General features: G+C 54.9%; 106 protein-coding genes (1 of these 106 running past the window's edge). 59 read left to right on the top strand and 47 right to left on the bottom strand.

Translation table 11 applies throughout. From position 1 onward, the window contains the following. Positions 1-136: 136 nt before the first annotated feature. Entirely contained in the window at positions 137-1,489 is a 1,353-nt protein-coding gene (gene gorA / locus VH86_RS18490) for a glutathione-disulfide reductase (RefSeq protein WP_045833748.1), read from the bottom strand. Positions 1,490-1,614: 125 nt separating this feature from the next. On the opposite strand from gorA, the gene rnz reads away from it, so the two are divergent. Next, positions 1,615-2,526, top strand: coding sequence for a ribonuclease Z (rnz, locus tag VH86_RS18495; protein WP_045833749.1), 912 nt, complete (start codon positions 1,615-1,617; stop codon positions 2,524-2,526). Here the strand turns inward: rnz and VH86_RS18500 are convergent. Both VH86_RS18500 and VH86_RS18505 read right to left on the bottom strand, forming a co-directional pair. After that, the gene (locus VH86_RS18500) at positions 2,523-3,338 is read right to left on the bottom strand and encodes a CPBP family intramembrane glutamic endopeptidase (RefSeq protein WP_045833750.1); all 816 of its coding nucleotides are present in this window, start codon (positions 3,336-3,338) and stop codon (positions 2,523-2,525) included. The genes rnz and VH86_RS18500 overlap by 4 nt on opposite strands. A gap of 62 nt (positions 3,339-3,400) precedes the next feature. Next, positions 3,401-4,243: a 23S rRNA (adenine(2030)-N(6))-methyltransferase RlmJ gene (locus VH86_RS18505; protein WP_045833751.1), complete on the bottom strand. Its 843-nt coding sequence runs from the start codon at positions 4,241-4,243 to the stop codon at positions 3,401-3,403. Positions 4,244-4,466: 223 nt separating this feature from the next. Between VH86_RS18505 and prlC the strand changes: the two genes are divergently transcribed. Then, positions 4,467-6,509: an oligopeptidase A gene (prlC, locus tag VH86_RS18510; protein WP_045833752.1), complete on the top strand. Its 2,043-nt coding sequence runs from the start codon at positions 4,467-4,469 to the stop codon at positions 6,507-6,509. A gap of 8 nt (positions 6,510-6,517) precedes the next feature. After that, positions 6,518-7,267, top strand: coding sequence for a 16S rRNA (guanine(1516)-N(2))-methyltransferase RsmJ (gene rsmJ / locus VH86_RS18515; protein WP_045833753.1), 750 nt, complete (start codon positions 6,518-6,520; stop codon positions 7,265-7,267). A gap of 102 nt (positions 7,268-7,369) precedes the next feature. On the opposite strand, the gene uspA is transcribed toward rsmJ, so the two are convergent. Next, positions 7,370-7,807 carry a universal stress protein UspA gene (gene uspA, locus VH86_RS18520; protein ID WP_045814098.1) on the bottom strand — a complete coding sequence of 146 codons (438 nt, stop codon included), beginning with the start codon at positions 7,805-7,807 and terminating at the stop codon, positions 7,370-7,372. A gap of 421 nt (positions 7,808-8,228) precedes the next feature. On the opposite strand from uspA, the gene uspB reads away from it, so the two are divergent. Next, positions 8,229-8,564 carry a universal stress protein UspB gene (gene uspB / locus VH86_RS18525; protein WP_034819764.1) on the top strand — a complete coding sequence of 112 codons (336 nt, stop codon included), beginning with the start codon at positions 8,229-8,231 and terminating at the stop codon, positions 8,562-8,564. Between the two features lie 63 nt (positions 8,565-8,627). Here uspB and pitA read toward each other — a convergent pair whose 3' ends face one another. Continuing rightward, positions 8,628-10,127, bottom strand: a complete 1,500-nt coding sequence (pitA, locus tag VH86_RS18530) for an inorganic phosphate transporter PitA (protein WP_038644233.1) — start codon at positions 10,125-10,127, stop codon at positions 8,628-8,630. A gap of 243 nt (positions 10,128-10,370) precedes the next feature. Between pitA and VH86_RS18535 the strand changes: the two genes are divergently transcribed. Continuing rightward, positions 10,371-11,555 carry an NAD(P)/FAD-dependent oxidoreductase gene (locus tag VH86_RS18535; RefSeq protein ID WP_038649818.1) on the top strand — a complete coding sequence of 395 codons (1,185 nt, stop codon included), beginning with the start codon at positions 10,371-10,373 and terminating at the stop codon, positions 11,553-11,555. A 229-nt stretch (positions 11,556-11,784) separates the two neighbouring features. Here the strand turns inward: VH86_RS18535 and VH86_RS18540 are convergent, their stop codons facing one another. Next, positions 11,785-12,777 (bottom strand): glycosyltransferase family 32 protein, encoded by a 993-nt coding sequence (locus tag VH86_RS18540; protein ID WP_045833754.1) that lies wholly within the window; start codon positions 12,775-12,777, stop codon positions 11,785-11,787. A 282-nt stretch (positions 12,778-13,059) separates the two neighbouring features. On the opposite strand from VH86_RS18540, the gene VH86_RS18545 reads away from it, so the two are divergent. After that, a complete protein-coding gene (locus tag VH86_RS18545) occupies positions 13,060-13,407 on the top strand; it encodes a hypothetical protein (protein WP_045833802.1) in 348 nt (115 codons plus the stop codon). On the opposite strand, the gene VH86_RS18550 is transcribed toward VH86_RS18545, so the two are convergent. Further along, positions 13,408-14,103: a cysteine hydrolase family protein gene (locus VH86_RS18550; RefSeq protein ID WP_045833755.1), complete on the bottom strand. Its 696-nt coding sequence runs from the start codon at positions 14,101-14,103 to the stop codon at positions 13,408-13,410. It abuts the gene before it with no gap. An 88-nt stretch (positions 14,104-14,191) separates the two neighbouring features. On the opposite strand from VH86_RS18550, the gene VH86_RS18555 reads away from it, so the two are divergent. Next, entirely contained in the window at positions 14,192-15,193 is a 1,002-nt protein-coding gene (locus VH86_RS18555) for a GlxA family transcriptional regulator (RefSeq protein ID WP_045833756.1), read from the top strand. Between the two features lie 197 nt (positions 15,194-15,390). On the opposite strand, the gene VH86_RS18560 is transcribed toward VH86_RS18555, so the two are convergent. Then, a complete protein-coding gene (locus VH86_RS18560; RefSeq protein WP_038644237.1) occupies positions 15,391-15,879 on the bottom strand; it encodes a helix-turn-helix domain-containing protein in 489 nt (162 codons plus the stop codon). Positions 15,880-16,201: 322 nt separating this feature from the next. On the opposite strand from VH86_RS18560, the gene VH86_RS18565 reads away from it, so the two are divergent. Further along, on the top strand, positions 16,202-17,227 hold the full coding sequence (locus VH86_RS18565; RefSeq protein WP_045833757.1) for an alpha/beta fold hydrolase: 1,026 nt from the start codon (positions 16,202-16,204) through the stop codon (positions 17,225-17,227). A 39-nt stretch (positions 17,228-17,266) separates the two neighbouring features. Here the strand turns inward: VH86_RS18565 and VH86_RS18570 are convergent, their stop codons facing one another. The 4 genes from VH86_RS18570 to VH86_RS25800 form a co-directional block, all read right to left on the bottom strand. Continuing rightward, a complete protein-coding gene (locus tag VH86_RS18570) occupies positions 17,267-18,241 on the bottom strand; it encodes a diguanylate cyclase (RefSeq protein WP_045833758.1) in 975 nt (324 codons plus the stop codon). A 114-nt stretch (positions 18,242-18,355) separates the two neighbouring features. After that, a complete protein-coding gene (hemB, locus tag VH86_RS18575) occupies positions 18,356-19,333 on the bottom strand; it encodes a porphobilinogen synthase (RefSeq protein ID WP_034819746.1) in 978 nt (325 codons plus the stop codon). A gap of 117 nt (positions 19,334-19,450) precedes the next feature. Next, positions 19,451-20,956, bottom strand: a complete 1,506-nt coding sequence (proP, locus tag VH86_RS18580) for a glycine betaine/L-proline transporter ProP (protein ID WP_045833759.1) — start codon at positions 20,954-20,956, stop codon at positions 19,451-19,453. Positions 20,957-21,299: 343 nt separating this feature from the next. Beyond that, positions 21,300-21,530: a hypothetical protein gene (locus VH86_RS25800; protein ID WP_156150602.1), complete on the bottom strand. Its 231-nt coding sequence runs from the start codon at positions 21,528-21,530 to the stop codon at positions 21,300-21,302. On the opposite strand from VH86_RS25800, the gene VH86_RS18585 reads away from it, so the two are divergent. Continuing rightward, entirely contained in the window at positions 21,529-21,996 is a 468-nt protein-coding gene (locus VH86_RS18585) for a hypothetical protein (RefSeq protein ID WP_045833760.1), read from the top strand. The genes VH86_RS25800 and VH86_RS18585 overlap by 2 nt on opposite strands. Here VH86_RS18585 and VH86_RS18590 read toward each other — a convergent pair. Beyond that, positions 21,988-22,947, bottom strand: a complete 960-nt coding sequence (locus VH86_RS18590; RefSeq protein ID WP_045833761.1) for a D-2-hydroxyacid dehydrogenase family protein — start codon at positions 22,945-22,947, stop codon at positions 21,988-21,990. The two genes, VH86_RS18585 and VH86_RS18590, sit on opposite strands and share 9 nt — an antisense overlap. Next, entirely contained in the window at positions 22,922-24,526 is a 1,605-nt protein-coding gene (locus VH86_RS18595; RefSeq protein ID WP_045833803.1) for an EAL domain-containing protein, read from the bottom strand. The genes VH86_RS18590 and VH86_RS18595 overlap by 26 nt, the downstream gene beginning before the upstream one ends. Positions 24,527-24,764: 238 nt before the next feature. Between VH86_RS18595 and VH86_RS18600 the strand changes: the two genes are divergently transcribed. Continuing rightward, positions 24,765-25,529 (top strand): class II aldolase/adducin family protein, encoded by a 765-nt coding sequence (locus VH86_RS18600; protein WP_038644243.1) that lies wholly within the window; start codon positions 24,765-24,767, stop codon positions 25,527-25,529. 9 nt (positions 25,530-25,538) lie between these two features. Next, on the top strand, positions 25,539-26,486 hold the full coding sequence (locus VH86_RS18605) for an ABC transporter substrate-binding protein (protein WP_045833762.1): 948 nt from the start codon (positions 25,539-25,541) through the stop codon (positions 26,484-26,486). 58 nt (positions 26,487-26,544) lie between these two features. Here the strand turns inward: VH86_RS18605 and VH86_RS18610 are convergent, their stop codons facing one another. From VH86_RS18610 to VH86_RS18630, 5 genes are all read right to left on the bottom strand, one after another. Continuing rightward, positions 26,545-27,666 (bottom strand): RNA-guided endonuclease TnpB family protein, encoded by a 1,122-nt coding sequence (locus tag VH86_RS18610; protein WP_045833763.1) that lies wholly within the window; start codon positions 27,664-27,666, stop codon positions 26,545-26,547. A 152-nt stretch (positions 27,667-27,818) separates the two neighbouring features. Beyond that, positions 27,819-28,865, bottom strand: coding sequence for an AI-2E family transporter (locus tag VH86_RS18615; RefSeq protein ID WP_045814085.1), 1,047 nt, complete (start codon positions 28,863-28,865; stop codon positions 27,819-27,821). Between the two features lie 179 nt (positions 28,866-29,044). Continuing rightward, the gene (locus tag VH86_RS18620; protein ID WP_197080229.1) at positions 29,045-30,700 is read right to left on the bottom strand and encodes an iron ABC transporter permease; all 1,656 of its coding nucleotides are present in this window, start codon (positions 30,698-30,700) and stop codon (positions 29,045-29,047) included. Then, entirely contained in the window at positions 30,701-31,672 is a 972-nt protein-coding gene (locus tag VH86_RS18625; protein WP_197079561.1) for an ABC transporter substrate-binding protein, read from the bottom strand. It lies immediately after the preceding gene. Then, positions 31,650-32,360 (bottom strand): ABC transporter ATP-binding protein, encoded by a 711-nt coding sequence (locus VH86_RS18630; protein WP_045814084.1) that lies wholly within the window; start codon positions 32,358-32,360, stop codon positions 31,650-31,652. Before VH86_RS18630 ends, VH86_RS18625 begins: the two co-directional genes overlap by 23 nt. 228 nt (positions 32,361-32,588) lie before the next feature. Here VH86_RS18630 and VH86_RS18635 point away from each other — a divergent pair, with 228 nt between their 5' ends. After that, on the top strand, positions 32,589-33,812 hold the full coding sequence (locus VH86_RS18635) for an MFS transporter (RefSeq protein ID WP_045833764.1): 1,224 nt from the start codon (positions 32,589-32,591) through the stop codon (positions 33,810-33,812). Between the two features lie 424 nt (positions 33,813-34,236). Here the strand turns inward: VH86_RS18635 and VH86_RS18640 are convergent, their stop codons facing one another. Continuing rightward, complete coding sequence (locus tag VH86_RS18640; RefSeq protein ID WP_045833765.1) at positions 34,237-35,052, bottom strand: TIM barrel protein; 816 nt, start codon at positions 35,050-35,052, stop codon at positions 34,237-34,239. A 413-nt stretch (positions 35,053-35,465) separates the two neighbouring features. Between VH86_RS18640 and VH86_RS18645 the strand changes: the two genes are divergently transcribed. Together VH86_RS18645 and iolB are read left to right on the top strand one after the other, a co-directional pair. Beyond that, entirely contained in the window at positions 35,466-36,971 is a 1,506-nt protein-coding gene (locus VH86_RS18645) for a CoA-acylating methylmalonate-semialdehyde dehydrogenase (protein WP_045833766.1), read from the top strand. Positions 36,972-36,996: 25 nt separating this feature from the next. Next, a complete protein-coding gene (gene iolB, locus VH86_RS18650) occupies positions 36,997-37,815 on the top strand; it encodes a 5-deoxy-glucuronate isomerase (RefSeq protein WP_038644251.1) in 819 nt (272 codons plus the stop codon). 159 nt (positions 37,816-37,974) lie between these two features. Here the strand turns inward: iolB and VH86_RS18655 are convergent, their stop codons facing one another. Both VH86_RS18655 and iolC read right to left on the bottom strand, forming a co-directional pair. Beyond that, a complete protein-coding gene (locus VH86_RS18655) occupies positions 37,975-38,820 on the bottom strand; it encodes a MurR/RpiR family transcriptional regulator (protein ID WP_045833767.1) in 846 nt (281 codons plus the stop codon). Positions 38,821-39,027: 207 nt separating this feature from the next. Beyond that, positions 39,028-40,941, bottom strand: a complete 1,914-nt coding sequence (gene iolC, locus VH86_RS18660) for a 5-dehydro-2-deoxygluconokinase (RefSeq protein WP_045833768.1) — start codon at positions 40,939-40,941, stop codon at positions 39,028-39,030. A 547-nt stretch (positions 40,942-41,488) separates the two neighbouring features. Here iolC and iolD point away from each other — a divergent pair. From iolD to iolE, 3 genes are all read left to right on the top strand, one after another. Beyond that, positions 41,489-43,423 (top strand): 3D-(3,5/4)-trihydroxycyclohexane-1,2-dione acylhydrolase (decyclizing), encoded by a 1,935-nt coding sequence (iolD, locus tag VH86_RS18665; protein WP_045833769.1) that lies wholly within the window; start codon positions 41,489-41,491, stop codon positions 43,421-43,423. 149 nt (positions 43,424-43,572) lie between these two features. After that, complete coding sequence (locus VH86_RS18670) at positions 43,573-44,586, top strand: Gfo/Idh/MocA family protein (protein WP_045833770.1); 1,014 nt, start codon at positions 43,573-43,575, stop codon at positions 44,584-44,586. A gap of 46 nt (positions 44,587-44,632) precedes the next feature. After that, complete coding sequence (iolE, locus tag VH86_RS18675; protein WP_045814078.1) at positions 44,633-45,529, top strand: myo-inosose-2 dehydratase; 897 nt, start codon at positions 44,633-44,635, stop codon at positions 45,527-45,529. A 144-nt stretch (positions 45,530-45,673) separates the two neighbouring features. Here iolE and glpD read toward each other — a convergent pair whose 3' ends face one another. Continuing rightward, positions 45,674-47,182: a glycerol-3-phosphate dehydrogenase gene (gene glpD / locus VH86_RS18680; RefSeq protein ID WP_045833771.1), complete on the bottom strand. Its 1,509-nt coding sequence runs from the start codon at positions 47,180-47,182 to the stop codon at positions 45,674-45,676. Positions 47,183-47,410: 228 nt separating this feature from the next. Here glpD and glpE point away from each other — a divergent pair, with 228 nt between their 5' ends. The 5 genes from glpE to malQ all read left to right on the top strand — a co-directional run bounded on the left by glpE (position 47,411) and on the right by malQ (position 54,123). Further along, positions 47,411-47,737, top strand: a complete 327-nt coding sequence (gene glpE / locus VH86_RS18685; RefSeq protein ID WP_045833772.1) for a thiosulfate sulfurtransferase GlpE — start codon at positions 47,411-47,413, stop codon at positions 47,735-47,737. A gap of 32 nt (positions 47,738-47,769) precedes the next feature. After that, positions 47,770-48,594 (top strand): rhomboid family intramembrane serine protease GlpG, encoded by an 825-nt coding sequence (gene glpG, locus VH86_RS18690; protein WP_038644257.1) that lies wholly within the window; start codon positions 47,770-47,772, stop codon positions 48,592-48,594. Between the two features lie 41 nt (positions 48,595-48,635). Then, entirely contained in the window at positions 48,636-49,394 is a 759-nt protein-coding gene (locus tag VH86_RS18695) for a DeoR/GlpR family transcriptional regulator (protein WP_034819687.1), read from the top strand. Positions 49,395-49,581: 187 nt separating this feature from the next. After that, complete coding sequence (malP, locus tag VH86_RS18700) at positions 49,582-51,987, top strand: maltodextrin phosphorylase (RefSeq protein ID WP_045833773.1); 2,406 nt, start codon at positions 49,582-49,584, stop codon at positions 51,985-51,987. A gap of 90 nt (positions 51,988-52,077) precedes the next feature. Next, positions 52,078-54,123, top strand: coding sequence for a 4-alpha-glucanotransferase (gene malQ / locus VH86_RS18705; RefSeq protein WP_045833774.1), 2,046 nt, complete (start codon positions 52,078-52,080; stop codon positions 54,121-54,123). A 37-nt stretch (positions 54,124-54,160) separates the two neighbouring features. Here malQ and nfuA read toward each other — a convergent pair whose 3' ends face one another. Both nfuA and VH86_RS18715 read right to left on the bottom strand, forming a co-directional pair. Next, complete coding sequence (nfuA, locus tag VH86_RS18710) at positions 54,161-54,736, bottom strand: Fe-S biogenesis protein NfuA (protein WP_034819678.1); 576 nt, start codon at positions 54,734-54,736, stop codon at positions 54,161-54,163. Positions 54,737-54,794: 58 nt separating this feature from the next. Beyond that, positions 54,795-55,472: a phosphoribosyltransferase family protein gene (locus VH86_RS18715; protein ID WP_045833775.1), complete on the bottom strand. Its 678-nt coding sequence runs from the start codon at positions 55,470-55,472 to the stop codon at positions 54,795-54,797. A 34-nt stretch (positions 55,473-55,506) separates the two neighbouring features. On the opposite strand from VH86_RS18715, the gene bioH reads away from it, so the two are divergent. Both bioH and VH86_RS18725 read left to right on the top strand, forming a co-directional pair. Continuing rightward, on the top strand, positions 55,507-56,283 hold the full coding sequence (bioH, locus tag VH86_RS18720; RefSeq protein WP_045814072.1) for a pimeloyl-ACP methyl ester esterase BioH: 777 nt from the start codon (positions 55,507-55,509) through the stop codon (positions 56,281-56,283). Positions 56,284-56,433: 150 nt separating this feature from the next. Beyond that, positions 56,434-56,703: a DUF1471 domain-containing protein gene (locus VH86_RS18725; protein ID WP_034820058.1), complete on the top strand. Its 270-nt coding sequence runs from the start codon at positions 56,434-56,436 to the stop codon at positions 56,701-56,703. On the opposite strand, the gene VH86_RS18730 is transcribed toward VH86_RS18725, so the two are convergent. After that, positions 56,704-58,392: an alpha-amylase family glycosyl hydrolase gene (locus tag VH86_RS18730; RefSeq protein WP_045833776.1), complete on the bottom strand. Its 1,689-nt coding sequence runs from the start codon at positions 58,390-58,392 to the stop codon at positions 56,704-56,706. Between the two features lie 127 nt (positions 58,393-58,519). Next, the gene (locus VH86_RS18735; RefSeq protein ID WP_045833805.1) at positions 58,520-60,850 is read right to left on the bottom strand and encodes a Tex family protein; all 2,331 of its coding nucleotides are present in this window, start codon (positions 60,848-60,850) and stop codon (positions 58,520-58,522) included. A 204-nt stretch (positions 60,851-61,054) separates the two neighbouring features. Between VH86_RS18735 and greB the strand changes: the two genes are divergently transcribed. Beyond that, positions 61,055-61,543, top strand: a complete 489-nt coding sequence (gene greB, locus VH86_RS18740; RefSeq protein WP_045833777.1) for a transcription elongation factor GreB — start codon at positions 61,055-61,057, stop codon at positions 61,541-61,543. Between the two features lie 123 nt (positions 61,544-61,666). On the opposite strand, the gene yjbE is transcribed toward greB, so the two are convergent. Next, positions 61,667-61,909 (bottom strand): exopolysaccharide production protein YjbE, encoded by a 243-nt coding sequence (gene yjbE, locus VH86_RS18745; RefSeq protein ID WP_045814069.1) that lies wholly within the window; start codon positions 61,907-61,909, stop codon positions 61,667-61,669. A gap of 514 nt (positions 61,910-62,423) precedes the next feature. Between yjbE and ompR the strand changes: the two genes are divergently transcribed. Together ompR and envZ are read left to right on the top strand one after the other, a co-directional pair. Next, positions 62,424-63,143, top strand: a complete 720-nt coding sequence (gene ompR, locus VH86_RS18750; protein ID WP_001157751.1) for a two-component system response regulator OmpR — start codon at positions 62,424-62,426, stop codon at positions 63,141-63,143. Continuing rightward, complete coding sequence (gene envZ / locus VH86_RS18755; RefSeq protein ID WP_034819650.1) at positions 63,140-64,498, top strand: two-component system sensor histidine kinase EnvZ; 1,359 nt, start codon at positions 63,140-63,142, stop codon at positions 64,496-64,498. The genes ompR and envZ overlap by 4 nt, the downstream gene beginning before the upstream one ends. Before the next feature lie 70 nt (positions 64,499-64,568). Here the strand turns inward: envZ and pckA are convergent, their stop codons facing one another. The 5 genes from pckA to VH86_RS18780 form a co-directional block, all read right to left on the bottom strand. Further along, entirely contained in the window at positions 64,569-66,188 is a 1,620-nt protein-coding gene (gene pckA / locus VH86_RS18760) for a phosphoenolpyruvate carboxykinase (ATP) (protein WP_045833778.1), read from the bottom strand. 270 nt (positions 66,189-66,458) lie between these two features. Beyond that, on the bottom strand, positions 66,459-67,331 hold the full coding sequence (gene hslO, locus VH86_RS18765) for an Hsp33 family molecular chaperone HslO (RefSeq protein ID WP_045833779.1): 873 nt from the start codon (positions 67,329-67,331) through the stop codon (positions 66,459-66,461). A gap of 25 nt (positions 67,332-67,356) precedes the next feature. Continuing rightward, a complete protein-coding gene (gene hslR, locus VH86_RS18770; protein WP_038644272.1) occupies positions 67,357-67,758 on the bottom strand; it encodes a ribosome-associated heat shock protein Hsp15 in 402 nt (133 codons plus the stop codon). A gap of 13 nt (positions 67,759-67,771) precedes the next feature. After that, on the bottom strand, positions 67,772-68,440 hold the full coding sequence (gene yrfG / locus VH86_RS18775; protein ID WP_038644273.1) for a GMP/IMP nucleotidase: 669 nt from the start codon (positions 68,438-68,440) through the stop codon (positions 67,772-67,774). A 51-nt stretch (positions 68,441-68,491) separates the two neighbouring features. Next, positions 68,492-70,633, bottom strand: coding sequence for an intracellular growth attenuator family protein (locus VH86_RS18780; protein ID WP_045833780.1), 2,142 nt, complete (start codon positions 70,631-70,633; stop codon positions 68,492-68,494). Between the two features lie 397 nt (positions 70,634-71,030). On the opposite strand from VH86_RS18780, the gene nudE reads away from it, so the two are divergent. Beyond that, positions 71,031-71,597: an ADP compounds hydrolase NudE gene (gene nudE, locus VH86_RS18785; RefSeq protein ID WP_038644276.1), complete on the top strand. Its 567-nt coding sequence runs from the start codon at positions 71,031-71,033 to the stop codon at positions 71,595-71,597. 49 nt (positions 71,598-71,646) lie between these two features. Here the strand turns inward: nudE and mrcA are convergent, their stop codons facing one another. Beyond that, positions 71,647-74,196 carry a peptidoglycan glycosyltransferase/peptidoglycan DD-transpeptidase MrcA gene (mrcA, locus tag VH86_RS18790; protein WP_045833781.1) on the bottom strand — a complete coding sequence of 850 codons (2,550 nt, stop codon included), beginning with the start codon at positions 74,194-74,196 and terminating at the stop codon, positions 71,647-71,649. Positions 74,197-74,437: 241 nt separating this feature from the next. On the opposite strand from mrcA, the gene pilM reads away from it, so the two are divergent. The 12 genes from pilM to trpS all read left to right on the top strand — a co-directional run bounded on the left by pilM (position 74,438) and on the right by trpS (position 84,535). Beyond that, positions 74,438-75,247 (top strand): pilus assembly protein PilM, encoded by an 810-nt coding sequence (gene pilM, locus VH86_RS18795; RefSeq protein ID WP_045833782.1) that lies wholly within the window; start codon positions 74,438-74,440, stop codon positions 75,245-75,247. Next, complete coding sequence (locus VH86_RS18800; protein ID WP_231647289.1) at positions 75,244-75,789, top strand: PilN domain-containing protein; 546 nt, start codon at positions 75,244-75,246, stop codon at positions 75,787-75,789. The genes pilM and VH86_RS18800 overlap by 4 nt, the downstream gene beginning before the upstream one ends. Next, complete coding sequence (locus VH86_RS18805; RefSeq protein ID WP_045833783.1) at positions 75,782-76,276, top strand: hypothetical protein; 495 nt, start codon at positions 75,782-75,784, stop codon at positions 76,274-76,276. The genes VH86_RS18800 and VH86_RS18805 overlap by 8 nt, the downstream gene beginning before the upstream one ends. Next, entirely contained in the window at positions 76,266-76,625 is a 360-nt protein-coding gene (locus VH86_RS18810; RefSeq protein ID WP_045833784.1) for a HofP DNA utilization family protein, read from the top strand. The genes VH86_RS18805 and VH86_RS18810 overlap by 11 nt, the downstream gene beginning before the upstream one ends. Continuing rightward, positions 76,588-77,847, top strand: a complete 1,260-nt coding sequence (hofQ, locus tag VH86_RS18815; RefSeq protein WP_072050626.1) for a DNA uptake porin HofQ — start codon at positions 76,588-76,590, stop codon at positions 77,845-77,847. Before VH86_RS18810 ends, hofQ begins: the two co-directional genes overlap by 38 nt. 482 nt (positions 77,848-78,329) lie before the next feature. Continuing rightward, entirely contained in the window at positions 78,330-78,851 is a 522-nt protein-coding gene (gene aroK / locus VH86_RS18820) for a shikimate kinase AroK (RefSeq protein WP_034820046.1), read from the top strand. Positions 78,852-78,890: 39 nt separating this feature from the next. Then, a complete protein-coding gene (aroB, locus tag VH86_RS18825; protein WP_038644284.1) occupies positions 78,891-79,979 on the top strand; it encodes a 3-dehydroquinate synthase in 1,089 nt (362 codons plus the stop codon). A 182-nt stretch (positions 79,980-80,161) separates the two neighbouring features. Continuing rightward, positions 80,162-81,196, top strand: a complete 1,035-nt coding sequence (locus tag VH86_RS18830; protein ID WP_045833785.1) for an SPOR domain-containing protein — start codon at positions 80,162-80,164, stop codon at positions 81,194-81,196. A gap of 96 nt (positions 81,197-81,292) precedes the next feature. Continuing rightward, a complete protein-coding gene (dam, locus tag VH86_RS18835) occupies positions 81,293-82,105 on the top strand; it encodes an adenine-specific DNA-methyltransferase (protein WP_045833786.1) in 813 nt (270 codons plus the stop codon). Positions 82,106-82,170: 65 nt separating this feature from the next. Further along, a complete protein-coding gene (gene rpe / locus VH86_RS18840) occupies positions 82,171-82,854 on the top strand; it encodes a ribulose-phosphate 3-epimerase (protein WP_034819612.1) in 684 nt (227 codons plus the stop codon). Next, positions 82,838-83,515 carry a phosphoglycolate phosphatase gene (locus tag VH86_RS18845; RefSeq protein WP_034819610.1) on the top strand — a complete coding sequence of 226 codons (678 nt, stop codon included), beginning with the start codon at positions 82,838-82,840 and terminating at the stop codon, positions 83,513-83,515. Before rpe ends, VH86_RS18845 begins: the two co-directional genes overlap by 17 nt. 15 nt (positions 83,516-83,530) lie before the next feature. Next, positions 83,531-84,535 (top strand): tryptophan--tRNA ligase, encoded by a 1,005-nt coding sequence (gene trpS / locus VH86_RS18850; protein ID WP_034819607.1) that lies wholly within the window; start codon positions 83,531-83,533, stop codon positions 84,533-84,535. A gap of 101 nt (positions 84,536-84,636) precedes the next feature. Here trpS and cysG read toward each other — a convergent pair whose 3' ends face one another. The 4 genes from cysG to nirB form a co-directional block, all read right to left on the bottom strand. After that, positions 84,637-86,001, bottom strand: coding sequence for a siroheme synthase CysG (gene cysG / locus VH86_RS18855; RefSeq protein WP_045833787.1), 1,365 nt, complete (start codon positions 85,999-86,001; stop codon positions 84,637-84,639). Between the two features lie 161 nt (positions 86,002-86,162). Then, on the bottom strand, positions 86,163-86,966 hold the full coding sequence (nirC, locus tag VH86_RS18860) for a nitrite transporter NirC (RefSeq protein WP_038644289.1): 804 nt from the start codon (positions 86,964-86,966) through the stop codon (positions 86,163-86,165). Between the two features lie 30 nt (positions 86,967-86,996). Next, the gene (nirD, locus tag VH86_RS18865) at positions 86,997-87,323 is read right to left on the bottom strand and encodes a nitrite reductase small subunit NirD (RefSeq protein WP_038644290.1); all 327 of its coding nucleotides are present in this window, start codon (positions 87,321-87,323) and stop codon (positions 86,997-86,999) included. Further along, positions 87,320-89,860 carry a nitrite reductase large subunit NirB gene (gene nirB, locus VH86_RS18870; protein WP_045833788.1) on the bottom strand — a complete coding sequence of 847 codons (2,541 nt, stop codon included), beginning with the start codon at positions 89,858-89,860 and terminating at the stop codon, positions 87,320-87,322. Before nirB ends, nirD begins: the two co-directional genes overlap by 4 nt. Positions 89,861-90,148: 288 nt before the next feature. Between nirB and VH86_RS18875 the strand changes: the two genes are divergently transcribed. Continuing rightward, complete coding sequence (locus VH86_RS18875; protein ID WP_045833789.1) at positions 90,149-91,432, top strand: cytosine deaminase; 1,284 nt, start codon at positions 90,149-90,151, stop codon at positions 91,430-91,432. A 91-nt stretch (positions 91,433-91,523) separates the two neighbouring features. On the opposite strand, the gene tsgA is transcribed toward VH86_RS18875, so the two are convergent. Further along, complete coding sequence (gene tsgA, locus VH86_RS18880) at positions 91,524-92,702, bottom strand: MFS transporter TsgA (protein WP_045833790.1); 1,179 nt, start codon at positions 92,700-92,702, stop codon at positions 91,524-91,526. A 262-nt stretch (positions 92,703-92,964) separates the two neighbouring features. Here tsgA and ppiA point away from each other — a divergent pair, with 262 nt between their 5' ends. From ppiA to VH86_RS18905, 5 genes are all read left to right on the top strand, one after another. Beyond that, positions 92,965-93,537 carry a peptidylprolyl isomerase A gene (gene ppiA / locus VH86_RS18885; RefSeq protein WP_038644294.1) on the top strand — a complete coding sequence of 191 codons (573 nt, stop codon included), beginning with the start codon at positions 92,965-92,967 and terminating at the stop codon, positions 93,535-93,537. 98 nt (positions 93,538-93,635) lie between these two features. Next, on the top strand, positions 93,636-93,800 hold the full coding sequence (locus VH86_RS25225; RefSeq protein WP_072050627.1) for a YhfG family protein: 165 nt from the start codon (positions 93,636-93,638) through the stop codon (positions 93,798-93,800). Further along, entirely contained in the window at positions 93,790-94,383 is a 594-nt protein-coding gene (locus VH86_RS18895; protein WP_045833791.1) for a putative adenosine monophosphate-protein transferase Fic, read from the top strand. Before VH86_RS25225 ends, VH86_RS18895 begins: the two co-directional genes overlap by 11 nt. Positions 94,384-94,424: 41 nt before the next feature. After that, the gene (locus VH86_RS18900; protein ID WP_038644298.1) at positions 94,425-95,000 is read left to right on the top strand and encodes an aminodeoxychorismate synthase component II; all 576 of its coding nucleotides are present in this window, start codon (positions 94,425-94,427) and stop codon (positions 94,998-95,000) included. Positions 95,001-95,087: 87 nt separating this feature from the next. Continuing rightward, positions 95,088-96,308: an aspartate aminotransferase family protein gene (locus tag VH86_RS18905; protein WP_045833792.1), complete on the top strand. Its 1,221-nt coding sequence runs from the start codon at positions 95,088-95,090 to the stop codon at positions 96,306-96,308. Here VH86_RS18905 and VH86_RS18910 read toward each other — a convergent pair whose 3' ends face one another. Both VH86_RS18910 and crp read right to left on the bottom strand, forming a co-directional pair. Further along, positions 96,309-98,384, bottom strand: coding sequence for a YccS/YhfK family putative transporter (locus tag VH86_RS18910; RefSeq protein WP_038644300.1), 2,076 nt, complete (start codon positions 98,382-98,384; stop codon positions 96,309-96,311). A 58-nt stretch (positions 98,385-98,442) separates the two neighbouring features. Continuing rightward, entirely contained in the window at positions 98,443-99,075 is a 633-nt protein-coding gene (gene crp / locus VH86_RS18915; RefSeq protein ID WP_000242758.1) for a cAMP-activated global transcriptional regulator CRP, read from the bottom strand. Positions 99,076-99,378: 303 nt separating this feature from the next. On the opposite strand from crp, the gene VH86_RS18920 reads away from it, so the two are divergent. Continuing rightward, entirely contained in the window at positions 99,379-99,783 is a 405-nt protein-coding gene (locus VH86_RS18920; protein ID WP_038644303.1) for an OsmC family protein, read from the top strand. Positions 99,784-99,826: 43 nt separating this feature from the next. On the opposite strand, the gene VH86_RS18925 is transcribed toward VH86_RS18920, so the two are convergent. From VH86_RS18925 to VH86_RS18935, 3 genes are all read right to left on the bottom strand, one after another. Then, the gene (locus tag VH86_RS18925; RefSeq protein WP_038644305.1) at positions 99,827-100,696 is read right to left on the bottom strand and encodes a phosphoribulokinase; all 870 of its coding nucleotides are present in this window, start codon (positions 100,694-100,696) and stop codon (positions 99,827-99,829) included. Between the two features lie 61 nt (positions 100,697-100,757). Continuing rightward, the gene (locus VH86_RS18930) at positions 100,758-100,976 is read right to left on the bottom strand and encodes a YheU family protein (protein ID WP_034820041.1); all 219 of its coding nucleotides are present in this window, start codon (positions 100,974-100,976) and stop codon (positions 100,758-100,760) included. A 2-nt stretch (positions 100,977-100,978) separates the two neighbouring features. Continuing rightward, entirely contained in the window at positions 100,979-101,995 is a 1,017-nt protein-coding gene (locus VH86_RS18935; RefSeq protein WP_038644307.1) for a hydrolase, read from the bottom strand. Between the two features lie 60 nt (positions 101,996-102,055). Here VH86_RS18935 and VH86_RS18940 point away from each other — a divergent pair, with 60 nt between their 5' ends. Then, complete coding sequence (locus VH86_RS18940) at positions 102,056-102,658, top strand: LysE family translocator (protein ID WP_038644309.1); 603 nt, start codon at positions 102,056-102,058, stop codon at positions 102,656-102,658. A gap of 1 nt (position 102,659) precedes the next feature. On the opposite strand, the gene VH86_RS18945 is transcribed toward VH86_RS18940, so the two are convergent. Next, the gene (locus tag VH86_RS18945; RefSeq protein ID WP_045833793.1) at positions 102,660-103,640 is read right to left on the bottom strand and encodes a LacI family DNA-binding transcriptional regulator; all 981 of its coding nucleotides are present in this window, start codon (positions 103,638-103,640) and stop codon (positions 102,660-102,662) included. A 233-nt stretch (positions 103,641-103,873) separates the two neighbouring features. Here VH86_RS18945 and tauA point away from each other — a divergent pair, with 233 nt between their 5' ends. From tauA to tauD, 4 genes are read left to right on the top strand one after another with little or no spacing between them, the layout of a single operon-like run. Next, a complete protein-coding gene (gene tauA / locus VH86_RS18950) occupies positions 103,874-104,854 on the top strand; it encodes a taurine ABC transporter substrate-binding protein (protein ID WP_038644312.1) in 981 nt (326 codons plus the stop codon). Positions 104,855-104,864: 10 nt separating this feature from the next. Then, on the top strand, positions 104,865-105,632 hold the full coding sequence (gene tauB / locus VH86_RS18955) for a taurine ABC transporter ATP-binding subunit (RefSeq protein WP_038644313.1): 768 nt from the start codon (positions 104,865-104,867) through the stop codon (positions 105,630-105,632). Then, the gene (gene tauC, locus VH86_RS18960; protein ID WP_038644315.1) at positions 105,629-106,456 is read left to right on the top strand and encodes a taurine ABC transporter permease TauC; all 828 of its coding nucleotides are present in this window, start codon (positions 105,629-105,631) and stop codon (positions 106,454-106,456) included. Before tauB ends, tauC begins: the two co-directional genes overlap by 4 nt. Next, positions 106,453-107,292, top strand: coding sequence for a taurine dioxygenase (gene tauD, locus VH86_RS18965; protein ID WP_045814045.1), 840 nt, complete (start codon positions 106,453-106,455; stop codon positions 107,290-107,292). Before tauC ends, tauD begins: the two co-directional genes overlap by 4 nt. Before the next feature lie 333 nt (positions 107,293-107,625). Here tauD and VH86_RS18970 read toward each other — a convergent pair whose 3' ends face one another. Then, positions 107,626-109,530, bottom strand: coding sequence for an ABC transporter ATP-binding protein (locus tag VH86_RS18970; RefSeq protein ID WP_045833794.1), 1,905 nt, complete (start codon positions 109,528-109,530; stop codon positions 107,626-107,628). A gap of 115 nt (positions 109,531-109,645) precedes the next feature. Between VH86_RS18970 and kefG the strand changes: the two genes are divergently transcribed. The 4 genes from kefG (at position 109,646) to slyD (ending at position 112,988) form a co-directional block, all read left to right on the top strand. Beyond that, on the top strand, positions 109,646-110,197 hold the full coding sequence (gene kefG / locus VH86_RS18975; protein WP_045833795.1) for a glutathione-regulated potassium-efflux system ancillary protein KefG: 552 nt from the start codon (positions 109,646-109,648) through the stop codon (positions 110,195-110,197). After that, on the top strand, positions 110,197-111,999 hold the full coding sequence (gene kefB / locus VH86_RS18980; protein WP_038644319.1) for a glutathione-regulated potassium-efflux system protein KefB: 1,803 nt from the start codon (positions 110,197-110,199) through the stop codon (positions 111,997-111,999). Before kefG ends, kefB begins: the two co-directional genes overlap by 1 nt. A 46-nt stretch (positions 112,000-112,045) precedes the next feature. Further along, entirely contained in the window at positions 112,046-112,240 is a 195-nt protein-coding gene (locus VH86_RS18985) for a YheV family putative zinc ribbon protein (protein ID WP_034830784.1), read from the top strand. Positions 112,241-112,433: 193 nt separating this feature from the next. After that, complete coding sequence (slyD, locus tag VH86_RS18990; protein WP_034830781.1) at positions 112,434-112,988, top strand: peptidylprolyl isomerase; 555 nt, start codon at positions 112,434-112,436, stop codon at positions 112,986-112,988. A 46-nt stretch (positions 112,989-113,034) separates the two neighbouring features. On the opposite strand, the gene VH86_RS18995 is transcribed toward slyD, so the two are convergent. Then, positions 113,035-113,253 carry a SlyX family protein gene (locus tag VH86_RS18995; protein ID WP_034830802.1) on the bottom strand — a complete coding sequence of 73 codons (219 nt, stop codon included), beginning with the start codon at positions 113,251-113,253 and terminating at the stop codon, positions 113,035-113,037. Positions 113,254-113,532: 279 nt separating this feature from the next. On the opposite strand from VH86_RS18995, the gene fkpA reads away from it, so the two are divergent. After that, positions 113,533-114,363: an FKBP-type peptidyl-prolyl cis-trans isomerase gene (gene fkpA, locus VH86_RS19000; protein ID WP_045833796.1), complete on the top strand. Its 831-nt coding sequence runs from the start codon at positions 113,533-113,535 to the stop codon at positions 114,361-114,363. 257 nt (positions 114,364-114,620) lie between these two features. Continuing rightward, positions 114,621-115,343 (top strand): transcriptional regulator, encoded by a 723-nt coding sequence (locus VH86_RS19005; protein WP_034830776.1) that lies wholly within the window; start codon positions 114,621-114,623, stop codon positions 115,341-115,343. Then, position 115,343, top strand: partial view of a sulfurtransferase complex subunit TusD gene (tusD, locus tag VH86_RS19010; protein ID WP_038644322.1) — a 1-nt sliver only. The gene runs 386 nt beyond the window's last position; only 1 of the gene's 387 nt is visible here; the start codon is cut by the window's right edge — 1 of its three bases falls inside, at position 115,343; the stop codon falls past the right edge of the window. The genes VH86_RS19005 and tusD overlap by 1 nt, the downstream gene beginning before the upstream one ends.

Below are 115,343 nucleotides of genomic sequence, written 5' to 3' on the forward strand. Positions count from 1 at the left end.
GGACGGCCCGGCAGCAGCAGAGGCGCTGTGGTCCGCACCAAAACGCGCATAAAAAGGCCGCCCTTTTTAGAAAATGGCGGCCTCATTCGAACAGGACCTTAGCTGACAAGCATTACGGCAAATGCCGCCCCATTCATCAACGCATGGTGACAAACTCTTCTGCCGCCGTCGGGTGAATCGCCACGGTGTTGTCGAAGTCTTTCTTGGTAGCGCCCATCTTCAGTGCCACTGCGAAGCCTTGCAGCATCTCATCCATACCGTTACCGATACCGTGAATGCCGACAATCTTCTCCTCCGCGCCGACACACACCAGCTTCATGCGGCACGGTTGGCGATGCTGGGTGACAGCGGTGTACATCGCGGTGAAGGAAGATTTATACACTTTCACCTGATCGTCGCCGTACTGCTCGCGCGCCTGCGGTTCGGTCAATCCAACGGTACCAATCGGTGGATGGGTGAATACCACGGTTGGCACATTGCTGTAATCCAGGTGCTCGTCGGGCTTGTTGTTGAACAGGCGTTCTGACAGACGACGCCCTGCGGCGACGGCCACTGGCGTCAACTCCACAGCACCAGTGTTGTCACCGACCGCATAAATGCCTTTCACGTTGGTGTTCTGGAACTTATCAACGTTGATATAGCCTTTGTCGTTCAGCGCCACGCCGGTTACGGAGAGGTTGAGATTGTCGGTAGCCGGTTCGCGACCAATCGCCCACACCAGGCAATCGACGGTTTGCTCATGGCCGCTTTCCAGTTGCAGCGTCAGGCTGCCGTCGGCGTTCTTGATCACCGCTTTTGGAATCGACTCGGTGTGCAGCGTTGGGCCTTCGGCCTGCATCACTTCTACCAGCGTATCGACAATCAGCGGATCGAAGCTGCGCAGCGGCGCGTGTTTGCGCACAAACAGATGGGTTTCGGCACCCAGTGCGTTGACCACACCGGCCAGCTCCACCGCGATATACCCTGCGCCCACCACCGCGACACGCTTCGGCAGCGCATCCAGCTCGAAGAAACCGTCAGAGTCGATACCGTATTCCGCGCCAGGTACTTTGGGATGACTTGGACGACCGCCGGTGGCGATCAGGATGTGATCGGCCGTGATGGTTTCGCCGTTCACTTCCACGGTATTAGCATCAATAAAGCGGGCGAAGCCTTTGATCACTTCAACGTTATTTTTACCCAGCACGTTATCGTATGAGGTATGAATACGGTCGATGTAAGCGCTGCGGTTTTTCACCAGCACTGACCAGTCAAAATGGTTCACGGTGGTATCGAAACCGTAGTCCGGGCCGTACAGGTGGATAGCTTCGGCAATCTGCGCGGCATGCCACATCACCTTTTTCGGCACGCAGCCAACGTTGACACAGGTGCCGCCCAATTCTTTCGCTTCGATCAGCGCGCATTTCTGGCCATGCATCGCTGCACGGTTAATCGAGGCGATACCGCCGCTGCCGCCGCCGATGGCGAGGTAGTCAAAATGTCGGGTCATCCGGAATGTCCATCTGTTGGAAGAAAATTGGCATAGAGTGTAACGCTGCTTGTGCAAGCCGCGCAAAGGTTCGGCCTATGATTATGATAGGGTTAAATCTAGGTTCCGCTTACATGGAAGACATTATGCATCTGACTTTTCTCGGCACCGGCGCGGGTGCGCCGAGCCTGCAACGTAACGTCACGGCGATTGCGCTGACGCTGTCGAAACGGGGCGACACCTGGCTGTTCGACTGCGGTGAAGCGACGCAGCACCAGTTTATGCGCTCTGCACTCAAGCCGAGCAAGCTGGAAAAAATCTTTATTACCCATCTGCACGGTGACCACATCTTTGGCCTGCCGGGTTTACTGACCAGCCGCTCAATGGCCGGGCTGCTGGAGCCGATGACGGTATATGGTCCGAAAGGCATCAAACAGTTCGTCGAGACAGCACTCAGCCTCAGTGGCTCTTACACCGGATTTCCGCTGGAGATCGTGGAAATTGAAGCGGGCGAAGTGCTGGATGATGGCGAGTTCCGCGTCATTGCCTATCCAATGAATCATGTGGTCGAGTGCTATGGCTATCGCATTGAGCAGCATGACAAGCCGGGCTTTCTTGATGCGCCACGACTGAAAGCAGAAGGCGTGCCGCGTGGGCCCTGGTATCAGGATTTGAAAGAGGGCAAATCCATCCGATTAGAAGACGGGCGTGAGATTAATGGCGCGGCGTATCTCGGCCCGGCGACCAGGGGCAAAGTGGTGGCGATATTCGGTGATACCGGTCCGACCGAAGTGGCGCTTGAGCTGGCTGCTAGTGCGGATGTGATGGTGCACGAAACCACGCTGGAAGCCGCAATGGCCGAAAAAGCCAATGGTCGCGGCCACTCCACCACGATTCAGGCTGCCGAAGTAGCAAAACTGGCAGGTGCAAAACGCATGATCGCCACGCACTTCAGTTCGCGTTATTTGTCGAGCGATCGGGAGAGACTGCTGGCGGAGTGCCAGTCGGTATTTGCAGCGACCGAGCTGGCACGGGATTTCGCGGTGTTCGAGATTTAATGCTGTAACGCCGGATAGGTGAAGAACAGCAGGTGCGTCATGTTGAACAGGAAGTGGACGCCGGTGGCGACCCAAACGCGCCCGCTCCAGTGCCACGCCAGGCCGTAAATCAACCCGGCCAGAGTCGCGAAGACCACTAACATCATCCCGCCAGGGAAATGCGCCAGCCCAAACAGCACTGACGCAATCAACAGCGCCGCCACGCCACCGATTTTCTGGCGCAGGCGCTGTTGCACATAGCCGCGGAAGAACGCCTCTTCTGCCAGCGAGACAAAGAACAGGTTTGCCAGCATAAAGCTGCCGAGCCAGTCCGGCCAGTGTGGCTCAATCGCCAGTCCACCCAGCAGCACGGCGACGTACAGCAGCAGCGGGATTGCCGCCAATAACAGCAGCCACAGAATCTTGTGCGGTGCGGGAAATTTCTGCGTACGGAACAGCGTGGGCAACGCAGCCAGCAGCACAAAGGGAATCAGCGCTTTATCAAAGTTGTAGTAGAAGCTGAATGGCACACTGTTGGGGCCAACCTGCATCTCCTCGATCTGGCGCGGGTTGTTAAAGCCCGGCAACAGGTGCAGGAACAGGCCGCCGGCGATCAACACCAGCAGTGCTTCGCTGATGAGCAGCACCGCACGGTTGGTGGGATTTTCCACCCGCACCCACGCCAGCAAAGCGATAGCACCTAAAATGGCGAGAGCAGGCCAGTCCAGCACATCCTGGAACAGGCCCATTATCGTCGCCAATAACAGCAGTAGTACGGCAAGGCGTTTGGCAGGCGACAGCACAGTGAGTGCGCCAGCCAGAATGATCCACATAAAGAGTGTCCTTAGAAAGACAACGGCAAAGGGCGGCCGGGGAGCCGCACCCGTTCAGCACGTTATTCTGGAACGATTTGCGTGACGCTGTAGTGACCAGTACCCGCCGGCACCAGCTTCTTATGCAGCCACGGCAACAGTTCTTCCATCTGCGCTTTCAGTTTCCACGGCGGGTTAATCACGATCATGCCGGAGGCGGTCATACCGCGTTGATCGCTATCCGGGCGCACCGCCAGTTCGATCTGCAGAATGTTGCGGATGTTGCTGGCTTCCAGGTCTTTAATCATGTGTTTGATTTGCTGGCGCAGCACCACTGGATACCACAGCGCGTACACACCGGTAGCAAAGCGTTTGTAACCTTCCTGAATGCCTTTCACCACGTCCTGATAATCGCTTTTCATTTCGTACGGCGGATCGATAAGAATCAGACCACGGCGGCTCTGTGGAGGCAGTTTGGCTTTTAACTGCTGATAGCCGTCGCCACGTGCTACGCGTGCGCGCGCATCTTTACTGAATTCAGAACGCAGCAGCGGATAGTCGCTGGAGTGCAGTTCGGTCAGCTCCAGCTTGTCGTCTTCACGCAGCAGGTAGCGGGCGATCAGCGGCGAGCCTGGATAGTAGCGCAAGGTGCCATGCGGGTTGAGGTTGCGAACGGCCGTCAGATAAGGCTTCAGCAGTTCTGGCGCGTCTGGCTGCTGCCAGATACGCGCAATGCCTTCCAGATATTCACCGGTACGCTCGGCGTGCTCTCCGCTCAGCTGGTAACGTCCGGCACCGGCGTGGGTATCCAGATAGAGGAAAGGTTTTTCCTTCTCCATCAGGGCGGTGAGGATCAGGCTTTCAACGGTATGTTTGAGCACGTCGGCATGGTTGCCGGCATGAAAACTGTGGCGATAACTCAGCATAAAAAAGAGGGGTCCGCGGTTGGATCAAAGGAGATAAAAACATCGTGTGTGGCGCGATTATAGCCGCGCTGCGTAAAAATTGCTGACGTTTCGGCGCTCGCGCTTTTTTCTTTACCGGTTCATTCTCAGTAGCATTGATTTTCACGTTCACTGACCGCATGTTAGAAAGATTGCGTCGCGCCATTGCGCGCCACCCCCACTCCATGAAGATAGGACTGCGCTTATGACCAATCCGTTACTCACCCCTTACACGCTTCCGCCGTTTTCCGCGATCAAACCTGAGCACGTGGTTCCTGCTGTGACTGAAGCGCTGAACAACTGCCGCGCTGAAGTAGAACGCGTTGTAGCACAGGGTGCACCTTACACTTGGGACAATTTAGTGCAGCCACTGGCGGAAGTGGATGACCACTTAAGCCGCATTTTCTCACCGGTGAGCCATCTCAACTCGGTGAAGAACAGCCCGGAACTGCGTGAAGCTTACGAGCAAACGCTGCCGCTGCTGTCCGAATACAGCACCTGGGTAGGCCAGCATGAAGGCCTGTATCAGGCTTATCGCGATCTGAAGCAAGGCGACAACTATGCCGAGCTGGATATCGCCCAGAAGAAAGCGGTGGATAACGCACTGCGTGATTTTGAGTTGTCCGGTATCGGTCTCGATAAAGAAAAACAGAAACGCTATGGCGAAATCGCGGCGCGTCTGTCTGAACTGGGTTCGACTTACAGCAACAACGTGCTCGACGCCACTATGGGCTGGAGCAAGCTGATCACCGACGAAGCGGATCTGGCGGGCATGCCGGAAAGTGCGCTGGCGGCGGCGAAAGCGCAGGCCGAAGCCAAAGAGCAGGAAGGCTGGTTGCTGACGCTGGATATCCCAAGCTACCTGCCGGTGATGACCTACTGCGACAACGCGGCGCTGCGTGAAGAGATGTACCGCGCTTATTCAACGCGTGCTTCTGAGCAGGGTCCAAATGCCGGTAAATGGGATAACGGCCCGATCATGGGCGAAGAGCTGGCATTGCGTCACGAGCTGGCACAGCTGCTCGGTTTTGACTCCTTCGCGCATAAATCACTGGCCACCAAAATGGCTGAGAACCCGGCGCAGGTGATCGACTTCCTGACCGACCTCGCCAAACGTGCGCGTCCGCAGGGTGAGAAAGAGTTAGCCCAGCTGCGCGCCTTCGCCAAAAAAGAGTGTGGCGTTGACGAGATGAATCCGTGGGATCTCACTTACTACGGTGAGAAACAAAAACAGCATCTGTACACCATCAGCGATGAGCAACTGCGTCCGTACTTCCCGGAAGAGCGTGCGGTGAGCGGCCTGTTTGAAGTGGTTAAACGTATTTATGGCATTACAGCCAAAGAGCGTAAAGACGTCGATGTTTACCACCCAGACGTGCGCTTCTTCGACCTGTTTGATGAAAGCGGCGAGCTGCGCGGCAGTTTCTATCTTGACCTGTATGCGCGTGAGCACAAGCGTGGCGGGGCGTGGATGGACGATTGCGTCGGTCAGATGCGTAAAGCCGACGGCAGCTTGCAGAAGCCAGTGGCGTACCTCACCTGTAACTTCAACCGTCCGGTACAGGGCAAACCTGCGCTGTTTACCCACGATGAAGTCACCACTTTGTTCCATGAGTTTGGGCACGGCTTGCACCACATGCTGACGCGCATCGAAGCACCGGGCGTATCTGGCATCAGCGGTGTGCCATGGGATGCGGTCGAGCTGCCAAGCCAGTTTATGGAAAACTGGTGCTGGGAGCCGGACGCGCTGGCGTTTATCTCCGGCCACTACGAGACCGGCGAACCGTTGCCGAAAGATCTGCTGGATAAGATGCTGGCGGCGAAGAACTATCAGGCGGCGCTGTTTATCCTGCGTCAGCTGGAGTTCGGCCTGTTTGATTTCCGTATGCACACCGAATTCAACCCGGAAAAAGGCGCGCAGATCCTCGAAACCCTGCGTGAAGTGAAGAAGCAGGTTGCCGTGGTGCCAAGCCCGGAGTGGGGCCGTTTCCCGCATGCGTTTAGCCACGTCTTCGCTGGCGGTTATGCCGCAGGTTATTACAGCTACCTGTGGGCGGATGTGCTGGCAGCGGATGCCTATTCGCGCTTCGAAGAAGAGGGCATCTTCAACCGTGAAACCGGCCAGTCGTTCCTCGACAACATCCTGACGCGCGGCGGTTCCGAAGAGCCAATGGAGCTGTTCAAACGCTTCCGTGGCCGTGAACCACAGCTGGACGCGATGCTGGAACACTACGGAATTCAGGGATAAGCCTGCTTGTGAAAATCGGTTTAATCGATGAATCAGGCGCCGGAGACGGCGCCTTATTGCATCTGGCGCAGCGCTGGGGCTTACAGCATGACGATCAGGCCGTAATGGCACTGGTGCTGACGCCGGAGCGCCTCGAGCTGCGCAAACAGGATGAGCCTAAACTGGGCGGCATCTTTGTGGATTTTGTCACCGGTGCCATGGCGCATCGTCGCAAGTTTGGTGGCGGTCGCGGCGAGGCGGTGGCGAAAGCGGTGGGCATTAAAGGTGGCTATTTGCCGGACGTGATCGACGCGACGGCTGGATTGGGGCGCGATGCCTTTGTGCTGGCAGCGCTCGGCTGCCGTGTGCGCATGCTGGAGCGTCATCCTGTGGTCGCGGCATTACTGGATGATGGCTTACGTCGTGGCTATGAAGATGCGGAGATCGGCGGCTGGCTGCGCGAACGTCTGACGCTGCTGCATGTGGTGAGCCAACAGGCGTTAAGTGATATCACGCCTGCACCAGATGTGGTGTATCTCGATCCGATGTATCCCCATCGTCAAAAGAGCGCGATGGTGAAGAAGGAGATGCGGGTATTTCAGTCGCTGGTCGGGGCTGATGAGGATGCCGATGCGTTGCTGGAACCCGCTCGCCGTCTGGCGAAGAAACGCATCGTGGTAAAGCGCCCGGATTACGCGCCGCCGTTAGCGGGAGTGGCAACCCAATCGGCGGTGGTCACCAAAAGCCATCGCTTTGATATTTATCCGCCGTTGGTATGAATCTGCCTGCTGGCGTCGCGACGTGATTTATCGCGCGGGGTTTAAAGACGCGCGATGCATTACGCCTCTACCAAAAAAACAGGGCCATTACTGGCCCTGTTTTTATTCGTCTTCTTCGTCACGCAGCGGCACAATCAGCATATCAATATGTACCGTATTGATCAGCTGTCGCGCGGATGACATCAGCTTGCTCCAGAAATCCTGATGGTGGCCACAGACCACTAAATCCACTTCATATTTCTTAATCGCATCCACCAGCACCTGGCCGAGATCGCCGCTGCCGCTCAGGGTTTCACTGATCGGATAACCGGCGTTGGTAGAAAGCTCTTTCAGCGCGGTGTGCGTCTCTTCAGAAATGCGTTTCTGCATGTCGCCCAAGTTAACGTCAATCAGCCCGGTGTAAAGGTCTGAGTAATTCACATCAACGTGGATCAGCGAGATTTTTGCATCATAAGGACGGGCCAGTGAAACGGCTTTATCAACCAGCAACTGGCTTTCCGGGGAAAGGTCTACTGCAATCAGGATGTGTTTATAAGCCATGATAAAACTCCTTCTCAAGATTCTGGGGCTACCTGAATTCCCGCCGCTCGGCGAGCGAAATCCTTTGCGCGAAACAGCGATGAAGCGCCACCAACCACAATTTATGCCCTGCAGGCGTTCTGTTGTTATGTGTTGAGTATAGCCAGAGTTGTTAACAAATGCTGCAATCCACGGCTCGCTTGTGAGGAAGATCAAGCGCTATCGCAATTTTCACTCGCGGTGAACGAAAATCATCGCTGGAAAAAAATTGAACAGATCTCCTACACTGAAAATGAGTGCCACTGCCGTCTGGGTAACGCGCTCGGGCTCGCATAACAACAATGCAATTCGATTCATCTGTGGCTGGTTAATTTCCCGTGGGGCGTCTACAGCATTTCCCCGCTGCCTTCGACGTCATTGCGGCTCCAGCTGGGAGGGGAACATGATCAGCACTATCGCGCTTTTTTGGGCTCTGTGTGTTGTTTGTCTGGTGAATATGGCGCGCTACTTCTCTTCTTTGCGCTCGCTATTGGCTGTGCTGCGCGGTTGCGATCCGCTGCTGTATCAATATGTGGATGGGGCGGGTTTCTTCACGTCTCATGGTCAGCCGAGCAAGCAGGTGCGACTGGTGCGTTATATCTGGGATAAACGCTATCGCGATCATCACGACGACGAATTTATTCGCCGCTGCGAGCGCGTGCGCAGGCAGTTTGTCTTGACCAGCGGGCTCTGTTTTTTGGTGGTGGTGAGTCTGGTTGGCCTGGCGATCTGGCATTAAATAGCGGCAATAAAAAAGGGCGACCTGTGTTGAACAGTCGCCCTCTTGTTTGCCGTTGACGGCTTAGATAATTTTCAGCGCGATCCAGTAGAGCGAACCTGACAGCACAATACAGACCGGCAGGGTGAACACCCACGCCATGGCGATGTTTTTGATAGTACGGCTCTGTAATCCACCGCCATCAACCAGCATGGTTCCGGCAACCGATGACGACAGGATATGCGTGGTCGAAACCGGCATTCCGGTATAGCTCGCGACACCAATCGACACGGCCGCAGTGACCTGCGCTGACATGCCTTGCGCATAGGTCATGCCTTTCTTACCGATTTTCTCACCGATGGTGGTCGCCACGCGACGCCAGCCAATCATGGTGCCAATGCCCAGCGCTAACGCCACAGCCATGATGATCCAGATCGGTGCGTACTCTACGGTGCCCAGCAGATCGCCCTTCAGCTTGTTGAGGAAGCGCTTATCGTCCGGGGTGGTCTCTGGCAGCTTCGCCGCTTTATCGGCCGTGTCCGAGACGCACATCAGCAGGCGACGCATCTGACTGCGCTGATCAACCGTCAGTTGGTCATAGCTGTTCAGATTGGTCAGCAAGAGTTGGGCACGATTAATAGCCTGCAGCGCACGGCTGCTATCGCAATGGAACTCATGCGGACCGCCCACAGATTCTTCCGGCGTTGGCACCGCTGGTGGCGCCATCTGGACGATATGCGTGAGTGAATCGCTATGCTGCTGGTAATACTGCTCCAGATGATTGACCGCATCGCGCGTCCGGGTGATGTCATAACCCGAAGCGTTCATGTTGACCACGAAACCAGCGGGTGCCACACCAATCAGCACGAGCATAATCAAGCCAATGCCTTTCTGACCATCGTTAGCGCCATGGGAGTAGCTCACACCAATTGCCGAGACGATCAAGGCGATACGCGTCCAAAACGGTGGCTTCTTCTTGCCATCGATCTTTTCACGGTCAGCCGGTGTCATATGGATGCGCGAACGTTTAGGGGTTCCGCTCCAGTAACGACGCAGGATGAAAATCAATGAACCCGCAATCACCAGACCGACAATCGGTGACAGAATCAGAGACAGGAAAATATTGATCACTTTCGGCAGGTTAAGCGCATCAACCACCGAGGTGCCGGTCATCAGTGCATTGGTGAGACCAATACCGATAATCGCGCCGATCAAGGTGTGAGAACTGGATGCCGGCAAGCCCAGATACCAGGTGCCAAGGTTCCAGATAATGGCTGCCAGCAGCATGGAGAACACCATGGCGAGGCCGTGTGCAGAACCTACATTCAGCAGTAAATCCGTTGGCAGCATATGCACGATGGCATAGGCCACGCTTAAACCACCCAGCAAAACGCCTAAGAAGTTGAAAACACCCGCCATCACAACCGCCAATTGCGCCCGCATCGCGCGGGTATAAATGACTGTAGCGACTGCGTTAGCAGTGTCGTGGAAACCGTTGATTGCCTCATAGAACAAGACAAACAGCAGAGCTAATACCAAAAACAGGCCGGTACTGAGGTCAAGACCAGCGAACAGATGTAGCATAAACGTTACGCCATTTTTTGGAGGACATGAACGCGGCGCATTATCGGCGACAACCCGCATGATGTGAAAGGAAAATATAGCCCTTTTTTGTCTTAAAATTGCCACAAACCCGGTCAGATAAGGTAAAAAGACTGAAAAATAAGCGAGTTACAATATGACATATTTACGGCATTTTTTTGACGCTGGCGCGAAATGCCGCAGATCTCTACAATCACCGCCTTTCAATTATGTGGATTAAGCACTGTGGACAAGTTTGACGTTATCGTAATAGGTGCAGGCGCTGCCGGCATGTTCTGTGCGGCGCAGGCAGGGCAGTTAGGTCGTCGTGTGCTGTTGCTGGATAACGGCAAAAAGGCGGGACGTAAAATCCTGATGTCCGGCGGTGGCCGCTGTAACTTCACCAATATGTACACCGAACCGGCGGCGTATCTCTCGCATAACCCGCATTTCAGCAAGTCGGCACTAGCGCGTTACACCCAGTGGGACTTCATCGATCTGGTGAATCGCCACAAGATTGCATATCACGAGAAAACCCTTGGCCAACTGTTCTGCGATGATTCGGCGCAGCAGATCGTGGATCTGCTCTTAAAAGAGTGCGAAGACGGACAAGTCACCGTGCGTTTGCGCAGTGAAGTGCTGAGCGTGACGCGTGATGAAAATGGCTACAGGCTACAGCTGAATGGCTCCGAGGTGCAGGCAGAAAAGCTGGTGATCGCGAGTGGGGGATTATCGATGCCGGGCCTCGGGGCGACGCCGTTTGGCTACAAAGTGGCCGAGCAGTTTGGTTTGAAAGTCTTTCCGACGCGCGCTGCACTGGTGCCTTTCACCCTGCATAAGCCGTTGCTGGAGCAGTTAAACACGCTGTCGGGTGTGGCGCTGCCCACCACCATTACGGCGCAGGACGGCACGCTGTTTAAAGAAGCGATGCTGTTTACCCATCGCGGCTTGTCGGGTCCGGCGGTGCTGCAAATTTCCAGCTACTGGCAGCCAGGTGAATTTGTCACCATTAATCTGTCGCCGGAGACCTCGCTCGATGATTTCATCAACGTGCAGCGCGAGGCACATCCGAACCTCAGCCTGAAAAACAGCCTGGCGAAAATTTTGCCAAAGCGACTGGTGGAAGTGTTGCAGGAGCTGAAACAGATCCCGGATGTGACGCTGAAGCAGCTCAACAGCAAACAGCAGGCCGAGTTGGTCACTACGTTGCATCAGTGGCGCGTGCAGCCAAATGGCACCGAAGGCTACCGTACCGCCGAAGTGACGATGGGCGGCGTCGATACCACGCAGCTCTCTTCCAAAACCATGGAAGCGCGTGACGTGCCCGGCCTTTACTTCATCGGCGAAGTGGTGGATGTCACCGGTTGGCTCGGTGGATATAACTTCCAGTGGGCGTGGAGTTCAGCGTGGGCGTGCGCGCAGGCGCTGTAAATTATCACGTCGCCATTAATGGCGATGCTACTGCGCGAATACGAAGTTCAGCTTGATGGTGAGGTTACAGCGCTAATGCCTGGCGCTGCGTAACGGCGTCGCTACAGCACTAACGCAAGGTTTTGCCTGATAGCGACGTTGCAACCCACATGCACGGATTGAGGGGGTGGCCACGAAACACCCCCAATGCGCGTTTTTTTGCAGTGTGCGCATTGATGCGCACCTGGCATTATTGAGCGGCTTTACCCGCTAACGTCGCTGCAGGTGTCAGGTTTTTCGGCTGGCCGTGCAGCAATACTTGCCCCAGCAGACTATCGCTGTTGACCACACCGTATTTCAGATGCGTTGCGATATATTTGCGGTCAAAGCTGGTGAGTTTGTACACCGGTGGCAACACCTCTGGTAAAGCATCCACCATCAGCATGCGGCTCAGTTTCACCGGACGCCAGCCGCTCAGCGTTTGATACAATAACGCACCGGCTTCCGCTTTGCGTAAGTAAAAGTTGTAGTGATTCTCTTCCCGCAGCGCCTGCTGCTGAGCGATATACACCACCAGATAATCCGGCGTCTTGATGCCCTGCAGAATGGTGTCGTAGTTCGGCAGCGCCAATAATTGCTGGAAGAAGGCCTCGGAGCCTAACTCCACAATCGGGCGGAAGCAGTGCAGCCAGCGACCGATAAAGGCATTGTTTTTCGGCGCGGCGAGAAACCAGGATTCCATAACCGGATAAGCGCGATCGCGGGTAGATTCCTCGCGATAAAAAGCGACCAGGTCATAACGCTCATCCGCATTCACTGCTAACAGCTCATCAAGGCTGCGATTGAGGATAATGGTGGCATCCATCCAGATTCCGCCATAACGATGCAGCAGCTCCAGGCGAATCACATCGCTTTTGTGCGAAGCCCGCATCCCCGCGTGGACAAACTTCAGGTCGGGTAAATAGTCGTGCAGATTGAGATTGTTGATCACCGTCAGCGTATAGCCAGGGTTTTCACGGGCAATTTTGTCGACAAAAATCTGGACTTCAGCCGGGAGCTTTTCACTTTCCCAGTACATCCAAACCTGACGCGGAATGGGCGCAGGCGGATTAGCGCGAGCCTGCAAGTTAATATCCTGCTCGGCTGAGGGGTGGTAGGCGGGAAGGCGTTTGCGTGTGGTCAGTTTTTTTTCCGCCAGCAACGCCAGCGAAATCAAATGCATTTTAAGTTTATGGTTGGACATCATCATTCCTGTAACCCTGTCGGCCGCTATCCCAGCTTTTGCCGCTTTAAGGCGAAAAACTGGCCCTGTGACAGCGGGCACGATGAAGCGCGAATGGCGCGAAAAGTGGCTCAAAATTAACAAACAGCGCCGAACTGCTCAATAAATAAACTCTGAAAACGTTACTTTAAGAGAATACGCAGGCGGCGTTCACTTGCCGTGCCGTTGCCGTGGGTGTTTAAGGGCTGTTAACCGATGAATCTGTTAAGATCGCCGCGTTTTTTCAAACAGGCCCATGATTCCATGTTCAAACTTAAATTCCTTCTGCCCGTGCTTATCGTCATCAGCGCGGCTGTCTGGTGGCTGATGCCGCACTATAGCGATGAGGACAAAGGCTATTACATCGCCATGTTCTGCACCTTGACCCATGACGGGCGCGACAACTCACCCCAGGCAATGCAGCAGATCATTGAAGGCAGCAACTCGGACTATGCGCTGCAGAAAATTCATTTCCAGTCAGGTCTGGCAGAACATTTGCAAAGCGTGTGGCAGGATTTGTCAGCGGGGCAGCAACAGCAGGCGCGGCAGGACAGTCTGTCCTGCCGCAAGGTGATGTCTGAAAAGTTATTACCGGGTAAAGCAGTGCAGTGATTAATGAACGGGCAGCGCTAATACCGCGTCGGTGGTTTTGATCTCGGCAAACACATCAGCAACGCCTGCCAATGCGCTCTGCTGCAGCACCTTGTGATTGACCACCTTGTTATCCCAGGTCGCCAGATCGCGCGTGGCGGTGGCATCTTCCGGGATGATGACCGAGTAGCCAAGCGGTACGGCATCACGTGCGGTGGACGACACGCACATATGGGTCATCAGACCGGTGACAATTAACTGCTTGATGCCCAGACTGTCGAGTTGTTGTTTCAGATCGGTTCCCACGAAAGAACTCGGTGTGGCTTTGGTAATGACACGATCATTTTTGCCCGGCTGCAAATCCTTGTGGAATTCAGCGAAGCGGCTGCCTTTGGCGAACAGCGGGCCATCTGCCGCGCCTTCATGGCGGACGAAGAACACTGGCATGCCATGCTTGTGTGCAAACTCAACCAGGCGCTTACTGTTTTGCAGCGCTTTCATACCGTCTGGAATGGGCATTTTGCCGCCAGCGAAGTATTCGTTCTGAATATCAATCACGATGACCGCGGTTTGATTGGCTGTCAGCTGGCTGGTGGCGGTGACACCGCTCATTGTACGAATGGTCGGTGCATTTTCAGCTTTGTGTTCTTCGGCAATAGCACTGCCAGAAATTGCCATCGCTAATGCTAAGGTTCCTGAAGCAAAAAAGTTTTTCATCGCTAATAATCTCTTTGAATGAGAAGTCAGGGTGACTTCCGATGCACAGCAGTATGGCGATTGTGCCGAAAGTGAAGGAGTACTGCGCATGACAAATAACGTTCACTTTGCGCCAAAAATGGCGCACCTGGATGCGCCCATCAAGGTCGGTGTTGTGGTGTTTGACGACATCATCCCGTTTCATCTTTCCGTTCCCTGTGCGGTGTTTGAGAAGGCGGAACGCGAAGATGGCCGAGCTTGCTACCAGTTAATGATCTGTGCCACCCACGCCGGTCCGCTCCGCACCAACAGCGGTTTTTCGATTGTCGCGGAGCATGAACTGGCTATGCTGGCCGAAGCGGATATGGTGGTGGTGCCCAGCTGGAGCGATCCTGCCGTTGCGCCACCGCCCGCGTTGTTGCAAGCGTTACAGCAGGCTGCCCAGCGTGGTGCTCAGATTGTTGGCTTGTGTCTTGGCGCCTTTGTGCTGGGAGCCGCTGGCTTGCTGCAACAGCAGCGCGCCACGACACACTGGCGTTGGATGAGTGATTTTGAACGGCTTTACCCCGATGTGACGATTGACCGTGACGTGTTGTATATCGACGAAGGGCAGATTGTGACCTCAGCGGGCACTGCAGCGAGTATCGATTGCTGCCTGCATCTGGTGCGTGAACAGTGTGGAGTGGATGTGGCCAATAGTGTGGCGCGCATGCTGGTGGTCCCGCCGCATCGGCAGGGCGGCCAGGCGCAATATATTGAGCAGCCGGTCTATCACTCGGCGGGCAACGATCGATTTATGTCGGCGCTCAGTTGGGCCACCGAAAATTTGCAGCAGGCCCTTACGCTGGATCAGTTGGCGGAGAGAGCGTTGATGAGCCGTCGCAGTTTTACGCGCCGTTTTAACCAAACCACTGGCAGCTGTTTCAGTGATTGGTTAGTGAACCAGCGCCTGGCATTGGCGCAGCGATTTTTGGAAAAAACCGACCAACCGATTGAGCTGATCGCTGAAAAAGCCGGATTCTCTTCGCCGTTGATGTTAAGACGACATTTTAAAAAGAATTTGAATACGTCTCCGTTACAATATCGGAAAACATTTCGTGGTCGGATGTGAATTAATGGTTTGTAAATCAACCTATTGATAAGAATGCATTTAAAATAGGGCGGCTAAAATTATTCCCGAATCATTTTTGACAGGCTATCTGATGAGAAGAATATTTCAGCGTGGTCAATGAGGGTTATTCTTAACAACGGATGGCGAACCATCCGTTGTTATGCAAATCCTGCAAAGAAAAATAGTTACGCGGTTTATTAACGCATCACACAATCAATGCGTGAGGGAAATTGACCTGAACGTAGCGATGGCGTTCTCACCTCTTTCATTTTCTCACTGCTGTTAAATCCATGCTTACGGCAAATCACGCAGGGATCAGTGCTCTCTTTCAATTGCTGCTCGGCTTCGCTCCCCAGCTGACGCTTACGGCAGTAGAGTGGGGTGCAACCCATCACTTGCTTAAAGGAGCGAGTGAACGATTGCTGGCTTTCAAAATGGTATTTTACGGCCAGGCTGATGATCGGTGCGTTGCTGTATTTCAGCTCGCTGACACAGCATGCCAGTTTCTTTTTACGGATATACCGTGCCAGCGTTTCATTATGATAGCGGGCAAATAATTTCTGTAAATACCATTTGGAATAACCCGATTTCACGGCGATATCATCAATGCTTAAGCGCTGATCCAGATTGTCCATAATCCATTTGGTCACCGAATCAATAACCCCTTCGTTGTATTTTTGCGGCATCTTTTTGATCCTCCATTAACTGGGCACAGTGTAAAATAATTAATCTTTCCATTCATCCGATTAACGTAAAGTTTTATAAGGAATTGGCTGTTTTATTATTTGTCATCAAGACTGGTCTTGCTTTTAATGAAATAAAGGCCGTTTTTGTTGAACCGATGTTGAATATTTAACGTAATCACGTACGTTATTTTTAACCCAAATTTTCCATCGCTTTGCCAGGCTTAACAGTTAGAGAAAACGTGGCGCTGGCACACCTCATCAATACGTCCTGGCGATTAACGTGCCAGACTGATGGTTTTTTCATAGCTCAGGAGCAGTGCGCATGGCTTTTCGTTTCCCGATAAAACAGTCACTTGCCGTGATTTTGACGGCGATGGCAGCGCTACCCACCCCCTCTGCATTGGCGGCCAATGTGTATGGCGAACAGCTTGAAGGTTTTCATTACCCTTACACACTCGAGCATTTTAATTTCTCCTCTCAGCAGCAACCGCTGAGCATGGGGTATATGGATGTCAAACCCGCGCAGCAGGCCAATGGTCAAACGGTGGTGCTACTGCACGGTAAGAATTTTTGTGGTGCGACCTGGGAAGACACCATCAAAACGCTTAGCCAGCAGGGATATCGGGTCATTGCGCCGGATCAGATTGGCTTTTGCAGCTCGACGAAACCTGCCAACTACCAATACAGCTTCCAGCAGCTGGCGCTGAATACCCATCAACTGTTAGCGCATCTTGGCGTGGCTAAAGCGGTGATGGTCGGGCATTCAACCGGTGGGATGCTGGCGACGCGCTATGCGCTGATGTATCCACAGCAGACACAGAAGCTGGTGCTGGTAAATCCGATTGGGCTTGAGGATTGGAAAGCCAAAGGCGCGCCGTGGCGCTCGGTGGATCAGTGGTATCAGCGCGAACTGAAGCTCAGTGCGGCGGGCATCAAAAAGTATGAGCAGACGACTTACTACAGCGGTCAGTGGAAGCCGGAGTACGACAAGTGGGTGGATATGCTGGCAGGCCTCAACAGCGGGCCAGGCCACAAGAAGGTGGCGTGGAACTCTGCGCTCATTTACGACATGATTTTCACCCAGCCAGTCTATTACGAATTCAAAGACCTGAAAGTGCCGACAACGCTGATGATCGGAACCGCCGATACCACCGCGATTGGCAGCGATATCGCTCCGGCTGCGGTCAAAGCGCAGTTAGGTCATTACAATGTGTTGGGCAAACAGGTGACAAAGATGATTCCGGGGGCACATTTAATTGAGTTCCCAGGTATGGGGCATGCGCCGCAGATGGAAGTGCCGCAGAAGTTTAATCAGACACTGATAAGCGATCTGGCGCGTCCACTGTAAGGTGCGGTGGCAGAGGGGCGTGCTTATCACGCCCTGGCATTACTGTGCCTGCTTTTTTTTGCCGTTTTTGGCTTCGTACATCCGCGCATCGCTGCCTTCCAGCAGCTGTTCCAGCGACAGCGGATGGTCGGGATCAAACTCCACGATGCCTGATGAGAAGTGCAGTGCGTAGCGGCGGTCGAGATCCTGAGTTTGCTTTTGCAGGAAGCCATCAAAGCGCGCCAAAACGCCCTCAGCATCGGCCTGCTGTAAGCCGTTAAACAGCACCACAAACTCATCGCCACCCAGGCGGGCAAAGATATCAGCGTGGCGGAAACTCACTTTCATCGCATCCGCAAAATCCATCAATGCACGATCCCCCTCGCGGTGGCCGAGCGTATCATTGATGGCTTTAAAACGGTCGAGGTCGAGGAAGGTCAGACTGGCCGGGAGTTGTTTGGCTTCACACTCATTCAGCGCAAGCTGTCCCAGCGTCATAAATCCGCGTCGGTTGGTGATTTGCGTGAGTTCATCCGAGGTCGCTGTCTGGAACGCCACTAATTCTGCTTCGGCCATCGCGGCCAAATCGCGCAGCGTATTCATATCATCCGCATTGAATTCGCGCGCATGGTGGTCGACGATACAGAGCGTGCCCACTTTGGCACCTGCGGGCGTACGCAGCGGACAACCGGCATAGAAACGCACGGGATTCTCTGAGGTATTCACCAACGGATTATCGTGGAAGCGCTCATCTTCGAGGGCGTTTTCCACCACCATCACATCGTCTTGCAGGACGGCATGACCACAGAACGACGTATTACGGGGTGCGGTCGCCGCGCTTTGGCCTGCGATGGATTTGAACCACTGGTGGTCCTCCTCCAACAGGCTAACCAGCGCAACCGGCACGCCGAATAAACGACGGGCAAGGCGGGTTAAACGGTCAAAACGCTCTTCTGCAGGCGTGTGCAGAATGTTGAGCGCACGTAACTGGGCCAGACGACGTGACTCGTCCGCAGGCAGTGCAGGTGCTTTCATCGCGTTACTCTTTCTTTTGATTTATTCTGGTACAACTTCACTGGTGTTTTGCTGCCATAACGGCATAAAGCGCTTAGCAACGGTTGCGATGCCCATTGCTAAGCGTAACGATTATCAGAGCACTTTTTGCTCGGCGAGATCAAGGGCAAAATAGCTGAAAATCAGGTCAGCACCGGCACGTTTAATCGCACCAAGGCTCTCCAGAACCACATTACGTTCGTCGATAGCACCCGCCTGCGCGGCGAATTTGATCATCGCGTATTCACCACTCACCTGGTACGCAGCCAGCGGCAGAGTAGTGCGTTCGCGGATATCACGCAGGATGTCGAGGTAAGCACCCGCCGGTTTTACCATCAGTGAATCGGCCCCTTCGGCTTCATCGATCAGGGACTCGCGAATCGCTTCACGGCGGTTCATCGGATTCATCTGATAAGTTTTACGATCGCCTTTTAATGCCGTTCCCGCCGCTTCACGGAACGGACCGTAGAAAGAAGAGGCGAACTTGGTGGAGTAAGACATGATGGCCGTATCGGTGAAGCCTGCGGCATCCAGTGCCTGACGAATGGCTTTCACCTGACCATCCATTGCCGCTGAAGGGGCGATAAAATCCGCACCGGCTTGCGCGGCGACCACGGCTTGTTTGCCGAGGTTAATCAATGTCTGGTCGTTATCCACGCCGTGATCGCACAGCACGCCACAGTGGCCGTGGCTGGTGTATTCACAGAAGCAGGTATCGGACATCACGATCATTTCTGGCACGGTGTCTTTGCAGATACGCGACATACGCGCCACCAGGCCATTCTCATTCCATGCATCGCTGCCGGTCGCATCCGTGTGATGCGAGATACCGAAGGTCATCACAGAGCGAATACCGGCTTTGGCGATACGCTCAATTTCATAGGCGAGACGTTTCTCAGGAATACGCATCACACCCGGCATGGCGTTAATCGGCACGTAATCGTCCACGCCTTCTTCAACGAAGATTGGCAGGGCCAGATCGCTCAGACGAAGGTGGGATTCCTGGAACATTTCACGCATTGATGCGCTTTTGCGCAGTCTTCTTGGACGTTGGAGAAGATTGAATTCAGACATGTTCGTACAACTTTTGCTGGTGAAAAAAGTGACAACAGTTTACCCCTTTTCGCCAGCGGGGATGAAGGATTGTGTGCGGAAACGAAAACTCCCGCCGGGCGGCGGGAGTGGGGAAGATTACTCGTTGATGTCCGGGTGCTGCTGCACCAGGTTTTTACGTTTCGCCTCGAGCTTAGCGATCTCATCATCAATATCTTCGATTTTCTGCTCAATGTTGTCGTGATGCTCCTGCAGGATTTCACGCGCTTCTTCAATATCCGACGCCGCCGGTGTGGCACCGCGCAGCGGCTTGTTGGCGGTCTCTTTCATGTAGATACCGGTGATCAAACCAATCACCGCGACCACCATCAGATAATAAGCCGGCATATACAGATTGTTGGTTGTCTCAACCAGCCACGCGGCGAAGGTCGGGGTTAAACCGGCAATCAGTACCGAGATATTGAAGGCACTGGCCAGCGCACTGTAACGAATGTGCGTTGGGAACATCGCCGGCAGCGACGAAGCCATCACGCCGGTAAAGGCGTTAAGGATCACCGCCAGCAGCAGCAGACCCGCAAAAATCAGCCCCAGCACGCCGCTGTTAATCAACATGAAGGCCGGAATCGAGAAGGCGAACAGCGCGATACTGCCGATGATGATAAACGGACGACGGCCAAAGCGGTCACTCAGCATGCCCATCACCGGCTGCACAAACAGCATACCCATCATGATGGCGATAATGATCAGTACACCGTGATCTTCCGAGTAGTGCAGGTTATGCGACAGGTAGCTCGGCATGTAGGTCAGCAGCATGTAGTAGGTCACGTTGGTGGCAATCACCAGACCGATACAGGCCAGCAGACTTTTCCAGTGCTTGGTGGCGATCTCTTTGAACGATACTTTCGGGCCATCACGCAGACCTTCACGATCGCCTTGTTCCAGCTTTTCAACGTGCTGCTGGAACGCCGGTGTCTCTTCCAGTGCGTGACGCAGATACAAACCGATGATACCTAACGGCAGCGCGAGGAAGAACGGCAGACGCCAGCCCCACTCAAGGAATTTCGCTTCGCCGATGACGGTGGAAATCAGCACCACCACGCCCGCACCCAGCACGAAGCCGGCGATGGAGCCGAAGTCGAGCCAGCTGCCCATAAAGCCACGTTTACGGTCCGGCGAATATTCCGCGACAAAGATCGACGCACCGGTATATTCACCGCCCACCGAGAAGCCCTGCGCCATTTTCGCCAGCAGCAGCAGAATCGGAGCCCAGATGCCGATGGTGGCATAAGAGGGGATCAGGCCGATACAGAAGGTACTGATCGACATGATGACAATGGTAATGGAGAGGATTTTCTGACGACCGTATTTGTCGCCGAGCATACCAAAGAACAGACCACCCAGCGGGCGAATCAGGAAGGGAACAGAGAAGGTACCCAGTGCAGCAATCATCTGCACGCTTGGCGATGCATCCGGGAAGAACACTTTACCCAGCGCATACGCGACAAAGCCATAAACACCGAAATCAAACCACTCCATCGCGTTGCCCAGAGACGCGGCGGTAATGGCTTTTCGCAAACGGGCGTCATCGATAATCGTGACGTCATCCAGCCCGATAGGTTTTACACGCTTCCTACGTAGTTTCATGATGTAACCCTGTATTGGAAATCGAAAAATCCTCAACGCTGCAGACTACATTTTGTGGCCAGTCCACGGCGTTGAGAAGATTTAAGCATAGCCGTCAAAGAGGATTTTATCCGGCATAGCAACGGTAATAATTAGGGGCGAAATGATTACGTCCCGCGACAGAGTATACCGATTTTGTGTGATATTTGTCATGTTTCAGCCAACAACTGGCTATTTTTTGGCTAAAACTCTGGCGTAATGACGGAGGAAACGCAGCTTATAAAATCCTGGTTATCGCGCGTCAGGCCGCGTAATGCGTGCGTTTCAGCCAGGAATGCATCAAAAGGGAGGCAAAGCGTGTCATTTATTTTTTTTCTGAAAAAACGCGGAGAAAATTTTGATGATTATCAGCGATATCAACTGCGCATCGCTGATTGATTAATCCATTGTTCTGACAAGTGGCGGCTTGATTGCCATACCTGATTGTTGCGCAAATAAATAAGAATTTCTTATCATTAAGCGAAGCGGTAAGTTTGCTTGCCAGCTTGTCATCATTCGGTAATACTCTGCCGCCTGTCTCAGGTGGAGTGTTCATGTCGAGAAAAAACGCCCGATTGTTTGAGAATCCCTGGCTGTCGCAAATTGACAGTGTAGAAAGGAATCTTATCAATTATGCGCCTGATGCACGGCGAACGCTTGCCGATCCTGTGGCACCGATTGGCTGGATTGACTGCGGTGAACGCGCCGATGCCCAATTGGCTTTACTGGCCCAACAACCTGATGAGCTGCTGAAACGTCTGAAAACCTGGCGGCAAGCGGGATTGCTCACCAGCCAGGCGGCTGAGAGTTTGCGGCAGCTGCAACGCCTGACGCAAATCAGCATCGCGCGTAATCAACCCATTACCCAGCTTGATGAGTATCAGCAGTTAGTGGGGCAGCTGACGCCGACCTTAGAACGTATTAACCAGCGCCTGAATGGCCAGCGCCCGCCGGTCACGCTGGCGGATGACACTCTGGAAGTGGCGCTGCGTATCGCCGAAAAACGCCGTCGCTCAGAGTAGCGAGCGCAGTGGTGCGCCGCTTATCCATCCCTGAATATCTTCCACTGCCTGCGTGAAGTAGGTGCGGTAATTGCTGTCGGCGACATAGCCAAGGTGCGGCGTGGCCAGCACATTGGGCAGATGGCGCAACGGGTGGTCAGCAGGTAGCGGTTCCTGTTCGAACACATCGATTCCGGCCCCAGCCAATTGACCGGATTGCAGCGCGGCAATCATCGCTTGCTGGTCGACAAGTGCGGCGCGTGAGGTGTTGATCAACAGCGCGCCCGGCTTCATCTGCGCCAGTGCAGCCCGGTCAATCACGTGGCGCGAGCGCTCGCTGAGCACCAGGTGCACCGAGACAAAATCGCTCGCTTGCATCAAGGCGTGCAGCGAAGGCATCCGTTCTGCGCCACATTCGGTTGCGCGTGAGTCGGTGAGATTCTGACTCCATGCGCAAACGCGCATCCCAAAGGCCTGCGCCACTTTGGCCATCTCGCCACCAATTTTACCCAGCCCCACTAAGCCCAACGTTTTGCCCTGCAAACCGAGCCCCAGCGTTTGCTGCCACGGCCCGTTATTACGCAGTGCCTGATTTTCTACCCCGATGTGGCGAGCCAGCCCAATCAGCAAACCCCAGCTGAGCTCCATCGGTGCAGCGCTGCTGCTGGCAGTGCCGCACACGGCGATATAACGCTCGGCACAGGCGTGCAGATCAATCGAGGCATTACGCATGCCGGAGGTGACCACCAGTTTCAGGTTAGGCAAGCGACCAATCAGTTCGGCCGTGAGCGGTGTGCGCTCGCGCATGATGACCAGAATATCGGCGTGTTCGATGTGACGAACCAGTTCATCTTCATGATCAAAATGCCGGGTCAGTGCGGTGGTATGGACAGTAGGTTGCAGCGATGCCCAATCGGCTAGCGACAGGGCAACGTTTTGGTAATCATCAAGAATGATGCAATTCAGGCTCATGGGATTCCTCAACGAGAAGTGGCTGGCGCCCTTGCTCATTGAGCCAGGCGCGGAGCCGGTCATTATCCATCGGACGGGCATAATAGTAGCCCTGGATGTAGACAACGCCACGTTGCTTCAGGTACTCGAATTGCAACGAGGTCTCCACCCCTTCACCGAGCACGTCCAGCTTGAGTTTGTGGCACAGATTAATGATGGCATCCAGCACCGGCGTTTCTACCTCAAGACCTTCAATGGCGTTAATGAAGCCGCGATCGATTTTCAGGTAATCCAGCGGGAAGGTCAGCAGATAAGAAAGTGAGCAGTGGCCGGTACCAAAGTCATCAATCGCCACTTTCATGCCGTGTGACTGCAGGTAGCGGAGTTTACGCGCCACCAGTTCGCCGTCATCAATCAGGCTGCGCTCGGTGAGCTCCAGCGTCACCACCATCTGCTTGTCTTTAATGCGGCGCGCAAAGCGCTGAATGTCCTGCACGAAATCGGCATGTTGCAAGTGTTCTGCCGCCACGTTCAGGCCAATATGGAAACCGGGCTCAACCTCCCAGCCCTGAATATCTTCCGCCATCAGATCCAGCAAATGCTGGGTCAGTTGCACAATTATCCCTTCAGATTCGGCGTGGCTGATAAAGATATCCGGACGGATCATCTCACCATTCGGCAATTGCCAGCGCAACAGGGCTTCCGCGCCTTTACAGCGCTCGATTTCCGTGCTGTAAACCGGCTGGTAATGGACCGAGAATTGACGGCTACGCATCGCGCGGCGGATTTCATCGGCCCACGAAATGCGGCGGCGCAGCCAGTTGGCGGTCAATACCATCAGCAGGATAGAGAAAATTGCCGCCATCGGCAGGAAGATAAACAGCGCCTGACGCCAGGCCTTCAGCAACTCGGAGGCGGGCACGGTGACATTCACGCTAATGGGGTAGCGGCTGGATTCGGCCTGATAAGGCTCGCTTTTTAAATACAGCTCGGGTTCGATATCGGCAGGGCCACTGGTAATCGGTGCGCCGCCGCTAAAGCGCAAGCTCATTTGATAGCCACGTGACTCACCAATGGCGTGCATAAAATCCATCAGATACTGGCCATCAATTACCGCCCAGAAACCGGTAGTGTCTGGGAGTTGACGCACGAACACCACGGCGGGTCGATTGGGCACGCCGTAAGTGCCACGAATGGAGATGCTCCACCAGGCTTTGCCGGTGATCGGCGGTGGTTGCATCATCATCTGGGTCAGTGTGCCATTGGCTAAACCAAAGGCAGACGAGCAGCTAATGTTCTCGCCACTCAGCAGACCGACGGAACGGAAATAGGCATTGAGGGTGCCAGCACGCTGCAGCTGATCCTCGATCTTCGCACAAGGCTGATAATGGTATTGACGCAGCTGGGTGATCATATCCCAGGCGTTATCACTCATTTTTTCGGCTTGAGTGAGTAAGGAGTTAGCGGTGGAGATCTGCTGCTGGCTCACCGTGTGCCGCGCTTCAATGGCCGTACAAAGGATGCCCAGTACCAGCGGTAATAACCCGGCACAGACAATTAACAGCCAGCCAAAATCGCGATTTTTTCTTTGCGGTGGCACCTGACTTTCCTCGGTCATTTTAAGCAGCAGATGAGGGCTAAGCTGCGGCGTCAGCAGCATAACACTTCCAGGGGCCGTGCATATTAGCGTTTTGCTTTTGCTCTGGACTGACTCAGGTCAAATATCGGCGTCGCTTTGCGTTAATTGACAATGTTTTGCCGTTATTGGCATTTCCCTGCGGGAAAAGCGCTGTGCCACGATGATGGGAAAGCATATTGACCTGAAATGAGGAGCGAAAATGAGCACTGAAACCCTGGATGTGGCTTCCCTGCGCCAACGCATCAGCGAAGGCGAATGGCAGGCGCGTGTGAAGCTGGCGCAGGCCTATCACCTGGCGGCCAGGCTGCGCTGGACTGACCATATCTACACCCACTTTTCTCTGCGTGTGCCGGGCGATCAGCCCCATTTTCTGATTAACGCTTTTGGTCAAACCTTCGATGAAATCTCGGCGGAGACGCTGGTGAAAATTGATATCGACGGAAACATCATTGATGACCCGACGGGGCTGGGGATTAACCACGCGGGATTTGTGATTCACAGCGCCATTCACCGTGCGCGTCCGGATGCGCATGCCGTGCTGCATACGCATACGGCGGCGGGCATTGGTGTCTCTGCGCAGCGCAACGGTTTGCTGATGATTTCGCAGCACAGCACGCGCTTCCACAATCGCCTTGGCTATCACGATTACGAAGGCATTGCGTTGGATCTTGATGAGCAGCAACGCATTGTGGCCGATCTTGGCGATCTTAACGCGTTGATTCTGCGCAATCACGGTTTACTCACCAGCGGTGGCAGCATCGAAGAAGCGTTCTATAACCTTTACTACCTGGAGCGTGCTTGCCAGGCGCAGCTAGCGGCTCAGTCGGGCGGTGCGGATTTGATCATCCTGCCGGATGCGGTATCCGAGAAAGCGGCGCAAGCTTTCGACAACAGCATCCGTAACCACAAATATCAGCTGCACTGGGATGCTTACATCCGCCAGCTCAACCGCAACGCACTCTGAGAATCCCCTATGAAATGGATGAAACCGGTTGTTTCGACGCTGTTGCTGTGCGCGGCGTTTAGCAGTCAGGCGGCACCTGATTTAAGCAAAGTCACTCTGGTGCTGGGCGATCAGGCGCGCAATCTGCGTTCGCTGATTGAGGCCGCCGATGTGATGAAAGATGCGCCCTATCAGTATCGCTGGGCGAATTTCCAGGGTGCGGCACCGCTGTTTGAAGCGCAACGTGCGGGGGCAGTCGATACCTCTTACGCCGGTGATCTCCCGGTACTGATGGCGGCATCCGGTGGGGTACCGTTGAAGATCATCGCCACCAACGTCGGCGATGCCGGTTCGAACGGGGTGATCGTCCCGGCTGATTCACCGATTCACAGTGTGAAAGATCTGGTCGGAAAGGAAGTGGTGGTGTCATCGGCGCGCGGCAGCATTTCCCAGCATCTGCTGTATGAAGCGCTGGAAGAAGCGCAGGTAAAACGCGATACGGTGCCGGTGCGATTTGTTTTACCAACCGATGCCAGCGCAGCGTTTAATTCAGGGCAGATTGCCGCCTGGGCCACGTTCGATCCCTATCTGGGGATTGCCGAACAGCACGGTGCACGCCTGCTGCGCGATGGCAAAGGGTTAACCACGGCACTGTCGTTTGTCACTGCCACGCAGAGTTCGCTGGACGATCCCGCTAAGCGAGCGGCGATTGTCGATTTCACTCATCGTTTAGCCAAAGCCCGCGAATGGGCGCTGGAGCACCCGCAGCAGTACAACGCAGTCTATGCCCAGTTAACACGTCTTTCGCCGGAAGATGCGCAGAAGATTACGCCGCGCATTTCGCACGGCGTTCGGGGGGTGACGGCAGAAGATGTGGCGAAAGTGCAGAAGGTGTCAGATCTGTTTAGCGAACTGAAGATTTTGCCGAACAAAGTCGATGTGCAGGCGATTACCGATAACAGCGTGTTTACGCATTGACTGCTCCCCGCCCTAATGGGCGAGGATTCCCACTTCAACGCAACCTACCTAAACCACCTTAAGCGGCTTTAGGGTTTACAGTCGCTCCATGGGCTAACGCGGCCAGCCCGACCGCTTTTATATTCTTCGCCGCGTTTACGTCACGATCATGGTGAGCCCCACATTCAGCGCAAGTCCATGACCTGACATTAAGCGCCATTTTTGGCAGGGTATAGCCGCAACCGCTACAACGTTTTGAGGACGGGAAAAACCGGTCAATGGCGACCACGGATCGCCCCGACCATTCGCCCTTGTATTCAAGCTGACGAACAAATTCGCCCCAGCTTGCGTCTGCTATCGCTTTGGAGAGTTTCGAATTGCGGATCATGTTTTTCACTTTAAGGGATTCGATGCAAACAACTTGGTTATCGTTAATGAGTTTGCGGGATAGTTTGTGCAGATTATCCATACGGCAATCAGCAATTTTTGCGTGAATGCGGGCGACTTTTACACGGGCTTTAGCGCGATTTTTTGAGCCTTTTTTCTTCTTGCTCAATCGACGCTGGAGCAGCGCGAGGCGCTTCGCATATTTAGCGGTGTGGCGGGGATTGCCTGTTTTGTATCCGTTATCGGTGACGAACAAATCTGTTAAACCAACATCAATGCCGACCGTTTTAGCGGTGATCGGCAGTGATACAGGTTCAAACTCGCACAGGCACGACACGAAATAGCGCCCCGCTGAATCTCTAGATACGGTGACGGTAGACGGCACGGATGGCAAAGGGCGACTCCAGCGCACGTCTAAAGGCGCTTTGCTCTTTGCCATAAACAACTTGCCATCACGGTATTTAAACGCGGCATCGGTCAGCGTAGCCGTCTGTTTATGGCGCTTGCTTTTGAATGTGGGATATTTCGCCCGACCGGCAAAGAAGTGAGAAAAGGCGGCTTGTTGGTGGCGTAGCGCCTGCTGCAATGGAACGCTGGAAACGTCATTGAGCCATGCAAAATCTGGCTCTTTTTTGAGAGCGGTTAGTCGTGCGCTGGCTTGCGTATAACCGATCTTTTCCTGGCGGTCATAGTATGCGTCAGTGCGCCAGCGCAGGATGCTGTTATAGACAAAACGCACACACCCGAATGTTTGAGCCAAAAGCTCAATCTGATCGGGGGTAGGATAGAATCTGTATTTATATGCGCGCTTCATATCTTACATATTACGTAACATCATTTAAGAAACTCAAGGGATGTTACGCAGTTACCGCGCTTATATCCCCGCCCGATTGGGCGAGGTCTTACGCGCAAATTGATAAACACCAATCTGGCGAGATGTATCGTGCCAGATTGGTTATGTGCGCATTAACGCGGACGCGATCCCGGTCGCCCAGTGCCTAACAGAATCGCCAGTCGGCTGCCGCCCGGCGTGGTCTCCATCAATATTTTGGTGACGCTGGTAAGCGGCACTGACAGCAGCATGCCCACCGGTCCCAGCAGCCAGCCCCAGAAAATCAGCGACAGAAACACCACTAGCGTGGAAAGCCCTAAGCCGCGCCCCATCAACCTGGGCTCCAGCATATTGCCAAACACCATATGAATCGCGCTGAACAGTGCCACCACAAACAACGCATCGTAAGTTCCGTTCAATACCAGTGCCTGAATAAATGGCGGGATGCCGGCGATGATCGGCCCGATGTTGGGTACAAAGTTAAGGATAAAGGCCACGACGCCCCAGAACAGCGCAAACTTCACGCCGATAAGTTCGAGCACCAGCCATACGGCGATACCGGTAATCAGGCTGACCAGGGTTTTCAGCGCCAGGTAGTGGGTCACGCCTTTGAAGGCGCGGTGTAACCCCGCGATGCGGATTTGCGGATTCACCATAGCGTTACGCATTTTGTAAGGCAGATGACGCACTTCAAACAGCATAAACACCACGGTGAGGATCAGCAGCAGCACGTTGGTCATGGCACCGGAAAACTGTTTCAGCAGCGTGGTGGCCATATCCATCATCACATTCGGGTCGAGCCGGGCGGCTAAGGCTTCCGTGGAGATATTGATATGAAAGCGAGCGGCAAAGTGCTGCACCACGCCGAGCTTTTGTTCCAGCATGCTACGGATTTGCGGGTAGGTATCGCTGAAGTCGCTGGCCGAACTGGCCATCACGCCCACCAGCAACAGAATGACGATAAATATCACGCTGATCACCGCTGTGATGGCCAGACCGCGCGGCACGCCGCGACGCATCAGCAGGGTGACCAGCGGATTCAGCACAATCGCCAGAAAGCTGGCGAGCAGGAAGGGCACCAGAATCTCTGACGCGGCGCGAATGCCCGCCAAAATGATCACCAGCATCGCCATTTTGACCAGCATGTTCTGGCCAATTTTTTCCTGGGGCAGGTTGTTCATTTACTCTCCTGAGTCATCAATGGCTCAGGAGAGTGTAGTTGAATGAGAGTAAGTGATTGTTTATTTAGGAATAAGCGAAACGCGTGAGTGCGTTTTTCGGTAAAGACGCTGTGTAACGCGCAATAAATTGCGCCGCTACTGGCATGTGCAGCTGAGTTGTAGCGGCGCGATTCATCGAGCTATTTATTCCCCTGGCGCTGCATCAGCATGGTGGCACCCAGCATCAGGGTGAGGCTGGCAAGCAGTGTCACGGTGGCCATCGCCATCCCTTGTCCCACGGAACCTTGCTCGAACTGACGCCAGATAAAAATCGCCACGGTTTGCGTCCCGGCGGGTGCCAGCAGTAGCGATGTCACCAGTTCGCGCGATGCCACGGCAAACACCATCATCATCGCAGCCAGCAGACTCGGTGCGACCAGCGGCAGGACGATCAGGCGCAGCGCCTGTAAGCGTGATGCGCCGTGCACGCGCGCCGCTGGTTCCAGCGTGGGGGCCAGCTGACGCAGCGCACTGCTGACATAGCGTACCGGCCACGGCAGTAGCAGGCAGCTGTAGGAAAGCAGCAGAATAAACATCGTGTTGTAAGGTGAAACCGGCCAGAAGCCGCGGTTCCACAGCAGAATCAACCCAACACCGACCACCACACCCGGCATGGCGGCAGGCAGCAGCGCCAGGCCATCCATCATCGCCAGCAGGCGCGTTTTCCCTTCTGATACGCGCCAGGCAATCAGGAAACCGAGCAGCCCAGTAAGCAGTGCCGCGCCCAGCGCCAGCCCAATGCTGGTGGAGAAGGCCGCTAATGCATCCCCTTGCTGACTGAACAGCGCGCCGAAATGGCGCAGCGTCAGGTTATTCACATGCAGGCCGCCGGAAAGGGTATTCAGTAATCCACTCAGCGTCATTGCGCCCAGCGGCAGTACCACGGCGAGTAAAACGGTGAGGACAAACGGCAGCAACATCAGCGGCAGCCAGCGCCCGCCCTCGGCAAGCTCTTGCACCACCGGTTTGCCGTTCACTGCCGTCACATCGCTGCTGCCGGTCAGTTTACGTTGCAGGAACCAGGCGGTGAGCGCCACCAGACTCAGCATCAACGAGAGGGATGCCGCGCCCGGTAAGTCGATTGGCCAGTCCGCCAGTTTGGTTTCGATACCGACCGTCATCAGCGTCAGATGCGCCTGAGTGCCGAGCGCCGCAGGCACGCCGTACTCTTCGATCGCCAGCGTGAATGCCAGCAGCACGCCACCGGCTAACGCCGGCAGCGTCAGCGGCAATGTGATCTGGGCAAAAGCGCGCCAGGCTGATGCGCCGTGGACGCGAGCCACCCAGGCGAGGCGCTGACCGCTCGCCATCAGCGAACGCGACACCGCAAAATAGACCACCGGGAAAATATTCAGCGTCATCACCAGCGTCATGCCGGTGCTGCTGAACAGCAGGCTATCAAAGTTGATGCCGATGAGTTGCTCAAAATAGCCGTTGCGTTGCAGCGCCAGCGTCCATGACAGCGCCACGATATAGGGCGGCGTGAGGAAGGGGATCAGGAATAACAGATCCCACATTGCCGCACCCGGCAGGCGGAATAGGCCGCGCAGCGCGCCGAGCGGTAAGCCCAGCAGCAAACTGCACAGCGCCACGCCGCCGCCGATCTTCAGCGTGCCCAGCCACATCGGAACCAGTTGGGGATCTTCAAACAGCGCCGGTAACGCGCTGAAAGCCCCACTCCAGTTCCCCTCGCCAGGCTGTGGAAACAGTGCCTGTAGCACGATAAACAGCAGCGGCAGTGCCACCAGCAGCGTCAGCGCCAGTAGAATCAATCCATTCAGGGCACGCGACATCATTTACTGCCCGAACAGGGCGCCAAAGCGCTTCAGCACTGCCGAACGCTCGCTGCTGCCATCGCTATTGGCGGGCAGCAATTTGATCTCGGTGAACAGCGGACGCTGTGCTTTGATATCGGTACGTGCAGGCATCAACCAGGCCTTCGCGACCTGCTCCTGGCCTTCATCCGACAGCACATAATCGACGAACTTCTTCGCATCATCGGCATGTTGGCTGCTTTTCAGAATCATCATCGGACGCGGTGCTACCACGGTGCCGTTCTCCGGGAAGATCACTTTGACGCTTTCACCCTGCGCGATGTTGTTATAGGTGACGTAATCCACCGCACCAAACACCGCCGCTTTCGCCCCTTGCAGCACGGGTGTAACGGCCTGGGCATTCGGGCCGCTCATCACCATGCCATTGGCTTTTAACTGATCAAACAACTGCCAGGCTTTCTCGCCTTCGCTGTTTTGCAGGCCAATCAACAGATCGAGTGAAGCACCGGACAGAGCGGGATCCGGCGTGGTGACTTTATCTTTAAACGCGGGCGCCGTCAGATCCTGCCAGGTTTTTGGCTCTGGCGTGCCGCTTTTGGTGTTCCACACAATGCCGAGTGCAGAAATACCCTGCGCGACATAGTTTGCTGTTTTGAACTGCTCTGGCACTTTCGCCGCATTGGCGCTTTCATACGGCAGCAGCCAGCCACGATGTTGCAGATCTTCGGCGGTATCCCATGAGGCAGAGATCAGCACATCGGCTTGCGGATTAGCCTGTTCAGCTTCCAGGCGCGCCATGACTTTGCCGGTCGTGGCCTGGAAGATATTCACTTTAATACCGGTTTGCTTTTCGAATCCGGTGGCAAGACTTTTTGATAGCGAACCCGGACCGGCGGTATAAACCGTCAGCGCCTGGGCATCGTTGATCATCATAGCGGAAGTCAAAATCATCGCGCTGATGGCTCCTGTTTTAACTGACTTGAGAGATGGCATTGCGGTCCCCTGAGAGGTGAGTAACGGAAACAATCTGGCCCTGTGCCAGGTGAATAATGCGGTCGGCGAGTGTGTTGGCTTCCTCGCGGTCATGCGTGACATAAACAGCGGTAATGCCCGCACTGCGCAGCAGATCGGCCATGGTATGCACCAGGGTTTCGCGCAGATCGCGGTCAAGATTGGAGAGCGGTTCGTCGAACAACAAAATCGCGGGTTTGGCAACCAAAGCACGGGCGAGGGCGACGCGCTGCTGCTGTCCGCCAGAGAGCAACGCCGGTTTGCGATCGCCAAAATCAGCCAGGCCAACCTGCGCCAGCGCTGCATCGGCTTGTTCACGCGCCGCCGCTTTTTTCACACCGCGCATGCGCAACGGGAAAGCGACGTTTTGCGCCACCGTCATGTGCGGCCACAAGGCGTAATCCTGGAAAACCATGCCGAGGTTGCGCATTTCCGGCGCATCACAATGACGTGCAGAGGCAGCGCAGCGATCGCCAATCCATAGCTCACCCGCCGTGGGTTGCAGCAAACCCGCCAGCAGTTTCAGCAGCGTGCTTTTGCCACAGCCGCTCGGGCCGAGCAGCGCAAGGATTTCGCCTGCGGGAATCGTCAGGGAGAGATCGTGCAGAATCGTCAGATTGTTCACCGACCATCTGAGATTTTTCAGTTCGATAGGCACGGCATGCGTCACTGGCTACCTCCCGTGAAGGAGTAGCACTGCGGCACGCGCGCCTGACAGCAAATCAGGAGCAGCATCAGATTGTTTATCCTCTTTGGGATTTGTTGGGCGCGAGTGTAAGTGGGCGATATGACGAAATGATGACCATAAATTAGGGCGATCACCGGATGCAGTCGGCAGGAAAAGGCGTATAGTTAGCCTTCTATACAAATATTTAGTCACCCACGAGCGCAATCACTCATGCCTGACCAGCCTGCCGCAGCCCCTGAACACGGCCCACTTCGCCTGAATCTTCTGATCCTCTCCATTGTGAAGTTCAACTTCGCCAGCTATCTCACGATTGGCCTGCCGTTGGCGGTGCTGCCGGGCTTTGTCCATGACGGATTAGGCTACAGCGCCTTTTGGGCGGGATTGGTGATCAGCCTGCAGTACATCGCCACGCTGCTGAGCCGTCCACATGCCGGGCGCTATGCTGATATGTGGGGGCCGAAGAAGGTCGTGGTGCTGGGGCTGGTGGGTTGTCTGATTAGCGGCATCTGTATCCTGCTTTCAGCACTGACGGAAGGGCAGGGCGTCCTCAGCCTGATTTTGCTGTGTCTGGGGCGCGTGATATTGGGCGTGGGGCAAAGCTTCTCTGGCACCGGCACTTCACTGTGGGGCGTGGCGCGCGTTGGGTCGCTGCATATTGGTCGGGTGATTTCCTGGAACGGTATTGTCACCTACGGCGCGATGGCGATTGGTGCACCGCTGGGTGTGGTGATTTTCCGCAGCGGCGGTTTACTGCTGCTTTCCAGCATCATCATTGCCATCTGCGTGCTGGCGATTGCGCTGGCACTGCCGCGTGCGCCAGTGAAAGGCAGCAAAGCCAAACCGCTGCCGTTTCGCGATGTGCTGGGCAAAATCTACGGTTTTGGCCTAATCCTGGCGATGGGGTCAGCAGGGTTTGGCGTCATCGCCACCTTTATCACCCTGTTCTATCAGGATAAAGGCTGGGATGGTGCCGCCTTTGCCCTAACGATGTTCAGTGCCGCCTTTGTCGGTACGCGCCTGCTGTTCCCCAACGCTATCAATAAACTCGGTGGCCTGCGCGTCGCCAGCATCTGTTTTGCCGTCGAAGCGGTTGGACTGTTTCTGGTGGCGGGTTCATTCGATCCCTGGATGGCGAAAATGGGGGCGTTTCTAACCGGTGCAGGTTTCTCGCTGGTGTTCCCGGCGATTGGCGTGGTGGCGGTGAAGGTGGTACCGCAGCAGAATCAGGGCAGCGCGCTAGCGACCTACACGGCGTTTATGGATCTGTCATTGGGCATCACCGGCCCGATTGCGGGGTTTATCATGAGTTACGCCGGAGTCTCGCTGGTGTATCTGCTGACTGCGCTGCTGGTATGTCTGGCGCTGTTCTGCACGTTACGCATGATGAAGCGCATGCCCGCAGAGGCGAACGTAGAAATCAAAGAAAATGCCTGACTCTCAATAGATAAGGCATCCTCAAATTATTCATGTCAATCACTCAGGCGCCCTCGAAACAGGATGTTAAATCGCTCAGGCATCTTTTAAATCGTTAATGTCAGAGCAAGGCGGCAAGTTTGTAAGTCCCCAGGAGCTTACGTCCGTCAGTAATTAGGGTGAGAGCAAACGTTGTTAAATCGCTCAGGCATCCTCTAAATAGTTTACGTCAGAGCAAGGCGGCAAGTTTGTAAGTCCTCAGGAGCTTACGTCCGTAAGTGACTGGGGCGCACAAACGCGGCCAACGCAGCTATGACGTAAAATATGACGAGGATGGAAAAAAGGGCCTCCGACCGAGGCCTAACACTAACAAAGTGTGTCTTGTTATGGACACAGATAAGGGTAGGGGAAACGGCGACCACACACCCTCGGCCGCCGTTATAAATCAGGCTTGCAGTAACTCAATACTCTGGCGAATTTCGCGTTCAATCTCTTTCGCGCCCCACATCTCCAGCTCCGAGGAGAATGGCTCAAATGCGTAAATGCCCTTATAACCAAGCATCTCCAGACGCTTCACCTGCGCCACGCTGTTCAGCACATCGCGGTCGCTCAGCATAATGCGCTCTTCATCCGTCAGTTCCACCGTTGGGCGGGTATCTTCCACGCCTGAGAGATGCACTAAACCAATCTGGTTCACCTCAATCTCCTGCGGGAACTCCTGCTCGGCGTTCTCGTACAGGTGATGATGGAAGGTATCCAGCAACAATTTAAACGGCACGCCCGCCTGCTTAATCAGCTTTTGCGTCTGCACCGCAGAGCGCAGTGAACTCACCGGGAAGCCCAGCGGCTCAACCAGCCCCTGAATACCGTATTCAGCGAAGCGCGGTGCCAGGATCTGCAACGCCTCCAGCGTTTTCTCTGGTGCGATGGCAATACCCTCGTTCAATGGGCACATCACCAGCGCTTTGGCTCCAATGGCTTTTGCTTCTTGCAACATCGCTTCGGCTTTGCTCAACAGCGCGTCATCAGGGCGGTTAAACGGATAGAGCGCGTTAATGGTCTCGATCTCGATGTGATACTTATCCGCCAGCGATCGCAGCTGCGACGCGCTCAGACCATCGGTGACCTTGCCGCCCGGCATATCGTTACGCAGTTCCACTTTGCTCAAACCCAGTCGCTGAACTAACTGGAAAAAAGCTTCTAGTGAGAGCGCAGGCGCAATTTTACGGTTGATACAGAAACGGGTTGGATCGATGGCCATGTGTGGCTCCTGTAATAGGATACGGATCAGATGCTGCAAAGAAAACATTTATTTCATTGTTAGTGAATTATGAAATATCAGATATTGGATCTTCCTCGCAAAAATTTCATATTTCGTTTCGCGCAACAGCATAGCGACGTGACTTAAGTAGAAAATGTGTGGTCACAGTGGGTTAGGGTTGCGCCGGGGCAACAGGGGAAGAACGCCCGTAGTGAGGGCTTTGCGCCTGCCTGACGGCCAGAGCGGGAAAAATGCGATCCATGCCGCTAAAAGGAAATTTTCCAAAAAGAAGTATTTGAAAAATTTATTTCATTGTAATAGCTTCATAGCACGCTTTTCGTATTGCCTGGTCAGGTGGTGTTGCAGTGATAACCGACTGCCTGCAGGGAATTTCACATCAAAGAGGCAACGACATGACTATCGTAGGAAACTTTATCGGCGGCAAGATTACCCACAGCGCCAGCAATGAAACCATCCCGGTATACGATCCAGCCACCGGCAAAGTCGCGCGTGAACTGACGCAGAGCACCGCTGCTGAAGTGGAAAAAGCGATCGAAATCGCCCATGCCGCGTTCCCTGAATGGTCGAAAACTGCGCCGCTGCGTCGTGCCCGTGTGATGTTCAACTTCAAAGCACTGATGGAAAAACACCGTGACGAGCTGGCTGCGCTGATTGTGTCTGAGCACGGCAAAGTGTGGTCGGATGCGTTAGGTGAGCTGACGCGCGGTATCGAAGTGATCGAGTTTGCCTGCGGAATCCCGCATCTGATCAAAGGTGAAAACTCACCAAGCGTCGGCACCGGCGTGGATAGCTACTCGCTGATGCAGCCGGTTGGCGTGGTCGCGGGTATTACGCCTTTCAACTTCCCGGCGATGGTGCCACTGTGGATGTTCCCTATCGCACTGGCGTGCGGTAACACCTTCATCCTGAAGCCACCGGCGCTGGATCCATCAGCCTCTGTGCGTATGGCTGAACTGCTGAAAGAAGCAGGACTGCCGGATGGCGTGTTCAACGTGGTGCACTCGTCTAACGAAGATGCTGAGCAGCTGTACAAAGATCCGCGTATTGCGGCAGTGAGCTTCGTCGGCTCTTCCGGCGTGGCCGAGCATATCTACAAAACCGCCAGCGCCTACGGTAAACGTGTGCAGGCGTTTGGTGCGGCAAAAAACCACGCTATCGTGATGCCTGATGCCGATCTGGATGCCACTGTGAATGCCATCATGGGCGGCGCCTTTGGTTCTGCCGGTGAGCGTTGCATGGCGCTGCCTGTGGTTGTCGCAGTGGGCAATGATACTGCTGACAAACTGATTGCGCGTCTGACTCCGCTGATCAAAGCGTTGCGCATCGGCCCCGGTATCCAGAAAGGTGCTGAAGAGAACGAAATGGGCCCGGTGGTTTCTGCCGCACATCAGAAGAAAGTATTGGGCTACATCGACAAAGGTGAAGCCGAGGGCGCAAAACTGGTGGTAGATGGTCGTGGCGTGAAAGTCGCAGGCCATGAAGAGGGTTATTACGTGGGCGGCACCCTGTTTGATAACGTTACCCCGGACATGGTGATCTGGCGCGAAGAGATCTTCGGACCGGTATTGAGCATCATGCGTTCTACCGATTTCGACAGCGCGCTGAAGCTGGTAAACAGCCATGAATTCGGCAACGGCAGCGCCATCTTCACCAGCAACGGTCACACCGCGCGTGAGTTCGTGCAGAACGTGGAAGCGGGCATGGTAGGCGTTAACGTTCCCGTGCCGGTGCCAATGGCGTTCCACAGCTTCGGCGGCTGGAAGCGCTCAGTGTTCGGTGCCCTGAACGTGCACGGTCCAGACGGCGTGCGTTTCTACACCCGCATGAAAACCGCCACCGTACGTTGGCCGAGCGGTCAGCAGACTGTTTCAGAGTTCAGCATGCCGACGCTGGGCTAATCTCGCTCTAACAAGGAGATCGATGATGTCTTTGATTTCGAAAGCACAGCAGCCAGACAGCAACGGCCGTATTCAGCACGTCACGCCGGAAAGTGCGGGCTGGGAGTATGTCGGTTTTGATGCTTATCTGTTGAAGAAGGGCCAAAGCCTGAAACTCAGCAGCGGCGATAAAGAGCTGTGCCTGGTGCTGGTGGCGGGTTTTGCCTCAGTGAAAACCCGCAACGCGGAGTTTCCCAACCTCGGCAAACGCCTGTCACCGTTCGAGCGTATTCCACCGTACTCGGTGTATGTGCCGCACGATGATGAAGTAGAAGTCTACGCCGACAGCGATCTGGAACTGGCGGTGTGTAATGCGCCGAGTAAAGGCAACCTGCCTGCACGCCTGATTGCCCCGGAAGATGTGGGTGTGGAGCAGCGTGGTAAAGGGCGCAATCAGCGTCTGGTGCACAACATTTTGCCGGACAACAAAGAGGCCGACAGCCTGCTGGTGGTGGAAGTGTATACCGACGAGGGCGCGACCAGTTCGTACCCGAGCCATAAACATGACCAGAAAACCAGCCCGGATGAGACCTATCTGGAAGAGACCTATTATCACCGTTTCGATCCAGAGCCTGGTTTCGCGATGCAGCGCGTGTATACCGACGACCGTTCACTCGACGAGTGCATGGCGCCGTATAACCGCGATGTGGTGACCGTCCCGCGTGGCTACCATCCGGTGGCCACCATTGCGGGTTACGATAACTACTATCTGAACGTGATGGCCGGTCCGGTGCGTTTGTGGAAGTTTACCTGGGAAAAAGATCACGCCTGGGTGAACAGTGATAAGTACCCGCGCAGCAAATAAAGTCGCAGGTCGTCCTAATGGCGACCCTATCGGCTAGCGATACGCTTGTCGTTGGGTGTGCAGTGATGCGCACCTGCCAGAACATCGCAAGATATGAATGACACATGTAAAAAGGGCAGCCCAATGGCTGCCCTTTGTGATGTGCAACGCTCGGCGAAGTTATTCGCCGGTGTTGGTATTATTCAACGCTAATGAAACCGCCAGCGTCTGCGCCAGACAGAGTGAGGCGACCTGCGAACGGAAGCCATCAACCTGCGCTTCGCGCACCACAAAACATACATCGCTGAAGGCGGCCAGCGGACTCACCTGGCTGTCGGTGATGGCAATCAGATGTGCGCCGCGTTTGGCACCCAACTCAACCAGCTCAACCGCTTCACGCGCATACGGCGAGTAGCTGATGGCAATCACCACATCTTTGGGATTCACCATGCTCAACTGCTCGGTAAACATGCCGCCGAGACCGTCGATCAGAAACGCACGACGCTCCAGATGGCGCAGCGCATACACCAGATAAGACGCAACGCTGAATGAGCGACGCAGGCCAATGATGTAGATATTCTCGGCTTCATCCAGCATTTTCACCGCTTTGTTCAGCTGGTCCGGATTAACCTGCATGGCTAGCTGCTGCAATGCCTGGCTGTTCACCATGGTGAAGACGTTGAGAATCTCAACCGGGCTCTCAGGAGAACTGGCGCTGTCATCCGTTGCGGTCTGGCGGAACAGACGGGCGCGCTCTGTGTAGTTCACCGTTTCTTCCATCAGATGTTGACGGAAAACCTGTTTCATTTCGTTGAAACCGCTGAAGCCAAATGCGTTGGCAAAGCGAATCAGCGTGGAGGGCGGCACATCGGCCTGTTGCGCGATGGAAGCGACGGTATCGAAAGCAATGCTGTTGCTGTTATCAAGTATATAACGAGCCACCTGCTTCAGGCGTTTACTCAGCGTCTCATAGCGACGACGGATATCGTCCTGTAACAAGGTTAATTGGGTTGGATTATTGGTCATGACTTCGGCCCGTCAAAAATGAAAATATGGCTGGATAATGAGCGCTATAGTACCAGATGGATGGAAAATTTCATTTGTTTGACGCTATCGTGACGCTTATTTCATCGGTTTATGAAATGCCTCACAAAAAGAAGTGATTAGCGAGAAGGCAAAAGCCAATAAAAAAAGCGGCTCTTGCGAGCCGCTTTTAACTGTGATTAAACCCTGTCAGCCACGTGCCGCGCGCCAGTAGCCAATCAGTCGCAGATAGTTGCCTTTCACCGTTTCAATCAGCGCTTTATCATCCAGTTCACCGTTGAGCCATTGGCGTGAAGGTTGGCCGAAGATGGTGCGTCCGACGGCAAAGCCTTTCACCCACGGCGCTTGCGCCGCCGCCGAGAAACCGGCTTTCAGCGTCTCTTCCGGTGCATCGAGGCCGAGCAGCAGAATGCCGCGGCAGTGGGGATCGTTCTGTTCGATCAACCCGCTGATGGCCTGCCAGCTCTCCGCCGACAGCGGTGGCAGTTTCCACCAGTCCGGCTGAATGCCCAGGCTGTAGAAGTGACTCAGCATGTCGTAATAGTACGCTTCATTACGGTCCGGATTGCTCTCCGGCAGAATCAGTTCCAGCAGCAGCTCATGCCCGCTCTTGTTACAACCGTTCCACACATCGAGTACCAGTTCATCCTGCTCTTTACGCAGCTCGGCGCTGTCGTGCGGATGGTAGAACACCAGGCATTTCACCACGTGCTCTGCCGGCCAGTCGACCAGTTGCGAACCGATGTTACCGTGCTCCAGACGCAGGGGACGCGAGCTTGGCAGTTCGATAGGTCGGCCAATCCACCAGTTTTTGCCGGTAATGGCGTTCAGCGCTTTCTGGCCGTAGGTGGTATCCGCCAGAATCCCACTCTTCTCATTTAAGCCTGCTTCGTTGGCCGCTTCCTGTGCCGCCTGCAGCAGCAGCAGTTTCAACTGCGGGATCTTATTTTCACTGACGCCCGCTTCACGTGCCATATCTGCCAACTGCTTACGGTGGTCAAAGGCGAACACGTTGAGTTCTGGCCACTGCTGTTTACGCGTGGTGACGCGGTGCAGATGGTTGAGGCGCGCATCCAGATCCGGACGTTTCACATCTTTATCGCGACCAAGGAAATCGTCCAGCTCTTCTTTGGTTGGCATCGCCGGCGCGCAACCGTGGCGTGAGACCACCAGCGCACCACAGGCGTTGGCGTAGCGGCAAGCCTGTTCCCAGCTTTCATCATTCAGCCAGCCGCGCAGCAGGCCAGACATAAAGGCATCGCCTGCACCCAGCACGTTCAGGACTTCAACGCGTACGCCGGTTTGCAATTTGGTCTGTTCCCAGCTGTCCGGGATATCACCTTCAAACACCACGCAACCCAAGGGGCCACGTTTACACACCAGCGTGGCTTTACTTGCCTGGCGCACATTTTTCAGTGCTGTTAGCGTATCCGTGCTGCCGCCGGCAATATGGAACTCTTCTTCCGTTCCTACCACCAAATCGAAATAGTGCAGCACTTCCTGCAGCTGTTTCGTGACTTCACCGGATTCAACGAAACGCGTTTCGCCATCGCCCAGTGACGTCAGGCCCCACAGCACCGGACGATAATCGATATCCAGTGCGGTGCGCAGACCATTTCGCTTGGCGATATCCAACGCTTTCAGTACTGCAGCGCGGGTTTGCGGATGTGAAAGATGCGTACCGGTGACCGCGACAGCGCGAGAAGAGGTGATGAATTCCTCTTTAATGTCATCCGGCACCAGGCCCATATCGGCACAATTGTCGCGGTAGAAGATCAGCGGGAAGGTATCTTCATCTTTAATACCGAGGATCACCAGGCCGGTCAGGCGGTTTTTATCGGTGATCAGCCCATCGGTGTTACAACCTACGCGCTGCAATTCTTCTCGCAGAAAGCGGCCGTTATGTTCATCCCCTACGCGTGCCAGCATGGCTGATTTCAAGCCCTGAATGGCTGTTCCATAGGCCACGTTACCGGAAGAACCGCCCAGATATTTATTAAAGCTGGTCATATCTTCCAGACGTGATCCGATTTGCTGACCGTAGAGGTCGACGGCGATGCGTCCGATACAAATCACATCAAGCCGCTTCTGTTGTGTACTCATACCTGTGGTTTCCTTCTGTGATAAGCAGACACTGGGGCGAAAACGCCCAACATCAAGCGCTATGCTTCCGGGTTCTCAAGGTGCCTGATTGGCTATGGTCGCAGTATGAGGAATAAAAATTCCAAATACAATATGAAATGAAACATCCATCGCGATTTTGTGACCGAGGTAAAACTCTGCACAATGCGCTATCACGGCACGCTGTTTAGCATCAGTTTCACTGATGCTCTGGCTTGTGAGCCAGGTCGCAGGAAAATGGCTGTGAATAAAGGAAGCTACTGAAGTGAAATGAAATTTCGCTATCTTGTTAAAATGCTATTTTGTCATTCCACTTTTATCCCTGCAACGGCCTCCGCTGGCAACGTTTCATCGCTGAATTTGATCTCCATCGCAAAATGAAATGTTTCTTCTGTAATTACGTTTAATGAAAAAAATATTTGTTTATAATCGCCACACGTTTCACTTATCCGCGGGTGCCGTAACGGCAGCGAAAACCCGAACCGCGTTGTACCTCACGTCAGGTACCAGCATGTAAAGGAAGAAGCATATGGGCACAATCAGACTTACCACGGCACAGGCGCTGGTGACATTTCTTGATAACCAGTATCTGAACGTTGACGGCGTTGAAACCAAATTTGTGAAAGGCATTTTTGCCATTTTCGGCCACGGTAACGTGCTGGGACTGGGGCAAGCGCTGGAGCAGGACAGCGGCGATCTGGTGGTGCATCAGGGTCGTAATGAACAGGGCATGGCGCATGCGGCGATTGGTTTCGCCAAGCAGTCACTGCGTCGTCAGATTATTGCCTGTACCTCTTCAGTGGGACCGGGCGCGGCGAACATGATCACCGCCGCTGCCACGGCGACCGCGAACCGCATTCCTTTATTGCTGCTGCCGGGTGATGTGTTCGCGACGCGTCAGCCCGATCCCGTTTTGCAGCAGATCGAGCAGAGCCACGATCTCAGCATCAGCACCAACGATGCCTTCCGCGCGGTGAGCAAATACTGGGACCGCGTTAGCCGTCCTGAACAGCTGATGACTGCCTGTATTAATGCCTTGCGTGTGCTGACCGACCCGGCGGAGACCGGTGCCGTGACCATCGCGCTGCCGCAAGACGTGCAGGGTGAGGCCTGGGACTTCCCGGAATATTTCTTCCAGAAACGAGTGCACCGTCTGGATCGCCGTCTACCGACCGCTGCCCAGTTGGAAGATGCTCTGTCGCTGATTGCGCGTAAACACAAGCCGCTGATTATCGTGGGTGGCGGTCTGAAATATTCCGATGCCGGTGCCGCGCTGCTGAAATTCGCGGAACGCTTTAACATCCCGTTTGCCGAAACGCAGGCCGGTAAAGGCACCATTGTTTCTGATCATCCACTGAATGTGGGTGGCGTCGGCGAAACCGGCTGCCTGGCGGCTAACCTGTTGGCGAAAGAAGCCGACCTGGTGATCGGGATCGGCACGCGCTACACCGATTTCACCACCGCTTCGAAATGGATTTTCCAGAATCCTGAAGTGAGCTACCTCAACATCAACGTCAGTAATTTCGACAGCTACAAGCTTGATGCGGTGCAGCTGTTAGCGGATGCGCGTGAAGGGTTGACCGCACTGGAAAGCGGACTGAAAGGCTTTGAGAACCACTGGGGCGGTCAGGTTGAGCAGGCACAAAGCAAGCTGCTGAAAGAGACGCAGCGTGTGTATGCCGCCACTTATAACACCGACGATTTTATTCCCGAAATCGCCGATCACATTGACCGTGAAGCGCTGTTTACTGAGTTTGAGCGCCTGACGCAGTCAGTGCTGACGCAGAGCAGCGTGCTGGGCACCTTAAACGAGCAGCTCCCAAAGGATGCAGTGATTGTCGCGGCAGCGGGCAGTCTGCCGGGCGACCTGCAACGTATGTGGCGCACCAAAGATTACAACTCGTACCACGTTGAATATGGCTATTCCTGCATGGGCTACGAAGTCAATGCCGCGTTGGGCGTGAAGCTGGCGCAGCCGCAGCGTGAAGTTTACGTGATGGTTGGCGATGGCTCGTTCATGATGCTGCACTCCGAGCTGGTCACCTCGATTCAGGAAGGCGCGAAAATCAACGTGGTGCTGCTGGATAACATGACCAACGGCTGTATTAACAACCTGCAGATGGAACACGGCATGGACAGCTTCACCACCGAGTTCCGTTTCCGCAACCCGGAAGGCGGCAAGCTGGATGGCGGCTTTATTCCGGTCGATTTCGCGGCGATTGCGGGCGGTTACGGCTGTAAAACTTATCGCATCACCACGCTGGAACAGTTGGAAGCTGCACTGATTGACGCGCAGAAACAGACCGTTTCAGTGCTGTTCGACATCAAAGTGCTGCCAAAAACCATGATTCACAAATATTTCAGCTGGTGGCACGTTGGTGTGGCTCAGACTTCAACGTCTGAACGCACGCAGGAAGTCGCTGACAAGCTTAACGTGCATATCGAACAAGCACGTAAGTACTAACACCCTTTTGAGGCCGGCGTTCGCCGGCCTTGTTTAACCCTATGTACCCCAAATAATTCGAGAGTCAGGAAGACGGCCAACGAGAGCAGCCAACGCACCTGCATCTTGAAATATGAAGGGCATACTTATCCGACTCTACAGGTGTAATTATGACGCTCAAACTCGGTGTAATTGGTACCGGTGCAATTGGTCAGGATCACAGTCGTCGCTGCAACAATGTGTTGCAGGGCGCGAAAGTGGTGGCGGTTTCAGATATCAACGTGGAAGGGGCCCGTGCGGCGCTGCAGCGTCTGAATATCGAAGCTGAGGTGTATCAGGATGGTCATCAGGTGATTCACTCGCCGGAGGTGGATGCCATTCTGGTGACATCATGGGATCCGACCCACGAAGAATTCACCCTCGCCGCCATTGCTGCTGGCAAGCCGGTGTTCTGCGAGAAGCCGCTGGCGATGAGCGCCGAAGGCTGCCGCCGCATCGTTGATGCCGAAATTAAACACGGTAAACGCCTGGTGCAGGTGGGCTTTATGCGTCCGTACGATTCAGGCTATCGCGCGTTGAAGAAAGTGATCACTGACGGTGAAATCGGCGAGCCGCTGATGCTGCACTGTGCGCACCGCAACCAGAGCGTGGGCGAAAATTACACCACCGATATGGCGATCACCAACACCCTGATTCACGAGCTGGACGTGCTGCGCTGGTTGACCGAAGACGATTATAAATCGGTGCAGGTGGTGTTCCCGCGTTCCACCTCGAAGAGCCACGCCAAATTGAAAGATCCGCAAATCGTGCTGTTCGAAACCCAGAAGGGCATTCGTATTGATGTCGAGATCTTCGTGAACTGCGCATACGGCTACGACATTCAGTGTGAAGTGGTGGGCGAAGAGGGCATTGCCAAACTGCCTGAGCCTTCCTCTATTCAGATGCGTAAAAACGCGCGTCTCGGCAATGCGCTGCTTACTGACTGGAAAGACCGTTTCATTGAAGCCTATGACGTTGAACTCCAGGCCTTCATCAATGACGCCACGGCGGGCAAGTTGACCGGTCCTTCCGCCTGGGATGGGTTTGCCGCTTCCGTTGCGGCGGATGCGTGCCATAAAGCCCAGAACAGCGGCGCTATTGAGCCGGTGACCATGCCAGCGCGTCCAGACTTTTACGCTAAATAACTGAATCCGTGCGCTAACACTTCTCTCTCAGAATCAGGGAATTGAAATGAACAAAGACAATGTAAAACTGGCGATTGCGCCAATCGGCTGGACCAACGATGACATGCCAGAGCTGGGCAGCGAAAATACCTTCCAGCAGACCGTCAGTGAAATGGCGCTGGCAGGTTTCACCGGCAGTGAAGTCGGCAGTAAATACCCGAAAGATCCCGCAGTGTTGAAGCCGATGTTGGATATTCGTGGTATCCAAATCTGCAATGCCTGGTTCAGCACTTTCTTCGCCAACGGTGACAAGGCGAAAACCATCGACGAGTTCACCCATCACATGAACTTCCTGCACGCCATGGGAGCGCGCGTGATTGGCTGCTCTGAACAAAGCAAAAGTATTCAGGGCACCACGCTGGCGGTGCTGGAGCAGAAACCGATCTTCACGGATGAAGAGTGGCGTCTGACGGCGGAAGGCTACAACGAGTTGGCTGAAATCGCGGCGAAGAAGGGTATGCGCGTGACACTGCACCATCACATGGGGACCGGCATTCAGACCCCAGCGGAAATCGATCGCTTTATGGAATCGACCAATCAGAATGTCGGCCTGCTGTATGACACTGGCCACATCTACTACTCCGAAGGCTCACAGCAGGCGATGCTGGATGTGCTGACCCAATATCTGCCACGTATTTTCCACGTCCACCTGAAAGATGTGCGTGACAGCGTGGTGGCTGAAGTGCGTGAAAAATCACTGTCGTTCCTTGATGGCGTGAAGAAAGGCACCTTCACCGTGCCGGGCGACGGCGTGATTGATTTCAAACCGGTGTTCAAAATCCTCGACGATTACGGCTACAAAGGCTGGATGGTGGTAGAAGCGGAGCAGGATCCGGCGCTGGCCAATCCGTTCGAATATGCGGTGAAAGCACGTAAATATATTCGCGAGAATACCGGGTTATAAGTTCAATGATACGCAATGAATTGCGCCGCTGCGGATTGTGCACTTTCGTGGTAGCGGTGCGATTCATCGCGCTGTTTTGACTTCAGACACCATAAAAAAGGCCGTTACCCCTTTCAGGATAACGGCCTTTTTATTTGGCCTGGATTACGAAGCCAGCGACAGCGCCGGTTTCTGACCGTTGACCGCCAGCCACTCGCGAATGCGCGCCTGCTCGGCTTCTGTCAGCCACATACCTTGTTTGGTACGACGCCAGATCGCATCATCCAGTTCGCGCACCCACTCATTTTTCACCAGGTAGCGCAATTCAGCTTCATAAAACTCGTGGCCGAAGTTCTCGCCCAGATCCGCCAGACTGCTTGCGCCAGCCAGCAGTTCTTCGGTGCGGCTGCCGTAGGTACGGGCAAAGTGGCGCGCCATGCCTTCGCTGATAAACGGATAGCGACGACGTAAGCCCGCGGAGTAATCTTCACGGGTGCCAGAGAAATCACCGCCTGGCAATACTGCTGATTTAGTCCAGGCTGGGCCGGCGTTGGGATAGTACTTCGCCAGTTTCTCCAGTGCGTGCTCTGCCAGCTTACGATAGGTGGTCAGCTTACCGCCAAACACGGACAGCAGCGGCGCCTGGCCGTTGTCATCGTGCACATCCAGCGTGTAATCACGGGTGATGGCCTGCGGAGAATCCGATTCGTCATCACACAGCGGACGCACACCAGAATAAGTCCAGACGATGTCATCTTTGCTCAGCTGCTGTTTGAAGTGTCCGTTAAACACTTTCAGCAGATAGCTGATTTCGTTGTCATCGATCTTCACGTCTTTCGGATCGCCTTTGTACTCCACATCTGTCGTACCGATGATAGAGAACTCGTCCATCCACGGAATCACAAACACGATACGGTTATCTTCGTTCTGCAGGATATAAGCCTGCTTTTCACGATGTACGCGCGGCACCACAATGTGGCTGCCTTTGATCAGGCGAATGCCATAAGGTGATTTTAGTTTCAGACCATCGTCGAACAGTTGCTTCACCCATGGGCCAGCGGCGTTGACCAGGCCTTTAGCGCGCCAGGTGAAAATTTTGCCGGTATCGATATCTTCCGCTTCCACCATCCAGAGACCACCTTCGCGCCATGCACGGTTAACGCGGGTGCGGGTGCGCACTTCGCCACCCTGTTTCACCACTTCCTGCGCGTTAAGTACCACCATGCGCGCATCGTCCACCCAGCAGTCGGAATATTCGAATCCGCGCGTGATCTCAGGCTTAAGGGCCGATTCCGCGCCAAAACGCAGGCCTTTACTGCCCGGTAAGGTGGTGCGTTTACCCAGGCGGTCGTACATAAACAGGCCAAGGCGAATCATCCACGCCGGACGCAGATGCGGGCGATGTGGCAAGCGGAAGCGCATTGGGAAGGCAATGTGCGGTGCCATTTTCAGCAGCACTTCACGTTCGGCCAGCGCTTCGCCCACCAGACGGAATTCGTAATGTTCCAGGTAGCGCAGGCCACCGTGGATTAATTTAGAGCTGTTGGAGGAGGTTGCACAGGCCAAATCCCGCGCCTCCAGCATCAGCACTGACAGTCCGCGTCCTGCAGCGTCCACTGCAATGCCGGCTCCGTTAATGCCGCCGCCGATCACGATCAGGTCTTTGGTTTCCACGTCATCTCCTCCGATGTTCGGAATAGTTCTAAAATGTTCGTTTTCGAGCGTAATAATAATCGGAAACCAACATTGATGCCAGCGCTTAACTCAATAAAAACATTTTTGCGTGATATAGCTAACATTCCTGCAGGAAAAAAAATCCATAGCCATAACTTTTGTCAGGTTATCGCGACGGATTCTCAGGTTAAACTAGGCGCTAATTGTGACGACCTTATGAGAGACACCATGGAAAACTTCGAATGTATTTCGGTTCAGCAGGCTAACGAGCACCTGGCACAAGGCGCACAGCTGGTGGACATTCGCGACCCACAAAGCTTTGCCATGGGCCACGCGACAGGCTCGTTGCATCTGTCGAATGACAATCTGGCGGACTTTATCGCGCAGGCGAATCATGCGTTGCCGGTGCTGGTGATGTGCTATCACGGCAACAGCAGCAAAGGGGCGGCGCAGTTTTTGTTAGGGCAGGGATTCAGTGCAGCGTATAGCATCGATGGCGGTTTTGACGCCTGGCGTGCCGTGTTCCCCGCGCAGGTGGCCACTGGCGGCGTCTGAGACGATCACATAAAGGAAGGAGAACCCGCACGATGCGCATTACTCAGTTCAACAACCCGCGTATGGCGCAGGCGTTTGTGGATTACATGGCAACGCGCGGCGTCACGCTGCGTATTGAGCGCGAAAGCCACTATGTCATTATGCTGGATGATGAAGCCAGGCTGGAGATGGTTGAAAACGAACTTGCCCAGTTCGTACGCGACCCTAATCATCCACGCTATCAGGCCGCCAGCTGGCATACAGGCAGTACCGAAAGTGGCTTGCGCTATGAACGCAGCAACATCTGGGCGAATATTCGTGAACGCGCAGGCCCGCTCACCATGACGATCATGATTGCCTGCGTGGCGGTGTTCATCATGATGCAGATTGTCGGTGATGATGTGGCGCTGGATTGGCTGGCGTGGCCTGCTGACTCCTCGCAGTATTTCCAGGTGTGGCGCTGGTTTAGCCATGCGTTGTTGCACTTCTCACTGCTGCACATCCTGTTCAATCTGATGTGGTGGTGGTATCTCGGTGGCGCAGTGGAGAAGCGCATTGGCAGTGGCAAGCTGTTTGTGATTATGCTCATTTCCGCGCTGTTAAGCGGCTGGATGCAGGCTAAATTCAGCGGTGTACTGTTCGGCGGACTATCGGGCGTGGTGTATGCGCTGATGGGTTATTGCTGGCTGCGTGGCGAGCGCGATCCCGAAAGTGGTATTTATCTGGAGCGCGGTCTGATGGGCTTCGCTATTGTATGGCTGATTATTGGCTGGTACGGCGCTTTTGGGCTGTCGATTGCTAACGCTGCACATGTCACCGGCTTGCTGGTCGGCCTGGCAATGGCGTTTGTCGATACGCGCAATGTGGCACGTCGGTAGCAGGTATAAAAAGAAAACGGCTCTGAGCCGAGGAGAGAGATGTGAAGCAGACGCAACGTCATGACGCCATTATCGATTTGGTGCGACGCCAGGGATATGTCAGTACGGAAGAGCTGGTGGATCACTTTGAGGTGAGCCCGCAAACCATTCGGCGTGACCTGAACGATCTGGCCGATCAGAATAAAATCCAGCGTCATCACGGCGGCGCGGCGCTGCCTTCCAGCTCTGAAAACACCGCATGGCAGGATCGTAAAATGATGTGGTCGGCGGAGAAAGCGCGCATTGCCGAGCGTGTGGCGAGCCAGATCCCCGATGGTGCCACGCTGTTTATCGATATCGGCACCACGCCTGAAGCGGTGGCGCATGCGTTGCTGAACCATAACAATCTGCGTGTGGTGACCAACAACCTCAACGTGGCAATTTTGCTGATGGCGAAACCGGACTTCCGCGTGATCATCGCCGGCGGTGAAGTGCGTACGCGCGATGGTGGCATCATGGGCGAAGCGACGCTGGATTTCATCTCCCAGTTCCGCCTCGACTACGGCATTCTCGGCATCAGCGGTATTGATATGGATGGCTCACTGCTGGAGTTCGATTACCACGAAGTACGCACCAAACGCGCGATAATCGAAAACTCACGCTGCGTGATGTTGGTGGTGGACCATTCTAAGTTTGGCCGTAATGCGATGGTGAACCTGGGGAATATGAGCCTGATTGACTACATGTATACCGATCAGACGCCGCCCGCCAGCGTGCTGAAGGTGATTGAGCAACACGAAGTCCATCTCGAACTCTGCTAATCCATCCTGCCGGGGCGGCCTCTGTGCCGCCCGCAGGGTCGCATCAGGTTGAGCGCCACGCTTAAATCCACTTTTTTTCCCTTCATCCGCATTTCTCTGTCGCTTTTTTCTTCGCCCCCGGCTTTACTTATCCTTTCTGGTTTTGCGCTCGCCCATCTTTACCGTTAACGGACTCGAAGGGATTGATATGTCGCAGCAAAAATTTAATAAGACACGTTTCGACGCCGCACTTACCCGCCAATGGCAGCACCTTGGACTCACCTCCGCCCAGCAAATGACACCGCATCAGTGGTGGCAGGCATTAAGCCGTGTGCTGACGGAGATGCTCGCCACACAGCCGCCCGCCACACCGCGCGCAGGCCAACGCCATGTGAACTATCTGTCGATGGAGTTTCTTATCGGCCGCCTGACTGGCAACAACTTGCTGAATCTCGGTTGGTACGACGAGGTGAAGGAAGCGCTGGCGGCGCATCAGGTAGAACTCAGTGAGTTGCTGGAGGAAGAGGTGGATCCGGCGCTTGGCAACGGTGGATTGGGGCGCCTGGCCGCGTGCTACATGGACTCCATGGCCACTGTCGGGCAGGCCGCGATGGGACATGGCCTTAATTATCAGTACGGTTTGTTTCGCCAGACCTTTGACGATGGCCAGCAAAAAGAGGCGCCGGACGACTGGCAGCGCAACAGTTATCCGTGGTTTCGCCATAACGCCGCGCAGGATGTGCAGGTTGGCATCGGCGGCAAAGTGAAGAAAAACAGCGATGGCTCGCTGCAGTGGCGACCTAAATTTCATCTTAAGGGTGAAGCCTGGGATTTGCCGGTGGTCGGCTACCGCAATGGCGTGACGCTGCCGTTACGTTTGTGGCAAGCCACCAGCGTGCATCCGTTCGATCTCACCCTGTTCAATGATGGCAAGTTCCTGCAGGCCGAACAGCCCGGGATTGATGCTGACAAACTCACCAAGGTGCTGTATCCCAACGATAATCACGCTGAAGGGAAGCGCCTGCGCCTGATGCAGCAATATTTCCAGTGCGCCTGCGCGGTAGGCGATATTTTGCGTCGTCATCATCTCGCTGGGCGCTCGATTCACACCTTGCCCGATTTTGAAGTCATCCAGCTCAACGATACCCATCCCACCATCGCCATCCCGGAAATGCTGCGTATTCTGCTGGATGAGCATCAATTGAGCTGGGATGAAGCCTGGCACATCACCAGTCGTGTATTCGCCTATACCAATCACACGCTGATGCCAGAAGCACTGGAGCGTTGGGATGAACAGCTGGTGCGCGATCTGCTGCCGCGCCATATGCTGATCATTCGCGAAATTAATCAGCGGCTGAAAAAAATCGTCAAGAAGCAGTGGCCTGGTGACAGCGCGACCTGGCAAAAGCTGGCGGTGGTGGCCGACGGGCAGGTGCGTATGGCGAACCTGTGTGTGGTGAGCTGTTTCGCCGTGAATGGCGTGGCTGCGCTGCACTCTGAGCTGGTGGTGAAGGATCTGTTCCCGGAGTATCACCAACTGTGGCCGACCAAATTCCATAATGTCACCAACGGCATCACACCGCGCCGCTGGTTGAAGCAGTGCAATCCGCTGCTGTCGAACCTGATTGATGAGACGTTGCAGGTGGAGTGGGCCAACGATCTGGATGCGCTGGAGTGGCTGGCGCCCTATGCGCGTAAGAAAGCTTTCCGTCAGCAGTTCCGTACCATCAAGCAGCAGAACAAGCTGCGCCTGACCGTATACATCAAACGCGTGACCGGCATTGATGTGAACCCTGATGCGCTGTTCGATGTGCAGATTAAGCGGCTACACGAGTACAAACGTCAGCACCTCAGCCTGCTGCATATGCTGCACTGCTATCGTCAACTGCGGGACAATCCTGATAACCCCGACTTTGTACCACGCGTGTTTCTGTTTGGTGCGAAAGCCGCGCCAGGCTACTACCTGGCCAAGAACATCATCTACGCCATCAACAAAGTGGCTGAAGTGATTAACAACGATCCCAAAGTTGGCGATCGGTTGAAAGTGGTATTTATTCCGGACTATCGCATTACCGCCGCAGAGCTGATGATTCCGGCAGCCGATCTCTCGGAGCAAATCTCGACCGCCGGTTATGAAGCGTCCGGTACCGGGAATATGAAGCTGGCGCTGAATGGCGCGCTGACCATTGGCACGCTGGATGGCGCAAACGTTGAGATCGCCGAAGCGGTGGGCGAGAAGAACATCTTTATCTTCGGCAATACGGTGGATGAGGTAAAGGCGCTCAAAGCCAACGGCTACAGCCCGAAAAAGCTGCGCAAGCAGAATAAGTATCTGGATGGTTTGCTGAAAGACCTGGAGAAGGGCAAGTTCAGTGCAGGTGACAAGCAGGCATTTGACATGCTGCTCACCAGCCTGACCAAAGGCGGCGATCCCTGGCTGGTACTGGCCGATTTCGAGGCTTATCTCGAGGCGCAGCAGCAGGTTGAAGCCTTGTGGAAAAATCCGGAGGCGTGGGCCAAAGCGGCGATTCTTAACACCGCGCGCACCGGACGTTTCAGCTCTGATCGTTCGATTCGCGATTACCAGCAGCGTATCTGGCAGGCCGCGCGCTGATTTACAGCTCGCCAACAATGGCAACCCGATGTTGTTCGGTACGGTTTTCGTCGGGTGCGCATGGATGCGCACCGCACCCTAGGAGATGCGATGACACTCAGTAAACTGGATAAGGCCGCGCAGGACGCGGGTATTGCGGTAGATTTTACCAACGCGAACGGTGAGCGGGTGCGCATTAGCGACGACACCAAACGTGCACTGCTGGCGGTGATGAATACGCCGGAAGGTAAAGCGCCACCACTGCCGCCGGTGCTGGTTTTTACCCCGCGCCGTCCGCGTCAGTGTTGCCCGCAGGGCAAAGGCGAGTTTAGCTGGCAGTTTGAAACCGAACGCGGCAAAACTTACAGCGGCACGCTACAGGCGGGGGAAGCCTTCGCGTTGCCACCGCGTCTGGCGCAGGGTTATCACCGTTTGACCTTGCGGCAGGGACGCCAGCAATGGCACTCGCGCATTATTATCGCGCCACGTCGCTGCTATTTATCCGAACCGCTAGCGCAAGGCGACAAACGCTGGGGAGCGCTGGTACAGCTTTACACGCTGCGATCCGATCGCAATTGGGGGATCGGTGATTTTGGCGATCTTGCGCAAATGCTGGAGCAGGTTGCCGCTCACGGTGGCGATTTTGTTGGCCTCAACCCGTTACACGCGCTTTATCCTGCGCAGCCTGAACACGCCAGCCCTTATAGCCCCACCTCACGTCGCTGGCTGAATATGTTGTATATCGACATCAATCAGGTCGCGGCATTCGCACAAAGTGATGAAGCACAGCGTTGGTGGAAACGCGCTAAAACGCGCAAGGATGTGCAAGCCGCGCGCGCAACTGACTATGTCGACTATCGTGCGGTGGCGGAGTTGAAAATCACGGCGCTACGTCTGGCCTGGCAGCATTATCAGCCTGAGCAGGCGTTCCTGCAATTTGTCGCGGAGGGCGGCGATCATCTGCGCTATCAGGCGGCGTTTGACGGCATTCTGGCAGAACGCAGCGCTCAGCAGGAGAAGGCGTGGGGATGGGCGTCATGGCCGGAAACCTGGCGCAATGCGCACCAGCCCGAGGTGCAACAGTGGTGCTCGCAGCATGAGGACGAGATTCAATTCTGGTGCTGGTTGCAGTGGCTGGCGCAACAGCAATTTGCCGCCTGCTGGCAGCGCAGCCAGCAACTCGGCATGACGGTGGGGCTTTACCGTGATCTCGCCGTGGGTGTGGCGCAGCACAGTGCAGAAACCTGGCAGGATGCGCAGCTGTATAAGCTGGGCGCTTCTGTGGGTGCGCCGCCGGATCGCCTGGGGCCACTGGGGCAAAACTGGGCGTTGCCGCCGCTTGATCCGCACGAGATGCGCGCGCGCGGCTATCAGCCTTTTATCGATTTGTTGCGCGCCAACATGCGTGATTGCGGCGCGTTGCGTATCGATCACGTGATGGCGTTATTGCGGCTGTGGTGGATTCCGTATGGTGAGACAGCGGATAAAGGCGCCTATGTGTCGTATCCGGTGGACGATTTAATGGCGATTCTGGCGCTGGAAAGTCAGCGCCATCGCTGCATGGTGATCGGCGAGGATCTGGGCATTGTGCCGCCGATCATCGTCCGCATGATGCGCAGCCACGGTATTTTCTCGTGGAAAGTGCTGTTCTTCGAACAGGAGCGCGATGGCCGCTATCGCCAGCCTTCGGCTTATCCTCGCCAGTCGATTGCCAGTGCCAGTACCCATGATTTGCCCACGTTGAGCGGATTCTGGCAGGCGGAAGATTTGGCATTGGGTGAAAAGCTTGGCATGTATCGCGATAGCGTGCTGCACTCCCTGCAACAACAACGCACGGCACAAAAGCAGGCTTTGCTGGATGCCTTACAGCAGGCGGGGGCCATGCCTGCTCGCAGTCGTCAACCTGCGTTGAAACAACCGCTTACGCCGGCGCTGAATGTGGCGATGCACCGTTACCTGGCCCGCACGGAAAGCGCACTACTGGGATTGCAGCCGGAAGATTGGCTCGGCATGACAATGCCGGTAAACGTGCCTGGCACAGTGGATGAGTATCCGAACTGGCGGCGCAAGTTATGTGTCTCGCTGGAAGAGATGTTTGCCGACAAAGCCGTGAAGCAAGTTCTGAAAGCGGTGAATGACGGGCGCAAAGCGAGGTAGAAATCTGCGGCAGCTCGGGTGCGCTGCCGCAAGAAAATCAGTAGTAAGAGTGCTCGCCGCGCTGGTGTTCAGTGAGGTCACGCACACCTTTCAGCTCAGGGAACGCTGCCAGCAGCTCTTTCTCGATGCCATCTTTCAGCGTGACGTCGATCATTGAACAGCCGTTACAGCCGCCGCCAAACTGCAGAATCGCGTAACCGTCATCGGTGATTTCCATCAGGGATACACGACCACCGTGACCAGCCAGCTGTGGGTTGATCTGCGCTTGCAGCAAATACTCCACACGCTCAACCATTGGCGCATCATCCGACACTTTGCGCATCTTGGCGTTTGGCGCTTTCAGCGTCAGCTGGGAACCGAGGTTATCGGTGACAAAATCGATCTCAGCATCTTCCAGATAAGGCGCGCTCAGCTCATCAACATAGGCTGACAGCTTTTCGAACTTCATTTCAGTATCAGTGGCTTCTACTGCATCGGGTGGGCAGTAAGAAACACCGCATTCAGCGGTTGGCGTACCCGGATTAATGACGAATACGCGAATTTGTGTGCCATCTTCTTGTTTTGACAGCAATTTCGAGAAGTGCTCTTGCGCAGCATCAGTAATAACGATCATGGCGATTGCTCAATAGTTGACTAAATTACTTGGTTATAATACGCCCAACGCCGACGCTCTACAAGGTACGGCACAGGCAGCCAATATGCACGCTGGCCGCGCCTTGCGCCAGCAAAATGCGGCTGATTTCTGCCACCGTGCTTCCGGTGGTCACCACATCGTCGATGAGCAGGATATGGCGTCCGCGCACCGGCATTTCAAGGGAAAAGGCCCCGCGCAGATTCTTTTTCCGCGCCGAAGCGCGCAACGCATGCTGGACCAACCCCCGCCGTCTGCGGCGCACCCCGGCACGATATTCACAACCTAGCCAGCGTGCCAGTGGTTTTGCCAGCAGCTCAGCCTGATTATAGCCACGCTGCCAGGCACGACGCCGATGTAACGGCACACTCAACACCAAATCGATGCGCGGCGTCAGGTTAACGCGGCGACTATTTAACAATTTTAACAAAAGTAGCCGCGCCAGCATCACTCTGAGTGCGGTTGCCCGAGAAAATTTCAGCTGGATGACCCAATCACTCAGCGGCGGCAGGTAATCACTAACGCAGGTCAGGCTGTGCCACGGCGGTGGGCGACGCAGACAGCGACCGCACAATCGGGTGCCGCTGGCCGGCAGTGCACAGCAGGGGCAGATCGCGGGCAGCGCCGGGATTTGTTGCACACAGCGGCTGCATAGCCCATGTCTGGCAATCTGTAATGGCAGGCGGCATAGCCAACACAGGGCAGGGATTGATAGCATAGCGGCCTCTTTTCACTTTTCGGGAGTGTAACCGATGAGTTCGCTTTACTGGCACACCACAGGCACGGGCGATCGCGATCTTGTGCTGCTGCACGGTTGGGGATTGAATGCCGAAGTGTGGCAGAACATTGTTCCACGACTCAGCCCGCATTTTCGTCTGCACCTGGTGGATCTGCCCGGCTTTGGCCGCAGCCAGGGATTTGGTGCACTGACCTTAGCCGACATGGCTCAACAGCTGGTTCCACAACTGCCTGAGCGTGCAGTGTTGCTCGGTTGGTCGCTTGGGGGACTGGTTGCCAGCCAGATTGCACTGACGCAGCCTGAACGTGTCACCGCGCTGATTAGCGTGGCATCGTCGCCCTGTTTTACCGCGCACGAGGATTGGCCAGGCATCAAGCCTGAGACGCTGGAGAGCTTCCAGCAGCAGTTGAGCAATGATTTCCAGCGCACCGTAGAACGTTTCCTGGCCTTGCAAACCATGGGTACGGAAAACGCTCGCCAGGATGCACGTCAGCTCAAAGACGTGGTGCTATCGCAGCCAATGCCTTCGGTCGCGGTGCTGGAAGGTGGACTGGAGATATTGCGTGAAGTGGATCTGCGCGCGCAGCTGCCGCAGCTGACAATGCCTTTTATGCGTCTGTATGGATCGCTGGATGGATTAGTCCCGCGTCGCATTGCAAAGCAGTTAAATGAGGCGTTGCCGTGCTCACCTGCAGTTGTGATGGAAAAAGCGGCACATGCGCCATTTATCTCGCACCCTGACACATTTTGTCAGCATATTATCTATTTTATCCAAGCGGTTAGCCGTTAAATCTATTGCGGCAGTGGCAATTCTTTCATCAGCGGTAATACTTTTGACGTGAGCTGAGCTGCTTCGCGGTGTGATCTTTTGCTATCTCGCCTGTTGTGCTTCGCAGCCGCTGACATCTCAATAATGCAAAAAATGGATGAGGATAATGCTATGAAGATGATGAAATGGGCAGTGGCTTCTCTGGTGATGAGTGCGGTGTCGTTTTCAGCGTTCGCCGCAAAGGAAGTGACTAAAGAAGAAGTGCAAAAAATGAATCTGGAGAAAATCGGTACGGTGACCACCACGGCGGAGACCACTTCACCGATGGATGCGAAGCGCGAACTCTCCAAAGCGGCCGATGAGAAAGGCGGCAAATACTTTCTGGTGATCGCAGGCCGCGAACATGGCAAGTTCAGCGCCACGGCGGATGTTTATAAATAATCAGCCACGCAGCCACATAAATTGCCACGCAGCCAGTGTCATCGGCTGGCTGCCGTCGATCTTCTCGCCGCTGATCACATCCTGAAAATGCCGTGTCTGTGGCAGATGCGTGGTGACTTCCCGGCTGCTGAGATTAAATACGCACAAGAGCCCGTCATCACTACCTGGCGCATGCCGCCGCAACATCAGCACGGTATTTTCACTCTCCAGTAGCGTCATCGTATTATCCGGGTGAAACGCACTCTGGCGGGTGCGCAGCTGGATCAATGCGCTGAGTCGTTCATACACCTGCTGACGTAACGGGTCATCGCCGCTGATCCACTGTTCCATTTCACGCAAACTGTATTTCTGGCGATTGATGGCGCGGTTGTGTCCTGCCGCGCGCACGCCTTCATTGTCGTTGCGCGATCCCAGAATACTTTGGATATAGATGGCCGGCACGCCCGGAAAGGCGAGCAGAATGGCATGTGCCAGCAGGAAGCGACGCAGACGTGTGTCATCGTCATCATTCTGTTGGTTGAGAGCATCGAAATAGGTGACGTTAATTTCGTAAGGGCTGGTGGTGCCATCGGGATTATTTTTATAAGACACCAGCGCCCCTTCCAGCGCCAAATCTCGCACCAGTGCTACGATCTCCACTTCAGACAAAATACCGCGCGCAGGATTGAGGCCAATGCCATCGTGCGAGGCAAGGAAGTTGAAGAAAGTGGTGGTGCCGTTACTGGTGCCCAGCGTGCTGGCCCATTGGCGCAGCGCGCGTGCGGATCCTGAATGAATGGCATGCAGCACCAGCGGCGGCAGTGAAAACTGATACACCATCTGCGCTTCGTCGCGCCCGTTACCAAAATAGCTGATGTTGTCCTTGTGCGGCACATTGGTTTCCGTGACGATCACCGTGCCCGGTGCGACTTCGTTAGCGATGGCGCGAAACAGCTTCACCAGTTGGTGGGTCTTGGGCAGGTGAATACAATTTGTACCCGGCGTTTTCCACATATATCCCACCGCATCGAGACGAACGTAATCGGCGCCTTTGTTCAGGTAATCCAGCAATACGTCGACCATGCAAATCAGCACTTCAGGATTGGCAAAGTTAAGGTCGATTTGATCAGCGCTAAATGTGGTCCAGATAAAGCGTGTCTCACCATCGGCCATCTCGAACGGGGTGAGCAGCGGCGAGGTGCGGGGACGCGTCACGGCGCTGAGATCGGTGGCCGGCGGCATGCTGATAAAAAAGTCATCCCAGCCGGGATCCTGCGCCAAAAAGTGGCGAAACCATTGGCTGTGCGCCGACATATGGTTGCAGACAAAATCGAACATCAGCCGGGTTTCACTGTGCAGCGCCGCAATATGCTGCCACTCGCCACAAAGAGGATTCACCTGGTGATAATCAATCACGGAGAAGCCATCGTCGGAAGAGTAGGGAAAAAACGGCAGCAGATGGACCAGGCTGAAAGTGGATTGCAGATGCTGCTGATAGAAGTGCGAGAAGCTGGCAAGCGTGGGCTTATCGGGTTCACGGAACTGATCGGCGTAGCTGATCAATACCACATCCTTCTCATCCCAGTGGGCTTTGCGCGGCAGCTTAGCGGTATCTCGCGCTGCACGAATGTGGGAAAGCAGACGCTCACGTGCGGCGACGGGGAAGCGGCCTGCGTAAATCTCATCAAGTAGGGCGTTGATTATGTCCATCAGATCGTCGGGCCACGCGGAAGGTCATTTTTTCACACGGATTTTTTCAGCGTAGACGGATGAGGGGATTTATCAAATGTGTACGCGCGGAGCGAAGCCGCCTCCGCGCGTTATTCAGGGCTGGGCGTTAGCGTTTTTTGCCAAATGCTGCTGCCAGCGCATCACCCATCGCGCTGTTGCCTGCAGGTGCATTGGCAGGTTTACCGCGTCCTTTGCTGTTAGCGGCGGGACGTGCATTCTCTTTGCCGCTGCTGCGGTTATTGCCGCCGCGCGCATTGCTCTCGCCGGGCTGCTCGTCAAGACGCATGGTGAGGGCGATGCGTTTACGCTGCATATCCACTTCCATCACCTTCACTTTGACGATATCGCCCGCTTTCACCACCTGATGGGGATCTTCGACGAACTTGTCTGACAGTGAAGAGATGTGCACCAGACCATCCTGATGCACGCCGATATCCACGAAAGCACCAAAGTTGGTGACGTTGGTGACCGCGCCTTCCAGAATCATGCCCGGCAGCAGATCGTTCAGCGTTTCCACGCCTTCGGCAAACTGCGCGGTTTTGAATTCCGGACGGGGATCGCGCCCGGGTTTCTCCAGCTCTTTCATGATGTCGGTGACGGTTGGCAGACCAAAACGCTCGTCGGTGAAGTCGCGCGCGTTGAGATCGCGCAACCCACCCGGGTTGCCCATCAGTTCGCTTAGAGCCTGTTCAGTCGCGGCCAGAATACGTTCGACCAGCGGGTAAGCTTCCGGGTGCACGGTGGAGGCGTCCAGCGGATTATCGCCGTGATTGATGCGCAGGAAGCCGGCGCACTGCTCGTAAGCTTTTGGCCCAAGACGGCTGACTTTCAGCAGCTGCTGGCGATTCTGGAAGCGGCCGTTCTCATCGCGCCAGGTGACAATGTTCTGCGCCATCATGCGGGTTAAGCCAGCCACGCGCGTCAGCAAGGCGACTGAAGCGGTATTCAGATCCACGCCGACGGCGTTTACGCAGTCTTCCACCACCGCGTCCAGCTTCTTCGCTAGCTGGCTTTGGCTCACATCATGCTGATACTGGCCGACGCCGATGGATTTCGGATCGATTTTCACCAGTTCGGCCAGCGGATCCTGCAAGCGACGCGCAATGGAGACGGCGCCGCGAATGGAAACATCCAGGTCCGGAAACTCCAGCGCGGCCAGTTCAGATGCGGAATAGACCGATGCGCCAGCCTCACTGACAATCACTTTCTGTGCGTTGATCTGCGGGAACTGCTTCTGCACGTCGAGGAAGAAACGCTCGGTTTCACGTGAAGCGGTACCGTTACCAATCGCCACCAACTCCACCTGGTGTTTGATGCACAGCGCTGCCACAGCCGATGCGGCTTTCGCCACCTGTCCGGTGTGCGGATAGATGGTGTCATGTGCCACCAGTTTGCCCGTGGCATCCACCACCGCGACTTTCACGCCGGTACGCAGGCCCGGATCGAGGCCCATGGTGGCGCGCATGCCTGCCGGAGCCGCCATCAGCAAATCGTGCAGATTGCGGGCGAATACGTTAATCGCTTCATCTTCTGCGCGTTCGCGAATGGTGCCCATCAATTCGGTTTCGAGATGCAGCAGCACTTTGATGCGCCAGGTCCAGCTCACCACCGCTTTACGCCAGCTGTCTGCCGGAGCATTGTTCAGACGCAGTTGCAGATGATCGGCGATCAGCGTTTCACCGTGGCTTTCGCGCGGCGCTTCTTCGAATTGTGGATCGGCGTTCAGAGAGAGTTGCAGCACGCCTTCATTGCGACCACGGAACATCGCTAGCGCACGGTGGGAAGGGACGGTGCTGAGAGGTTCGTGGTGATCGAAGTAGTCGCGGAATTTCGCGCCCTCTTCCTCTTTATCTTCCACCACACGAGCCACCAGATGCGCGTTTTTCCACAGATAATCACGCACTTTTGCCAGCAGCGTGGCGTCTTCGGCAAAACGTTCCATCAGGATATAACGTGCGCCATCCAGCGCTGCGCGCACATCGGCGACGCCTTTATCCGCATCCACAAAGTTTGCAGCCAATGACTCGGGTTCCTGAGAAGGATCGCTCCATAGCGTTTCAGCCAGTGGCTCCAGGCCCGCTTCGATGGCGATCTGCCCACGCGTGCGACGTTTCTGCTTATACGGCAGATACAGATCTTCCAGTTCAGTTTTGTTCAGCGTGCCATTGATGGCCGTGGCGAGTTCTGGGGTGAGTTTGCCCTGCTCATCGATGGATTTCAGAATTGACTGGCGGCGATCTTCCAGCTCACGCAGATAGCCAAGGCGGCTCTCCAGCTGACGCAACTGGGTATCATCCAGCCCACCGGTCACTTCCTTACGATAACGTGCGATAAATGGCACGGTGTTCCCTTCATCCAGCAAGCGTACAGCGGCGTCAACCTGGTCGGCGCGTGCCTTCAGCTCACTTGCGATAATCTGGCTCAGTGAATCTTTCATCATCATTAACAATGCTTACACAGGGTTGGAAAATAGGGGACAGTTATACGGATTGGGGCGGCAAATTGCCAGCCGGGGACAGGCGAATCCGTCTTTTTCTGAATGCAGCACGCACATCGCTGCGCACACCTTGCTGATAGCAATGCAGTCGCTTATTGTTGGCCTCTTTGCTGTAAAGACACATTGTTGCCACGAGTAGATGTTATGAAAACCCAACTGATTACCCGCGAAGGCTATAACAAATTACGTGCCGAGCACGACCATTTGTGGAACGAAAAGCGTCCGGAAATCACCAAAATTGTCTCCTGGGCGGCCAGCCTTGGCGATCGTTCGGAAAACGCCGATTACACCTATAACAAACGCCTGTTGCGGCAGATTGACCGCCGTGTACGCTATCTGCGCAAGTGCCTCGCCGATCTGAAAATTGTCGATTATGCGCCGCAACAGGAAGGAAAGGTGTTCTTTGGTGCCTGGGTTGAGGTGGAAAATGAACAGGGTGATGCAAAGCGGTTTCGCATTGTGGGGCCGGATGAAATCTATGGCGATGCGGTTAAGGATTACATCTCCATTGATTCACCGATGGCCCGTGCGCTGATCAAGAAAGAGGTGGATGACGAAGTGGTGGTGAATACCCCAGAAGGACAGAAGGTTTGGTTTGTTAACCGCATCGAGTACGTGAAAAACCCAGAGTAAAAAGAGGCGGAGAATAATGGCTTGGGTAAAAAAGCCTTGGGTGCAACTTATTCTCCGGTGGCGAAAGGGGCTGGCAGTAAGAGGGGGAAGCGCCGCAGCCTTGCCGCGCCTGAAACGTTCGGATTATTTTCCTGGTGTGGTCGCAGTGGTGGTCGATGTGCTGCTGGTACCTTTGTCGCCGCCGCCCATGGTCGCTAATGCCACACCCAGTAAAGCACCTACCGCACCCACGCCAATCGCATCTGAGTTGCCTTTGGCAGTGGTGGAAGCCTGGGCTCCCGCCGCTTCGCCCGCGTTAGTGGCAGCATGAGCCTGAGAAAGGCTGACCAGCACCAGTGCACTCAGCAAGACCGCAGTTTTTTTCATTTTTCTCTCTCCAAAGATGCGCAATTTCAGCAGGAACCCTTGCAGTTTCTGAGATCGTTATGCGGGAAGAAAGTGCTGATGAGTAACTGATTAATCAGACTTTATTTAACGCTGGCCTTATCAGGCGCGAGATGCGTATTGTTCCGAGAGCAGATGAGCACTGAAAACGAAAAGAGCCAGATATTATGCTGCGAACGATCGCCTATCGAACGATTCTGGCCTGCCGACTTAAGTCAAATGGTCCCAAATGCTGTGATAACGAGCGGTCTGTGGCCTGGTGATCCATTTTCGAAAAGAAAACCACGGAAATTTTCGGATTAGCGCTAAGCGGCTGGAAAGCCCCGATAAAAAGCGGGAGACAACGCGCATTTCAGGGCTTAAATTAGATATAAGCTGCTGTTTAATATGCTTTGTAACAATTTCGGCTAGAATATAAACCATTAATAACTGTCACATGCAGGCATCTTTTTTACACAATATTGACTCAGGCAATGGCGCCTTTGGGAGTTGAACAATGCAAGAGAACTACAAAATTCTGGTCGTCGATGATGATATGCGTTTGCGCGCACTGCTCGAACGTTATCTCACCGAGCAGGGCTTTCAGGTGCGCAGTGTCGCCAACGCCGAGCAGATGGATCGTCTGCTGACCCGTGAATCATTCCATTTAATGGTGCTGGATCTGATGTTGCCAGGCGAAGATGGCTTGTCCATTTGCCGCCGTTTGCGCAGCCAGAGCAACCCGATGCCGATCATTATGGTGACGGCAAAAGGCGAAGAAGTGGATCGTATTGTCGGACTGGAAATCGGTGCTGATGACTACATTCCTAAGCCGTTCAACCCACGTGAACTGCTGGCCCGTATTCGTGCCGTGCTGCGCCGTCAGGCCAATGAATTGCCAGGTGCGCCTTCACAGGAAGAAGCGGTTATCGCCTTTGGTAAGTTCAAACTGAACCTCGGCACGCGTGAAATGTTCCGTGAAGATGAGCCAATGCCGTTGACCAGTGGTGAGTTTGCGGTGTTGAAAGCGCTGGTGAGCCATCCGCGTGAACCGTTATCACGCGATAAGCTGATGAACCTGGCGCGTGGCCGTGAATACAGTGCGATGGAACGTTCTATCGACGTGCAGATTTCCCGTCTGCGTCGCATGGTAGAAGAAGATCCGGCGCATCCGCGCTACATCCAGACCGTTTGGGGTCTTGGCTACGTCTTCGTTCCGGACGGCAGTAAAGCATGAGGCGATTGCGCTTCTCTCCTCGCAGTTCGTTTGCCCGCACCCTGTTATTGATCGTTACCTTGCTGTTCGTCAGCCTGGTAACGACCTATCTGGTGGTGTTGAATTTCGCCATTCTTCCCAGTTTGCAGCAGTTCAATAAAGTCCTCGCCTACGAAGTGCGTATGTTGATGACCGATCGACTGCAGCTGGAAGATGGCACGCAACTGGAAGTGCCACCTGCCTTCCGGCGTGAAATTTATCGTGAACTGGGTATTTCGTTGTACACCAACGCAGCGGCAGAAGAGAGTGGCCTGCGCTGGGCACAGCATTACGAATTCCTTAGCGAGCAGATGGCGCAACAGCTGGGTGGCCCGACTGATGTCCGTGTCGAGGTTAACAAGAATTCCCCCGTGGTCTGGCTGAAAACCTGGTTGTCGCCAGACATCTGGGTGCGTGTACCGCTGACTGAAATCCATCAGGGCGATTTCTCGCCACTGTTCCGCTACACCCTGGCGATTATGTTGCTGGCGATCGGCGGGGCCTGGCTGTTTATCCGTATTCAGAACCGACCCCTGGTCGACCTGGAGCACGCAGCGCTTCAGGTCGGTAAAGGCATCATTCCTCCTCCTCTGCGTGAGTATGGCGCATCGGAAGTGCGTTCCGTCACCCGAGCCTTTAACCAGATGGCGGCGGGCGTCAAACAGCTCGCCGATGACCGTACGCTGCTGATGGCGGGGGTGAGCCATGATTTGCGCACCCCCTTAACACGCATTCGTCTCGCCACCGAGATGATGAGTGAACAGGATGGCTATCTGGCCGAGTCGATCAATAAAGATATCGAAGAGTGCAACGCCATCATCGAGCAGTTCATCGACTATCTGCGTACAGGGCAGGAGATGCAGACCGAACGCGCCGATCTCAACAGCGTGCTAGGTGAAGTGGTGGCGGCGGAAAGCGGCTATGAGCGTGAGATTGAGAATGCGGTGATGCCGGAAGAGTTGATGCTGGATATCAACCCGCTGTCGATTAAGCGTGCCGTGGCGAATCTGGTAGTGAATGCCGCGCGTTATGGTAACGGCTGGATCAAAGTCAGCAGCGGTCAGGAACTCAATCGCGCCTGGTTCCAGGTGGAAGATGATGGTCCGGGTATTAAACCCGATCAGCTTCAGCATCTGTTCCAGCCCTTTGTACGTGGCGATAGCGCACGCAGCACCAGCGGCACCGGCTTAGGGCTGGCGATTGTGCAGCGTATTATCGATGCGCATGAAGGCTCGCTGGAGATAGGTGAGAGCGAGCATGGCGGATTGCGCATTCGCGCGTGGTTGCCGATTCCGGAAAATAACAGTACAGCGTTAGTCAGTACGCATCACAGTTAATGCCTCGCTCAGATCGATGCAACGCGTTGGACTTCGTATCAATGAGCCGCCATTTGGCGGCTCATTCACATCACAACTGCGGCCCAGCCTGAACCAGCGCCTTGCCTGCATCGTTATCAGTATACTTCTCAAAGTTGGTGACAAAACGCTGCGCCAGCCCCTGCGCTGCCTCCTGCCACGCGGCTTCATCCGGCCAGCTACGACGTGGATCCAGAATCGCGTCATCGACTTGCGCCAGGGTCGCTGGCATCTGCAGGTTAAATACCGGTAGCGTTTCCGTCGCTACGTCGTCCAGCTCACCCGCCAGAATCGCATTGATGATGGCGCGGGTATCTTTCAGTGAAATACGTTTACCGCTGCCATTCCAACCGGTATTCACCAGATACGCTTTTGCACCCGCTGCTTCCATGCGCTTCACCAGCACATCGGAATATTGCGTTGGATGCAACGTCAGGAAGGCCGCGCCAAAACAGGCTGAGAACGTCGGCGTTGGCTGGGTGACACCGCGCTCGGTGCCGGCCAGTTTGGCGGTAAAACCCGACAGGAAGTGATACTGGGTTTGTTCCGGTGTCAGGCGTGAAACCGGCGGCAGCACACCAAAGGCATCAGCGGTCAGGAAAATAACGCGTTGCGCATGGCCCGCTTTGGAGACCGGCTGCACGATGTTTTCAATATGCTCAATGGGGTAGGAAACACGGGTGTTTTCAGTTTTGCTGGCATCAGCATAATCAACGCTGCCATCTGCCCGCACCACGACGTTCTCCAGCAGGGCATCACGGCGGATAGCGCGATAGATCTCCGGCTCAGCTTTCTCCGACAGATTGATGGTTTTGGCGTAGCAGCCACCTTCGAAGTTGAAGACACCATCATCGTCCCAACCGTGTTCGTCATCGCCAATCAGCTGGCGGTCGGGATCGGTGGACAGCGTGGTTTTACCGGTGCCAGACAGGCCGAAGAATACCGCAACGTCACCCGCTTTACCCACGTTCGCCGAGCAGTGCATTGACGCGATGCCTTTCAGCGGCAACAGGTAGTTCATGATGGCGAACAAACCTTTTTTCATCTCGCCGCCGTACCAGGTGCCACCAATCAGCTGCATGCGTTCGGTGAGGTTAAAGGCGACAAAGTTCTCCGAGTGCAGCCCCTGAACCTGCCAGTCTGGGTTGGTACACTGCGCGGCGTTCATCACCACAAAATCCGGTTTAAAGGAGGCCAGCTCGGCTTCATCAGGGCGGATAAACATGTTTTTGACGAAATGCGCCTGCCAGGCCACTTCCATCACAAAGCGCACGCTCAGGCGGGTATTCGGATTCGCGCCGCAGAAGGCGTCGATAACAAACAGACGTTTGCCAGAGAGTTGCGCCGTGCAGCGATCTTTCAGCGCCTGCCAGGTGTCCTGCGACAGCGGCTGGTTGTCATTTTTGCCGTTTCCAACGTCATTCCACCATAAGGTGTCACGCGTGGTGTCATCGCGCACGATGTACTTATCTTTTGGCGAACGCCCGGTAAAGATGCCGGTATCCACGGCAATGGCGCCGCTTTGCGTCAGGGTGCCGCGCGCATAACCTTCCAGTTCCGGGCGGGTTTCTTCCTGAAACAGCGTATCAAAGTCAGGGTTGTACACCACTTCTGTGGTGTTGCTGATGCCCAAAGCGGCAAGGGCTTGCGATGTCAGGCCGTGAACGCGCATGTGGCTGCTCCTTAAATCGGTGCTTCATAGCATTTTTATGAGAGATTCTGCGTTCTGCCGCGCATAGCCGGACAGGGCAGATCGCGCGCAGTGTACACGTCTGAGCAGGGCGTAAAAGTGAGGAGAGTTAAAAATGCGAGCTGGAACGTGACAAGCAGAGAAATCCGCCACTTAAGAAACTAAAGTCAGTATAAGGTAGTTAATTTTCGCGAAAAAGTGATGAGTTCATTCCTGACAGGAATGCGGGCGGCGATGCCGCCCGTAGGGGGATTAGTGCAATTGATCGCTGTTAGGCGTTGGTGCGTTACGAATGGCAGCAATGTCTACAGCATCATAAACATAGTGCGAGCCACAATAATCGCAGTGCATATCGATCTTGCCATCCTCTTCGAGAATTTCGTCCACTTCTTCAACCGGCAGCGTGTTTAATACTTCGCCACAGCGTTCACGTGAACAGGTGCATTTGAAGCTGACCGGCGTCGGATCAAACACCGTGGCTTCTTCCTGGTGATACAAGCGCCACAGCACATCCGTCGCGGGCAGCTCAATCAGCTCTTCGCTCTTCACGGTTTCGGTCAGAGTGGCCAGATGGTTAAAATCATCCTGGCTCGGCTCTTGTGCAGGCAGAACCTGCAACAGAATACCGGCGGCGCCTTTATCGCTGGTACGAATAAACAGGCGAGTTGGCAACTGCTCAGAACGCATGAAGTAATCTTCCAGGCACCCAGCCAGCGTATCGGCTTCCAGACCGACGACGCCCTGATAACGCTCGCCTTTTTCCGGAGAAATGGTGATGACCAGATAGCCGTTGCCTACCATCTCTTTCAGGCTGCTGCCCGGTGCAATGTCGGCATCTTCCTTCACGCGTGCAACGCCACGTAATTCCTGTTTGTTGTTGCCGTTGATCACCGCCAATGTCAGTGGACCATCGCCCTGTAACTGAACGGTGATGTCGCCATCGAATTTCAGCGTTGCGGTCAACAAGCTGGTCGCGACCAGCAATTCACCCAGCAGGTTTTTCACCGGTTCGGCGTAGTCGTGGTTTTTGACAATCTCACGCCAGGTTTCGGATACGTTGACCAGCTCGCCGCGAACGGCGACATTTTCGAACAGGTAACGGTGCAGTTGATCTTGAACAGACATAGTGTTTCTCTCGTTGGGGCGACGGTTATTCATCGCCCGACAATTTAAATTTCATCAGATCGCGGCGCTCTTTTTTATCCGGGCGGCGATCGGGGTGCGGCATGGTCAGGGCATTCATTTTGCGCGCCAGTGCCGTTTTTTCACGCTTCTCAATGCTGGCGGCGGTCTCCGCATACATTGCTTGCGCTTCAGTGGCTGGGCGGCGTTGATCGCCTATGGCGGTGATCACCACCGTTCGCTCATCGTTACCCTGGCGCAGCGTTAGCTCGGCCTGCAATTCCACGATTTTACTCGGTTTGCTGCGCTGGCCGTTGTAATGCACTTTACCGCCATCGATCATTTCGCGAGCCAGCGCGCGCGTTTTATAAAAACGCGCAGCCCACAGCCATTTATCGAGGCGGACACCTTCGCTGGTTTTTTCTTTCATTGCGGCTCCTGCTTTAACGCAGCGTTTCACACAACTGGCGATAGTCTCGCACTGCAGCATGACGCTGGAAAGATTGATCGGGCCGACCGGAATCCGGATTGCTGACGCCTAAACACCAGCGAATGCCCCAGCGTGCCGCTGCATCAAGGATCGCTTCGCTATCATCAATGAACAGCGTGCGTTCGCTATCGAATGCAGTTTGCTGCTGCACGGCCTGCCAGAGACGTGGATCCTCTTTCGGATACCCAAAGGTATGGGTAGAAAGTAATAAATCAAGGTGGGGAGCCAAACCGGTTTGCTCCAGCTTTACCTCGAGGTTGTACGGATGCGCATTGGTCAGCAAGATGGTGCGTTTACCCGCAGCACGCAGTGCCTGGAGTAGCGGCAGCGTATCCTCGCGCATGGCCGCACGGTGGCGCTTTTCCCATGTCATGGCGCGGATATCCAAGGCCAGTTCTTGCGACCAGTAATCAAGACAATACCAGTTTAGCGTATGCACCACGGCTTGATACTTTTGCTGAATCAGCTGGTGTGCTTCGGCCAGCGTGATATCTCGCTCGCGGCTCAGGGTTTCCGGAACGTGCTCCAGCCAGAAATGGCGGTCAAAGGCGAGATCGAGCAGCGTGCCATCCATATCCAGCAGCACGGTATCAATCCCGGACCAGTTTAGCGTCATCGTCATACTCTCTCGCCCTAAAAAACAGGGCGACAGGGTAGCACAGAAGGGAAGGGCTCAGAACAGTGAGCGCACGCTCTGCATAGTGCTCAGATTGTGATTGAAGCACTTGTCGTAATACTGCTGAATTTCAACCATGCGCAGGCGATTACGATGCACACGTCGCAGTGCCAGCAGCCCATTGGCGACGCCGCAGAGGATCAGCACCAGCATCAATAATGCGGTACCGAGGTATCGCCATTGCGCCATCGCATCCGGTTCATTGTGCAACGCAATGTGGCGTGTGCCGTTAGCGTCAGTGGTGATGCTGGTAATAATGCCGTTGGCAGCAAACGGCGTGTGCAACAGCATGCCGGACATGCGTTGCAATTCGCGCCATTGCGACGGCGCATCAAGATCAAACAGCGACACGGAAGGCTGTGGCTGGTTCACCATCTGACGGCCTTCATCACTCATTATCAGGAAGCCGCCCGGTGGTGGGCTATTCAGATTTTCTGCTGCACGACGGGTTTCACGCGAGAAGAAGGTCGAGGTCGCGGTATTCACCAGGTTCTCCAGCGCTTCCGCACTGACCGGGCGTAACAGCACGTTCATGCCGTTAAGCTTGCCGGAATCAGCGCGGTGGATCAGTGAATCCCAATCCTTAGCATTGCCCAGATTCACCAGGGCATTTTTCAGCCGGACGCAATCTTGCTGCTGGCTGCAGAGATCCTGTGTTTTCAGCACTAAATCAGAGAAATCATCCAGCAGAATCATGCCCGATTTCTGAATCGCGGAGGCGAGCTGTGGATTGAGTTTCGGATCGGTGTTGGTTTCCGGATGCAGCTGACGTGTGGTGGTATCAAGCAGAGCGGCAGCTTTATCGATGATATTTGACTGCGGCTGCGGCAGAGGTGCTGCGTTATTCCAGTAAATGGCTGAGCAGTCGAACGGCATATACGCATAGCTGCGATTGCTTTGATAGTTGCCCGGTACGGAACACATGCCGGTTCCACTCACCTTCAGGTTGTCACCGATGTGCAGCGGCAGGGCGTTGAGTTTATCCACGCTATTCACTTCAATGCTTTCGGTGCCTTTTACCCATGCGAGGCTGAGCTTGATCGGCATACTGAGCGGAATCCAGGTAAACAGCATCACCAGGACCACCAGCGAACCACAAGCCAGAACCAGATTTTTGCGCCAGCGCTGAACCGGGAAATTGCGAACCTCATCGTGCAGTGAGAGGAAACGCCCCTGGCGCACCACTTGCCGATTCAGATAGATGTCGACATCCGTCACCTGGCCCAAATCGTGCGCCACATAGGGTTGCCAGTGGGCGGGATAAATTAAATCGATAATGCCCAGCGAGATATTGCTCTGCTCCTGATTGGATTCACCAAACAGGCCCCAGCGTTTCGGTGCTCCGCGCAAGCAGTGCACATCGCGCAGCCCTTTTTCACCCGGGAAGCGGTAAAGGAACCACAAGCTAACCGCGATCATTGCGCAGGCTGGCAGGGCAATCCACACCATCAGGCTTCCGGGCAGCACCAGGCTGAGGAAGAACAGCAGGAAGGCAAAGCAGATAACAATGGCCTCGCGCGTGCCATCTGGCCGCGATAGGCGGTACTCTTCCGGCGATTCTTTACGCACCTGCAGCAACTCGACATTTTCGCTCTCCTCTTTACGAATAGAGGCGTTGGTCGACATTGAACGCACCATCGGCGGCAAGGCGGGTTGTTCTACGGCATAATTCACTAACGAGTTACCGTTGAGTGAGATCACCAGTGGCAGCGTTTGTGTGCGGATCAGCTCAACATAATTCTCTTCCGCAATGTACTGCTCCCACAGCGGTGGCAGATGCACTTCCACTTCATCGAGGTAGTAGCGCCATTGATGCGCATCATCCGTTGAGAGGCCATAGCGAGTGATGGAACGCGTGACGGGATAAACATTGTTGCTCTGCGCCGTGAGCGTCAGGCATTCGGTCTCACGCGACTTCTTTGAGGAGCGGGCAGTATTCTGTTTTTGCTGTTTCGCCAGGGACGCAATGTACGCTTCAACGGCGAGACGTTCTTCATCAGTGAGTTTGCGGCAGGGGGGACTAATAAACGGCAGCGGTTTCGCCAACGGCGGACGATGCCGCATAGCGTACCAATAACCTATTCCTGCTATCAGAGAGCAGGCCAGCATGACAGCCAGAATGATGATAAAAGTGCTCATGCTTTGCTCAATCCAGCCAAAAAACTGCCTTCACGTTTACGATGTGCTCCCGGTGGAACCATTATTACCAGTCAATTTTGGCGAGCAGAAGTCATTCTTACAAGAAAAAACTCAGATAAAATAACGCACAAAATCATTGAATTATAATTTGTTAGATTATTCCTTAATGGGATGTTAACCACAGGACACTCAATTAAATATCGGTATTTTCTGAATTTAACAAAACCCCATTGACTTATTGTGAAAATTTAAGTGTATAGATAACAATAAGTTGTTAGCAGACGTAAGCAAATGTGTGTCACGATGCTTTCCCTGCGCTGCGTGTCGCACATTGCTGCGGGCTTCGGTATGCTGGCGTCATCGCGATTCACAAGGCTGTGCTAAGTTTGAGGCTGATATGAAAACTCCAATGAAAAAACCTGACATCCTCAACGTGGAAGCGGTGGCCCGCTCCCGCTTGTTTACTATTGAAGCGGTTGATCTCGCTTTCAGTAACGGTGCACGCCGTGTCTATGAGCGTATGAAACCTTCCAACCGGGAAGCGGTGATGATTGTGCCGATTCTGGGTGATGATGTGATCCTGATTCAGGAATATGCCGTAGGGCTGGAAAGCTATGAGTTGGGTTTTCCTAAGGGGTTAATCGACCCAGGCGAAAGCGTGTTTGAAGCCGCAGACCGTGAGTTAAAAGAAGAAGCCGGCTTTGGTGCCCGAAAACTCGAAGCGCTGGGTAAACTCACTATGGCACCGTCTTACTTCTCCAGCAAAATGAACATTGTGGTGGCAGAAGGGCTGTATGAAGAGAAGCTGGAAGGGGATGAACCTGAACCGCTGATTGTTCACCGCTGGCCGCTCAATAACCTGCTGGCGTTGCTGGAAGAGCCAGATTTCCGTGAAGCCCGGAATGTCAGTGCGCTGTTCCTGGTGCGTGAGTGGCTGGTGAAGCAGGGTCGATTGACCTACTGAATACGACAAATATGCAATAAAAAAGCCGGCGAATACGCCGGCTTTTTTATCAGAACAGTTCGTGGCTTTGGCCGTTGTCCATGAGTGTGGTGCCCACATCATGCACTGAATACTCCGTTGGCTGAGTGCCATTGATGAAGTACTCCTGACGGGTATTGCCGCCACCGTTGGCCAGCTTGCCCGTACCGCGATCGATCGTCACTGTGACAACGCCATCTGGCGGTGTCAGCGGCTGTACCGGCACGCCATCCAGCGCAGATTTCATGTAATCATCCCAGGCTGGCTGAGCACTCTTCGCGCCGCCTTCATAGCCAGAAATCTGGTCAGGAATCGCACCTGACATGGTCGAGCGGCCCAGCGCGCGTGAATCATCGAAACCAATCCACACTGAGGTCACGACACCAGGGCCGTAACCAGAGAACCACGCATCCTTCGAGCTGTTAGTGGTACCGGTTTTTCCGCCGATATCGTTACGCTTCAGGTCACGACCCGCGCGCCAGCCTGTTCCCATCCAGCCGGGCTCACCGAACACGTTGGAGTTCAGTGCGCTTTTGATCAGGAACGACAGCGGCGTATTGATCACATGCGGAGCATATTGCTGATCACCTGCGGGTTGCGGCTGGGCAGGCACTTGCTCCAGCTCCGGCTGTGGCACCGCCTGATTTTGCGATTGATCGGAAGTCGCGACGTTTTCCACGCTCTCTTCGCTCAGCGCCAGCGATTTTTTGGTATCACCGTAGATCACCGGCAGATTGCACTGTGGGCAGGCAATCTTCGGTTTCTCTTCGAACACCACGCCGCCTTGTTCATTCTCAATTTTGGTAATGAAGTAAGGATCGACAAGGAAGCCGCCGTTAGCCATCACGGCATAACCGCGCACCACCTGCATTGGGGTAAACGAAGCCGCACCCAATGCCAGCGATTCGGTATGAATGATGTTCTGTGCAGGGAAGCCGAAGCGCTGCAGATACTCTGCGGCGTAATCCACACCCATCGCACGCATCGCACGTACCATCACCACGTTTTTCGACTCACCCAGGCCCTGACGCAAGCGGATAGGTCCCGCATAGGTCGGCGGGGAGTTTTTGGGGCGCCAGTCCGCTCCGGCACCCGCATCCCAACGTGAAATGGGCACATCGTTCAGTATGGAAGCCAGCGTCAGTCCACGGTCCATCGCGGCGGTATACAGGAACGGTTTGATGTTTGAACCGACCTGACGCAGTGCCTGTGTCGCGCGGTTAAACATACTCTGGTTGAAGTCAAAACCACCGACCAGCGCGCGTACCGCACCGTCTTCTGGATTGAGCGAGACGAGGGCCGAGTTGACCAGCGGCACCTGACCTAACCACCAGTCGTTATCGACTTTACGCACCCAAATCTGCTGGCCAGCCTGCAGTACCTGCGTCACGCTGCGGGGCGTAGGGCCTTGTAGCGTGTCGGATTTGTAAGGACGCGCCCAGCGAACGCCCGCCATACTCAGAGAGACGCTGCTGCCGTCTTTCATCATCGCGGTGGCTTCATCGGCCGTGGCCGTGGTCACCACGGCGGCATTCAGTGGGCCGTAGGTGGGCAGATCTTTCAGCGCGTTTTGAATGCGGCTCTTATCCCAGCTTGCTTCGCCCACTTTCCACAGCACGTTGGTCGGGCCGCGATAACCATGACGCATGTCATACGCCATCACGTTATTGCGAACAGCTTGTTGTGCGGCCTCCTGCAGATGACGCGTGACGGTGGTATACACCTTGTAGCCATCATCGTAAGCGGCGTCACCATAGCGTTTCACCATCTCCTGACGCACCATTTCGCTCAGATAAGGTGCGGAGAAGGCAATTTCGGGACCATGATAGGTTGCGACCAGCGGCGTGTTGCGCGCGTCATCATACTGCTGCTGCGTGATGTAATTCTGGTCGAGCATACGCGCCAGTACCACATTACGACGCGCCAGCGCGCGCGCATGAGAGTAAAGCGGGTTAAAGGTTGACGGTGCTTTCGGCAGACCGGCAATCATCGCCATCTCACTCAGTGAGAGCTGATCAACCGGCTTACCGAAGTAGACCTGTGCTGCCGCTCCGACACCATAGGCACGGTAACCGAGATAGATTTTGTTGAGGTAGAGCTCGAGGATTTCATCCTTGCTCAACAGCTGTTCAATGCGAATCGCCAGGAACGCTTCCTTGATCTTACGCATCAGCGTGCGTTCGGGGCTAAGGAAGAAGTTACGCGCCAGCTGTTGCGTGATGGTACTGGCACCCTGCGAAGCATGGCCGGACACCAGCGCGACGCTGGCGGCACGGAAAATGCCCACCGGATCGACGCCGTGGTGCTCATAGAAGCGGCTGTCTTCCGTTGCAATGAACGCTTTGATCAGCTCAGGCGGCATCTGTTGCAGGGTGAGCGGCACGCGGCGCTTCTCACCATACTGGGCGATCAGTTCGCCATCCGCGCTGTAAACCTGCATCGGGGTTTGCAAACGCACGTCTTTCAGCGTGTTCACATCGGGCAGCTGCGGCTCTATGTATTTGTACAAACCATAAACCGTGCCTGCTCCCAGCAGAATGCAACACACTGTAAGAATCAATAAATACTTTACGAACTTCACCTGAGAATTCCCATCTGTTGTCGTTTGGGCAGTTTATAAACAATCGCGCGGTAGTATAAAGGCAAGCCTGACGCTTTGATATACCCGTCATACTTCGAGCTGCAGCTGTGTCGGCTGCGCGAGCTTACCTTAGACGCTGACTTCAGTAAGCGCCTGAGCCATCGCTCGTTTTCGCCTTGCCGCGACTCGAATGATTTAGGGTATCTCTTTTTTTACCTTAAAAGATAAGGAGATCGCGCATATGGCTTTTCAGCGCTGGCAAATCGGATTGGACATCCAAAACGGGCAGCTCTGTGCCCTGGGCATTGAACGCCGACGTCATGGCTGGCAGTTACGCCATTGGTGGCAACAACCGCTGCCGCACGATACGTTACGCAACGGCGTGTTGCAAACTACCCCACTGTTACAGGAGATGTTGACGCGCTGGCAGCGTCATCTGCCGAAACGCTATTCACTGCGAGTTGGCTTGCCGCCGCAACTGGTGTTGCAGCGAACATTGCCGCTGCCAGAAACCTCGCTCAGTGAGCCGGCAATGAGCCGTTATGTGGCATCCTCGGCACCACGCCTGTTTCCGGTTGAACCCGCCACGCTGTCGATTGACTACCGCTCGGCACGTAATGCAACGCAACTGTGCATTACGGCGGCACGGCGTGAAGTGATTGCGCAGTGGCTGGCGCCGCTAAAGGAGGCTGGCCTGCGACCCGATGTCTTTGAACTGAGCAGCCTGGCGTTGACCCAAATCGCCATGCGCATGCCGCTGCATCGTGACCAACTTTTAATCCATCCGCTTAGCGATCACTGGCTATGGACGTTAGCCGGTGAGCCGGGCACTTCAGGCGCGGCCACAGAACCTCTAACGCTGGCGAAACTGCGTGAAACCTTCCCTCAGGCATCGTCCATCTTTTGCACCTCGGCCTTCAGCCTGGCTGAACCCAGCGTGACGCACTGCCGACCGCTTTCATTACTGCACTATCGGCAACCGCCACTGCCTGCGCAAGAAGGTGAGTTTGCTATCGCGCTCGGCCTGGCGCTGCGCCCGGAGGATGCATGATGCTGGCCGTCAATTTATTACCCTGGCGCGTGCAGTTGCAGCAGCGCCGCCGCCAGCAAAGTTTTTCCCTGTTGGGATGCGTCCTGCTGGCGACGGTAATGATGGTGCTGTCGTTATGGTGGCGCGGAAGCCAGGCACAAGGCCAGATGCACAGGACGTTGGCGGAGATCAGCCAACAGCATGAAGCGTTGCAACGCCAGTTGACGCAACAGCAACTGCTGCTGCAGCAACGCGATGAGCTATTAGAGGCGCAGCTGATACGGCAGCGTAAAAAGGATGAGCATCAGCGCTGGCAACAGTTCTGGCAGCGCTTGCCGATGTTGATGCTGGACACGCTTTGGCTCAAACGGGTGGAGCGGCGCCAGGGCATCTTGCTGTTCGAAGGGCAGGCGCAGAGCATGATGGCGATCCAGGATTTTCGTCATCAATTGATGAGGCAGCCGCTGTTTGCCACGGTAAAACCGGCCAGCGTGCAGCGCCAAACCGCTGGGCACTATCGATTTGTCTTGCGCGCGCGGATGCAGGAGAACATCGGTGAATGATGCATTGCAGCGCTGGCTCGCTTTAGCCTTGATGTGGCGCATTGCCTGCCTGTTGGGCATGTCTCTGCTGCTGTTGCTTTTGGCGTGGTGGGTTTTGCTGCGCCCGCAGCAACAGGCCCATGCTGCCCAATTACGCCAGCAGGCGGTGATGTCACAGCAGGTGATGCAGCGTCAGCAGCTATTGGCTGCACGACCTGCCATCAACGTGCTGGAACAAGAAATCGCACGGTTACAGCAAACCATTAGTGGCGTCACTGAGCAAGTTACGCTCGAAGCTTTGATCACCGAGCGTGACGATCAACTGGAAAGCTGGCTGCCGGATAATCAGCCACAGCAGTTACAGCTGCGGCTCGGCTGGACGCAATTTGTCCCGCTGTTTTCAGCGCTGTCATTGACTCGCCTGCCTGTACCGCAGCGCTTTGAACTCAAAGAAGAGCAGGGATCGCTGAACGCACAGCTGTGGCTGGAGGATGGAGATGCGCCATAGTGCATGGCTGTTAGTACTGTGGAGCGGCTTTACGCTGGCACGCGATCCCTTTCAGCCGCAGGCCGAGGTGCAATGTCGGATGCAGGTGGCTGAACCTGATGGCTGGCGGTTGCAGGGCATTATCGGTACTCCCACGCGCTATGTTGCCTGGCTACGCTCACCAGAAGGAAAAAACCATCGGCTTGGCCCTTCGGCTCGGTTACCGCGCTCAAGCTGGCAGGTGGCAGCGTTAACCGCGAATAGCATGACCTTGCATGTCGCGCAAAGCTGCCCACCGCAGCAAATCACCTGGTCTATAAAAGGAGGATATTATGAAATGGATGACACTACTGCTGTGCCTGAGTTTTAGCCTGCCCCTGCAGGCAAATGAGGAACGCTTAAGCCTGGTGTTTGATGATGCTCCCGTTGAACGTATTTTGCAGGCGCTGGCAGATTATCAACAAACCAACCTGCTGATTGCACCCGGCGTTGAAGGGCGATTATCACTGCGCCTGGAAAATGTAGGATGGGAGCGCGCACTGGCGCTGGTGACCCGGTTGGCAAAACTCACCGTGGTGCAGGAAGAGGGCGTGCTGCTGGTTTACCCCGAAAGCTGGCAACAGATGCAGACACAACAGGCGAAAACAGAACATGAGGAGCGGCAACAGCAACTTCCTCTCGAACAGCAGTCCGTCACGCTGCATTACGCCAATGCCAGCGATGTCTATCGTAGTCTGCAAGCGGAGCGTTCACTCCTCACTCCACGCGGCAGTGTCACGGTCGATAGCCGCACCAACAGCTTGTTATTGCGTGACACCGCCGCCGCGCTGCGTGATGCCTCGCGCTGGTTGCGCGCGCTGGATATGCCACTCGAACAGATCGAGTTGTCTGCCCACATCATCACTATCAATGAAGAACATCTGCGTGAGCTGGGGGTGAACTGGCACACCGCGCCTGCGCAAAGTGTGACGACGGCATTGCATCATCCACAACTGGCGATCCCATTGGCCGTGAATAGTCCTGCGTTGCGCGCGGGCGTCACGCTGGGGCAGGTTAGTGGGGAATTGTTGAATCTGGAACTCAGCGCGCTCGAGCAGGAGAACCAAATCGAAATCATCGCCAGTCCGCGGCTTTTTACCTCTCACCAGCAAACCGCTTCCATTAAACAGGGAACCGAAATTCCTTACGAGGTGAAGTCGGGCAGCAGTGGTGCAACGGCGATTGAATTTAAAGAGGCAGTGTTAGGGATGGAAGTGACGCCCATGGTGCTGGGGAATGGACGGATTCAGTTAAAACTGCGCTTAAGCCAGAACATGCCGGGGCGCAGCCTGAACGTGGGTGAAAGCAACGTGCTGAGTATTGATAAGCAGGAAATTGAAACGCAGGTGACGCTGCGTGATGGCGAAACGTTGGCGCTGGGCGGGATTTTCCAGCAACAGCGCATGCAGACCGAACAGCGTGTACCGTGGTTGGGTGAACTGCCCTTGCTGGGAACGCTGTTTCGTCAGCAAACCAAAGAACATAAAAAGAAGGAGTTGGTGATCTTCATTACCCCCAGACTGGTCAGGGAAGCAGCGCTTACTACCGGATAAAGCGGAAAATTCACTCTGATTTGCCATCTGCGTTGACGCAGGGCAGGAATTAGCTTACAAGGTTTAGCGATTTTTAAAATGGTGTAGCGGAACGCGGCAGGATAACCTTCCGATGGGCGTCAGTCACAAGCGATACTGGCGTCAGAATATATTTTCCCTAAATAATTCGAGTTAAAGCACGGCGGTGAAAGCGTTAATTCCTAAGCTTATATCTGTAAGTTTAAGGGACGCGAAGACACGGCCAGCGCGCATGGTGCTTGAAGTGTGAGGGAAAACAGGAGGGGCGTTACCGTCTCGCGAACCACAGACCGGTCCTGTTACAAGGTCGCCGGGGGCAATTTATTCGGTTGCCAAACGGCCATGAGTGTTGAGATAATTTTCCGTCTGACTCTTGTTAATGCTCATGAGGTCTCAGTTCCTGTCCCGCCAGCACTATGCTGAACGCGGGGTATCATCAACGAATTCTTAGTAATACCGATAAAATGGCAGAGAAACGCAATATCTTTCTGGTTGGGCCGATGGGTGCCGGCAAAAGCACTATTGGTCGTCAGTTAGCTCAGCAACTCAATATGGAATTTTTCGATTCCGATCAGGAAATTGAGCGACGTACCGGAGCGGATGTAGGCTGGGTATTTGATGTGGAAGGCGAAGACGGTTTCCGCGATCGCGAAGAGAAGATCATTAATGAACTCACCGAGAAACAAGGCATTGTCCTGGCGACCGGTGGTGGTTCTGTCAAATCCCGTGAAACCCGCAATCGTCTCTCCGCCCGCGGCGTGGTCGTTTATCTTGAAACGACTATCGAAAAGCAACTTGCTCGTACACAGCGTGATAAAAAACGTCCGTTGTTGCAGGTTGAAGAGCCACCGCGCGAAGTACTGGAAGCTTTAGCTGGCGAACGTAATCCACTTTATGAAGAGATCGCTGACGTCACTATTCGCACTGACGATCAAAGTGCAAAAGTTGTCGCCAATCAGATCATCAACATGCTGGAAAAAAATTAATCCAGCGCCCTGACGGCTCAGCAATAGGTATCGGTCATCATGGAGAAGATCACTGTCTCACTCGGGGATCGTAGTTACCCCATCACCATCGCTGCCGGACTGTTTAACGATCCGGCTTCTTTTTGGCCGCTAAAAGCAGGCGATAACGCCATGCTGGTGACCAATGAGACGCTTGCCCCGATCTACCTCGATAAGCTGTCAGCACTGCTTTCGCAGGCGGGCGTGAAGGTGGATCAGGTGATTTTACCTGATGGTGAAAAGTACAAGACGCTCGCTGTGATGGACGATGTCTTCACCGCGCTGCTGCAGAAACCGCATGGACGTGATACCACGTTAATTGCGCTCGGCGGCGGTGTGATTGGTGATCTCACTGGGTTTGCCGCTGCGAGCTATCAACGCGGTGTGCGCTTTATCCAGGTACCGACAACGCTGCTGTCTCAGGTCGACTCTTCGGTCGGCGGTAAAACAGCCGTCAACCATCCGCTGGGCAAAAACATGATTGGTGCCTTCTACCAGCCCGCCTCAGTGGTGGTCGATACCGATTGCCTGGCTACGCTGCCGGCGCGCGAATTGGCGTCTGGTCTGGCTGAAGTGATCAAATACGGCATTATCCTCGATGGGGAATTCTTCCAGTGGCTGGAGCAGAATCTTGATGCTCTGCTGGCACTGGATCAGCAAGCCCTGGCCTACTGTATCCGTCGCTGCTGTGAACTCAAAGCTGAAGTGGTTGCCGCCGATGAACGTGAAAACGGTCAACGCGCACTGCTCAATCTGGGCCATACTTTTGGTCATGCGATTGAAGCGCACATGGGCTATGGCAACTGGTTACACGGTGAAGCGATTGCGGCGGGAATGGTCATGGCTGCCCGTACCGCCGAACGGCTGGGTCAGTTCACTTCGACGGATACCGATCGCATTATTGCGCTATTTTTGCGAGCGGGTTTACCGGTGCACGGCCCGGCAAGCATGCAAGCAGAAGCGTATCTTCCGCACATGATGCGCGATAAAAAAGTGCTTGCGGGTGAAATGCGTTTGGTGCTGCCTCTCGCAATTGGTCGCTCTGAAGTGCGCGCAGGTGTGGCACATGATATGGTGCTGGCTGCGATTAACGATTGTATAAAATACTGAAGATATCCGGAATAAGTTGAGCTGCAGCAAGGTGGCCATCGCATGCGTTCCAGGCGCTGACATCAGTGAGATGTCTGGATGATAGGATGCAGCCAACGTCGTTTCAGCTTGAAGTATCACGGATAAAGCAGTGAGTGGTGATGCGGTGCGTGGGAAGCGTGCTGTTTTACGGAGGAGGCTAGATGGATGAGTTCAAACCGGAAGACGAGTTAAAACCTGATGCCAGTGACCGCCGTCCAACGCGGCCACGCAAAACGTCTTCTGCGCCGAAAGCGAAGGTACCTGTTTCTCGTCAGCATATGATGATGGGGATCGGCATCCTTGTTCTGCTGTTGGTGGTGCTGGGTATTGGTTCGGCATTGACCGGTCCGGATGATAAGAAACCCGCAAACACGGCCAGCAATGGCAATGCGGCGCCAACGGCAACCGGTGGTGAAAAGAACATCGACCTTTCCGGCTCGACGTCCATGAGTGGCCAGCAAAGCGCCACACCTTCAGCGGACGCATCGCAGACGCCAGCGACATCATCCTCTTCAGCAGGCGGCGATTCCAACTCGATTTCTATGCCAGCAGTGTCTTCAACGCCGACGCAAGCTGCACCTGTCGATACGCCAGCCAATCAGCAACGTGTAACGCTGCCGGGCGATCTCAACAGTGCGCTGAGCAATCAGCAAGGCCAGGTTGATAACGCGGCACAGGGTGCACAAGGCAACAGTTCATTGCCGACCGCCCCTGCTACCGTAAGCGGTAACGGTAAAGCGATGACGCCTCCGGCGATGCGTTCTGAGACACCTGCGCGTACCAACAGCAATGGTTCACGTGAAACGCACAGCAACACCGCGCATAAAGCGCCGACCACGTCGAAACCGGCAGCCGGAGCAAAAGAGAATAAAACGCATACCACTGCCGCGCATAATGCGCCGGTGAGCGCCAGCAGCGGTGCCAGTAAGTCACTGCCAACGGGCGGTAGCTACACGCTGCAGTTGAGCGGTGCGTCGAAAGAAGAGAGCCTGAATGCCTGGGCGAAGAAACAAAATCTGAGCGGTTATCACGTGTATAAAACCACGCGTAACGGTCAGCCCTGGTATGTGTTGGTCAGCGGTGCTTACGCTACGCCAGCCGATGCCAAGCGTGCAGTGGCATCACTGCCGGCTGAAGTTCGTGCGGCAAATCCGTGGGTAAAACCGTTGAGTCAGGTGAAGAAAGAAAGTCAGTAATTGATGTGGGGCTGCGATCGCGCGGCCCCGTTTAAAGCGCAAAGCTGCTGTCGGTTCCACCACAGCCCATAATTAAGATGTAATAACCACGACAGCATGAAGAAAAATCGCGCTTTCCTTAAATGGGCCGGAGGGAAATACCCGCTGCTTGACGATATCCGTCGTCATTTGCCACAAGGTGACTGTTTAGTCGAACCTTTTGTGGGTGCCGGTTCCGTGTTCCTCAACACCGATTATGATCGCTATCACCTGGCGGACATCAACGGTGACCTGATCAATCTCTATAACATCGTTAAAACCCGCACGGCTGAGTTCATTGAAGACGCGCGGCAGTTGTTCACGCCTGAAGGTAATATCGCAGAGACCTATTACGCGCAACGTCTGGCATTTAACGCCAGCAAAGATGAATATCAGCGTGCCTTACTGTTTCTCTATCTCAATCGGCATGGCTATAACGGTTTGTGCCGTTACAATCTGCGCGGTGAGTTCAATGTGCCTTTTGGTCGTTATCGCAAACCTTACTTCCCGGAAGCGGAGCTGTTGTGGTTTGCCGAACGGGCGCAAAAAGCGACCTTTGTCTGTGAATCGTACGATGTTACTCTGAACAACGCCCCTGCTGGCTCAGTGGTTTATTGCGATCCGCCGTATGCGCCCTTGTCGGCGACGGCGAACTTTACCGCGTACCACACCAATAGCTTTAGCCTGCGCGAGCAGCAGCATCTGGCCGAGCTGGCAAATAAGCTGGCACATGAAAACAGCATACCGGTGCTGATTTCCAACCACGACACGCTGCTTACGCGTGAGTGGTATCAGAATGCGGTTTTACACGTAGTCAAAGCCCGGCGTTCCATCAGCCGAAGCATAAGTGGTCGCACTCAGGTTGACGAACTGCTGGCGCTTTTCCGCTAGCCTGTTTCGTCCGCGACCAACGCATTACGCCAGCTCTGGCTGGCGCACAAAATTGGGAGAATCGGATGAAACAATTTTTGCTGGCCCCTTCAATTCTTGCTGCTGACTTTGCTCGCCTGGGCGAAGATACCGCCAAAGCGCTGGCAGCAGGCGGGGATGTGGTGCATTTTGACGTGATGGATAACCACTATGTGCCTAATCTGACCATGGGGCCAATGGTGCTGAAAGCGCTGCGCGACTATGGCATTACGGCACCGATTGATGTGCATCTGATGGTGAAGCCGGTGGATGCACTGATTCCAGAGTTCGCTAAAGCGGGCGCGACTTACATTACCTTCCATCCTGAAGCCAGTGAGCACGTTGACCGCACGCTGCAACTGATCAAAGAGCACGGCTGTAAAGCGGGTCTGGTGTTCAATCCGGCGACGCCGCTCGATTACCTCGACTACGTGATGGATAAACTCGACATCATTCTGCTGATGTCAGTGAACCCTGGCTTCGGCGGTCAATCTTTCATTCCTGGCACGCTGGACAAATTGCGTCAGGCGCGTCGTCTGATTGATCAAAGCGGTTACGATATCCGTCTGGAAGTGGACGGTGGCGTGAAGATCGATAACATCGGTCAGATCGCGGCGGCAGGTGCGGATATGTTTGTGGCTGGTTCAGCTATCTTTGGTCACCCCGATTACAAAAAAGTGATCGACGAAATGCGCGGCGAACTGGAGAAAGTTAATGGCTCATTTCACTGATATCCGCGCGCTGGCGTTTGATCTCGATGGCACGCTGGTCGATAGCGCACCGGGTCTGTCACAGGCCATCGATCATGCTTTAGGCGATTTGCAGTTGCCGCCACCCGGCGTTGCGCTGGCCTCCACCTGGATTGGCAATGGCGCAGATGTGATGATGACACGCGCGCTGACCTGGGCATTAGGCCGCGAACCGCACGCCGAGGAGCAGCGCGACGCGCGCTCGTTGTTCGATAAGTACTACGCCGAAACGGTGGAAGCGGGCAGCACGCTGTTTCCGCAGGTGAAAGAGACGCTGGCGGCGCTGCACGCCAAAGGCTTGCCGATGGCCATCGTCACCAATAAGCCGACGCCGTTTGTCGCGCCTTTGCTGCAATCGCTGGGCATTGCCGATTTCTTCACGCTGATTATTGGCGGTGATGATGTGGTGGTGAAAAAGCCCCATCCGGCAGCGATCTTCCTTGTTTTGGGTCACTTTGGCGTACTGCAAAAAGAATTACTGTTTGTCGGTGATTCTCGTAATGATATTCACGCAGCTCAGGCTGCGGGTGTACCCAATGTCGGTATGACTTTTGGCTACAACTATGGCGAGCCGATTGCCGCCAGCCAACCCGATTTAACTCTCGATACTTTTAGCGAACTTTTGCCCGCTCTCGGGCTGTAATTATCAGGATATAACATGAGCAAACCCATCGTTTTCAGCGGCGCCCAGCCTTCCGGTGAACTGACCATTGGCAACTATATGGGTGCGCTGCGTCAGTGGGTGCAGATGCAGGATGATTTCCACTGCATTTACTGCATCGTCGATCTGCACGCCATCACCGTTCGTCAGGACCCCGCTGCGCTGCGCAAAGCCACGCTGGATACGTTAGCGTTGTACCTTGCCTGCGGTATCGACCCGGCAAAAAGCACCATCTTTGTACAGTCGCATGTGCCTGAGCACGCGCAGCTGAGCTGGGTGCTGAACTGCTATGCCTATTTTGGCGAGCTGAGCCGTATGACGCAGTTTAAGGATAAGTCCGCGCGTTATTCTGAAAACATCACCGCGGGTTTGTTCGATTACCCGGTGCTGATGGCGGCCGATATTCTGCTGTATCAGACCAACCAGGTGCCAGTGGGCGAAGATCAGAAGCAGCATCTGGAACTGAGCCGCGATATCGCCGGTCGTTTCAACGCACTGTATGGCGATGTGTTCAAAATTCCTGAGCCGTTTATTCCGAAATCAGGCGCACGCGTGATGTCGCTGCTGGAACCGACCAAGAAAATGTCGAAGTCGGATGACAACCGCAACAACGTGATTGGCCTGTTGGAAGACACCAAAGCGGTAGTGAAGAAGATCAAACGCGCGGTAACTGACTCCGCCGAGCCGCCAGTCGTACGCTACGATGTCAAAGAAAAAGCCGGTGTCTCTAACCTGCTGGATATCTTGTCGGGTGTCACCGGCAAGTCGATTCCGCAGCTGGAGCAGGAATTCGAAGGCAAGATGTATGGCCACCTGAAAGGCGAAGTGGCGGAAGCGGTTTCCGGCATGCTGACTGAGCTGCAGGAGCGTTATCATCGTTTCCGTAATGATGAAGCTTTCCTGAATCAGGTCATGCGCGATGGTGCCACCAAGGCCCGTGCGCAGGCGCAAGAGACACTGAAGAAAGTCTACGAAGCAGTGGGCTTTGTGGCTCAGCCTTAAGCGACGAGCGGTATGATCTAACAACGGCGAGTTGTCATGACTCGCCGTTTTTTATGAATTTGCGCGTAAGACCTCGCCCAATCGGACGGGGGCAGCCAAGTTTAAAACCAGCGTAACTGGCGGCGCAGGCTGACCACGCGCCCGACGATAATCAGCGCTGGGCTGGCAAACTGCTGCGCCAGCGTGTTGAGTTCAGCCAGCGTTGCGGTCTCTACCCGTTGCTCAGATGTCGTGCCGTTCTGCACGATGGCGACCGGCATTGTTGCATCCATGCCATGTTGCAACAGCTGGCGCTGAATCTCGGGTGCCTGATTCAGGCCCATGTAGAACACCAACGTTTGCTGTTCTGCTGCCAGCTTACTCCACTCAATTTCGCCCTGCTGTTGCAGATGGCCAGTAACAAAGCGCACACTCTGGGCGTGATCGCGGTGTGTCAGTGGAATGCCGCTGTAGGCGGCACAGCCGGATGCGGCGGTAATACCCGGTACCACGCTGAACGGAATGTGGTGCTGTGCCAGCACCTCCAGCTCCTCGCCGCCACGACCAAAAATAAAGGGATCGCCGCCTTTCAGCCGCACCACACGTTTGCCGCTCTGGGCCTGCTCCAGCAGAAGCTGATTGATTTGTGACTGTGGGACGCAGTGATGTCCCGCCTGTTTACCGACAAAGATGCGTTCTGCATCGCGGCGCACCAGGTTGAGAATCGGTTCGGATACCAGGCGGTCATACACCACCACATCGGCCTGCTGGATACACTGCAACCCTTTCAGTGTCAGCAATCCGGCATCGCCCGGACCCGCGCCCACCAGCACCACTTCACCTTGTTGTGACAGCGGCGCATTGAACAGCGTATCAACGATATGATCGGCGCGTGGCTGGTCGCGATTAGCCAGCGTTTGTGCCAAACGATCGCTGGCAAAGAAGCGTTCCCAAAAAGCCCGGCGCTGTCCCATGCTGGCGAAAGTGTTCTTCACCCGACTGCGCAGTGTGCCAGCGAGTGAAGCCAGTTGGCCTAAATGCTGTGGCAGCATCGCTTCCAGCTTCTCGCGTAGCAGGCGAGCCAGCACCGGAGCACGACCACCGGAGGACACCGCAATCATCAGCGGGGAGCGATCGATAATCGATGGCATGATAGCGCTGGCTTCCTGTGGTGCATCCACCAGATTGCAGAAGATGCGGCGCGCTTCGGCGGCATCGCCCACTTGCTGATTCACGGCGTCATCGTCGGTGGCGGCAATCACCAGCCAGCAGCCTTCTAGCCAGCACTCTTCAAAGGTGCCGGACATGAGGTGCAATTTTCCCTGCTCGGCCCACTGCTGAAATACAGGGGAGAAATCCAGTGCGCCGACGTGCAGATCGGCACCGGCATCCAGCAGCAGGCGCGCTTTGCGTTCTGCCACATCGCCACCGCCAACCAGTAAGCAGCGTTTGCCCTTCAGGCGGCAAAACAGTGGAAAATAGTCCATCGCTCATCCTCAAAAAAGCCCGCGAGCCACGTGATGATCATCAATCGCACCTTTTCGGTCGCCATAAATGACGACCCTACGATGATGTAGAGTGCGCATTCATGCGCACCCGGATGGATGCGCAAACTGATTAGCATGATGCGGAAAGCGGGCTAACACGATTAAACAGATTTGAGCGCAGCGGCTTGTGTCGCCACTTGCGGTCTTTGAGCTTGCGGGGTGGCGTACCAATAACCGAGGCCCATTAACACCATACCAGAGAACATATTACCCAGCGTCACCCACAGCAGGTTATGGCCGATGCCGCTTAAGGTGAGTTCGGCATTATGCTGACCAAACCACGACAGTGCAAAGACCGTCATATTCGCGACAGAGTGTTCATAGCCGGAGGCGATAAAGGCCAGCAGGCACCACCAGATGGCAATGAATTTTGCCGTGCCTTCAGTGCGCACTGCCATCCAGATCGCCAGACACACCAGCCAGTTGCACAGCGCCCCTTTAAAGAACAGCGCCATTGCCGGTTGCGTGGTTTTCGCCAGCGCCGCGCTGTGAATCAGTGCGCCTGCATTGGGCAGCATCGCGCCTGCCGCGTAGTAATAGAGCAGGGCGACAAATACCGAGCCGATCAGGTTGCCCAGCCAGGTTTGCGGCAGCACACACCACATCTGACCCTGGCTAATGCTACCGGCTTTAACGCCCACGGTGAGGAACATCGTATGACCCGTAAACAGTTCTGACCCTGCAATGATCACCAGGGTCAGAGCGATACCAAAGGTGGCGCCCATGACTAGCGGACGCCAGGCTGGATCGGCCAGATTGCCGAGGGTGAAAATCAGGATGATGGCGAGACCAACGTAAGCGCCCGCCATCGCCGAACTGATCCAGAAGGCCAGCGGGCTGTGCTGTGCCGTACGCACAATGCGCGCCGCGTTGGCGGCGCAGGTATTCAGGGTGTCAGTAAACATAGTGACGTCTCATAAAGTAAAAGAATTCTGTCAGGCGCACACTTCGACCTGGCCCGCAGTAACGCGCACCGGATAGCTCGCCACGGAACGGGCGGCATCTTCCAGGCAGACGCCGTCGCTTAAACGGAAGCGCTGTTTTTTCAGTGGGCTGGCGACCCACAGCGTGTGCTGATGTTCGGCAATCAGGCCGCGTGACAGCACGCTGGCTGCGGAGAAAGGATCGATGTTACTCAGCGCATATAGTTGCTCATCATCATGCGGACGGAAGATGGCAATCTGCTGGCCTTTCACCAGCGCGCAGACGCCGGTGGCAGGCAGGATTTGTTCGAGTTCACACACGGAATGCCACTGGCTCATGCGTCGATCTCCTCAATCTGGGTGATGGCAATACGCTCGGCAGGACGTGCCGGACGGTGCTGATCGCGCTGAGCGACGTGCTGCACCAGCGGATCGCGCTGATCGCTGTTGATGAAGGTGCTGAAGTGGATGTGCTGCCGGGGATCGTTCACCGTTGCAGCCCATTCACACTCGACTTCAGCCCGCAGGCGCGCGAGTTCAGCTTCCAGCTGCGCATTCAGGCTGAGTTTGTCATCGATAATCACGCTGCGCAGATAGTCGATACCGCCTTCCATGCTTTCCAGCCACAGCGAGGTACGTTGCAGGCGGTCACCGGTGCGGATATAGAACATCATAAAGCGGTCGAGATAAGTCAGCAGGGTATCGCGATCCAGGTCCGCTGCCAGCAAATCGGCGTGGCGTGGCTTCATGCCACCGTTGCCGCACACATACAGATTCCAGCCTTTTTCCGTCGCGATAATGCCGACATCTTTGCCCTGCGCCTCCGCACATTCGCGCGTGCAGCCCGAGACGCCAAACTTCATTTTGTGCGGTGTACGAATGCCTTTGTAGCGGTTCTCGAGCTCGATACCGAAGCCGAGGCTATCGCCGACACCATAGCGACACCAGGTGCTGCCCACACAGGTTTTTGCCATGCGCAACGCTTTGGCATACGCCTGGCCGGTTTCAAATCCGGCATCAATCAGCTGCGACCAGATGGCAGGCAGGTCATCACGCTGGGCACCGAACAGGCCAATACGCTGCGAGCCGGTGATTTTGGTGTAAAGGTTGTACTGGCGCGCCACCGCACCGATCGTCATCAACCCTTCTGGCGTGATTTCGCCCCCAGGAGAGCGCGGGATGACCGAGTAGGTACCATCTTTCTGGATATTGCCAAGGAACAGATCGTTGCTGTCCTGAAGTGGAGCGAGTTGTGGCTTGAGCACATAGTCGTTCCAGCAGGAGGCCAGCAGCGAACCCACGGTCGGTTTGCACACTTCACAGCCATAACCTTGACCGTATTTCGCCAGTAAGGCTTCGAAGGAAGTGATCTCTTCGACACGAATCAGGTGATACAACTCCTGGCGTGAATAGGGGAAGTGCTCGCACAGGTGATTGTTGACTTCGATGCCCTGGCGGCTCAGTTCCGCGTTGAGCACCTGAGTGATCAGCGGAATGCAGCCGCCGCAGCCCGTTCCGGCACGGGTTTCGCTTTTCAGCATCGCCACGGTATGGCAGCCGCCTTGCACCGCTTTGACGATATCGCCCTTACTGACATCAAAGCAGGAGCAGATTTGCGCGCTGTCCGGCAGGGAATCGACGCCCAATACCGGCTTCTCGCCACTGCCTGCTGGCAGGATCAAACCTTCAGGATTATCGGGCAGCGCGATGTTATTCAGCGCCAGCTGCAGCAGATTGCCGTAATCACTGGTGTCACCGACCAATACCGCGCCGAGCAGCGTGCGGTTGTCTTCGCTGACAATCAGGCGTTTGTAGATGTGCTTTTGCTCATCAAGCCACATATAGCTGCGCGCGCCCGGCGTGCGGCCATGCGCATCGCCAATACCACCGACATCCACGCCCAGCAACTTAAGTTTGGCGCTCATATCGGCACCGGAAAAGGCACTGTCGCGTCCCAGCAACGCATCGCTGGCGACCTGTGCCATTTTGTAGCCCGGCGCGACTAAGCCGAACAGCCGGTTCTGCCAGGCTGCGCATTCGCCGACGGCATAAATCGCCGGATCGCGCGTCTGGCAGTGGTCGTTGATGGCGATGCCACCACGCTGGCCGATTTCCAGCCCACACTGTTTTGCCAGCTTGTCTTGCGGACGAATGCCAGTGGAGAACACGATGAAATCGACATCTAGCGCGCTGCCATCGGCGAATTCCAGCGTCTTACCGCCTTTAGCGTGGTGCACAATTTGCTGGGTATTTTTGCCGGTGTGCACACGCACACCCATTTGTTCGATCTTACGACGCAGTTGCTCGCCACCTTGCGCATCCAACTGTTCCGCCATTAATCCGGGCGCGAACTCAATGACATGGGTTTCGATACCGAGGTTTTTCAGTGCGCCTGCCGCTTCGAGGCCAAGCAGACCGCCGCCAATCACGGCACCGCGTTGGCTGCGGCGGGCGCAGGCTTCTATGGCGTTGAGATCTTCGATGGTGCGATAGACAAAGCAGTCGCTGCCTTCGGCGCCTTTTATCGGCGGTATCCACGGATAAGAGCCAGTGGCAAAAATCAGCGTGTCGTAATGCACCGCGCGACCGGTATTAGAGTGAATTAGTTTTTCGTCGCGGTTGATGGTAATCGCCCGTTCACCGATCAGCAGTTTGACCTGATGTTTTTCGTAATAGCCGGGGCGAACCAGTGACAGCTCTTCAGCGGTGTGATGGGAGAAGTAGGCGGAAAGGTGGACGCGGTCATAGGCGACGCGCGGTTCTTCACAAAAGACGGTAATGGCAAATTGGCCGGGCTCGGCTTTATCGATCAGTTCTTCTATAAAGCGGTGGCCCACCATGCCGTTGCCAATGATCACGACACTGTGCTTGCTCATGCTTGCCTCAAAAATTGCGGTATCTGCGCTTACGATAGCGCGCTACTTCAGGCGCTTATTGATGCACATCAAGCGCACCCTCATATACCTATTTTGAGGTATGTAATTGATTTTGAACGAAATAGATAAGTGGCTTATTTGGTTGGATATTGTGCAGAACGGGTCACTGCCGATGGCGCCGTGAAAAGTCACTCGCTGGTTCGCCAATAATGACATCCGAAAAATCGATGACGCTGACAGACAGTTTTTCGTGCTAGCTTAACCTGTTGCTTTGAACAGGAGGATGGCATGGCGAACCGGTCACTGAAGTGGATCAACAATCTGCGCTTAGCGGGCCAGCAGGGCTTGTGGCAAATGGAAATCAACGGTGGAAAAATTGCGGCGATACGTCCCCAGCCACCGCAAATCGTGGATCAGAGTGACGCACTGGACGCCGAAGGAGGGCTGGCGAGTGCGCCGTTTATCGAACCGCACATTCACCTCGACACCACGCAAACTGCCGGGCAGCCTGCCTGGAATCAGTCCGGCACCCTGTTTGAAGGTATTGAACGCTGGGCGGAGCGCAAAGCGCTGCTCAGCCATGACGATGTCAAACAGCGCGCACAGCAGACGCTGAAGTGGCAAATTGCCAACGGTATCCAGCATGTGCGTACCCACGTTGATGTTTCCGATCCCACTCTCACCGCGCTGAAAGCGATGCTGGAAGTGAAAGCGGAAATGGCGTCGTGGATCGATATTCAAATCGTGGCGTTTCCGCAGGAGGGAATTCTCTCCTATCCAAATGGTGAAGCACTGCTGGAAGAGGCATTGCGTCTCGGCGCCGATGTGGTGGGTGCCATCCCGCACTTCGAGTTCACACGCGAGTATGGCGTGGAATCGCTGCATAAAACCTTCGAGCTCGCCAACCGTTATGACCGCATGGTGGATGTACACTGTGATGAGATCGATGATGAGCAATCGCGCTTTGTCGAAACCGTGGCGGCGCTGGCGCATCGTGATGGCAATGGCGAACGCGTGACCGCCAGCCACACCACGGCGATGCACTCCTATAACAACGCCTACACCTCGCGATTATTCCGCTTGCTGAAGCTGTCGAAGATTCACTTTGTGGCGAATCCGCTGGTGAACATTCATTTGCAGGGACGTTTTGATAGCTACCCCAAACGTCGCGGCATCACGCGAGTGAAAGAGTTGCTCGACGCCGACATCAACGTCTGTTTTGGCCACGATGATGTGTTTGATCCCTGGTATCCGCTCGGCACGGCCAGCATGCTGCAGGTGCTGCATATGGGATTACATGTCTGTCAGTTGATGGGCTACGAACAGATCGACAACGGCCTGAGTCTGATTACCACCAACAGCGCGAAAACGTTGCAATTGAAGGATTACGGTCTGGCGGTGGGTGACTATGCCAGTCTGATTATTTTGCCGGCTGAGAGTGGCTTTGATGCGGTACGCAGACAAGTGCCTGTGCGCTATTCGATACGGCAGGGAAGCGTGGTGGCGGCAACGCAGCCCGCGAGCAGTGAAATCTATTTGGGCGAGGCGGAAGCGGTGACATTCCGACGATAGTCGCTTAATAAAAAAGAGTGCGCATCACTGCGCACTCTTTTGCTACGGCACTAGGCAACGGAGGCGAACGTTCACCCCTGCACGTCACCCATTAGTGCGTAATATGACCGTGCTGGCGATGTTTGGTCACAAAGCCCAGCAGCACACACATCACAAACACCACGGCATACAAGCCATTCGCGGTAGAGAGTGCCGCATGTGCGCCGCCTTTCGCCACAATCGGGCCGGTGACCACAAAGGTCAGCATGGTGCCGACGGTGCCGCAGGTCAGGATAAAGTTCACCAGCTTCGGTGAAGAGACTTTGGTTTGCAGCGAACCGAGGGTGATGATGGTGGTGTAAATGGCGCTGGAGCTGAAGCCGAGAATCATGATGATCCAGTGCAGCATGCTGGCATCGTTCGTGGTGACAAACCAGTACATCAGGCCCGTCGCCAATGCGGCTAGCACCATCAGGATGCGCTGTAGATCGAAGAAGCGCAGCAGGAAGCTGAACACCCACATGCCGACCATGTACGCGGTCCAGAAGTTACCCACCAACTGACCGGCTGCCGCAATGTCCATACCCATCGATTTGGTCGCGTACTCTGGCACCCAGGAGATAAAGCCTAGCTGACCGAGGATGTAGCACAGCGCAGCGATCGACAGGAACAGCACGCCGATGCCCCATTTCTCTTTCTCGCCACCTTGTACGGCAGCTTCGCTTTTCAGCACCGGGAATTCCACCATCAGCGTCAGGACGAAGATGGCGATGTAAATCACCCCAATGCAGGCGTATACCCAGTACCACGGCAGCATGCGAGCCAGCAACACACCGGCGATGATCGGGAAAATGGTACCGGCCATACTGAAGAAGGAGTCGGTAAACAGCAGGCGGGAACCACGCTGACGGCCATCGTACAGATGGGTAATCAGGAAGGTACCGATCGACATGGTGATACCGCTGACCACACCGAGCACAAACATGCACAGCGAGAATATGGTCAGGTTATGGCTGGTCATTAGGCCCGCCACCGCGAGGATCATCAGCACAAAGCCAAAAATCAGCTGGCGTTTCAACGGCACAATCACCATCAGCCAGGCGTTAAGGAATACCGCGACCAGGATACCGGCATTCAGGAAGGTGAAAGTGTTGCTCATCTCTGAGATGGGCAACTGGAAGTATTGGGCAATATTGTCCAGTACCATACCGGTAACAATCACCAGCGCGCCGGTGAGCGCGTAGGAGAAAAAGCTGATCCAGGTAAGGCCAATGCGATTACGGTTTGTCATGTTCTGAACCTGTGATGCGCCGGGATTGGCAAAAAGTGTCATGAATTGTAAATGCAACTGTGATCTTAATAAACAACGAGTGTAACGAGCGGGAAATATTTCATTAATAGTGTGATTTTCATCACGCAAATGATTGCGTGCTAAAGAAAGTATGACAATCGCAACATCAGCGTAAATATCGGTAAAACGCTGGCTCTTATATAACTTGCTCTTTACAATCGATCTCGTTTTTGAGCTTGCACTTCATGGTAAGGAATCTTTCATGTTTAAACGTACTTTGACAGCGGCAGTCGCCCTGTTAGCGCTCTCTTCTGTATCCGCTTCTGCTCTGGCCGCTAAAGGGGATACTCATGTGCTGCTCACCACCTCTGCGGGCAATATCGAACTCGAACTGAACAACCAGAAAGCCCCGGTTTCGGTGAAAAACTTTGTCGACTACGTCAACAACGGTTTCTACAACAACACGATTTTCCATCGCGTAATTCCTGGCTTTATGATTCAGGGCGGCGGTTTCACCACGGATATGCAGCAGAAGCAGACCGTGGCACCGATTAAGAACGAAGCCGACAACGGCTTGCGTAACCTGCGTGGCACCATCTCGATGGCGCGTACTGCTGATAAAGACAGTGCGACCAGCCAGTTCTTCCTCAACGTCGCGGATAACGCGTTCCTCGATCACGGCCAACGTGACTTCGGTTACGCGGTATTTGGTAAAGTTGTGAAAGGCCAGGATGTGATCGACAAGATTGCTCAGGTGCCAACCAAGGATGTCGGCCCGTACCAAAATGTGCCGTCAAAACCGGTTGTTATCCTTTCTGCGAAAGTCCTGCCTTAATGATTTAACGCGCCGGCGATCGTCGGCGCGTTCTGCTGCTCTCCAGCAAAGCTAAAATTAGCTCTTATACTTAGGGCAAATTGCTTGTCGGAGGCGCCATGACCAGCCAACTCACCGAAAAACAGAAAGCCACCCTGTGGCAACAGCGCCGCATGGCCAGTTATCAGGCCAGTTGCCGTCTTGCAGGCTACGTACTCAGCGATATGACGGCTGAGCAACATGAAGATCGACTTGAGTCACTGAGGAGGCAATATGGCGGATAACACGCTGGCCGTGCGCGACCCTTATGTTTGGCACAATGATACGGTGCTGAAAAACCGCCTCGATATTCATGATGACATGCAGTTGCGTAAAGCCGAACTGGCTTTCAGTGCCGCCCGGCTAGCCACGCTGGAACTCGGCCCGCGCAGCACCGGCATCCCATGGCTATGCCATATTCATCGCACGCTGTTTCAGGATCTCTACAGTTGGGCAGGGGAGTTACGCAGCATCGATATCTGGCGTGATGAGACACCCTATTGCCACTGCGAATATATTGAGAAAGAGGGCAACGCGCTGATGAGCGCGCTGGAAGATGAACATCAACTGACAAACCTGACGCAGGATGAGTTTGTTGCGCGGCTTGCGCATTACTACTGTGAAATCTTCGTATTGCATCCGTTCCGCGCCGGCAACGGCCGCACGCAGCGCATTTTCTTTGAACAGCTGGCGCTGCACGCCGGTTATCTGCTGACATGGGATAAGCTGGATCGAGAGGCGTGGCGTACCGCACTGTATGCTGGTGTATCGGGCGATCTGACGCCGCTGACGGCGCAGTTTGCAAAAGTGGTGAGCCCAGCCCGGTAAAATGCGTAGAATAGCGGCGGTTTGACTGGCCTGAGGGCACTATGCTGCTGTTAATTGATAACTACGACTCCTTCACCTGGAATCTCTACCAGTATTTCTGTGAGCTGGGAGCACAAGTCCGCGTGGTGCGTAACGATGCCATCACGCTGGCGGAGATGGAGACGCTGCCACTCACCCATTTGGTGATCTCCCCTGGCCCCTGCACGCCGGATCAGTCTGGTATCTCACTGGACGCCATCCGCCATTTTGCTGGGCGTTTGCCGGTTCTGGGTGTTTGCCTCGGCCATCAGGCGATTGCGCAAGCCTATGGCGCGCAGATAGTGCGCGCGCGGCAGGTGATGCACGGCAAAACTTCTGTTATCCAGCACACCAATCAGGGCGTTTTTCGCGACCTTAATAATCCGCTCACCGTTACGCGCTACCATTCACTCATTGTGGCGCGCGATACGCTGCCCGCAGAATTCGACGTCACGGCCTGGAGCCTGCGTAATGGCGAGCCGGATGAGATCATGGGCTTCCGCCACCGTACGCTGCCCTTAGAAGGGGTGCAGTTCCATCCTGAGAGTATCCTCAGCGAGCAGGGCCATCAGCTGTTGGCTAATTTCCTCGACACGTAACTTATGTTTGCCTTCGTTTGATTTTTTATGCATATTTTGTGATTATAATTTCACTTCAGCTCAATAAGTAACCCAATGAGGTCGGCAATGGCAGCGGAAAAACTAGCGGTAACCCGGGAAACGTTCGATAACGTGATTTTGCCTGTTTATGCACCTGCGCAGTTCGTGCCGGTGAAAGGCAAGGGCAGCCGAGTCTGGGATCAGCAGGGCAAAGAGTATATCGACTTCTCCGGCGGTATCGCGGTGACGGCTCTGGGTCATTGCCATCCGGCGCTGGTGGAAACGCTGAAAAGCCAGGGTGAAACCCTGTGGCATACCAGCAACGTGTTTACCAATGAACCGGCATTACGTCTGGCGAGCAAACTGATTGCCGCGACCTTTGCCGATCGTGTGTTCTTTGGCAATTCCGGTGCGGAAGCCAACGAAGCCGCCTTCAAGCTGGCACGTTACTACGCCTGCAAAAAACACAGCCCGTTCAAAAGCAAAATCATCGCCTTCCACAATGCGTTCCACGGTCGTACCTTGTTTACCGTTTCTGTTGGCGGCCAGCCGAAATACTCCGACGGCTTTGGTCCAAAGCCGGCAGATATCGTACATGTGCCGTTTAACGATCTGGATGCGGTGAAAGCGGTGATGGATGACCACACCTGCGCGATTGTCGTGGAGCCGATTCAGGGTGAAGGCGGCGTGGTGGCTGCGACGCAGGAATTTATGCAGGGTCTGCGTACGCTGTGCGATGAGCATAAAGCGCTGCTGGTGCTGGATGAAGTACAGAGCGGCATGGGTCGTAGCGGTAAGCTGTTCAGCTACGAACATTACGGCATCAAGCCAGACATCATCACCACCGCGAAAGCGCTGGGCGGCGGTTTCCCGGTGAGCGCGATGCTAACCACCAATGAAATCGCGTCGGTGATGGCTCCGGGCGTGCACGGCACCACCTATGGCGGCAACCCGCTGGCCTGTGCGATTGCTGAAACCGCACTGGATATCATCAACACCCCAGAAGTGCTGGGTGGCGTAGAGGCCCGTCGTCAGCAGTTCGTTGAGGCACTGCAGGCGATCGACAGCAAATACGATCTGTTCAGTGAGATTCGCGGCAAAGGTTTACTGATTGGCGCAGCGCTGAAGCCACAACACGCCAGTAAAGCGCGCGATATCCTCAATGCCTCAGCAGCAGAAGGGTTGATGGTTCTGACCGCGGGCACTGATGTGATGCGTTTTGTGCCGTCACTGGTGATCGAGCCGACTGACATCGAAGAAGGTATGGCGCGTTTCGCCAAAGCGATTGAGAAAGTGCTGGCGGCGTAATCAGCCCTTCGGACGTAACACTTTCAGCCAGCGGCCGTGATGCGGTCGCTGGCTCCACGCCAGTGAAGAGATGGTGTGCATCACATTCAGGTGTTGCAGGATGCGCTTCACATGCTGCTCGACAATCGTTACCGGCCCTTCATTCATATTCTCCGGCGCTTCCAGAATATTGCTGTCATTGCCTGGCCCATCATACGCCAGCCGCTGCTGACAGCGCTGCAGCGCAATTTCACAGGATTGCAGATAGCGTTCCGCCAGCTTCGGCGTCAGCATGGTGTGCTCACGCGCCAGGATCGTCATCGCGTTGATGTGTTCCACAATGAACTGGCTGTGGGTCACCCACATGCGCATATCTTTCAGGTACTGCGCGTTGAAGCCCGGTTCGCTTGATGCCTGATTCAGTGAATTGAAGAGCGCATTGTGCGCCTGATTGACCTTCATGCGCTGATACGCCAGCTTTTCAGGAGACTGCTCCGGCCCCAGCAACATCCGCAAGGCTTCCTGATAAGCCTCCAGCGCATCATGCGCGTTGCTGCGCAGTAATCCGCTCTGCCACTGTGGCCACAGCCAGATCATACCGGCAAAAGCGATCAGGCAGCCCATCAGGGTATCCATCATGCGCGGCAGCAGAAACTGCGCCCCGTTCAGCGACAACAGCTGAAGTGAATACACCGCCGTCACGGTGAAGCCAATCATCGACCAGCCGTAATACTTGCGCGTGACCAGGTAGCTGGCGAGGGTGATGGCCAGCATAAACAGCAGGGTGATCGATTCGGGGACGTCGAGCTGTAGCGATCCTGCGGCGATCAACAATCCGGCAAAGGTGCCCAGCGCACGGTGCTGGATACGCACCCGTGTCGCGCTGTAGCCATTCTGGCTGACAAACATGATGGTCATCAGAATCCAGTAAGGCTTGGGGATATTGAAGAACAGCGCCAGCGCGCTGCCGAACATCAGCATCACCGAGATACGCGCGGCGGTGCGCAATGCGGCGGACTTGAGCGACAGGTAGCTGCGCAGCGCCGGGAACAGCGGCAGGCGACGCTGGCGATCCGCCATCAAGTCTCGGGTGTATAACGGCTTTTGCGTGCGCAACACGCGGGCGATGCGGCTGAAGTGGTAGTAGCAGAAGTTGCCCACCGGGTTATCAGGATGCTGGCGCGCGATTTTTTCCAGCGCACCCAGTTGCTTCTCCATGTGGAAGCGATCGGGCAACTGATGATAGAGAATGGCATCGGCCAACAGGCGCAGGCGCGCAGAGATGGTTTTGGCATTCCAGCGGATCACCGCTTCAGCGTGACTCTGCTCGACCAGCTTTTGCACTTCTTCCGGCTGGTGCAGGCTCACCGAGATGTGCTCCTGCAAATCAAGCGCCACCTGGAAAGCCCGCGTCAGGCGCTTGTGGCTGTTATCGCGGCTGGCAGAGAGCATGTGCATCTGCTGATAGCAGGTGGTGATCAGGTCAACGGCTTTTTGCTGACGCGCCAGCAACGGCGGCAGCGCTTTCTCGGGATCGGTAAGCTGCGTCAACAGGGTGTATTTGGCATCGCAATAATCTGCCAGTTCCCGATACAGCAGGCTGAGGGTTTCGCGCATTGGCTGCTCTTTCCACAGCCAGAACCAGAACCAGTTAAACAGGCCGTACCACAGCGTGCCACCAATATACAGCAGAGGCGGCACCCACATGGGCATGCGGCCCACCAGGCTGAGGCTGAAGATGGCAGCAATTAGCGTAGCGGGCAGTAAGCGGCCGTGCAGCGGGCTGATTTCGCCGGTCACGCCAATCAACAGCGGCAGCACAAACAGGATCAGCGGTAACGGAATGGCGTCACTGGTAAGAAATTGGATCAGGAAACTGGCGGTAGCAAACAGTGAGCCGCCCACAATCAGGCGTTTAAAGAAGCGCTTATGTGGTGTATCGAGACCCGCCATGTTGCAGCAGGCAGGAACTAATGAGAACAGCAGGCCTTTTTGCAGATCGCCAAACAGCCAGCCTAGTGCCACAGGCAGGCACAGCACCAGCGTTTGCCGCAGTGCGTAGTTGACCTCAGGATGATAGATGATTCGGCGCCACATCAGCTCATCGCAAACAAAAACGGCGCGATGTTGCCATCACGCCGTGGGTGATAAGAAATTAGCGGGTGCCGTAGACGACGATGGTTTTACCGTGTGCGGAGATCAGGTTCTGATCTTCCAGCATTTTCAGGATACGACCCACGGTTTCGCGTGAGCAACCCACGATCTGACCAATCTCCTGACGGGTTATTTTGATTTGCATCCCGTCGGGGTGCGTCATCGCATCGGGTTGTTTCGCCAGATTAAGCAGTGTTTGCGCGATACGGCCCGTCACATCGAGGAAGGCAAGGTTGCCCACTTTCTCGGAGGTGACTTGCAGACGACGCGCCATCTGCGACGAAAGTCGCATTAAAATATCCGGGTTTACCTGAATCAGCTGACGGAATTTTTTGTAAGAAATTTCAGCCACTTCGCAGGCAGTCTTAGCACGTACCCAGGCACTACGTTCCTGGCCTTCTTCAAACAGGCCGAGTTCGCCGATGAAGTCTCCCTGATTGAGGTAGGAGAGGATCATCTCTTTGCCTTCTTCATCTTTGATCAGAACCGCAACGGAACCTTTCACGATGTAGTACAGCGTTTCCGCTTTCTCACCCTGATGGATGAGCGTGCTTTTGGACGGATATTTGTGAATATGGCAATGGGACAGGAACCATTCGAGTGTAGGGTCTGTTTGCGGTTTGCCGAGAACCATTCGCTATTATCCTCTGTTGTAATCGTGCCCAAAATACAGGGGGCAGTTTTCCCTGTCAGGCGGTGTAATCGTCGAGCGTTTCCAGTAAAGGAAAATTATTTCCGGGTGATTCTTAAGCTACGCTTTTGATTCTTCCCGCCTTCGTCTGTGATGACGAAAATATTTTCAGCACTGTTTGTAGCACAGCTTTTGCAAGCTGTCTTCTGTTGTCTCGCTTCAGCAACAGGCGGAAGAGTCTGGATTGCTGTTTATCAAGTGAAAGCGTACTCTGGCGGCAAAACCGCCACTTCAGGAGAAAGAATAATGCAGGCACGAGTGAAATGGGTGGAAGGGCTGACCTTTCTCGGAGAATCCTCATCTGGCCATCAGGTATTAATGGACGGTAACTCGGGTGACAAAGCGCCAAGCCCGATGGAGATGGTTTTGATGGCAGCAGGCGGCTGTAGCGCGATTGACGTGGTATCGATCCTACAGAAAGGCCGAAATGATGTGGCTGACTGCGAGGTGAAACTCACCTCTGAGCGCCGTGAAGAAGCGCCACGTATTTTTACGCACATCAACCTGCATTTTATCGTTAGCGGCACCGCGCTAAGCGATAAAGCAGTGGCGCGGGCTGTCGATCTGTCGGCGGAGAAGTATTGCTCGGTGGCGATCATGCTCGGCAATAGTGTGAAAATGACGCACAGTTACGAAGTGATTGAGCGATAACATCAGCGGGCGGCCAAACGGCCGCCGCTACAGAATTTCTGGATTATTCAATCCGTTTACCTTCAATCAGCCGCTGCACCAGTGGCGTCATGATTAACTCCATTGCCAGCCCCATTTTGCCGCCCGGCACCACCAGCGTGTTCATATGTGAAATGAACGAGCCCTGGATCATCGCCAGCAGGTAAGGGTAAGCAATGCCTTCCAGCCCACGGAAGTGAATCACCACAAAACTTTCATCGAGTGACGGAATTTCACGTGCGGCAAAGGGGTTTGACGTATCCACCGTTGGCACACGCTGGAAGTTGATGTGGGTGCGCGAGAACTGCGGCGTGATGAAGTTGATATAATCCTCCATCGAACGCACCACTGAATCCATCACCGCTTCACGGGAATGGCCGCGCTCACTGGTGTCGCGCACCAGCTTTTGAATCCACTCCAGATTGACAATCGGCACCACGCCGACCAGCAAATCGACATGCTCGGCGACGTTGTGCTGCTGTGTTACCACGCCACCGTGTAATCCTTCATAGAACAGCACGTCAGTGTTTTCCGGCAGCGGTTGCCAGGGCGTAAAGGTGCCCGGCACCTGATTCCACGGCACCGCTTCGTCGTAGGTGTGCAGATATTTGCGCGACTCACCCAACCCGGTTTTTCCGTAATGCTTAAACGTCTGTTCCAGCAGCCCGAAGTCATTGGCTTCCGGGCCGAAGTAACTGATATGGCGGCCCAGATCGCGTGCCTTACGGATCGCCATATCCATTTCTGGACGGGTATAACGGTGAAAACTGTCACCTTCCAGTTCCGCAGCATGCAGATCCAGCTGCTGGAAAATCTTACGGAAGGCGAGGCTGGTGGTGGTGGTACCGGCACCGCTGGAACCGGTCACGGCAATGATTGGATGCCTGGCTGACATAACAGAACTCCCTGTGAAGTCGGGCGATGAGCATTGTTACCACGAATTACTGTGCGGTGCATTAACCGCGAAACTCGCCTTTCGGCATAATGTTGACGGATTCATGCAGTTCCGACCACACCAGCACAACGTCACCGCGCTCCAGTTGGCGGCGCACGTCGGCGACTTTCTGTTCCAGGCTGCGCTCCTGCTCACCATAGTCGGTGCCTTCGCGCAGCACGAAAGTTTCAATCAGGTTTTCCAGTGTTGCGACTTCAAGTTCTTGCCAGGGAATAATCACGATCACACATCCAGATAGGTTGAAAGCCAGTCAGGCACACGCTGTTCCAGCCACATTTTCGGCTTCATTAACGTACCGCCGACAAAGCCAACGTGACCGCCTTTTTGCGTCAGCTGATATTCAATCGAAGGCGACAGTTGCTCCGGCTGCGGGATCACCGCATCGGTCATAAAGGGATCGTCTTTGGCATGGATGATCAGCAGCGGCTTGCGCACGCCCGTGAGAAGCGGCATAGCGCTGGCACGTTGATAATAGTCGTTGGCATCCAGAAAACCGTGCGCCCGTGCGGTAATCGCATCATCAAACTCACGAATGCGGCGAAATGCCCGCAGCTGGCTCAGTTCCACCGGCAGTGTGCCAGGCCAGGCCAGCAGTTTGCGCGTGGCGTTCTGTTTCAGCTTGGTCAGTAAATAGTGCTGATAGAAACGAGAGAAGCCGGCATCGAGCTTTTCACTGCAGGGTTCGAGCGCAAAGGGTGCCGAAATCGCGACGGCTGCATCCACAGGCACATCATTGCCCTGCATGCCCAATAAATAGGCCAGCATATTGCCACCGAGTGAAACGCCCACTGCTGCAGTCGGCACCGTGCCCCATTCGCGCTGCAGCCAGTGTAAGAAAAAGGTCGCATCTTCGGTTTCACCGGAATGATAAATGCGTTCCAGGCGATTAGGTTCGCCACTGCAGCCACGAAAGTGCATCACCACCGCCAGCCAGCCTCGCGCCTGACACGCTTGCATCAGACCATGGGCGTATGGGCTACGAAAGCTGCCTTCCAGGCCATGAAACATCACCATACGCGGCTTGTGGCGCGCCTGCGCCGGGTCTTCGCTCCAGGCGAGATCAACAAAATCGCCATCAGGCAGATCAAGTCGCTGCCAGTGCGGACGCAGGGTTACGCGCCGACGCAGTATGCGCGGCAGCAGGGTTTGCAGATGCGCGTTACTGAATCCGCGCAGCGGAGTGAATCGCTCGCCGTTCAGGCGATCAAAATAGCTTGGGTAAAGGCTTGTCTGATGCATAACTCGCTGATAGCTTCGATGGGTTGTCCGCTTTACTGGGTGAGGAGCACCCGAATTTACATGGAACTGAGTCTTTTTTTATCAATGTTGGGTTTTCTTTGGGTCGCTGCCATCACGCCAGGGCCCAATAATATGTTACTTACCGCCTCAGGTGCTAATTTTGGCTTCCTGCGCACCATCCCGCTGCTCATTGGTATCATGATTGGTATGCAAGTCATGTTGCTGATGGTGGCATTTGGCATCGGCGGTTTGATCCTGCTTTATCCTTCACTGCATCTGGTGCTGAAGATTGCCGGTAGTCTCTATCTGTTGTGGCTGGCGTGGAAAATTGCTACCGCAGAGTACGAGAAGCTGGAAACCGAAGACGCCACGGTGAAACAGATGCCGTTCTGGCAGGGTGGTCTGTTACAGCTGATCAACCCAAAAGCCTGGCTGATGGCGCTGGGCGCGGTGGCCAGCTTCAGCCTTGCAGGCGACGCGTATCTGCATTCCGTGATTGCGATCAGTATCGGCATGGCGCTGGTTAATGTGGTATCCGGTGTTATCTGGATGGGATTTGGTTCGCTGATTGGCCGATTGTTGCGCAGCCCGCGTGCGTGGAAAATCTTCAACCTGGCGATGGGTGCGCTCACGGCAGCCTGTGTACTGCTGATCTGGCGTTGAGTTAACTGGAGGCGCGTTCAACGCGCTTCCAGGGTAACACTTCACGCACCACTTCACTGTGCGGCTGGCGGATGCGGTTCAATAACAGCTGAACACTGCGTGCACCCAGTCGATTCATCGGTTGTTCGATGGTGGTCAGTGGTGGATTGAGGCTGCTGGTGAAGGGAATGCCATCGAATCCTACTACCGCCAAATCCTCAGGTACCCGCAATCCCGCTTCCAGCGCTGCATGGATCACGCCAACCGCCAGCACATCAGAAACCGCAAACACGGCGTCTGGTCGCTCCGGTCGCGCCAGCAGTTCACGCAGTGCGGCACTGCCCGCTTCACACGAAATGTTTTCCGCGTAAGCCACGCCACCCCAACTCAGTTCCAACTGCTCCAGCGCTTCGCGATAACCCGTTTCGCGCTGATGTGAATAGAGATAGCGCATATCACAATTCACCAGCGCGATACGTCGGCGGCCTTTGTTGGCCAGATAACGCACCGTTTCAAATGCGGCTTCTTTATTATCAATGGTGACACTGGAAGCGGGAATGGCTGGATCGTATTCGGCGCATTGCACCCAGGGGGCGTCACCAATCAAATCTTTTAACTGCTGCAAACAGGCGGCGGCATCCATGGTGATCACACCGTCAACCACTTTACCGCTTAATAACGCCAGATAAGCGGCTTCGCGCGGCAGCTGCGAGGCCGAATTGCATAACAGGATGTGATAACCCTGCGCTTCGGCTTCAGCTTCAATGCCTTGTACCACGCGTGAGCAGAAGGGATTAGTGATGTCTGATATTAACACCAGCAACATATGACTCTGGGCAGTACGCAGCTGGCGAGCCAGCAGATTGGGCTGATAGTCACAGTGATTGATGGCAGCCAATACTTTTTCTCGCGTATCTGTACGCACGCCGGGATGCTGGTTCAACACCCGAGAAACCGTGGCTTTAGACACGCCAGCAAGACGGGCAACTTTTTCAATCGACATGGATTTCAGTACCGCCAGTAGAGGTGAAAAATCAGAAGCCTATCAATAGCACAGTCGTTATGTGAGCGCGTGACATATTTCCGTCTTTACGCCTTCTTTGCATTTGCATATTTCGCATAGCCTTGCCCAATGTTGATCTAAGAACAGATTTTCATTAGGGATAATTTTTAATTCCTTTATGAAATTACAGCAGCTGGAGAAACTGCCATCACGACATAACATTGGGGTGAACGATGATGGCAGTAAAAAAAACAATAACGGCAGTGGCGGCAGCATTGGCCCTGATGGCGTTTCAGGCACAGGCGGTGAATGTCACCGTGGCATATCAAACCTCGGCGGAACCGGCCAAAGTGGCGCAGGCCGATAACACCTTTGCCAAAGAGAGTGGCGCGACGGTGGATTGGCGCAAGTTTGATAGCGGTGCCAGCGTGCTGCGGGCATTGGCTTCCGGTGATGTGCAAATCGGTAATATCGGGTCCAGCCCGTTAGCCGTGGCGGCAACACAGCAGTTGCCCATCGAAGCTTTCTTACTGGCATCACAGCTTGGCAATTCCGAAGCGCTGGTGGTGAAGAAATCCATCACCCGTCCCAAGGATCTGATTGGCAAACGCATCGCCGTGCCTTTCATCTCCACCACCCATTACAGCCTGCTGTCAGCGCTCAAGCATTGGGGCATCAAGCCGTCGCAGGTGCAGTTAGTGAATCTGCAACCGCCTGCCATTATTGCGGCGTGGAAGCGCGGTGACATCGACGGCGCGTACGTCTGGTCACCGGCGGTTAACGAGCTGGAAAAGGATGGCACGGTGTTAACCGACTCTTCTCAGGTGGGCAAATGGGGATCGCCAACGCTGGATGTGTGGGTGGTGCGCAAAGATTTCGCCCAGCAGCATCCTGAAATCGTCACTGCCTTTGCGCGCAGCGCGATTGAGGCACAGCAAGCCTACATTGCTAATCCAGAACAGTGGCTGAAGCAGCCCGACAATCTCAGCAAACTGGCGCGCCTGAGTGGCGTACCGGAAAGCGATGTGCCGGTGCTGGTCAAAGGCAATACCTACCTGACCGCACAGCAGCAGGTGGAACAGCTGGGCAAGCCAGTGAACAAAGCCATTGTTGATACCGCGCACTTCCTGAAAGAGCAGGGCAAAGTGCCGGACGCGGCTAATGATTACAGCAGCTTTGTCACCACGCAATTTGTTGCACCTTTAGCGAAATAACGGAGGCGCTATGCTCAGCATCACCAACCTGAATGCACGTTACGCCGGACAACCCGCGCTGCAGGATATCAATCTGCAACTGGATCAACGCGACCTGCTGGTGGTGCTGGGACCGTCTGGCTGTGGCAAAACCACCTTACTGAACTTGATCGCCGGATTCCTGCCGCTGGAGTCCGGCAGTATCACGCTTGATGGCAAAGCGGTAAATGGACCGGGCGCAGAACGCGGCGTGGTGTTTCAGAATGAAGGGCTACTGCCGTGGCGTAACGTGATCGATAACGTGGCGTTTGGCTTGCAGCTGGCGGGAATGGACAAGGCTGAACGCCACACCATTGCTCGCCGTTTAATCCGCAAAGTCGGACTGGAAGGGGCAGAAAAGCGTTATATCTGGCAGCTCTCTGGGGGTCAACGTCAGCGCGTGGGGATTGCGCGTGCGCTGGCGGCTGATCCTCAGTTGCTGCTGTTAGATGAGCCATTTGGTGCGCTGGATGCCTTTACACGCGAACAGATGCAAACCCTGCTGCTGACGCTGTGGCGCGATACCGGCAAACAGATTCTGCTGATTACCCACGATATTGAAGAAGCGGTGTTTCTTGCCAGCGAACTGGTGCTGTTGTCACCGGGACCCGGTCGAGTGGTGGAGCGTATCAAACTCGATTTTGGTCAGCGGTTCGCTGCCGGTGAAGCGTGCCGCAGTATTAAATCCGACCCGGCCTTTATCGAGCGCCGTGAATATGTGCTGAATCAGGTCTTTTCTCAGCGGGAGGCGTTTGTATGAGTGCGGTGATTGATGAGAAAACCCAGACTCGCCGACGCACACTGCGCTGGCCGTTTTCCCCCCAGTTTTCATTGAGTCTACTGAGTGTCGCGCTGTTACTGCTGGTGTGGTGGGGCGTCACGACGCTGGGTTTGGTGGCCCCCCTGTTTCTGCCGCCGCCACAGCAGGTGCTGCAAAAGCTGCTGCTGATTGCCAGCCCGCAAGGTTTTATGGATGCCACGTTATGGCAGCACCTGGGCGCCAGCCTGACGCGCATGCTGGTGGCACTGTTCTTTGCCGCGCTGATTGGTATTCCCGTCGGCATTGCGATGGGCCTAAGCCCGGCGATTCGGGGGCTGCTCGATCCACTGATTGAACTCTATCGCCCGGTGCCACCGCTCGCTTATTTGCCGCTGATGGTGATTTGGTTCGGTATCGGTGAGACCTCAAAAATATTACTGATTTATCTGGCGATCTTCGCACCGGTAACGCTCTCGACGTTGGCGGGTGTGAAGAATGCTCAGCAGGTACGGATTCGCGCGGCACAGGCATTGGGCGCGTCGCGCTGGCAGCTGCTGCGCTTTGTCATCTTGCCGGGCGCCTTGCCGGAAATTCTCACGGGTTTGCGCATTGGCCTCGGCGTCGGCTGGTCAACGCTGGTGGCTGCCGAACTGATTGCCGCCACGCGCGGACTGGGATTTATGGTGCAGTCGGCGGGCGAGTTCCTTGCCACCGATGTGGTGCTGGCCGGAATCGCCGTGATTGCCTTGATCGCTTTTAGCTTAGAACTGGGTCTGCGCGCTTTGCAGCGCCGATTAACGCCCTGGAATGGAGAACAGCAATGAACGAACGTATCACCTTTACCGCGCTGGGCCCGTATATCGGTGCGCAGGTCAGCGACCTCGATCTCAGCCGCCCGTTAAGCGACGCGCAGTTTGAGCAGCTTTATCATGGTCTGCTGCGCCATCAGGTGTTGTTCCTGCGTAATCAGGTGATTACACCGGAACAGCATCGCGCTCTGGCGATCCGCTTCGGCGATCTGCACATCCATCCGGTGTATCCGCATGCCGAGGGGGTGGAAGAAATTATCGTGCTGGATACCCATCAGGACAATCCGCCGGATAACGATAACTGGCACACCGATGTGACCTTTATTCAAACGCCTCCAGCGATTGCGATTTTAGCGTCGAAGCTGCTGCCGGAAAGCGGTGGCGACACGCTGTGGTCCACGGGCATTGCGGCTTATGAAGCGCTGTCCGAGCCTTTCAAGCAGCTGCTGAGTGGCTTACAGGCAGAACACGATTTCAAGAAGTCATTCCAGGAATATAAATACCGTAAGACCGAAGAGGAACATCAACGCTGGCAACAGGCCGTGGCGAAGCATCCGCCGGTGCACCATCCCGTCATTCGCACGCACCCGGTGAGCGGGCGTAAGGCGCTGTTTGTGAATGAAGGCTTCACGACGCGTTTACTGGGATTGCGTGAGAAGGAGAGCGAAGCACTGCTGAATTTCCTGTTCTGGCACACGGCAAAACCGGAGTTTCAGGTGCGCTGGCGCTGGCAGGAGAATGATGTGGCGATTTGGGATAACCGCGTCACGCAGCATTATGCCAATGCGGATTATTATCCGGCGCGTAGAGTGATGCATCGCGCAACCGTGCTGGGTGATGTGCCGTTCTAACTGGCTGATTCATATCCGTAGCGGCACTATTTATCGCGCGTGTCTAAAAAAATGCGCAATAAATTGCGCCGCTACGAAGTGTGCAAACATCCAGACAAGCGCACAAGATACAGCGATGAGAATCTAAACAGGACAGGAAAGCCCCGCCCGAAGAGCAAAGCGTCCGCCACATGGATGTGGCGGTCGATCAGCATGGATGCGAGATCCCTTTGCGATCGGGCGGGGCTTTTCTGGCCCTTACACCAAACCCGGCAGCAACATAAACAGCAACACAAACAGCAACACAATTTACCAGGTTCGCAAAATGCTAACCCTACAGAATCAACCTAGCGGCTAGCCCGCCAGCATCTGCTCCAGTTGTTCTTGCGCATCCAGCCAGGCCATTTCAACGTCTTCCAGCGCCGATTTGCTTTCAGCCTGACGTTGCAGCGCCGAGGTTAAATCGGCCTTACGGCTCTGATCGTAAATCGCACTGTCTGACAGCATCGCTTCCGCTTCACTGAGCTGGCTCTGCCACTTCGCCATCTGCTTCTCTAACTTCTCGATCTCTTTACGCAACGGCTGGGTTTGCGCACGCAGTTCGGCATCGCGGCGTTTCTGATCTTTACGAGACTGGGCGCTGTTGGCGTTATCCTGCTTCGGTGCAGCATCCTGCTGGGCTTGCTGCTTTTGCAGATCGCTCAACCACTGCTGGTAATCATCGAGATCGCCTTCAAACATATCGACTTTGCGGTCATGGACCAGATAGAGATCGTCGGTGGTGGATCGTAGTAAATGACGGTCATGCGAAACCACCACCAGCGCGCCTTCGAAATCAATCAGCGCTTCGGTCAATGCCTGTCGCATGTCGAGATCGAGGTGGTTGGTCGGTTCATCGAGTAGCAGCAGATTTGGACGTTGCCAGACGATCAGTGCCAGCACCAGCCGCGCTTTTTCACCGCCGGAGAAACGCTCGGTGATTTCACTGACTTTATCCCCCTGGAAACCGAAGCCGCCGAGATAATCACGTAGCTGTTGTTCCAGCGTTTGTGGCGCAATGCGGGCCAGATGCTGCAATGGCGATTCATCGGCGCGCAGGTATTCAAGTTGATGCTGAGCGAAGTAGCCAAGCTTGATGCCTTTTGCCAGGCCAACTTTGCCATCCAGCGCTTCAATCTCACCGGCCAGCAGTTTGATCAGCGTTGATTTACCCGCACCGTTACGACCGAGCAGACCGATGCGTGAACCCGGCACCAGATTCAGTTTGATAGCATCAAGAATGATGCGTTCGCCGTAACCCGCCGTGACTTTCTCCATTTTCAGTAAGGGATTCGGCAGGCTTTCTGGCGCGCGGAAGCTAAAACTGAACGGGTTATCGACGTGAGCGGGGGCAATTAACTCCATGCGCTCCAGCATCTTGATACGGCTCTGCGCCTGTTTGGCTTTAGTGGCCTGGGCGCGGAAGCGATCAATATACTTTTGCAGGTGCTGTACTTTTTCCTGCTGGCTCTGGAACAACGCCTGCTGCTGCGCCAGTTTGGCGACGCGCTGGCGCTCGAACGAGCTGTAGTTGCCGGTGTATTCGAACATCGTCTGCTGTTCGATATGAATGATTTTATCCACCACCGGATCAAGGAAGTCTCGGTCATGCGAGATGAGGATCAGCGTGCCTTCATAGCTTTTCAACCAGCGCTCAAGCCAGATAACGGCGTCAAGATCGAGGTGGTTAGTCGGTTCATCAAGCAGCAGCAGATCGGATCGGCACACCAGCGCTTGCGCAAGGTTAAGGCGCATACGCCAGCCGCCGGAGAAATCACTCACCGGCCGCATTAACTGTTCCTGGCTAAAGCCCAATCCGTGCAGCAGGCTGGAGGCGCGAGCATGTATGCTCCACGCCTGAATCGCATCCAGCTTGCCGTGCAACAGGGCGATGGCGTTGCCGTCATCCCTGGCGTTGGCATCAACTAATTCGGATTCAAGCTGACGATATTCGCGGTCGCCGTCGATAACATATTCCAGCGCGGCTTTACTAAGGGCCGGGGTTTCCTGGTTCACCCATGCCAGCGCCCAGTTACCAGGGAAAGTGAAATTGCCTGCATCACTGCTAATTTCGCCCTTCAGTAGCGACAGCAGCGTGGATTTTCCACAGCCGTTCTTACCCACCAAACCGACTTTTTGGCCGGGATTAATGGTGGCTGTTGCGTTGTCCAGCAGCACGTTGGTGCCGCGGCGTATTTGTAATGCGGAAAAGACAATCATAAGCGCCGTATCGTCAGAATATGTTAATTTATCGGCAACATAATTCAATAATGGTTAGTTGCGTCGAGCATGGTAGCGGAATTCCGCTGCGGTGACGACGCTTTGGAGGGGAACGATGTCGCAGCCACCCAAAATTTTGCTGCTTTACGCCCATCCGGAAACACAGGATTCGATTGCTAATCGGGTTTTGCTGCAGTCGGCTATGGAACTGGACCACGTCACGGTGCACGATTTATACGCCCACTATCCGGACTTTTTTATTGATATTCATTACGAGCAGCAGTTGTTGCGCGACCACCAAATCATTGTTTTCCAGCACCCGCTATACACCTATAGCTGCCCGGCTTTGCTGAAAGAGTGGCTGGATCGCGTGTTGTCGCGCGGTTTTGCCAGCGGTCAGGACGGGAATGCGCTGGAGGGCAAGTACTGGCGCAGCGTGGTGACCACCGGAGAACCAGAAACCGCGTACCACCACAATGGTCTGAATCGTTATCCGATGAGCGACATCATGCGTCCGTTTGAGCTGACGGCGCAGATGTGTCGTATGCACTGGATGACGCCGATGGTGATCTACTGGGCTCGCCGCCAGACGCCGGAAGTGCTGCGCAATTATGCGCGCGCCTATCGTGACTGGCTCTCGTCACCGTTGCCGCAGGGAGTGATGTGATGGAAGGTCAAACGTTACTCACCGCCGGAGTGATTTATCTGGTGGCTGCTGTGGTTGTGGTGCCGATTGCGGCACGACTTGGCATTGGTGCCGTACTGGGTTATCTGCTGGCCGGCATTGCCATCGGCCCGTGGGGGCTAGGCTTTATCAGCGACGTTGATGAGATTCTGCACTTCTCCGAACTCGGCGTGGTGTTCCTGATGTTCATCATCGGGCTGGAGTTGAATCCTGCCAAGCTTTGGGCGTTAAGACGTTCAATCTTTGGCGTGGGCGCTGCGCAGGTATTGGTTTCTGCGGCGATTCTTGGTGTGCTGTTGTGGCTAACCAACTTTAGCTGGCAGGCTGCGACTATCGGCGGGATTGGCCTGGCCATGTCCTCCACGGCCATGGCACTGCAATTGATGCGCGATAAAGGCATGAATCGTAGCGAAGCGGGACAGCTCGGCTTCTCAGTGCTCCTCTTCCAGGATTTGGCTGTCATCCCCGCATTAGCACTTGTGCCGTTGCTGGCCGGTGGGGACAGCGGTCATGTTGACTGGCTGAAAGTGGGTATGAAGGTGCTGGCGTTTGCCGGCATGCTGGTGGGTGGCCGTTATCTGCTGCGTCCGATTTTCCGCTTTATCGCCGCTTCCGGTGTGCGTGAAGTGTTCACGGCGGCTTCATTATTACTGGTGCTGGGCTCGGCGCTGTTTATGGATATGCTAGGGCTGTCGATGGCCCTCGGCACCTTTATCGCCGGGATCCTACTGGCCGAGAGTGAATATCGGCACGAGCTTGAAGTGGCGATCGAACCCTTCAAAGGGTTGCTGCTCGGGCTGTTCTTTATTTCCGTTGGCATGGCGCTGAATTTGGGCGTGCTCTATACCCATATCGCGGAAATTATCCTTGGCGTAGTGATTCTGGTGGCGGTGAAAACGCTGGTGCTCTATGTGCTTGGCCGTATTTATGGCTTACGCAGTTCCGAGCGCCTGCAGTTTGCCGGGGTGCTTAGTCAGGGCGGTGAATTTGCTTTTGTGCTGTTTTCGGCGGCCTCGTCGGCCAAACTGTTTAGCGGCGATCAATTACCCCTGTTGCTGGTGACGGTGACGCTGTCGATGATGACTACACCGCTGTTGATGCAGGGGGTAGATAAAATTCTCGCACGCCGGTTCAATGAGCCCGATGATGACAATGAGAAGCCGTTTGTCGAAGATGATCAGCCGCAGGTGATTGTGGTGGGCTTTGGTCGTTTTGGTCAGGTGGTGGGCCGCTTGCTGATGGCTAACAATAAGCGTATTACGGTGCTGGAGCGTGACATCTCGGCTGTCAGCCTGATGCGCAAATATGGCTATAAGGTTTACTATGGCGATGCCACTGAGCTTGAGTTACTGCGTGCTGCCGGTGCGGAGAATGCACAATCCATTGTGATTACCTGCAATGATCCAGAAGATTCGATGTCCATCGTTCACCTTTGCCAGCAGCACTTCCCGCAGTTGGAAATCCTGGCGCGTGCGCGTGGCCGTGTGGAAGCCCATGAATTACTGCAAGCGGGCGTCACGCTGTTCTCGCGTGAAACCTTCTCCAGTGCGCTGGAGCTGGGACGCAAGACGCTGATTTCACTCGGTATGCATCCGCATCAGGCGCAACGTGCGCAACAGCACTTCCGTCGACTCGATATGCGCATGCTGCGTGAGCTGGTGCCAAGCCACGATGATAACGCGCAGGCCTCACGTGTGCGTGAAGCTCGCCGTGAGTTAGAAGACATCTTCCAGCGCGAAATGCAGCATGAAAAGCGCCAGATCGACGGTTGGGATGACGAGTAGGACTACACTTAACATATCCGTTGCTTAATAGCGGGCAGGAAAGAGTATGCGTAAACGTTTTATTGCTGGTGCGGTATGTCCGCAATGTCAGGAAAAAGACACGCTGGCGTTATGGCGTGAAAACAATGTCGAAGTGGTGGAGTGCGTGCAGTGCGGCCATCAAATGCGTGAAGCGGATAAACAAGTTCGCGATAAGGTGCGCAGCAATGAGCAAGTGATCGGCATTTTTCATCCTGAGTAGCGGAATGGCGCAGCTTTTTTTAAGCTTAAACTTACAGCGGGATTGAATTCCGCTACAATCGGCGCCATTAACGCTGAGCTGTATGCAGCAACACATTTGTTGGCATCCTCAGTCTTGAACCTTTCTGGTTGGTTATTGCACGCAAAATAGACCAATGAGACGGGATCTCAGTTCTCAACGGTTAGGAGATATCATGAAAGTAGCAAAAGACCTGGTGGTGAGCCTGGCGTATCAGGTTCGTACCGAAGACGGTGTGTTGGTTGACGAGTCACCGGTGAGTGCACCGTTGGACTATCTGCACGGTCATGGTTCCCTGATTTCTGGTCTGGAAAAAGCGCTGGAAAATCACGCGGTTGGCGATAAGTTTGATGTGCATATTCCAGCAAACGACGCTTACGGTCAGTACGATGACAACCTGGTGCAGCGTGTACCAAAAGACGTGTTCATGGGCGTCGACGAACTGCAGGTTGGCATGCGCTTCCTGGCAGAAACCGATCAGGGTCCAGTGCCGGTTGAAATCACCGAAGTGGAAGACGAGCACGTTGTGGTTGATGGTAACCACATGCTGGCGGGTCAGAACCTGAACTTCAACGTGGAAGTGGTAGCGATCCGTGAAGCAACGGAAGAAGAAATCGCTCACGGCCATGTGCATGGCGCGGATGGTCATCATCATGACCACGATCACGACCATGGTCACGATCATGGCCAGGGCGGTTGTGGTACTGGCGGTTGCGGCTGCAGCCACTAAGTTCTGCATTGAACAACAAAAGGCCACCTCCGGGTGGCCTTTTGCTTTAATAGTGCGGTGGTGGCGTCTCTTCGGACTGCGAAGCAATCGGTGAGGGTGTCGCTGCTTTCACTTTATCCACTAATAAACGTACCTGTTCGCGCATACGACTCATCTCTAGTTCGTGTTGAGTCACCGTCAGATTGAGCTGATCGATGGTATGCTCCTGAAATGCCAGTTTGCTCTCCAGCGCCTCAAGGCGTTGTTCCCACTCTTCATGCTGCATCATCTCTTCTCCTGTCACGGTGCTGCGCCTGGCGCGTATCGGGCGTGATTCTACGGCCTTTAGCGCCAGAATCACCCGATTTTTAACCTTTATGGGGCTTTGCGGTTGAAATCAGCGCTAATGCCTTCATCTCTGGTGAAACTTCCTGATGCAAAAAAGGTCGGATGTTAAGCGGGTAATTACGTTGTGGGAGTGTTCGCCGCTGCCACGTAAAGTTATAGTGTGGGCCACTGTCCGCAATGATTCCCGAGGTTTAGATGCTTCGGTTTTGGAGAAAGGATGAAATCACTGTTTAAAGTCACATTGTTAGCTACCACCATGGCCATTGCGCTGAATGCACCGCTGGCAATGGCAGCTGAAACCGCTGCGGCTCCGGCTGACGCTGCTCAGGCAGCACCGCAGGCACCGAAAAATGCTGCCTTCAAAAACGAAGACCAGCAGTCAGCTTATGCGCTGGGTGCCTCTTTGGGTCGCTACATGGACAACTCTCTGAAGGAACAAGAGAAGCTGGGCATCAAACTGGACAAAGATCAGCTGATCGCAGGTGTTCAGGATGCATTCGGTGGCAAGAGCAAACTGTCTGATCAAGAGATCGAGCAGACACTGCAAGCCTTCGAAGGCCGCGTGAAAGGCGCTGCACAGGCGAAGATGGAAAAAGACGCGAAAGAGAACTCTGACAAGGGTGCCGCTTACGCTGATAAATTCGCCAAAGAAAAAGGCGTGAAGAAAACTGAATCTGGCTTGCTGTATCAGGTTGAGAAAGAAGGCACCGGTGACGCACCTAAAGACAGCGACACCGTCGTCGTGAACTATAAAGGTACGCTGATTGACGGTACCGAGTTTGATAACTCTTACACCCGTGGCGAGCCACTGTCATTCCGTCTCGACGGCGTGATCCCAGGCTGGACCGAAGGTCTGAAGCACGTGAAGAAAGGCGGCAAGATCAAGCTGGTGATCCCACCGAACCTGGCTTACGGCAAAAATGGCGTTCCGGGCATTCCGGCCAACTCAACGCTGGTATTTGATGTTGAGTTGCTGGATATCAAGCCAGCGCCAAAAGCGGATGAGAAAGCACAGGCTCCGGCCGCTGCTGATAAGAAAGCGCAGTAATCTGCTTGCGCTTCTGACGCCGCCTCCGGGCGGCGTTTTTATTTGTCCGCCAGACTTGAGATTCGCTGGCTGTACTCGCAATACTCAGGGCTGAACGAACATGCCGTCTTGCAGCCACCCAAATTGTTTAGGGGAATGAGTAAAGCTCTGGCTAAACATCCCGACATTTGCCAGACTAGCGCCTGCACAACTATCACAATATGAGTCTGCCCCAAAGCTGTCGAGACAGGCTCCAGCCATTTAGGGTAATGTCTTCGATGTCTAATCCATTCAATCCCGGTGAACTGACTGACTTCGATTTACTGGAGCAACGTCCGTTCGAGCAAGCCGATTACGATATTCTCAAATCTTACGAAGCCGTCGTTGATGGCCTCGCGATGCTGATCGGCTCGCACTGCGAAATCGTGCTGCATTCACTGGAAGATTTGAAATGCTCCGCCGTGCGCATCGCCAACGGTGAACATACCGGCCGCAAAGTGGGCTCGCCGATTACCGATTTGGCATTGCGCATGCTGCATGATATGCATGGCGCAGACAGCAATGTGTCCCGTGCTTACTTCACGCGCGCCAAAAGCGGTGTGCTGATGAAATCTGTCACCATTGCGATTCGCAATCGTCAGCAGCGAGTGATTGGCCTGCTGTGTATCAACATGAACCTTGATGTGCCGTTCTCGCAGATTATGTCGACCTTTATGCCGCCGGAAATGCAGCAGGTGGATTCCAACGTCAACTTTGCCAGCTCAGTCGAAGACCTGGTGATGCAAACGCTGGAATTTACCATTGAGGAAGTGAGTAACGACCGCAACGTCTCGAACAACGCCAAGAATCGCCAGATTGTGCTCAACCTGTATGAGAAGGGAATTTTTGATATCAAGGATGCGATTAACCAGGTCGCTGACCGTCTCAATATTTCCAAGCACACGGTTTACCTCTACATCCGTCAGTTCAAAAGCGGTGACTTCCAGGGGCAGGATCGCTAA

The sequence above is a fragment of the Pantoea sp. BL1 genome (assembly GCF_000963985.1).
In the GTDB taxonomy this organism is placed as follows: domain Bacteria; phylum Pseudomonadota; class Gammaproteobacteria; order Enterobacterales; family Enterobacteriaceae; genus Pantoea; species Pantoea rwandensis_B.

What these genes read in the sequence shown, in the direction of transcription:
- gorA (WP_045833748.1), bottom strand. Translation starts at nt 1,489, where the DNA reads ATGACCCGACATTTTGACTACCTCGCCATCGGCGGCGGCAGCGGCGGT.
- rnz (WP_045833749.1), top strand. Translation starts at nt 1,615, where the DNA reads ATGCATCTGACTTTTCTCGGCACCGGCGCGGGTGCGCCGAGCCTGCAA.
- VH86_RS18500 (WP_045833750.1), bottom strand. Translation starts at nt 3,338, where the DNA reads ATGTGGATCATTCTGGCTGGCGCACTCACTGTGCTGTCGCCTGCCAAA.
- VH86_RS18505 (WP_045833751.1), bottom strand. Translation starts at nt 4,243, where the DNA reads ATGCTGAGTTATCGCCACAGTTTTCATGCCGGCAACCATGCCGACGTG.
- prlC (WP_045833752.1), top strand. Translation starts at nt 4,467, where the DNA reads ATGACCAATCCGTTACTCACCCCTTACACGCTTCCGCCGTTTTCCGCG.
- uspA (WP_045814098.1), bottom strand. Translation starts at nt 7,807, where the DNA reads ATGGCTTATAAACACATCCTGATTGCAGTAGACCTTTCCCCGGAAAGC.
- uspB (WP_034819764.1), top strand. Translation starts at nt 8,229, where the DNA reads ATGATCAGCACTATCGCGCTTTTTTGGGCTCTGTGTGTTGTTTGTCTG.
- pitA (WP_038644233.1), bottom strand. Translation starts at nt 10,127, where the DNA reads ATGCTACATCTGTTCGCTGGTCTTGACCTCAGTACCGGCCTGTTTTTG.
- VH86_RS18540 (WP_045833754.1), bottom strand. Translation starts at nt 12,777, where the DNA reads ATGTCCAACCATAAACTTAAAATGCATTTGATTTCGCTGGCGTTGCTG.
- VH86_RS18545 (WP_045833802.1), top strand. Translation starts at nt 13,060, where the DNA reads ATGTTCAAACTTAAATTCCTTCTGCCCGTGCTTATCGTCATCAGCGCG.
- VH86_RS18550 (WP_045833755.1), bottom strand. Translation starts at nt 14,103, where the DNA reads ATGAAAAACTTTTTTGCTTCAGGAACCTTAGCATTAGCGATGGCAATT.
- VH86_RS18555 (WP_045833756.1), top strand. Translation starts at nt 14,192, where the DNA reads ATGACAAATAACGTTCACTTTGCGCCAAAAATGGCGCACCTGGATGCG.
- VH86_RS18560 (WP_038644237.1), bottom strand. Translation starts at nt 15,879, where the DNA reads ATGCCGCAAAAATACAACGAAGGGGTTATTGATTCGGTGACCAAATGG.
- VH86_RS18565 (WP_045833757.1), top strand. Translation starts at nt 16,202, where the DNA reads ATGGCTTTTCGTTTCCCGATAAAACAGTCACTTGCCGTGATTTTGACG.
- VH86_RS18570 (WP_045833758.1), bottom strand. Translation starts at nt 18,241, where the DNA reads ATGAAAGCACCTGCACTGCCTGCGGACGAGTCACGTCGTCTGGCCCAG.
- hemB (WP_034819746.1), bottom strand. Translation starts at nt 19,333, where the DNA reads ATGTCTGAATTCAATCTTCTCCAACGTCCAAGAAGACTGCGCAAAAGC.
- proP (WP_045833759.1), bottom strand. Translation starts at nt 20,956, where the DNA reads ATGAAACTACGTAGGAAGCGTGTAAAACCTATCGGGCTGGATGACGTC.
- VH86_RS18585 (WP_045833760.1), top strand. Translation starts at nt 21,529, where the DNA reads ATGTCGAGAAAAAACGCCCGATTGTTTGAGAATCCCTGGCTGTCGCAA.
- VH86_RS25800 (WP_156150602.1), bottom strand. Translation starts at nt 21,530, where the DNA reads ATGAACACTCCACCTGAGACAGGCGGCAGAGTATTACCGAATGATGAC.
- VH86_RS18590 (WP_045833761.1), bottom strand. Translation starts at nt 22,947, where the DNA reads ATGAGCCTGAATTGCATCATTCTTGATGATTACCAAAACGTTGCCCTG.
- VH86_RS18600 (WP_038644243.1), top strand. Translation starts at nt 24,765, where the DNA reads ATGAGCACTGAAACCCTGGATGTGGCTTCCCTGCGCCAACGCATCAGC.
- VH86_RS18605 (WP_045833762.1), top strand. Translation starts at nt 25,539, where the DNA reads ATGAAATGGATGAAACCGGTTGTTTCGACGCTGTTGCTGTGCGCGGCG.
- VH86_RS18610 (WP_045833763.1), bottom strand. Translation starts at nt 27,666, where the DNA reads ATGAAGCGCGCATATAAATACAGATTCTATCCTACCCCCGATCAGATT.
- VH86_RS18615 (WP_045814085.1), bottom strand. Translation starts at nt 28,865, where the DNA reads ATGAACAACCTGCCCCAGGAAAAAATTGGCCAGAACATGCTGGTCAAA.
- VH86_RS18620 (WP_197080229.1), bottom strand. Translation starts at nt 30,700, where the DNA reads ATGATGTCGCGTGCCCTGAATGGATTGATTCTACTGGCGCTGACGCTG.
- VH86_RS18625 (WP_197079561.1), bottom strand. Translation starts at nt 31,672, where the DNA reads ATGCCATCTCTCAAGTCAGTTAAAACAGGAGCCATCAGCGCGATGATT.
- VH86_RS18635 (WP_045833764.1), top strand. Translation starts at nt 32,589, where the DNA reads ATGCCTGACCAGCCTGCCGCAGCCCCTGAACACGGCCCACTTCGCCTG.
- VH86_RS18640 (WP_045833765.1), bottom strand. Translation starts at nt 35,052, where the DNA reads ATGGCCATCGATCCAACCCGTTTCTGTATCAACCGTAAAATTGCGCCT.
- VH86_RS18645 (WP_045833766.1), top strand. Translation starts at nt 35,466, where the DNA reads ATGACTATCGTAGGAAACTTTATCGGCGGCAAGATTACCCACAGCGCC.
- iolB (WP_038644251.1), top strand. Translation starts at nt 36,997, where the DNA reads ATGTCTTTGATTTCGAAAGCACAGCAGCCAGACAGCAACGGCCGTATT.
- VH86_RS18655 (WP_045833767.1), bottom strand. Translation starts at nt 38,820, where the DNA reads ATGACCAATAATCCAACCCAATTAACCTTGTTACAGGACGATATCCGT.
- iolC (WP_045833768.1), bottom strand. Translation starts at nt 40,941, where the DNA reads ATGAGTACACAACAGAAGCGGCTTGATGTGATTTGTATCGGACGCATC.
- iolD (WP_045833769.1), top strand. Translation starts at nt 41,489, where the DNA reads ATGGGCACAATCAGACTTACCACGGCACAGGCGCTGGTGACATTTCTT.
- VH86_RS18670 (WP_045833770.1), top strand. Translation starts at nt 43,573, where the DNA reads ATGACGCTCAAACTCGGTGTAATTGGTACCGGTGCAATTGGTCAGGAT.
- iolE (WP_045814078.1), top strand. Translation starts at nt 44,633, where the DNA reads ATGAACAAAGACAATGTAAAACTGGCGATTGCGCCAATCGGCTGGACC.
- glpE (WP_045833772.1), top strand. Translation starts at nt 47,411, where the DNA reads ATGGAAAACTTCGAATGTATTTCGGTTCAGCAGGCTAACGAGCACCTG.
- glpG (WP_038644257.1), top strand. Translation starts at nt 47,770, where the DNA reads ATGCGCATTACTCAGTTCAACAACCCGCGTATGGCGCAGGCGTTTGTG.
- malP (WP_045833773.1), top strand. Translation starts at nt 49,582, where the DNA reads ATGTCGCAGCAAAAATTTAATAAGACACGTTTCGACGCCGCACTTACC.
- malQ (WP_045833774.1), top strand. Translation starts at nt 52,078, where the DNA reads ATGACACTCAGTAAACTGGATAAGGCCGCGCAGGACGCGGGTATTGCG.
- nfuA (WP_034819678.1), bottom strand. Translation starts at nt 54,736, where the DNA reads ATGATCGTTATTACTGATGCTGCGCAAGAGCACTTCTCGAAATTGCTG.
- VH86_RS18715 (WP_045833775.1), bottom strand. Translation starts at nt 55,472, where the DNA reads ATGCTATCAATCCCTGCCCTGTGTTGGCTATGCCGCCTGCCATTACAG.
- bioH (WP_045814072.1), top strand. Translation starts at nt 55,507, where the DNA reads ATGAGTTCGCTTTACTGGCACACCACAGGCACGGGCGATCGCGATCTT.
- VH86_RS18725 (WP_034820058.1), top strand. Translation starts at nt 56,434, where the DNA reads ATGAAGATGATGAAATGGGCAGTGGCTTCTCTGGTGATGAGTGCGGTG.
- VH86_RS18730 (WP_045833776.1), bottom strand. Translation starts at nt 58,392, where the DNA reads ATGGACATAATCAACGCCCTACTTGATGAGATTTACGCAGGCCGCTTC.
- VH86_RS18735 (WP_045833805.1), bottom strand. Translation starts at nt 60,850, where the DNA reads ATGAAAGATTCACTGAGCCAGATTATCGCAAGTGAGCTGAAGGCACGC.
- greB (WP_045833777.1), top strand. Translation starts at nt 61,055, where the DNA reads ATGAAAACCCAACTGATTACCCGCGAAGGCTATAACAAATTACGTGCC.
- yjbE (WP_045814069.1), bottom strand. Translation starts at nt 61,909, where the DNA reads ATGAAAAAAACTGCGGTCTTGCTGAGTGCACTGGTGCTGGTCAGCCTT.
- ompR (WP_001157751.1), top strand. Translation starts at nt 62,424, where the DNA reads ATGCAAGAGAACTACAAAATTCTGGTCGTCGATGATGATATGCGTTTG.
- envZ (WP_034819650.1), top strand. Translation starts at nt 63,140, where the DNA reads ATGAGGCGATTGCGCTTCTCTCCTCGCAGTTCGTTTGCCCGCACCCTG.
- pckA (WP_045833778.1), bottom strand. Translation starts at nt 66,188, where the DNA reads ATGCGCGTTCACGGCCTGACATCGCAAGCCCTTGCCGCTTTGGGCATC.
- hslO (WP_045833779.1), bottom strand. Translation starts at nt 67,331, where the DNA reads ATGTCTGTTCAAGATCAACTGCACCGTTACCTGTTCGAAAATGTCGCC.
- hslR (WP_038644272.1), bottom strand. Translation starts at nt 67,758, where the DNA reads ATGAAAGAAAAAACCAGCGAAGGTGTCCGCCTCGATAAATGGCTGTGG.
- yrfG (WP_038644273.1), bottom strand. Translation starts at nt 68,440, where the DNA reads ATGACGATGACGCTAAACTGGTCCGGGATTGATACCGTGCTGCTGGAT.
- VH86_RS18780 (WP_045833780.1), bottom strand. Translation starts at nt 70,633, where the DNA reads ATGAGCACTTTTATCATCATTCTGGCTGTCATGCTGGCCTGCTCTCTG.
- nudE (WP_038644276.1), top strand. Translation starts at nt 71,031, where the DNA reads ATGAAAACTCCAATGAAAAAACCTGACATCCTCAACGTGGAAGCGGTG.
- pilM (WP_045833782.1), top strand. Translation starts at nt 74,438, where the DNA reads ATGGCTTTTCAGCGCTGGCAAATCGGATTGGACATCCAAAACGGGCAG.
- VH86_RS18800 (WP_231647289.1), top strand. Translation starts at nt 75,244, where the DNA reads ATGATGCTGGCCGTCAATTTATTACCCTGGCGCGTGCAGTTGCAGCAG.
- VH86_RS18810 (WP_045833784.1), top strand. Translation starts at nt 76,266, where the DNA reads ATGCGCCATAGTGCATGGCTGTTAGTACTGTGGAGCGGCTTTACGCTG.
- hofQ (WP_072050626.1), top strand. Translation starts at nt 76,588, where the DNA reads ATGAAATGGATGACACTACTGCTGTGCCTGAGTTTTAGCCTGCCCCTG.
- aroK (WP_034820046.1), top strand. Translation starts at nt 78,330, where the DNA reads ATGGCAGAGAAACGCAATATCTTTCTGGTTGGGCCGATGGGTGCCGGC.
- aroB (WP_038644284.1), top strand. Translation starts at nt 78,891, where the DNA reads ATGGAGAAGATCACTGTCTCACTCGGGGATCGTAGTTACCCCATCACC.
- VH86_RS18830 (WP_045833785.1), top strand. Translation starts at nt 80,162, where the DNA reads ATGGATGAGTTCAAACCGGAAGACGAGTTAAAACCTGATGCCAGTGAC.
- dam (WP_045833786.1), top strand. Translation starts at nt 81,293, where the DNA reads ATGAAGAAAAATCGCGCTTTCCTTAAATGGGCCGGAGGGAAATACCCG.
- rpe (WP_034819612.1), top strand. Translation starts at nt 82,171, where the DNA reads ATGAAACAATTTTTGCTGGCCCCTTCAATTCTTGCTGCTGACTTTGCT.
- VH86_RS18845 (WP_034819610.1), top strand. Translation starts at nt 82,838, where the DNA reads ATGGCTCATTTCACTGATATCCGCGCGCTGGCGTTTGATCTCGATGGC.
- trpS (WP_034819607.1), top strand. Translation starts at nt 83,531, where the DNA reads ATGAGCAAACCCATCGTTTTCAGCGGCGCCCAGCCTTCCGGTGAACTG.
- cysG (WP_045833787.1), bottom strand. Translation starts at nt 86,001, where the DNA reads ATGGACTATTTTCCACTGTTTTGCCGCCTGAAGGGCAAACGCTGCTTA.
- nirC (WP_038644289.1), bottom strand. Translation starts at nt 86,966, where the DNA reads ATGTTTACTGACACCCTGAATACCTGCGCCGCCAACGCGGCGCGCATT.
- nirD (WP_038644290.1), bottom strand. Translation starts at nt 87,323, where the DNA reads ATGAGCCAGTGGCATTCCGTGTGTGAACTCGAACAAATCCTGCCTGCC.
- nirB (WP_045833788.1), bottom strand. Translation starts at nt 89,860, where the DNA reads ATGAGCAAGCACAGTGTCGTGATCATTGGCAACGGCATGGTGGGCCAC.
- VH86_RS18875 (WP_045833789.1), top strand. Translation starts at nt 90,149, where the DNA reads ATGGCGAACCGGTCACTGAAGTGGATCAACAATCTGCGCTTAGCGGGC.
- tsgA (WP_045833790.1), bottom strand. Translation starts at nt 92,702, where the DNA reads ATGACAAACCGTAATCGCATTGGCCTTACCTGGATCAGCTTTTTCTCC.
- ppiA (WP_038644294.1), top strand. Translation starts at nt 92,965, where the DNA reads ATGTTTAAACGTACTTTGACAGCGGCAGTCGCCCTGTTAGCGCTCTCT.
- VH86_RS25225 (WP_072050627.1), top strand. Translation starts at nt 93,636, where the DNA reads ATGACCAGCCAACTCACCGAAAAACAGAAAGCCACCCTGTGGCAACAG.
- VH86_RS18895 (WP_045833791.1), top strand. Translation starts at nt 93,790, where the DNA reads ATGGCGGATAACACGCTGGCCGTGCGCGACCCTTATGTTTGGCACAAT.
- VH86_RS18900 (WP_038644298.1), top strand. Translation starts at nt 94,425, where the DNA reads ATGCTGCTGTTAATTGATAACTACGACTCCTTCACCTGGAATCTCTAC.
- VH86_RS18905 (WP_045833792.1), top strand. Translation starts at nt 95,088, where the DNA reads ATGGCAGCGGAAAAACTAGCGGTAACCCGGGAAACGTTCGATAACGTG.
- VH86_RS18910 (WP_038644300.1), bottom strand. Translation starts at nt 98,384, where the DNA reads ATGTGGCGCCGAATCATCTATCATCCTGAGGTCAACTACGCACTGCGG.
- crp (WP_000242758.1), bottom strand. Translation starts at nt 99,075, where the DNA reads ATGGTTCTCGGCAAACCGCAAACAGACCCTACACTCGAATGGTTCCTG.
- VH86_RS18920 (WP_038644303.1), top strand. Translation starts at nt 99,379, where the DNA reads ATGCAGGCACGAGTGAAATGGGTGGAAGGGCTGACCTTTCTCGGAGAA.
- VH86_RS18925 (WP_038644305.1), bottom strand. Translation starts at nt 100,696, where the DNA reads ATGTCAGCCAGGCATCCAATCATTGCCGTGACCGGTTCCAGCGGTGCC.
- VH86_RS18935 (WP_038644307.1), bottom strand. Translation starts at nt 101,995, where the DNA reads ATGCATCAGACAAGCCTTTACCCAAGCTATTTTGATCGCCTGAACGGC.
- VH86_RS18940 (WP_038644309.1), top strand. Translation starts at nt 102,056, where the DNA reads ATGGAACTGAGTCTTTTTTTATCAATGTTGGGTTTTCTTTGGGTCGCT.
- VH86_RS18945 (WP_045833793.1), bottom strand. Translation starts at nt 103,640, where the DNA reads ATGTCGATTGAAAAAGTTGCCCGTCTTGCTGGCGTGTCTAAAGCCACG.
- tauA (WP_038644312.1), top strand. Translation starts at nt 103,874, where the DNA reads ATGATGGCAGTAAAAAAAACAATAACGGCAGTGGCGGCAGCATTGGCC.
- tauB (WP_038644313.1), top strand. Translation starts at nt 104,865, where the DNA reads ATGCTCAGCATCACCAACCTGAATGCACGTTACGCCGGACAACCCGCG.
- tauC (WP_038644315.1), top strand. Translation starts at nt 105,629, where the DNA reads ATGAGTGCGGTGATTGATGAGAAAACCCAGACTCGCCGACGCACACTG.
- tauD (WP_045814045.1), top strand. Translation starts at nt 106,453, where the DNA reads ATGAACGAACGTATCACCTTTACCGCGCTGGGCCCGTATATCGGTGCG.
- VH86_RS18970 (WP_045833794.1), bottom strand. Translation starts at nt 109,530, where the DNA reads ATGATTGTCTTTTCCGCATTACAAATACGCCGCGGCACCAACGTGCTG.
- kefG (WP_045833795.1), top strand. Translation starts at nt 109,646, where the DNA reads ATGTCGCAGCCACCCAAAATTTTGCTGCTTTACGCCCATCCGGAAACA.
- kefB (WP_038644319.1), top strand. Translation starts at nt 110,197, where the DNA reads ATGGAAGGTCAAACGTTACTCACCGCCGGAGTGATTTATCTGGTGGCT.
- VH86_RS18985 (WP_034830784.1), top strand. Translation starts at nt 112,046, where the DNA reads ATGCGTAAACGTTTTATTGCTGGTGCGGTATGTCCGCAATGTCAGGAA.
- slyD (WP_034830781.1), top strand. Translation starts at nt 112,434, where the DNA reads ATGAAAGTAGCAAAAGACCTGGTGGTGAGCCTGGCGTATCAGGTTCGT.
- VH86_RS18995 (WP_034830802.1), bottom strand. Translation starts at nt 113,253, where the DNA reads ATGCAGCATGAAGAGTGGGAACAACGCCTTGAGGCGCTGGAGAGCAAA.
- fkpA (WP_045833796.1), top strand. Translation starts at nt 113,533, where the DNA reads ATGAAATCACTGTTTAAAGTCACATTGTTAGCTACCACCATGGCCATT.
- VH86_RS19005 (WP_034830776.1), top strand. Translation starts at nt 114,621, where the DNA reads ATGTCTAATCCATTCAATCCCGGTGAACTGACTGACTTCGATTTACTG.